This window comes from Pseudoalteromonas sp. SG44-1 (genome assembly GCF_014164315.1).
Taxonomy (GTDB): domain Bacteria; phylum Pseudomonadota; class Gammaproteobacteria; order Enterobacterales; family Alteromonadaceae; genus Pseudoalteromonas; species Pseudoalteromonas rhizosphaerae.
This window is the reverse complement of the sequence record NZ_JACJEW010000013.1, coordinates 1-110523: the sequence shown is the minus strand read 5'-3', so window position 1 is coordinate 110523 and position 110523 is coordinate 1. Positions and strand designations below refer to the sequence as shown.

The 110523-nt window shown below is 40.7% G+C and carries 91 protein-coding genes and 5 tRNA genes; 27 read left to right on the top strand and 69 right to left on the bottom strand.

What is annotated here, in order from left to right; genetic code table 11:
* Positions 1 to 89 precede the first annotated feature (89 nt).
* The 15 genes from H5187_RS08580 to rppH form a co-directional block, all read right to left on the bottom strand.
* Complete coding sequence (locus tag H5187_RS08580) at positions 90 to 752, bottom strand: FlgO family outer membrane protein (RefSeq protein ID WP_182794689.1); 663 nt, start codon at positions 750 to 752, stop codon at positions 90 to 92.
* Between the two features lie 5 nt (positions 753 to 757).
* Positions 758 to 1438, bottom strand: coding sequence for a FlgO family outer membrane protein (locus H5187_RS08575; RefSeq protein WP_182761007.1), 681 nt, complete (start codon positions 1436 to 1438; stop codon positions 758 to 760).
* 12 nt (positions 1439 to 1450) lie between these two features.
* The gene (locus H5187_RS08570) at positions 1451 to 2044 is read right to left on the bottom strand and encodes a FlgO family outer membrane protein (RefSeq protein WP_145240937.1); all 594 of its coding nucleotides are present in this window, start codon (positions 2042 to 2044) and stop codon (positions 1451 to 1453) included.
* Positions 2045 to 2095: 51 nt separating this feature from the next.
* Positions 2096 to 2761, bottom strand: coding sequence for an SPOR domain-containing protein (locus H5187_RS08565; RefSeq protein WP_182739889.1), 666 nt, complete (start codon positions 2759 to 2761; stop codon positions 2096 to 2098).
* 10 nt (positions 2762 to 2771) lie between these two features.
* On the bottom strand, positions 2772 to 5732 hold the full coding sequence (locus H5187_RS08560) for a hypothetical protein (RefSeq protein WP_220493257.1): 2961 nt from the start codon (positions 5730 to 5732) through the stop codon (positions 2772 to 2774).
* 6 nt (positions 5733 to 5738) lie between these two features.
* Positions 5739 to 6551: a molecular chaperone gene (locus H5187_RS08555; RefSeq protein WP_182794688.1), complete on the bottom strand. Its 813-nt coding sequence runs from the start codon at positions 6549 to 6551 to the stop codon at positions 5739 to 5741.
* 8 nt (positions 6552 to 6559) lie between these two features.
* Positions 6560 to 7027, bottom strand: coding sequence for a DUF4402 domain-containing protein (locus tag H5187_RS08550; protein WP_182794687.1), 468 nt, complete (start codon positions 7025 to 7027; stop codon positions 6560 to 6562).
* A 7-nt stretch (positions 7028 to 7034) separates the two neighbouring features.
* On the bottom strand, positions 7035 to 7628 hold the full coding sequence (locus H5187_RS08545; protein ID WP_182739892.1) for a DUF4402 domain-containing protein: 594 nt from the start codon (positions 7626 to 7628) through the stop codon (positions 7035 to 7037).
* A 120-nt stretch (positions 7629 to 7748) separates the two neighbouring features.
* Positions 7749 to 8381, bottom strand: a complete 633-nt coding sequence (locus tag H5187_RS08540; protein ID WP_259398479.1) for an SPOR domain-containing protein — start codon at positions 8379 to 8381, stop codon at positions 7749 to 7751.
* 122 nt (positions 8382 to 8503) lie between these two features.
* Positions 8504 to 9382: a UTP--glucose-1-phosphate uridylyltransferase GalU gene (galU, locus tag H5187_RS08535; RefSeq protein ID WP_182797718.1), complete on the bottom strand. Its 879-nt coding sequence runs from the start codon at positions 9380 to 9382 to the stop codon at positions 8504 to 8506.
* A 35-nt stretch (positions 9383 to 9417) separates the two neighbouring features.
* On the bottom strand, positions 9418 to 10269 hold the full coding sequence (locus H5187_RS08530; protein ID WP_182718032.1) for a thymidylate synthase: 852 nt from the start codon (positions 10267 to 10269) through the stop codon (positions 9418 to 9420).
* Positions 10270 to 10283: 14 nt separating this feature from the next.
* A complete protein-coding gene (gene lgt, locus H5187_RS08525) occupies positions 10284 to 11087 on the bottom strand; it encodes a prolipoprotein diacylglyceryl transferase (RefSeq protein ID WP_149981669.1) in 804 nt (267 codons plus the stop codon).
* Between the two features lie 11 nt (positions 11088 to 11098).
* A complete protein-coding gene (locus tag H5187_RS08520) occupies positions 11099 to 11908 on the bottom strand; it encodes a sulfite exporter TauE/SafE family protein (protein WP_182794686.1) in 810 nt (269 codons plus the stop codon).
* A 244-nt stretch (positions 11909 to 12152) separates the two neighbouring features.
* Positions 12153 to 14426, bottom strand: a complete 2274-nt coding sequence (gene ptsP / locus H5187_RS08515) for a phosphoenolpyruvate--protein phosphotransferase (RefSeq protein ID WP_182718031.1) — start codon at positions 14424 to 14426, stop codon at positions 12153 to 12155.
* 17 nt (positions 14427 to 14443) lie between these two features.
* Positions 14444 to 14965 (bottom strand): RNA pyrophosphohydrolase, encoded by a 522-nt coding sequence (rppH, locus tag H5187_RS08510; RefSeq protein WP_145240920.1) that lies wholly within the window; start codon positions 14963 to 14965, stop codon positions 14444 to 14446.
* Positions 14966 to 15392: 427 nt separating this feature from the next.
* Here rppH and mutH point away from each other — a divergent pair, with 427 nt between their 5' ends.
* Positions 15393 to 16064: a DNA mismatch repair endonuclease MutH gene (mutH, locus tag H5187_RS08505; RefSeq protein ID WP_149981676.1), complete on the top strand. Its 672-nt coding sequence runs from the start codon at positions 15393 to 15395 to the stop codon at positions 16062 to 16064.
* 106 nt (positions 16065 to 16170) lie between these two features.
* Here the strand turns inward: mutH and eno are convergent, their stop codons facing one another.
* The 5 genes from eno to rlmD form a co-directional block, all read right to left on the bottom strand.
* Complete coding sequence (gene eno, locus H5187_RS08500) at positions 16171 to 17469, bottom strand: phosphopyruvate hydratase (protein WP_145240917.1); 1299 nt, start codon at positions 17467 to 17469, stop codon at positions 16171 to 16173.
* A gap of 111 nt (positions 17470 to 17580) precedes the next feature.
* On the bottom strand, positions 17581 to 19215 hold the full coding sequence (locus H5187_RS08495) for a CTP synthase (protein WP_145240916.1): 1635 nt from the start codon (positions 19213 to 19215) through the stop codon (positions 17581 to 17583).
* Positions 19216 to 19353: 138 nt separating this feature from the next.
* Positions 19354 to 20166: a nucleoside triphosphate pyrophosphohydrolase gene (gene mazG, locus H5187_RS08490; RefSeq protein WP_145240915.1), complete on the bottom strand. Its 813-nt coding sequence runs from the start codon at positions 20164 to 20166 to the stop codon at positions 19354 to 19356.
* A gap of 8 nt (positions 20167 to 20174) precedes the next feature.
* Positions 20175 to 22331 (bottom strand): GTP diphosphokinase, encoded by a 2157-nt coding sequence (relA, locus tag H5187_RS08485; RefSeq protein ID WP_182794685.1) that lies wholly within the window; start codon positions 22329 to 22331, stop codon positions 20175 to 20177.
* Positions 22332 to 22339: 8 nt separating this feature from the next.
* On the bottom strand, positions 22340 to 23665 hold the full coding sequence (gene rlmD / locus H5187_RS08480; protein ID WP_182718027.1) for a 23S rRNA (uracil(1939)-C(5))-methyltransferase RlmD: 1326 nt from the start codon (positions 23663 to 23665) through the stop codon (positions 22340 to 22342).
* 98 nt (positions 23666 to 23763) lie between these two features.
* Between rlmD and barA the strand changes: the two genes are divergently transcribed.
* On the top strand, positions 23764 to 26529 hold the full coding sequence (barA, locus tag H5187_RS08475) for a two-component sensor histidine kinase BarA (protein ID WP_149981683.1): 2766 nt from the start codon (positions 23764 to 23766) through the stop codon (positions 26527 to 26529).
* Here barA and H5187_RS08470 read toward each other — a convergent pair.
* Entirely contained in the window at positions 26526 to 27455 is a 930-nt protein-coding gene (locus tag H5187_RS08470; protein ID WP_182797717.1) for a hypothetical protein, read from the bottom strand. The two genes, barA and H5187_RS08470, sit on opposite strands and share 4 nt — an antisense overlap.
* A 127-nt stretch (positions 27456 to 27582) precedes the next feature.
* Between H5187_RS08470 and H5187_RS08465 the strand changes: the two genes are divergently transcribed.
* On the top strand, positions 27583 to 28050 hold the full coding sequence (locus H5187_RS08465) for a YcxB family protein (RefSeq protein WP_145240906.1): 468 nt from the start codon (positions 27583 to 27585) through the stop codon (positions 28048 to 28050).
* A gap of 26 nt (positions 28051 to 28076) precedes the next feature.
* On the opposite strand, the gene csrA is transcribed toward H5187_RS08465, so the two are convergent.
* The 5 genes from csrA to ribA form a co-directional block, all read right to left on the bottom strand.
* Positions 28077 to 28268, bottom strand: a complete 192-nt coding sequence (gene csrA, locus H5187_RS08460; RefSeq protein ID WP_004587515.1) for a carbon storage regulator CsrA — start codon at positions 28266 to 28268, stop codon at positions 28077 to 28079.
* Positions 28269 to 28957: 689 nt separating this feature from the next.
* The gene (gene alaS, locus H5187_RS08455) at positions 28958 to 31558 is read right to left on the bottom strand and encodes an alanine--tRNA ligase (RefSeq protein WP_182797716.1); all 2601 of its coding nucleotides are present in this window, start codon (positions 31556 to 31558) and stop codon (positions 28958 to 28960) included.
* Between the two features lie 19 nt (positions 31559 to 31577).
* Complete coding sequence (locus tag H5187_RS08450) at positions 31578 to 32030, bottom strand: regulatory protein RecX (RefSeq protein ID WP_182718042.1); 453 nt, start codon at positions 32028 to 32030, stop codon at positions 31578 to 31580.
* 11 nt (positions 32031 to 32041) lie between these two features.
* Positions 32042 to 32830 (bottom strand): BPSS1780 family membrane protein, encoded by a 789-nt coding sequence (locus H5187_RS08445; RefSeq protein WP_149981689.1) that lies wholly within the window; start codon positions 32828 to 32830, stop codon positions 32042 to 32044.
* Positions 32831 to 32908: 78 nt separating this feature from the next.
* Positions 32909 to 33532 (bottom strand): GTP cyclohydrolase II, encoded by a 624-nt coding sequence (ribA, locus tag H5187_RS08440; protein WP_145240900.1) that lies wholly within the window; start codon positions 33530 to 33532, stop codon positions 32909 to 32911.
* 255 nt (positions 33533 to 33787) lie between these two features.
* On the opposite strand from ribA, the gene H5187_RS08435 reads away from it, so the two are divergent.
* A complete protein-coding gene (locus H5187_RS08435) occupies positions 33788 to 34870 on the top strand; it encodes an energy transducer TonB (protein WP_182739896.1) in 1083 nt (360 codons plus the stop codon).
* Positions 34871 to 34944: 74 nt separating this feature from the next.
* Here H5187_RS08435 and H5187_RS08430 read toward each other — a convergent pair whose 3' ends face one another.
* From H5187_RS08430 to H5187_RS08415, 4 genes are all read right to left on the bottom strand, one after another.
* Positions 34945 to 35397: a low molecular weight protein-tyrosine-phosphatase gene (locus tag H5187_RS08430; RefSeq protein ID WP_145240896.1), complete on the bottom strand. Its 453-nt coding sequence runs from the start codon at positions 35395 to 35397 to the stop codon at positions 34945 to 34947.
* A gap of 72 nt (positions 35398 to 35469) precedes the next feature.
* Complete coding sequence (locus H5187_RS08425; protein ID WP_149981694.1) at positions 35470 to 35685, bottom strand: TIGR02450 family Trp-rich protein; 216 nt, start codon at positions 35683 to 35685, stop codon at positions 35470 to 35472.
* 306 nt (positions 35686 to 35991) lie between these two features.
* On the bottom strand, positions 35992 to 36510 hold the full coding sequence (locus tag H5187_RS08420; protein WP_182718024.1) for a hypothetical protein: 519 nt from the start codon (positions 36508 to 36510) through the stop codon (positions 35992 to 35994).
* 69 nt (positions 36511 to 36579) lie between these two features.
* Positions 36580 to 37086, bottom strand: coding sequence for a DUF3087 domain-containing protein (locus H5187_RS08415; protein WP_182739897.1), 507 nt, complete (start codon positions 37084 to 37086; stop codon positions 36580 to 36582).
* Between the two features lie 152 nt (positions 37087 to 37238).
* Between H5187_RS08415 and H5187_RS08410 the strand changes: the two genes are divergently transcribed.
* The 3 genes from H5187_RS08410 to H5187_RS08400 are packed head-to-tail and all read left to right on the top strand — an operon-like array spanning position 37239 to position 39068.
* Positions 37239 to 37877, top strand: coding sequence for an energy transducer TonB (locus tag H5187_RS08410; protein WP_182759493.1), 639 nt, complete (start codon positions 37239 to 37241; stop codon positions 37875 to 37877).
* A 26-nt stretch (positions 37878 to 37903) separates the two neighbouring features.
* Positions 37904 to 38455, top strand: coding sequence for an RNA polymerase sigma factor (locus tag H5187_RS08405; protein ID WP_182739898.1), 552 nt, complete (start codon positions 37904 to 37906; stop codon positions 38453 to 38455).
* Positions 38442 to 39068 (top strand): hypothetical protein, encoded by a 627-nt coding sequence (locus tag H5187_RS08400; RefSeq protein WP_182797715.1) that lies wholly within the window; start codon positions 38442 to 38444, stop codon positions 39066 to 39068. The genes H5187_RS08405 and H5187_RS08400 overlap by 14 nt, the downstream gene beginning before the upstream one ends.
* A gap of 61 nt (positions 39069 to 39129) precedes the next feature.
* On the opposite strand, the gene H5187_RS08395 is transcribed toward H5187_RS08400, so the two are convergent.
* Positions 39130 to 40929 carry a P-loop NTPase fold protein gene (locus H5187_RS08395; protein ID WP_310737090.1) on the bottom strand — a complete coding sequence of 600 codons (1800 nt, stop codon included), beginning with the start codon at positions 40927 to 40929 and terminating at the stop codon, positions 39130 to 39132.
* 1365 nt (positions 40930 to 42294) lie between these two features.
* Between H5187_RS08395 and H5187_RS08390 the strand changes: the two genes are divergently transcribed.
* Positions 42295 to 43440: a PQQ-dependent sugar dehydrogenase gene (locus tag H5187_RS08390; protein ID WP_182797714.1), complete on the top strand. Its 1146-nt coding sequence runs from the start codon at positions 42295 to 42297 to the stop codon at positions 43438 to 43440.
* 72 nt (positions 43441 to 43512) lie between these two features.
* Here the strand turns inward: H5187_RS08390 and H5187_RS08385 are convergent, their stop codons facing one another.
* Positions 43513 to 45102, bottom strand: a complete 1590-nt coding sequence (locus tag H5187_RS08385; RefSeq protein ID WP_259399683.1) for an RICIN domain-containing protein — start codon at positions 45100 to 45102, stop codon at positions 43513 to 43515.
* Positions 45103 to 45507: 405 nt separating this feature from the next.
* Between H5187_RS08385 and H5187_RS08380 the strand changes: the two genes are divergently transcribed.
* Positions 45508 to 45957 (top strand): carboxymuconolactone decarboxylase family protein, encoded by a 450-nt coding sequence (locus tag H5187_RS08380; protein ID WP_182718015.1) that lies wholly within the window; start codon positions 45508 to 45510, stop codon positions 45955 to 45957.
* Between the two features lie 404 nt (positions 45958 to 46361).
* The gene (locus H5187_RS25180; protein ID WP_182761018.1) at positions 46362 to 46673 is read left to right on the top strand and encodes a helix-turn-helix domain-containing protein; all 312 of its coding nucleotides are present in this window, start codon (positions 46362 to 46364) and stop codon (positions 46671 to 46673) included.
* A 67-nt stretch (positions 46674 to 46740) separates the two neighbouring features.
* Here the strand turns inward: H5187_RS25180 and H5187_RS08370 are convergent, their stop codons facing one another.
* Positions 46741 to 48117 carry a Na+/H+ antiporter NhaC family protein gene (locus H5187_RS08370; protein ID WP_182718013.1) on the bottom strand — a complete coding sequence of 459 codons (1377 nt, stop codon included), beginning with the start codon at positions 48115 to 48117 and terminating at the stop codon, positions 46741 to 46743.
* Between the two features lie 150 nt (positions 48118 to 48267).
* Complete coding sequence (pbp4b, locus tag H5187_RS08365) at positions 48268 to 50715, bottom strand: penicillin binding protein PBP4B (protein ID WP_182794680.1); 2448 nt, start codon at positions 50713 to 50715, stop codon at positions 48268 to 48270.
* A 486-nt stretch (positions 50716 to 51201) separates the two neighbouring features.
* Here pbp4b and H5187_RS08360 point away from each other — a divergent pair, with 486 nt between their 5' ends.
* Both H5187_RS08360 and H5187_RS08355 read left to right on the top strand, forming a co-directional pair.
* Positions 51202 to 52047: a MurR/RpiR family transcriptional regulator gene (locus H5187_RS08360; protein ID WP_145240869.1), complete on the top strand. Its 846-nt coding sequence runs from the start codon at positions 51202 to 51204 to the stop codon at positions 52045 to 52047.
* A gap of 511 nt (positions 52048 to 52558) precedes the next feature.
* Positions 52559 to 55600 carry a TonB-dependent receptor gene (locus H5187_RS08355; protein ID WP_182739905.1) on the top strand — a complete coding sequence of 1014 codons (3042 nt, stop codon included), beginning with the start codon at positions 52559 to 52561 and terminating at the stop codon, positions 55598 to 55600.
* A gap of 381 nt (positions 55601 to 55981) precedes the next feature.
* Here H5187_RS08355 and H5187_RS08350 read toward each other — a convergent pair whose 3' ends face one another.
* From H5187_RS08350 to H5187_RS08315, 8 genes are all read right to left on the bottom strand, one after another.
* Entirely contained in the window at positions 55982 to 57172 is a 1191-nt protein-coding gene (locus H5187_RS08350) for an exo-beta-N-acetylmuramidase NamZ domain-containing protein (protein WP_182794679.1), read from the bottom strand.
* Entirely contained in the window at positions 57173 to 58108 is a 936-nt protein-coding gene (gene murQ / locus H5187_RS08345) for an N-acetylmuramic acid 6-phosphate etherase (protein WP_149981734.1), read from the bottom strand. It lies immediately after the preceding gene.
* Positions 58105 to 59010 (bottom strand): BadF/BadG/BcrA/BcrD ATPase family protein, encoded by a 906-nt coding sequence (locus H5187_RS08340; RefSeq protein ID WP_182797713.1) that lies wholly within the window; start codon positions 59008 to 59010, stop codon positions 58105 to 58107. Before H5187_RS08340 ends, murQ begins: the two co-directional genes overlap by 4 nt.
* Positions 59011 to 59012: 2 nt before the next feature.
* Positions 59013 to 60599 carry a sodium:solute symporter gene (locus H5187_RS08335; protein WP_182760997.1) on the bottom strand — a complete coding sequence of 529 codons (1587 nt, stop codon included), beginning with the start codon at positions 60597 to 60599 and terminating at the stop codon, positions 59013 to 59015.
* Positions 60600 to 60715: 116 nt separating this feature from the next.
* A complete protein-coding gene (locus H5187_RS08330; protein WP_145240855.1) occupies positions 60716 to 61480 on the bottom strand; it encodes a L,D-transpeptidase in 765 nt (254 codons plus the stop codon).
* Positions 61477 to 62589, bottom strand: a complete 1113-nt coding sequence (locus H5187_RS08325) for a dipeptide epimerase (RefSeq protein WP_149981738.1) — start codon at positions 62587 to 62589, stop codon at positions 61477 to 61479. Before H5187_RS08325 ends, H5187_RS08330 begins: the two co-directional genes overlap by 4 nt.
* 9 nt (positions 62590 to 62598) lie before the next feature.
* Positions 62599 to 63981 (bottom strand): NlpC/P60 family protein, encoded by a 1383-nt coding sequence (locus H5187_RS08320; protein ID WP_182760996.1) that lies wholly within the window; start codon positions 63979 to 63981, stop codon positions 62599 to 62601.
* 53 nt (positions 63982 to 64034) lie between these two features.
* The gene (locus H5187_RS08315; RefSeq protein WP_182760995.1) at positions 64035 to 65372 is read right to left on the bottom strand and encodes a hypothetical protein; all 1338 of its coding nucleotides are present in this window, start codon (positions 65370 to 65372) and stop codon (positions 64035 to 64037) included.
* Between the two features lie 148 nt (positions 65373 to 65520).
* Here H5187_RS08315 and H5187_RS08310 point away from each other — a divergent pair, with 148 nt between their 5' ends.
* Complete coding sequence (locus H5187_RS08310) at positions 65521 to 67536, top strand: TonB-dependent receptor (RefSeq protein ID WP_182760994.1); 2016 nt, start codon at positions 65521 to 65523, stop codon at positions 67534 to 67536.
* A gap of 158 nt (positions 67537 to 67694) precedes the next feature.
* On the opposite strand, the gene H5187_RS08305 is transcribed toward H5187_RS08310, so the two are convergent.
* The 12 genes from H5187_RS08305 to xerD all read right to left on the bottom strand — a co-directional run bounded on the left by H5187_RS08305 (position 67695) and on the right by xerD (position 77372).
* Entirely contained in the window at positions 67695 to 69062 is a 1368-nt protein-coding gene (locus H5187_RS08305) for an alkaline phosphatase PhoX (RefSeq protein ID WP_149981742.1), read from the bottom strand.
* A gap of 668 nt (positions 69063 to 69730) precedes the next feature.
* A tRNA-Arg gene (locus H5187_RS08300) sits at positions 69731 to 69807 on the bottom strand.
* Between the two features lie 134 nt (positions 69808 to 69941).
* Positions 69942 to 70018 (bottom strand) — tRNA-Arg (locus H5187_RS08295).
* Positions 70019 to 70098: 80 nt separating this feature from the next.
* A tRNA-Arg gene (locus H5187_RS08290) sits at positions 70099 to 70175 on the bottom strand.
* Positions 70176 to 70220: 45 nt separating this feature from the next.
* A tRNA-Arg gene (locus tag H5187_RS08285) sits at positions 70221 to 70297 on the bottom strand.
* A 37-nt stretch (positions 70298 to 70334) separates the two neighbouring features.
* Positions 70335 to 70427: transfer RNA gene (locus tag H5187_RS08280), tRNA-Ser, on the bottom strand.
* A gap of 129 nt (positions 70428 to 70556) precedes the next feature.
* Positions 70557 to 70739: a hypothetical protein gene (locus H5187_RS08275; RefSeq protein WP_145240843.1), complete on the bottom strand. Its 183-nt coding sequence runs from the start codon at positions 70737 to 70739 to the stop codon at positions 70557 to 70559.
* A gap of 274 nt (positions 70740 to 71013) precedes the next feature.
* Positions 71014 to 72549: a lysine--tRNA ligase gene (lysS, locus tag H5187_RS08270; protein WP_145240841.1), complete on the bottom strand. Its 1536-nt coding sequence runs from the start codon at positions 72547 to 72549 to the stop codon at positions 71014 to 71016.
* 26 nt (positions 72550 to 72575) lie between these two features.
* Positions 72576 to 73674 (bottom strand): peptide chain release factor 2 gene (prfB, locus tag H5187_RS08265; protein WP_145240838.1). Its coding sequence is split into 2 segments (ribosomal slippage): positions 72576 to 73598 and positions 73600 to 73674, totalling 1098 coding nucleotides; the frame shifts between segments, so codons are not numbered across the junction.
* 154 nt (positions 73675 to 73828) lie between these two features.
* Complete coding sequence (gene recJ, locus H5187_RS08260) at positions 73829 to 75550, bottom strand: single-stranded-DNA-specific exonuclease RecJ (protein WP_145240836.1); 1722 nt, start codon at positions 75548 to 75550, stop codon at positions 73829 to 73831.
* A 75-nt stretch (positions 75551 to 75625) separates the two neighbouring features.
* Entirely contained in the window at positions 75626 to 76354 is a 729-nt protein-coding gene (dsbC, locus tag H5187_RS08255; RefSeq protein WP_145240834.1) for a bifunctional protein-disulfide isomerase/oxidoreductase DsbC, read from the bottom strand.
* Between the two features lie 64 nt (positions 76355 to 76418).
* Complete coding sequence (gene xerD / locus H5187_RS08250) at positions 76419 to 77372, bottom strand: site-specific tyrosine recombinase XerD (protein WP_220491296.1); 954 nt, start codon at positions 77370 to 77372, stop codon at positions 76419 to 76421.
* Positions 77373 to 77452: 80 nt separating this feature from the next.
* On the opposite strand from xerD, the gene fldB reads away from it, so the two are divergent.
* Positions 77453 to 77974: a flavodoxin FldB gene (fldB, locus tag H5187_RS08245; RefSeq protein WP_149981789.1), complete on the top strand. Its 522-nt coding sequence runs from the start codon at positions 77453 to 77455 to the stop codon at positions 77972 to 77974.
* Positions 77975 to 78170: 196 nt separating this feature from the next.
* On the opposite strand, the gene H5187_RS08240 is transcribed toward fldB, so the two are convergent.
* The 5 genes from H5187_RS08240 to betI all read right to left on the bottom strand — a co-directional run bounded on the left by H5187_RS08240 (position 78171) and on the right by betI (position 83989).
* Complete coding sequence (locus H5187_RS08240; RefSeq protein WP_145240814.1) at positions 78171 to 78878, bottom strand: TorF family putative porin; 708 nt, start codon at positions 78876 to 78878, stop codon at positions 78171 to 78173.
* A 32-nt stretch (positions 78879 to 78910) separates the two neighbouring features.
* Positions 78911 to 80128: a BCCT family transporter gene (locus tag H5187_RS08235; RefSeq protein ID WP_149981751.1), complete on the bottom strand. Its 1218-nt coding sequence runs from the start codon at positions 80126 to 80128 to the stop codon at positions 78911 to 78913.
* 135 nt (positions 80129 to 80263) lie between these two features.
* Positions 80264 to 81934, bottom strand: coding sequence for a choline dehydrogenase (gene betA, locus H5187_RS08230; protein WP_182794676.1), 1671 nt, complete (start codon positions 81932 to 81934; stop codon positions 80264 to 80266).
* Entirely contained in the window at positions 81934 to 83397 is a 1464-nt protein-coding gene (gene betB / locus H5187_RS08225) for a betaine-aldehyde dehydrogenase (protein ID WP_145240808.1), read from the bottom strand. The genes betA and betB overlap by 1 nt, the downstream gene beginning before the upstream one ends.
* Position 83398: 1 nt before the next feature.
* Entirely contained in the window at positions 83399 to 83989 is a 591-nt protein-coding gene (gene betI, locus H5187_RS08220; protein ID WP_145240806.1) for a transcriptional regulator BetI, read from the bottom strand.
* A 299-nt stretch (positions 83990 to 84288) separates the two neighbouring features.
* Between betI and H5187_RS08215 the strand changes: the two genes are divergently transcribed.
* From H5187_RS08215 to H5187_RS08195, 5 genes are all read left to right on the top strand, one after another.
* A complete protein-coding gene (locus H5187_RS08215) occupies positions 84289 to 84513 on the top strand; it encodes a DUF4177 domain-containing protein (protein ID WP_145240804.1) in 225 nt (74 codons plus the stop codon).
* 4 nt (positions 84514 to 84517) lie between these two features.
* Positions 84518 to 84730, top strand: a complete 213-nt coding sequence (gene yidD, locus H5187_RS08210; protein ID WP_220491300.1) for a membrane protein insertion efficiency factor YidD — start codon at positions 84518 to 84520, stop codon at positions 84728 to 84730.
* 14 nt (positions 84731 to 84744) lie between these two features.
* A complete protein-coding gene (locus tag H5187_RS08205) occupies positions 84745 to 85113 on the top strand; it encodes a TM2 domain-containing protein (protein WP_182718001.1) in 369 nt (122 codons plus the stop codon).
* 53 nt (positions 85114 to 85166) lie between these two features.
* The gene (locus tag H5187_RS08200; RefSeq protein ID WP_182718000.1) at positions 85167 to 87320 is read left to right on the top strand and encodes an exonuclease domain-containing protein; all 2154 of its coding nucleotides are present in this window, start codon (positions 85167 to 85169) and stop codon (positions 87318 to 87320) included.
* Positions 87321 to 87437: 117 nt separating this feature from the next.
* On the top strand, positions 87438 to 88217 hold the full coding sequence (locus H5187_RS08195; RefSeq protein WP_182717999.1) for a DUF2189 domain-containing protein: 780 nt from the start codon (positions 87438 to 87440) through the stop codon (positions 88215 to 88217).
* A 71-nt stretch (positions 88218 to 88288) separates the two neighbouring features.
* Here the strand turns inward: H5187_RS08195 and H5187_RS08190 are convergent, their stop codons facing one another.
* The 4 genes from H5187_RS08190 to H5187_RS08175 form a co-directional block, all read right to left on the bottom strand.
* Positions 88289 to 88825: a cytochrome b gene (locus H5187_RS08190; protein ID WP_182717998.1), complete on the bottom strand. Its 537-nt coding sequence runs from the start codon at positions 88823 to 88825 to the stop codon at positions 88289 to 88291.
* Positions 88825 to 89871, bottom strand: coding sequence for a catalase family peroxidase (locus tag H5187_RS08185; protein WP_182717997.1), 1047 nt, complete (start codon positions 89869 to 89871; stop codon positions 88825 to 88827). Before H5187_RS08185 ends, H5187_RS08190 begins: the two co-directional genes overlap by 1 nt.
* Positions 89872 to 90246: 375 nt before the next feature.
* Positions 90247 to 92265 (bottom strand): TonB-dependent siderophore receptor, encoded by a 2019-nt coding sequence (locus H5187_RS08180; protein ID WP_182717996.1) that lies wholly within the window; start codon positions 92263 to 92265, stop codon positions 90247 to 90249.
* A gap of 121 nt (positions 92266 to 92386) precedes the next feature.
* Positions 92387 to 93361 (bottom strand): hypothetical protein, encoded by a 975-nt coding sequence (locus H5187_RS08175; protein ID WP_182717995.1) that lies wholly within the window; start codon positions 93359 to 93361, stop codon positions 92387 to 92389.
* A gap of 232 nt (positions 93362 to 93593) precedes the next feature.
* Here H5187_RS08175 and gss point away from each other — a divergent pair, with 232 nt between their 5' ends.
* Both gss and H5187_RS08165 read left to right on the top strand, forming a co-directional pair.
* Positions 93594 to 95483 carry a bifunctional glutathionylspermidine amidase/synthase gene (gene gss, locus H5187_RS08170; RefSeq protein ID WP_182718040.1) on the top strand — a complete coding sequence of 630 codons (1890 nt, stop codon included), beginning with the start codon at positions 93594 to 93596 and terminating at the stop codon, positions 95481 to 95483.
* A gap of 330 nt (positions 95484 to 95813) precedes the next feature.
* Complete coding sequence (locus H5187_RS08165) at positions 95814 to 96026, top strand: hypothetical protein (RefSeq protein WP_149981763.1); 213 nt, start codon at positions 95814 to 95816, stop codon at positions 96024 to 96026.
* Positions 96027 to 96112: 86 nt separating this feature from the next.
* On the opposite strand, the gene H5187_RS08160 is transcribed toward H5187_RS08165, so the two are convergent.
* Positions 96113 to 96562, bottom strand: a complete 450-nt coding sequence (locus H5187_RS08160; RefSeq protein WP_149981764.1) for an Lrp/AsnC family transcriptional regulator — start codon at positions 96560 to 96562, stop codon at positions 96113 to 96115.
* 100 nt (positions 96563 to 96662) lie between these two features.
* On the opposite strand from H5187_RS08160, the gene H5187_RS08155 reads away from it, so the two are divergent.
* From H5187_RS08155 to H5187_RS08145, 3 genes are all read left to right on the top strand, one after another.
* Positions 96663 to 97256 (top strand): LysE family translocator, encoded by a 594-nt coding sequence (locus H5187_RS08155; RefSeq protein ID WP_145240775.1) that lies wholly within the window; start codon positions 96663 to 96665, stop codon positions 97254 to 97256.
* A 221-nt stretch (positions 97257 to 97477) separates the two neighbouring features.
* Complete coding sequence (locus H5187_RS08150) at positions 97478 to 99466, top strand: oleate hydratase (protein WP_182717993.1); 1989 nt, start codon at positions 97478 to 97480, stop codon at positions 99464 to 99466.
* Positions 99467 to 99689: 223 nt separating this feature from the next.
* Complete coding sequence (locus H5187_RS08145; RefSeq protein ID WP_149981766.1) at positions 99690 to 100109, top strand: HPP family protein; 420 nt, start codon at positions 99690 to 99692, stop codon at positions 100107 to 100109.
* Between the two features lie 84 nt (positions 100110 to 100193).
* Here H5187_RS08145 and corA read toward each other — a convergent pair whose 3' ends face one another.
* Positions 100194 to 101150 (bottom strand): magnesium/cobalt transporter CorA, encoded by a 957-nt coding sequence (corA, locus tag H5187_RS08140; RefSeq protein WP_182717992.1) that lies wholly within the window; start codon positions 101148 to 101150, stop codon positions 100194 to 100196.
* Between the two features lie 338 nt (positions 101151 to 101488).
* On the opposite strand from corA, the gene dps reads away from it, so the two are divergent.
* Positions 101489 to 102013, top strand: coding sequence for a DNA starvation/stationary phase protection protein Dps (gene dps, locus H5187_RS08135; RefSeq protein WP_149981768.1), 525 nt, complete (start codon positions 101489 to 101491; stop codon positions 102011 to 102013).
* A 122-nt stretch (positions 102014 to 102135) separates the two neighbouring features.
* On the opposite strand, the gene H5187_RS08130 is transcribed toward dps, so the two are convergent.
* Entirely contained in the window at positions 102136 to 103803 is a 1668-nt protein-coding gene (locus H5187_RS08130; protein ID WP_149981769.1) for a methyl-accepting chemotaxis protein, read from the bottom strand.
* 457 nt (positions 103804 to 104260) lie between these two features.
* On the opposite strand from H5187_RS08130, the gene H5187_RS08125 reads away from it, so the two are divergent.
* Positions 104261 to 104626: a DUF2237 family protein gene (locus H5187_RS08125; protein ID WP_149981770.1), complete on the top strand. Its 366-nt coding sequence runs from the start codon at positions 104261 to 104263 to the stop codon at positions 104624 to 104626.
* Positions 104627 to 104902: 276 nt separating this feature from the next.
* Positions 104903 to 106645: a SulP family inorganic anion transporter gene (locus H5187_RS08120; RefSeq protein ID WP_182740135.1), complete on the top strand. Its 1743-nt coding sequence runs from the start codon at positions 104903 to 104905 to the stop codon at positions 106643 to 106645.
* Positions 106646 to 106652: 7 nt separating this feature from the next.
* Here H5187_RS08120 and H5187_RS08115 read toward each other — a convergent pair whose 3' ends face one another.
* The 3 genes from H5187_RS08115 to H5187_RS08105 all read right to left on the bottom strand — a co-directional run bounded on the left by H5187_RS08115 (position 106653) and on the right by H5187_RS08105 (position 110294).
* Entirely contained in the window at positions 106653 to 109334 is a 2682-nt protein-coding gene (locus tag H5187_RS08115) for a DEAD/DEAH box helicase (protein WP_220493256.1), read from the bottom strand.
* Between the two features lie 173 nt (positions 109335 to 109507).
* Positions 109508 to 109804 (bottom strand): hypothetical protein, encoded by a 297-nt coding sequence (locus H5187_RS08110; protein WP_182717990.1) that lies wholly within the window; start codon positions 109802 to 109804, stop codon positions 109508 to 109510.
* A 28-nt stretch (positions 109805 to 109832) separates the two neighbouring features.
* Positions 109833 to 110294, bottom strand: a complete 462-nt coding sequence (locus H5187_RS08105) for a GNAT family N-acetyltransferase (RefSeq protein ID WP_182717989.1) — start codon at positions 110292 to 110294, stop codon at positions 109833 to 109835.
* Positions 110295 to 110523 lie beyond the last annotated feature (229 nt).

The following is a 110523-nucleotide window of genomic DNA, read 5'->3' as shown; positions in this document are numbered from 1 at the left end:
GCTGATAGCTGATAGCTGATAGCTGATAGCAAAATTATAACGGTTTATCCTATTTACAATCAAGCAGTTAAATGGATTTTATAACGATACTAGTTAATACTCGCGCGTTGTAGGTGAATATCGGCGTTGTTGAGTACGTAATAAGGCAGTATTTTGTTGCTACTGGCAACTACGCGTTTGCTGGTGATATCAATAATACGGGCATTTACTTCAACACCGTTGCTGCGGTAGATCAAGGTGCCTGATAACACATGGCTGGCGATGCGTTGATCCGCTAACTGCTCTATATCGCGTGAAAATACAAAGTCACCACGTGGGTTCATAGTTATTTGATCGGTGGTTTTAAAGTCAACAATACCATAACCAAATTTTTGCAGTTGATGAATAAAACTCTCTGATAACTGGTTGCCTAATTGGCTACTGTTATTAAGGCTGGCATCTAAATCTACAAATGAAGTAACGGCAATCGAGGTATCAAGCTCTGTTTGCATTGTGTCGACTAAGTCTAACGCCATTTGCTCTACATAATTAACCAGTGTTTTATGATGCTTGTTAGGAATAAACTGCGCACCACTATCTAATGGCTCGGCGTCGTTTAATTGTGCTTGTTGTAGTATTTGAGTAAGGTCATATCGGCTAGTCGTACTTTGTACAGGCTCAGCCGTATTATTGGTCATACTGCATGCGCTGAGAATGCTGATCATCCCCCCTACAGTTAATAACTTAGCGCTGTGGATTAGCTTACTCATCATCGGCCTCACTTACTCGCTTGTTTTAGCATTACGCCATCAGTGCGATAGCTGCTGTCGAGTGCATCAACAACGGATTGCGGAATAAACCCTTGTGCAGAGCCAACCACAGCCTTACTAGCTAAACCAATAATTCGGGCATTGACTAATACACCACCTTGGTGATTTACCATAGTGCCCGCCAGTACATAGTTAAAGTTTTGATCTTGGCTTAGCTCTAAATAATCGCGGCTAAATACAAAGTCGCCAGAGGGAGTAACACGCATGTAGTCGGTAGTTTTAAAGTCGATCACCGGTACACCAAAGCTGTGTAGCTCGTGCATAAAACTTTCGGCGATTTGATTACCTAACAATGTGCCGTCGTTGTAATCATCATCTAAAAAGATAAAGCTTGATACGGCCAGCGGCGTTTTGGTATTTACGTATTGTAAATTTTCAGCCATATCTTGCATTATGCCACGTACATAATGATTAATATTTTTACGTGTTGGGACTGTGACTTGGCTGCTATCGTTCATCACTGGAATATTGTTTTGATAAAATGTATTACTTTGCCCAGGAGCAGCAACCATTCTTTGATCACCCTCTAACTGCGCAGAGTTATCAGTTTGTGCTGTTTTGCCCGGTTCCATCATTTGCGCGCAACCAAAACCCAGTGGCAAACATAAAGTTAATATTAAGCGTTTCATGAGAGCTCCTAATTAGTATTCGCTGCGGTAAATATAACCGTCGCGCTGTTGTATTTTTTCATCGCCCCACATCACATTTATGGGGATCTCTGTACTGGCTGCAGATACAACGCGGCTATCTTGCGTATTTACCATACGGGCGTTAACTATATAGGCATGTTGTTGCCGTGTTAAGGTACCCGTGATAACAAAGTCAATATTCTGACGTTGGCGTAATTTGCTAATGTCGCGACTTAATATACCATCTGCGTTGCTGGCTAAATTAAGGTGTTTTTCAAGGCGATATTCAATAGTGTTATAGCCAAGTTGGGTAAACTGAGTAAGTAAGCTTTCTTGAATTTGCTGACTCAGCCCAGCGCCCTGCCCTTGTGCCAGCTCACTATCTAGCGCGTTGGCTAAGTAAAAGCTAGTAACGGCAATCCGTGCAGAGCTTTTAAACGGCCCTTGCACATGGCTCAATTGACTACTCAAGTCGCTCACATACTGATGCACAGTATAAGGTGCCATTGTTGCTTTTGGGGCATTGGTACTTGGTGCTGGCGGTTTTTCTTGCGTTAAACTACACGCAGTTAGACTCAGCAATAATAAACATAACAAAAGGCGCATAATTGCCATCCTCACTAAACATGGCAATAACAAAGCAAGTATTATGCCTATTTATAATTTTATTGGGTTATCGGTGTAGTGAGTCACCATGCAGTTGAGCTGTTGTAGCTTTAATTTATCACAATCAGCTTGGGCGTTTTTTTGATATTGGTATGCCCCGATTTTTAAGCGGTAATAAGTCATGCCTTTTACCTGAGCAGTTTCGACATTGGTGGTAAATTTATCTGACAATAAACTCGGTACTTTTTGTTGAATTGTTTGCCAGCTTGGAGCTAATTGCGATTGTTGAGTGACCGCAATAATTTGCAGCGCAAAAAGCGCGTTGTTAGTTATGTTTGACTGTGTTGCTATAGATTGCGCAGGCCTATCTAACGGTACTTGCTGTGATGCCAAGGCAGCAGATGAATGGCTCTTATTACCTGTGTTCTCGTCATCATTTGCTATCGCGGTTAACTGTGCTATCAATAAATTCAAATCACTTTCAATCAGTAATAATCGTTCAAGATCGGGTTTAATTGCTTGCCACTGTGCAGAGCTAGTTTGTAACTGTTGTAACTCTTGTTGCGTGATCTGTACATAGGTTTCATGATTAGTTTCAGCTGTGCTGCTGGTACTTTTTTGCGCGCTATCCGTCGTGCTGGTACAGCCAGATAATATAATTAAACTCATTATTAATACGGCTGATTGCATTACACTAAACGATTGTTTGATATTCATTGCTATTCCTTTAATGAAGTATTGTTCGTTGTTCGATATCACACTTCAATCTTTGTTTTATTAATGACTGACAAAGATCCGTAAATTCAGGCTGTACTTGCTTAGCGTATGCTAAGGCGAGTATGTACTTACTTTGCTGTTGATCATGAATATAAAACACGTCTTGCTGTTGTAATTTTAAGCGTGGGCTTATCAAACGTAAGTATGCCTTTAACATCATTAACGATGAAAAATTCCCCGCATTAACAATAGTCCCCGACACTTCTTCGAGTGATTTTAAAGTAAAATCAACCCCAACCAACACATCCCCTTTTGCTGATAAATCAACTGTTACTTGCTGGGTGTTTTTTAATGCTTTACGTTCTTTAAAGCTATCGTCAACCACAGCCCGATACTGCCCTGGCCGTAGGTCGGTAAACAAATAATAGCCATCATAAGCCGCTTGGGTGTTGGCAACTTCTTTATCGTTTTGATCTAACAAGGTTATTTTTGCATAAGGCTGCACATAAGTGTGATCGCCTTGCTGCTGATACACCACCCCTTCAATTTCGCTGGCGTTATTTAGCGGGTAATCCATGTATTCAATAAATCCTGCTCTTGGCGTGATTGAAAAGCCCTCATTGGCAGGCACAAAAAACGGATCGGGGAAGCTGTCTCTATCGAGCACAATATCTGTGGTGCGATTAGCTGGCATTGAGGTTAACAATGCAATGCCATTTTCATCGGTTATTGCTTGGCGATAATTTTGCAGCCCTTTTACTTTTATACCTGCAACACCTTGCTCGTCAGGATCCATAATGCCGTTGTTATTTTGATCTAAAAATACCCGTAACATTAATGTACCTGTCGTTGTTAAGCTTTGCTTAGACACAAAATAGTGATTGTTTTGTGTGTCATAACCAAGGCTGAATCGGCTATATACGCCAAGCTGCCAGTTATCTTCACTGTCGTAGTTTAGATTACTAGTGAGACTAAACTTATTGCTTTGCCAACTTAAGCCTAAATCAGCCGATTGAATATCATTAATACGAGAATCACGTAAGGTGACTTCTGCTTGCAGTTGACTGGTAATACTACGGTTAAACTCTGCCTCGTAGCTGGTGACTTCATTGATAGGAGATAATGTGTAATCAACACTAAAACGGCTATAAATACGACCCAAACGCCCTTGCAAACGTGTTGAGCCATACACTGATTCAACATTATTACTTTGTTGCCATTGTAATTGGTTGCTCAAAGCTAGGCCTGCAATCGCATAATTCAAACGGTTCTGTGCTTGCTTATAGATGCCTCGGTTATCTGATGTTTGATACAATAAATTGTTTTGGTAGTTTAGCCGCCCGTAACTGTTTTGCATCAACTCGCCTGCCATATCAAACTGATAGCTGTCGTATTTTTGTTTTAATTCATCGGTTCGATTCGTTGCGCTAAAAAGTAAAGATTGATCAGCAAATTGCGTGCGTGCTGTAAGTTCAAGCTCTTGTTCATGTTGATTATTTTTCTGGTAATCTAAGTTTAATAGCAGAGCGCTAGATAAGCTAAGGTTAGTCCCCAGTGACATGTGTTGTAGGTCGTCATGTGTTCTTTTTTGTGCCAATGCAGCGGTATATATCGAGAAGTCGTCTGTAATACCTTGCTCGTAGCGCCCTGCTATTTGCCAGCCCGTGCTGTCATTATTGAAGGCTGTATTGCCAAGCAATTTTTTACCCTGCTCAGAGACTGATAGTTCATAAAATCCTTCACCTTGTGCTAATTGGTTACTATCGATAAAATAATATTCGCTTTTTCGCTCGACCTGCCCTTGAGGACCATAAAAAATAAGCTCGAAGTTGTTCTCACCATAAAACAAATCAACATTATCAAAAATATAACGACCATCTGATAAGCTTAATTGCTGCGCAATCAATACGCCGTTACGATAAAGCTCAACGTCCCAGCCTAACTGAATCGGACCACTTAAATTAATACGGTTACTATCAAATTGTTGAGTCAGTCCGCGGTTTGAAAACTTAATACCACGACCATACTGACTGTTGTAACGGCTGCCAACTTGTGTGGCCGTTACATCACCAAACTCAACTTCACTGGCTGCTAACACTCCCAGTAATGAGCTTTGCGGGTCTTGCTTAGTAAATGTTAAACGCGAATCGCTGAGTAAATCGCCCTCGCGACCAGATAAAAAGTATTCGGCAGATAAATAAGCAAAGTCTTGTGCACCTAATAATGAGTAACTTGTTCTATTTTGATTTTTATCAGCACTGTAGTTTAATTGTAAATCAGCAACAGGTGATGAAAGCGCTTGATACGGGCTGGCTTTCCAAGGCAAGGTGGGCTTGGCATTACGATTCGAGGGGTTAAGCCTTCTACCATGGCGTTCTCGCTGTTGTTCAATTGGTAATAAGATGGCCGAACTTAACTCTATTTCTAAATCACCATAATCGACTGTAAATTGCAGCCCAAAAACCTCTTTTAACTGCGCCATTTCAATATACATGTCATCATCAATGCTAATATCAGCAGCCGTTAGTTCAAGCATACCTGCGTCAGTTATCAGTGTTGCAGGCAGGGTGCTGGCATCTAAAATGAAAGGCTGTTGATCTCGATACCAGCCTTGAGCAGAACGAGTTACAAGATCAACATCTATTCCAAATTGCAATATATCAGCTAGGCTACTAAGGCCAAGTTGAATACCCTGATCACTTTTTAAAGCGAACACTTCGCCTAAGTAGTAATCATTTAAAGACAACGAAAATAATAAAAACTCACCGCTTGCGATCCGCGGTTGGTTTGACGCAACAGGGCTGTTAACGCTAGGCTGAGAAGCTGTTGGTAAGTCGGTTAATTTAGCTTCAATCTTGCGAAGTGTTTTTAATGCATCATTCACAGTTACGTTATTAGTCGCGAATGCATTGTTACTAAGGCATAAACTTAGCCATAGTGTAATGCACTTTAGCCCTGTATTCTTGGTCATGAAGAGTTAAAGTTGCAGCATTTTTGGACTAATCGCTAAAGCATACTCGGCAAAATTTATGTCTTGATATTCATCTGCACCGATATATTTAAAAATAACAGTACCAGGCTTATCTAGGGTTTTATCACTAAATAAACTCAACATTACCTCGGCATTTTTTACATCCGAGTAAATACTTAAATTGCCAATTTCAGCGATAGCTTCCAGCTTAGCATTAGCATTTTGTTGATAAAACGCGGTTAATTTACCATAACTGCTAAAGTGAGTTTCACGATTGAGTTTTAATTTAAATTGTAGTCGTTGGTTGCCCTGGTTTTTAATCACTTGCGCTTGCTCAATGAGTACTTTTGGTACTTCAGCATGTTCACGAAGGATGACTGGAATACTGTAGCTCATGATCATATTAATTTTTATTGAACTCGTACTATTTGGGTTTTCATTTGGCAACGCCTGAAATAATAAATGCGAACGATATTCACCATCTGCTAACTGTTTTGGTTTTCGAATTGCAATTTTAACGGTTTGCTTTTCACCAGGCGCCAAACGCATTTGCTTTGGTGATAAGCGCGTCATCGGGCTTAAACTTGTCGCCGTCGGCTCAAGTAAGGTTACATACCCTCCGGTTGATGTGGATTGCTTTTCGCTCCACTGCACTCGGTAAGTTTTGTACTCGTGACTGGTGTTGATCACTGTGACCTTTGCAGTACGTTGACGCTCGTCAAAACTAATACGAGTAGGAGAAATAAGTAAATTCGCCATTACCGCCTGGCTAAAAAAACAAAAGCTTAAAAGCAGTATCACGGTTAATTTATTAAACATTTAAATCCTTAATAATCCACTGAAATTTCTAAGTTTGTGGTTGTTGAATAGTCGCCGTCAACATATTGTTTGCCGCTTGTATTTATTTCTAATTTACCACCAATAAATACATGCACTTCGCTAAACTCATCGCTTGTTGCGTCTTTAGGAAAGCCATTTAAGGTCACTCTAAAGTCGGCACTACTACTTCCTTTAGTATTGTGTTGCATAGTTGCAGGAGCCACTAAATTCATGGAAACTCGAGTGCCAGGGGGGATGTCAGTGAGTATCAGCTCAGCTGGGCGACCATCTTTAAGGATATAGATTTCGCCAGAGGTGCTAATCGAACCATCATCCTTGATAATTACAGAACCTATTTGATCACTTTTAAGAATAACTAAGGTGCCAAAATCAAGCGCTTGTTGCTCTATACTCGCGGCTCTTGTTGACTGTGAATACAGTATTGAAAGCATCGCAAATAACAACAAAAAACGCATGATTAAATTAATAAGCAACTTCTAATTGAAAAGTGCCTGTATACTCAGTATCTCGGTACGCTTCGCTAGAAATTGTTGATGCTGTAGAAAGAGTTGCACCAATATTAAACGATACACTGCCATCACCGTCAGCAGTTAAATTAGGCGTCACTGATGAATAATAAGCGTTTGCATTTGGACCGCTAGTGATAAAGTATGTCCAAGTACCAACCGTAAAGTTTGGCTCATTCAAACCTTGGCCATTAGAGCTCAGGGTTGTTGCTGTTGGGTTAGTAATTGATAAACGAGCATTTGGCACTACTTCCGATACTGTAAAAGATGCAGGCGAACCTTGCTCTATTATTGAAATAATCGCAGGTGCGTTATCAGTTCTAGACGATACAGGACTTGCTGTAGGCTCAGGGTTTATAACCAATGTAGCTTGGTTAACACCGTCTGGATCTGCAACCGCTCGAATTGTACCAAAATCTAAGTCATTTCCTTTGGTTAAAACGACAGTATTTTGCACTTTAACTTTCGCATCAAAGCTTTCGGTTGTTGCATAAGTCGCGAATGAGCTTGCTGTAACTGCTGCTGCCAGAAGAGTTAAAGATAATTTCATATTAAATCCTTATAAGTGATGGGACATTACCCTATGTTGCCCCTATCTTAGATATTATCGACACTCAGAACAATTACTTTAAGCTTAATTACTGAAAAATCAGAAAAATAGCTTATTTAATTACAAAGGCTGACCAACAAATGGGGCACTCAGGCATTTTTGGCCTAAATTTTGTGCTAATGAACAAAATAGATTGGCCTCGGTATAATTTTGAAATGGCCCAACTCGTAACCCATACAAGGTAACGCCTTTATTGTGACGCTCTGTCATTACAAAATCTAATTGGCTAAATGCCTGCGGATATTGTTGCTGCAACCTTGCTATTTGCGTTCTCACTCTTTGCGGTTTTAAATACAGCCCAAGTTGCGCGCCTGGCAGTGAGTTGCCATACAGTGGCAGAGGGCGGTTTTCGATAGTTTTTGAGGAGTTAGCAGTATCAGGGATCTGTATTTTTTCAGCATAATGAGCCACCGTAACATTATCTTCGCGAAGCACCGCTGGGTTTTCTGCAATATCAGTTTGAGAGGAAAGTGCCATTATTAATAGTTGCAAGTCTTCCTCCATCGCAGCTAAACGAGTAATACTCTCTTGTTGCGAGTGCCATTGCTGAACATACTCTTTGACTTGTTGATCAGAAATTAATGCAGGCTGCTGTTCCACCGGGTTAGCATTAATACTACTGCACCCACTAAGCCAGACAGTTGCTGTAACCAACACTGTGGTATACCAAGCTTGCTTTTTAAAACACATCATCTGTTAGCATCACAAAATAAATAATGCCATATTATAAGCAAAGTCAGTGCCAGTTTCAGGATTTTTAAGCAATAAAAAAGTGCCACTAAGGCACTTTTATAAGTTAGGCTCAATAAATGAGCTTAAACTAAGGTTTTAATAAAATCACTTAGCTCATCTTTAAATTCATCACGACGCAGTGCAAATTCAATAGTGGCTTTTAAATAGCCCAACTTACTACCGCAATCATGACTACGCCCTTTTATCGCATAAGCAGCAACAGATTCTTTTTCCATTAGCATCGCAATTGCATCTGTTAACTGAATTTCGTCGCCGGCGCCTGCGGGAGTTTTTGCAAGTAATGGCCAAATATTTTTACTTAGCACATAACGACCTACCACAGCCAAATTTGATGGTGCGCTATGCACAGGAGGTTTTTCAACCATATTAAGGATCGCTGCGCTTTGCCCTTGTTCAAGCTTTACGTCGCCTAAATCGACCACACCAAACTTATCAACATCCTGCATAGGCACAGGCTCAACCATTATTTGGCTCTCACCGTTTGTATTAAAGCGAGTAATCATTTCAGCTAAATTATCTTTTTTAAGATTACTTTCAACATCATCTATGATCACATCAGGTAAAATAACCACAAACGGTTCGTTACCAATAATTGGCGCTGCACAGTTGATTGCGTGCCCTAAGCCTTTTGCTTCACCTTGGCGAACGTGAATAATTGTCACATCTTTAGGGCAAATAGCTTGTACTTCAGCAAGTAACTGACGCTTTACCCGCTTCTCTAGCGTTGCTTCTAGCTCAAAACTGGTATCAAAATGGTTTTCAATCGAGTTTTTACTCGAGTGAGTCACTAATACAATTTCTTTAATACCCGCAGCAACCGTTTCATTAACTACATATTGAATCAAGGGTTTATCTACAACAGGTAACATCTCTTTTGGAATAGCTTTAGTAGCTGGCAACATACGGGTGCCAAGTCCTGCGACTGGGATCACTGCTTTCATTATTCTCTCCTTAAAACTATGATGCTTATTAATTGTTACACTGAAAACGGGTATTTAATTGCTTCATGGCATTGATAGCCATTTACCTCAAAGTCATCACGGGTGACCCACGTTTCGATATCTTCGAGTGATTTAATATTTGGATTAATCGTCAACGTCGGTGATGCAAATGGCTCACGCTGTAACTGCACATCACGCATTAATTCCAGTTGGTTCTCATAAATATGGGCATTAACGATTTTATGGTATGCCTTACCTGCTTTGTGGCCAGTGATCTGCGCGACCAGTGCAAGCAATACAAAACATTGAATTTGATTGAAATTCAAACCAAGTGGCACATCACAGCTGCGCTGATACGAGGTTAAATAAAGCGTATCGCCAAGAAGCGAAAAAGTATGCGTGTGCATACATGGGCGCAAACACCCTAACTCAAACTCACCCGGATTATAAAAAGTGATGATCTCGCCTCTGTCATCTACACCATTTTTAAGATTATCAATGACCTTTTTTAGCTGATCTAACGGTGTGCCATCAGGGCGTCGCCAATCACGAGCTTGTACGCCATATACACGGCCCATATCATCTTCACCTTTACGGTTCGGATTATTTAACCATGCTTGGTTTTCATTAGCGTTAGCATCCCAAGTCATACAACCTATGTCGCGAAATTGCGCAGCACTGCTATAACCACGTAAATAACCCAACAGCTCTGCGATGGCCGCTTTATAATAACTTTTACGGGTGGTGATCATTGGGAACTTGTTGTTCGCAACGTCGTATTCAAGCTCCGCATTAATGACTGTTAAACAACGCGTTCCTGTACGTTTATTCTCAACCCAGATACCTTCATCAACAATGCGCTGACATAACTCTAAATATTGTTTCATTATTCGCTTCTTTTTTATGCTTTACTGGCAACAGCAGGCTGTGGCTTTTTGTATGCCCATATTATCAAACCAAGACCAGCAATGACCATTGGCAATGACAATATTTGACCCATTGATATAAAATCAGCAAACAATCCTAGTTGTGCATCTGGTTCGCGCACATATTCAACGCAGAATCTAAATACCCCATAGCATAGTAAAAATAATCCGCCGACACTACCCGCTGGACGTGGCTTTTTAGTAAACACATACAAAATAATAAACAGCACGAAACCTTCTAAAAAGGCTTCATACAACTGTGAAGGATGACGCGCCAATGGCCCACCATTTGGGAATACCATAGCCCAAGGCACATCGGTAGTTCTGCCCCATAATTCGCCGTTAATAAAGTTACCAATACGTCCAGCTAAAAGACCAACCGGCACTAGCGGTGCAACAAAATCACCCACTGCAAGTAACTGTTTTTTACGTGTCCAGGCAAACACACAAATAGCGGTTATCACCCCTAAAGTGCCACCGTGGAAAGACATACCACCTTGATCGATTCTAAATAAATACAGTGGATTTTCTAAAAAGTAACTAAATTGATAAAACAGTACATAGCCAATCCGACCACCCAGAATAACCCCTAACATACCGTAGAACAGTAAATCACTGACCTCTTCTTTCGTCCAACCCGAGCCTGGTTTAGTTGCTTGCCTATTTGCCCACCACATCGCAAAAGCAAAACCAATTAAATACATTAAACCGTACCAACGTACGCTAAGAGGACCGACAGTGAAAATGATCGGATCGATCTCTGGAAATTCAAGAGCCATAAAATTAAACCTTAACTAAAAACCATTTGAAGCGCGATGATAATCAGTAACACCGCGAACACTTTTTTTATCGTTGAAACGGGTAAATAATGCGTTGCTTTGGCTCCTATTGGTGCCATAAACCACGAGGTTATTACTATACCTAATAATGCCGGTAAATACACAAAACCTGCAAAGCCATGTTGTAAATCGGTTACTTGCCAACCGGCGCTGATATATCCCACAGAGCCAAATAGCGCAATCACAATGCCACATGCTGCCGCGCAGCCTATGGCTTTTTTAATATCAACTGAAAAATAGTGCAGTAGCGGCACAATCAATGCGCCGCCACCAATACCAATCAAACCTGATAATCCGCCCATCACTGCGCTAATAGCGCCAATAACTGGGCCACTTGGCATAGGTTTGACCGCGACAGGCTTATTACGAGCAGACAACACCATACGAGCAGCAATAAACACCACACTAACAGCAAAAACGATGCGTAATAACTGTTCTGGAATTAAACTCGCGGCAAAACCACTGATCAGAGCACCAAGTCCAACGCCAGACATAACCCAAGGCGCAATTTCCCATGGCACATTTTGATTTTTATGGTGTGCTAATGCAGATGACGTTGAAGTGAATAAAATAGAGGCAAGCGAGGTAGCAATCGCAATAACCAGTACATGATCAACCGCAACAACATTAAAATGCACTAATAATGAACTCAGTACTGGCACAATAATTAATCCACCGCCAATGCCTAATAACCCAGCTAAAAAACCAACCACACAACCTAATAGCGCGCAGCTGATAATCAGGATAACTAAATCATGCATCGTACACTCTTATAAAATTGGATTTATTATATGCATATACTAATCGATTATATCGAATCTTTACAGCACTCGTTTTGGTAATACCAATCGTGTTAAGTTATTAGCCATTTATAGCGACAGATAAATAGAGTGATAACAAGGCATAAATTTCGACATGTAGTTGTTCTACTTGAGAAATTTATAACGCAGTTAGCGCTTTATTTGGCACGCTAGAATGGTTAAATATTTAAGTCGATTGGTATAACTAAGAAGCCTGATTTGGGGTATAAAATAATTCACCAAGTTGATGCTCAATCATAAAATTACGCGTTAACCTAAGTACTTGTTTTGCAGTAGATTGTGCTAAACACTCCGCCAGTAATGTTTCCATATCGCTGGCTTTTAAACGTCTTAATACCCATTTAACTTTACTTAATGATGAGTAGTTCATACTCAAGCGACGATACCCCATCGCAATCAGCAGTATTGCACCTTCAGGATCGCCACCTAATTCACCACATAAACTAAAGGACATCTCATATTGCTGACACTCTTTCGCAACTTTTTGCAGTACTCTTAATACCGCTGGATGATAGGGATTAAATAAATCAGCAACACGCGCATTCGAACGATCGACGGCAAGTAAGTATTGCGTCAAATCGTTACTACCTACAGAACAAAAATCTACTTTCTTAGACCATTCAGGGAGCATAAATACACTTGAAGGGACTTCTAACATTACGCCAATCTCTGGGCGTTCAATGGCTTGCTCTGGGTATTTTTCTTCCAGTTCAAAATAGGCTTGCTCTAACAATGCTAAAGATTCATCAACCTCTTCGGTACCGCTTATCATTGGCAGCATAATTTTTAAATTACCTAAACCAATGTTTGCTTTAACCATGGCTTTGAGCTGGTCTAAAAAGATCTCTGGGTGGTCCAATGTGACACGAATACCCCGCCAGCCTAAAAATGGGTTTTCTTCTGTAATATCAAAGTAATCAAGTGCTTTATCACCACCAATATCAAGCGTACGCATCACTACAGGTTCTGGATGATAACTGGCTAATACTTCGCGATACCAATTCTCTTGTTCTATTTGTGATGGAAACTGGCCTTTTTGCATAAACCAGGCTTCAGTTCGGTATAAGCCAACGCCATCACAGACTTTGGTGTTAGCTTTTTCAGTATTGAGTTCCAAACCAGCATTGAGCAACAAACTAATATGCTCGCCATCTAATGTCACTGCATCGCATTCTTGCTCAGCCACAAACTTGTCGTTTAATAGACTTTCTTGGTGCTGTAATTGTAAATATTCATCTTGTAGCATTTGCGAAGGCGAAATATATAATCGCCCTGCGTATGCATCTAAAATCATTGGTTTACCATCAAACTGCAATAGCGGTAAATCTTCAATACCCCAAATTGCAGGGATCCCCATAGCACGGGTTAAAATTGACGCATGACTATTTGCCGCACCGTTAACACTTACTACGCCAACTAAATGGCCTTTAGGCACTTCTGCAAGCATGGCTGGGGTTAAAGTATTAGCGATCAGTACTGTATCTTTAGGATAACTTTTTACGGCGTGTTCAGTATTGACGAGATGATGCAGTACGCGCAGGCCGATATCTTTAACATCAACCGCACGCTCTTTGATATAGGGATCCTGCATTGCATTGAATTGCGAGATCAATCGTTCGATCACAATTTTCAATGCACTTTTTGCACACCAGCCTTCTTGCAGTTGTGCTTCAACATTCTGCCCTAAACTTTTTGCATCCAGTAGTTGCTGATACACCTCAAACACTGCCAACGCTTCTTTAGGGATAGAATCGCTAAGAGTCATCGACAAGGTGTTAAATTCTTTGCGGGTTGCAGCAACAGCTTGAGTAAATAAGCGGCGTTGCTCAGTACAGTTATCGTCTTTTTTTAATTCTATCGATTTAAAGTCAAGTTTCGGCAGAATAACAAACGCCTGCCCTATCGCAATTCCTGGCGCGCTAGAAACCCCTTTTAGCACCGAGGTCTGATGAGAAAACTCATCTTGGCGTAGTACTTCTTTGATTTCTGCATGGGCTAATTGCGACGCTAGTTGCGCAGATAACGTAATTAAAAAGGACTCTTCATCTTGACTAAATACACGGGCAATTTTCTGTTGTACAACAATAACGCCCAGCACTTTTTTTTGATGAACTACAGGCACAGACAAAAATGCGTTGAAGCCTTCTTCATTCACTTCAGGAGAGAGTTTAAAACGCGGGTGAGACTTGGCAAAGGCAATATTAATAGGTTCTTCTCGTTGTGCTACTAAGCCAACTAAACCTTCGGTAAAACCGATTCTAAACTTACCCACGGCTGCGGGATTAAGCCCTCTGGTTGCCATTAATACAAAATTATCTTGACTGTAATCAGCAAAATAAATGGAGCAGCACTCAGTTTTCATGGCATCTTTCACCATTTCAACAAAACATGCTAGCGCACTATCCAAACTCGCTTGTTGCGAAACGGACTCTGCAATAGCTCTGAGTGTAGCCAGCATAATACTGCTCCTTTATATTATTTACCTTTATGGCGCCACGTATCTTTGGACTGTTCACGTTTATTAAAAGGCATCGCAAAGGGTGCGAATTCTTTCATAACACGGCGATAAACATCGCGTTTAAACGATACAACTTGCCTTACCGGATACCAATAACTTACCCACCGCCAATCATCAAATTCCGGATGATGTGTTTTTAGTAAGTTGACGTCTTCGTCTTTACAACGCAGTTTCAATAAAAACCATTTTTGCTTTTGCCCAATACACACCGGACTGGAGTCTCGGCGGATCAAACGCTTGGGCAATTTATAACGTAACCAATGTTTTGAACTTGCGACAATTTCTACATCTTCAGGGCGCAAGCCGACTTCTTCGTGTAATTCACGAAACATGGTCTGCTCTGCTGTTTCGCCACTATCAACACCACCTTGAGGAAACTGCCAAGAATGCTGACCATAACGTCTGGCCCAAAAGACCTGTCCCTGATTATTGCAAATTACAATTCCGACATTGGCACGAAAACCTTCGGCATCAATCACCTTAGTGCCTCATTTGTAAGTCGATTTTTAATGATTGTTCCACATTACCTGCAATACGGCAAACAATATTCAGAGTTTTACGCATCTTACTCACAGCTTGTGCATAACTTTAGTTTATACAGCTCATTTTGCAAACAAATCCACAATAACAGATCCAATAACTTGCCTTTTCCACAGTTTCTGTGGATAACATTGTTCATAGTTATGTATTTATCCCAACAAGTTTTCAACACAGCTTAAAGGCTTTACAAATTCAACAGTTAAAAACCATTAAATTCAATACATTAAGCTTAAAGTCAGCAAGTTTCACCTTGTCTAAAAACACAGCGAACTATCACTGGACAAAAAACACCCAAACGCAAAGATATCCACGGTTAAACTCTTTTGCTATCATGAGTAGTGAATTTATACAACCAAATAACTCGCTATGAAACCGATAAAACCACATTCAATCAATGAATTAATGCAACGTGTTAGCAACATTGCAGGACTGACATTAGGCCAATTAGCAAGTCATTATCAGTTTAAAACACCTGAGCATTTATTAAAGGAGAAAGGCTGGACGGGGCAATTGATTGAATATGCATTAGGTGCTACAGCAGGTTCCAAACCTACCCCTGATTTTGAAGAGCTCGGGATTGAACTTAAAACGCTACCAATCTCATATAAAGGCAAACCATTAGAGACCACTTTTGTGTCTGTGACACCGTTATTGAATGTCACAGGTATGACATGGCAGCAAAGTAATGTGCGTAAAAAACTCAATCATGTCTTGTGGCTACCCATACTAGGCGAGCGCGACATTGTGCCATTTGATAGAACCATTGGTAGTGGCTTTTTATGGCAACCCTCAGCAGAGCAAGATGCGCAGTTACAGCGAGACTGGGAAGAACAAATGGAGCTGATAGCACTGGGACGTGTTGATGAGATCTCAGGGCATTTAGGGGATGCGATGCAAATTCGCCCAAAAGCAGCTAATAGCAGAATAGTCACCGATGCCATCGGTCCAAACGGGCAAATTATTAAAACCCTACCCCGAGGTTTTTATTTAAAAACCAGCTTTACAGGGCAGATTTTGAAGCAGCAATTTCAGCTTTAACGCCTAAAAATGCGCGAGATAAACTCGCGCCTACAAGGCACTTAAATAAAAATCCCCGCATTTGCGAGGATTTTTCAAAAGTTTAAATCAGCTTCTTATAAAAGAATTACTGACCTTTAACTTCTTTAAGACCATTAAAAGGTGCTTTAGCGCCTAATTGCTCTTCAATACGTAGCAATTGGTTGTACTTCGCTACACGATCAGAACGGCTCAATGAACCTGTTTTGATTTGACCAGCTGCAGTACCCACTGCTAAATCAGCAATTGTTGAATCTTCAGTTTCGCCTGAGCGATGAGAAATAACAGCAGTGAAACCAGCGTCTTTAGCCATTTTGATTGCAGCTAACGTTTCAGTTAGTGAACCAATTTGGTTAAACTTGATTAAGATTGAGTTAGCAATACCGTTGTCGATACCACGCTTTAAGATCTTAGTGTTTGTCACGAATAAATCGTCACCAACTAATTGGATCTTATCGCCAAGTAGTTTTGTTTGGTGTGCAAAGCCGTCCCAATCAGACTCATCAAGGCCATCTTCGATAGACACGATTGGGTACTGTTCAGTTAGATCTTTTAAGAAGTAGTTAAACTCTTCTGAGGTGAATTTTTTACCTTCGCCTTTAAGGTCGTAGATATTTGCTTCTTTGTCATAAAACTCAGACGCAGCACAATCAAGTGCTAGAGTAATGTCTTTGCCTAACTCGTAGCCTGCATTAGCAACAGCAACTTTAATTGCTGCAAGTGCCGCTTCGTTAGAGGCAAGGTTTGGTGCAAAACCACCTTCATCACCCACTGCGGTTGAATGACCATCAGCTTTAAGTACTTTGGCAAGGCTGTGGAATATTTCTGCACCCATGCGAAGCGCTTCACGGAAGTTGGCAGCGCCAACTGGCTGGATCATGAATTCTTGAATATCAACTGAGTTATCAGCATGCTCACCACCATTGATGATGTTCATCATTGGTAACGGCATAGAATAAACACCTGGTGTACCGTTTAAGTCAGCAATGTGCTCATAAAGCTCTACTTTTTTAGATTGTGCAGCAGCTTTTGCAGTTGCTAATGACACTGCTAAGATTGCATTTGCACCTAATTTTTCTTTATTTTCGGTACCATCTAAATCTAGCATTACTTGGTCAACAGTGCTTTGCTCTAGTGCATTTTGGCCAGCTAAGGCTGTCGCGATTTCATTATTAATAAAACCAACCGCTTTTAATACACCTTTACCTAAGTAACGTGCTTTATCACCATCACGTAATTCTAGTGCTTCGCGAGTACCTGTTGATGCACCTGATGGTGCAGCAGCGCGGCCCCATGAACCGTCAGCTAAATGAACATCAGCTTCTACAGTTGGGTTACCACGCGAATCCATAATTTCGCGACCGATCACTTTTACGATATTTGACATCTTGATTCCTCTTTTCCCAAAATGGTGAGTCTACTCCGACTTTATTAATTTTCCTTAATGCCGTCGACTTTGAAAACAAATAAGCCGTGCATAGTGCACGGCTTATTCATATTACGATGACGCTTTTTGATGAATATGCGCAGCGGCAACAAACCCTTCAAATAGCGGATGACCATCACGCGGTGTTGAGGTGAATTCCGGGTGGAATTGAGCCGCAATAAACCACGGGTGATCTTTATTCTCGATGATTTCAACTAGCTTCTTATCTTCCGATAAACCAGTGAAACTCAAGCCAGCTTTTTCAAGCTGTTCAACAAAATTATTGTTTACTTCGTAACGATGACGATGACGTTCAACAATCTCATCACTACCATATACTTCACGTACTTTTGAGCCTGGTGTTAAATGACATTTTTGTGCGCCTAAACGCATAGTGCCACCTAAATCAGATTTTTCGCTACGTGTTTCAATGTTGCCTTCAGCATCTAACCATTCTGTGATCAAACCAACCACAGGGCTTGACGAGTTAGCATTAAACTCGGTTGAGTTTGCATCTAATAAGCCTGCAACATTACGTGCATACTCAATTAGCGCAACTTGCATACCTAAACAGATACCAAGGTAAGGTACTTTATTTTCACGGGCATATTTTGCCGCTAAAATTTTACCTTCAACACCGCGACCACCAAAACCACCAGGAACTAAAATAGCATCAAGGTTAGCTAATAACTCAGTACCTTTACTTTCAACATCTTGTGAATCAACATATTGAATGTTTACTGTTAAACGATTTTTAAGACCTGCATGTTTAAGTGCTTCGTTTACAGATTTATAGGCATCAGGTAGTTCAATGTATTTACCAACCATACCGATAGTCACTTCACCCGTTGGGTTTGACTCTTGGTATAACACTTGTTCCCACTCAACTAAATCAGCTTCAGGGCAATCAAGATGGAAGCGACGACATACAAAGTTATCAAGCTCTTGCGATTTTAATAGCGCAGGAATTTTATAAATGCTGTCTACATCAGGTAATGAAATAACCGCTTTTTCTTCAACGTTAGTAAAAAGAGCAATCTTTGCACGTTCGTTATTTGGTAATTTACGATCTGAACGGCAGATAAGAATATCTGGTTGAATACCAATCGAGCGTAACTCTTTAACAGAATGCTGTGTTGGTTTGGTTTTCACTTCACCCGCAGGGCCTAAGAATGGCACTAACGTTAAGTGAATAAACAATGCGCGCTCACGGCCAATCTCTGTGCCAAGCTGACGAATTGCTTCTAAGAATGGTTGTGACTCAATATCACCAACCGTTCCACCAATTTCAACGAGTGCCACATCATGGCCTTCAGCACCGTCATAAACACGTTGCTTAATATCGTTGGTAATATGTGGAATAACCTGAATTGTTGCACCAAGGTACTCACCACGACGCTCACGACGCAGCACATCTTCATATACACGACCTTGTGTGAAGTTGTTACGGCTTGTCATTTTGGTACGGATGAAACGTTCATAGTGACCTAAATCAAGATCGGTTTCAGCGCCGTCTTCGGTGACAAATACTTCACCATGTTGAATTGGGCTCATTGTGCCTGGGTCAACGTTGATATAAGGATCCAGCTTTAAAATGGTAACATTTAAACCACGGGCCTCTAAAATAGCTGCCAACGATGCTGCTGCAATACCTTTACCCAACGAGGAAACAACCCCGCCGGTAACGAAGATAAATTTTGTACTCATGCGAACCCTAGAATATCAGGAATTAAAAGGAAAAATATAGAATCAAGACGGGGCGAAATTATAGCAAAGGCACTGCCATCAATCCAGCGAAAGTTAGTAATTCTCTGCACAAAAAACGCACTCAGCGTTTCGCATTATTTACTGCTGCTTTTTTATCGCATCCCATGCGGCATCCATTTCAGCAAGGGTTGCTGTATCAAGCGATTGCCCACGCTCACATAAATAGGCTTGTACTTTTTCAAATCGCGCTGAAAACTTATCGTTGGCGCTACGTAATAATTGCTCTGGGTCACGTTTAATATGCCGTGCTACATTAACTGTAGCAAACAATAAATCGCCGATTTCTTCTGCGCTGTGTGCTGAAAATGGATCAACGGCTAACGCTTCTTTTACTTCATCAACTTCTTCAGCCACTTTATCTAATGCACCATGATAACTAGGCCAATCAAAGCCTAATCCTGCAACCCGCTGCTGAATTTTTTTGGCTTTACTCAAACTAGGCAGATTTGCAGGTATATCTTGCCATAATGTGTTGCTCTGCGGTTCAGCTTTTGCTGCCCGCTCCTGTGCTTTTATGGTTTGCCACTGCTCACTGAGTTGTTGTTCAGTCAGCCCTTGCTGATCGGCAAATACATGTGGATGGCGACGCACTAACTTATTATTTAGCCCAGCCATTACATCATTAAAATCAAATAACCCTTGCTCTTGTGCCAATTGCGCATAAAAAATCACTTGAAAGAGTAAATCACCCAGTTCATTTTTGAGCTCACCGAAATCACCTTTTTCAATGCAATCGGCTACCTCGTATGCTTCTTCTAAGGTATGCGGTACGATGGATGTAAAGTCTTGCTTTAAATCCCACGGGCAGCCTGTTGCTGGATCACGTAATTTAGCCATAATGGCTAATAACTCAGTTAAGGTATTCGTCGAGGTATTAGTTGTCTGGTTCATTTACATTCCTAGTGACTACGTTTTGCTTCATGCACGCCTTCGATTTGATCTAATTTTGATAGTAATCGATTGGTACTTGATAAATCATGTACTTCCACTTGCATGGTAAACAACGCTAATTGGCGGTCGTCTACGGTTTCCATATTCATATTCAGCACATTAACTTTTTCATTGGCCAGTACCGAACTAATATCACGTATAAGCCCAGCTCTGTCACTTGCTTCAATTTTAATACACAGAGCATAAGAGCCGTTAATTTCGTCTGACCAACTAACCGCAATAACACGCTCAGGGTGTTGTGTTCTTAGATTATGAAAAGAATCACAGTCAGTCCTATGCACACCTATGCCACGCCCTTGCGTGATATAACCGATTATTGACTCACCAGGAACTGGGCGGCAACATTTAGCCACATGGCTCATTAAACTACCAACCCCATCAACCACGATACCATTTTTATCACCGCTGATTTTAGTCGGGTTCTTAAAGCGGATGACGGGCTCGTCATCAGAGCGATCCGTGATAAAATTCAGCAACTGATTTAAACGCACATCGCCGGCGCCAATCGCAACCATTAAGTCATCTAACTCTTTAAAGTTATAGCGAGTAATAGCCGGCTCTAAGTTTTTGTAGGTCAAATCGAGCTTTTGCAATTCGTTATCTAGAATTTCTTTACCAGCACTGAGATTTTTATCGCGATCGAGTTGTTTAAACCAGTGGTGTATTTTCGCTCTCGCGCGGGATGATTTAATATATCCCAGTGATGGATTTAACCAATCGCGGCTAGGATTAGGTTGTTTTTGGGTTAAAATTTCAACCTGATCGCCGGTGTGTAATTGATGGGTAAAAGGCACGATTTTGCCAAATACTTTTGCACCAATACAACGATGACCGACATTTGAGTGAATATAATAAGCAAAATCCAGTGGTGTTGCGCCCAGCGGTAAATCAAAAATATCGCCACGGGGAGTAAAAATATACACCCGATCTTCGACCACTTGATTTTTTAGCTCTTCGGCTAAATCGCTGCCATCAACCACCTCTTCTTGCCATTGCAATAATTTACGCAACCAGCTAATTTTTTGCTCATACCCAGAGCCACGCCCAGGTAACGCCCCTTCTTTATACATCCAGTGCGCAGCGACTCCGAGTTCAGCATCTTGGTGCATCGCGTGGGTACGAATTTGGATTTCAACCGTTTTGCCTTCTGGGCCAAATACTACGGTATGAATGGATTGATAACCATTTTGTTTAGGGGTGGCAATATAATCATCAAATTCTTTATTTAGATGACGCCAATTGGTGTGTACGATCCCCAGCGCACCGTAACAATCTTGCAATTCATCCACCACAATACGCATGGCGCGAATATCAAATAACTGGTCAAACTCGTAATTCTTTTGCGCCATTTTTTTGTAAATACTGTAGATATGTTTTGGCCGACCATATACCTCGCCTTTAATACCTGCTTGAGCCAGTTTAGTTTTAACTTGCTCAACCATATCTACCATATAAGCTTCGCGACCTAGGCGCTTATCATCCAATTGCTTGGCAATATTTTTATACACATCAGGGTGCAAATAGCGAAACGATAGATCTTCCAGCTCCCACTTTAATTGCCCAATCCCTAACCGGTTAGCAAGTGGCGCAAAGATATCAGCGGTTTCTTTTGCAGCAATCACCCGCTCTTCTTCGTTGGCGTTTTTAACCTCTCGTAAATGACATACCTGCTCAGCAAGTTTAATAACCACAGCGCGCACATCTTCAACCATCGCCAATAACATACGGCGTATATTATCAACTTGAACGGTGCCAGTACCTTGATGAGCCAAAGTGCTAATAGTAGCCATTTGTGCAACACCCGTTAGCAGAGTTGCCACATGGCTCCCCATCACATCGCTTACTGTATCGATGTCGATTAGATTAGCCAAAAAACTCGGCGTAATATATGCGGTAGCGAGGGTGTCTGCATCGAGATTCATTTCAACCAAAATTTCGACCATTTCCATGGCAATATTTTGTTGCTGATGATTATGCAGTTCAGCGCAAAGGGTATTCGCTTTACTTAATAGTTCGCGCTTTTCTTGCGTTAAGTTAAGTAAACCAAGTCGTGTGCTAAAATCACCCGGTTTGTCGTGTTGGTGTGATTGCCGAGTAGCTACCATAATGCGCTCTACCTCCGTTGAAATAACGCCATCGTTTCGATATGCCCCGTGTGTGGAAACATATTCATTAGCCCTATTTTTTCAAGTGAAAATGCAGCTTGCGTAATAATTGCGCTGTCACGGGCTAAAGTCACAGGGTCGCAAGATACATATAAAATCGTTTTAAATTGCTTCAGAGGCAGTTGCTCTAAAATAGCTAAGGCACCGGTACGTGAAGGGTCCAGTACTAATACATTCAACTCTTTACTAAACCACGGAGCTTGCTGCATTGTTTGTGTTAAATCAAAACAATGAAAATGAGCATTGGCTATATGGTTAGTTTGCGCATTTTGCGCCGCCATTGCAACCGCAGAAGCCACTCCTTCAACACCAATTACGCTTTTTGCGTTATTTGCCAGCGCTAAAGCGAAGTTACCAATCCCACAAAATAGGTCTAGTACCTGTTCGTCCCCTTTTAAACTAAGCCAGTCAACCGCTTGAGAAAGCATAGCTTGATTTACCTGCGCATTGACTTGAATAAAGTTTTCCAGCCCAAACGTAAATTTTAGTCCAAGCTCAGGTAAGCTATAAAACGGCATAGGTAAATGGCTGTGGTTAATTTGCTGAGTATCTCCTTGCCATATAATTTGCCACTGATGATCAAGCCCCTGCTGCTCAATAGTTGCTTTTAGCTTATCACTGATGCTTTTAGTGTGGCGGATCACCACAAAATTTTGCTCATCTGCTTGGCATAATTGTATATGGCTAACACTGCGAAGTTCGCCATATTGGTTTAATAACTGATCAAAAACAGTAAAAATTGCGGCAAAATCGTCACTCAGTACTGCACACTGCTGCACACTGATAATTTGTTTAGAACCTTGCGCGCGATAACCAACCCGCATTTTTTTTGCGGTTTTATCAAACATCACCGCTAACCGCGCACTGCGACGGTAGTGCGTCGGCTCGCTCAATAACGGGGCTTGCCAGTTCATTGCATCAAGCTTGGCAAACTTTGAAAACAGCTGGCTCACCGCCACTTGCTTTTCAACTAATTGTTGGTCAAGTCGCAAATGCTGTAATTGGCAACCACCACATTGTTGATAATGTTCGCAAAACGGTTTAACCCGTGCTTCACTGGCCTGCTCAACTTTTATCGTTTTAGCCGCGCTATAACGAGCTTTATCTTCGGTTAGTTTGGCCTTAACCGTTTCACCTGTCAGTGCACCGCTAACAAAGCACACTTTATTATTATGCTTGGCAATCCCCCGACCTTGATGATCCATTCCTGAAATGGCTAAAGTTAACGACTGTCCAGAAAGGGTTTTCTTTTTTGCTTGGAAAAACTGCGCCATCGGGCAACACCTTAAATATTGATTCTACGAGGGTGATTGATTACTAGCTTATAAGTATATACTCTTTAACTAACTAATAATGATAACAACGTTCACTTATGACTAAACTTGGTTTGCGCGACTCAGTTTTAACGCTAACACTTATTCCCACAGTGATTATCGGATTACTACTTGGCGGCTATTTTACAATAAATCGTTACATTGAGCTTGATGAAATTTTATATCAGCAAGGTGCGACTATCTCCGAGCCCCTGTCGATTGCCATTGAACAGCCATTATTAGCAAAAAATAAACAGCTACTAAACCGTTTGATCAGCCATGCGCATAATAAACACTCTCCAGCAATTAAAACCATCGCCATTTTTGACGAGCATAATGAACTGGTATTAACCAGTAACTATCACCGTGACTTTGATGATCTACTGCACAGTGAGTACTTGCAAGCAGGAAAAAACACCAAAGTAGTGCCCAGCGACCACTTAATTACATTTTTTACGCCGATCATCAACCACTCAACGCCAGACGCACAGTGGAATAATGCAACGTTTCAAACATCCCTTGGCACTGTGGTTATTCAGCTCAACAAAGACCAAGCGATTATTGGTCAGCAACAGGCATTACTAGTCAGCGGTATTGTCATTATTTTAGCCTTAGTGTTGGCGGCTATTTTAGCCATCAGGCTTAGCCATATGTTTATGACCCCATTAAATAAGTTAGTACTGGCTACCGACAAATTAATCGAAGGGAAAAGAGAAACCGGCCTAACCGCTCCGATGATGGGCGAGTTTGAATTATTACGCCAAGGGCTAAACACCATTTCTGATACTATGGTGATGCAAAAAGATGAAATGCAAAAGCACATCGATCAGGCGACCAGTGACTTGCGCGAGTCGTTAGAATTATACGAAACACAAAATATTCAGCTCAGTATTGCTAAAACCGATGCCCAAGACGCCAACCGCGTAAAATCGGACTTTTTAGCGAAAATGAGTCACGAACTACGCACACCACTTAATGGTGTCATTGGCTTTACTCGTCAATTACATAAAACACCGCTAAATAAACACCAAAAAGATTACCTCGATACCATCGAACTCTCAGCCAATAGTTTAATGACTATCATCAGCGATATTTTAGATTTTTCGAAGCTTGAAGCAGGCGCCATGGAACTTGAGTCCATTCAATTTCAACTACGTGACACAATAAACGAAGTACTTACGCTACTGGCTCCCAGTGCGCATGAAAAACAATTAGAGCTATCGATTTATATCAACTCACTAGTACCTGATAACATTACTGGTGATCCGACCCGCTTTAAACAAATTCTGATCAACTTGATTAGTAATGCAATTAAGTTTACTGAAAAAGGCTCAATTAAAATTGATGTTGGCCATCGTTTACTTGATGAAGAACGGACCTCAGTGTTAGTGTCGGTAACCGATACAGGCGTTGGCATTCCAATGGATAAACAAGATGCCTTGTTCACTCCTTTTGGCCAAGCTGATTCAAGCATTACCCGTAAATTTGGTGGCACAGGCCTTGGCTTAATTATTACCAAGCACATAGTTGAAACCATGGGTGGCCGCATTACCTTAAACTCAGCACCTGGTAACGGCACCTGCTTTACTTTTAATGGTGTATTTAGGCTTCCAAGCCATATTTATAACAGCGACTTACCAAGTAGATCTCTTGCAAATAAACGTATTTTATACCTAGAACCGCATGAACATACCCATAATGCGGTGCTCTCTTTACTCACCGAGTGGCAAACAAGGGTTACTGCGTGCTTTGACCAAGAAACCTTTTTACAAGAGTTAAACAAAGAGTTTAATTACGATATTTGTATTATTGGTCATGTTGCCGCAGTTGACGAAATGCAACGCTTAAAAAGCTATATCAAAGCAGTCCGTGAATCGACTGACTACCTGTATTTAATGCTTAATTCGGTATCGCATAATATGCGCGAAGCATATATTGGCTGTGGTGCAGATGCGTGTTTAAGTAAACCGCTGAACCACCGCAAGCTCTGTGAAGTGCTTGCAGCACCTTATCGACTCGATCATCCCGTACACAATATTGAAGAAAATGACGAAAAGTTATTACCGCTAAAAGTATTAGTCGTTGATGATAATGATGCCAATTTAAAGTTACTTTGTACTTTATTAGAAGAGCAAATTGAAACTATCGATACCGCTCATAATGGCTCACAAGCCTATAGTTTGAGCAAAAGCCATAAATACGACATTATTTTTATGGATATTCAAATGCCAATTATGGACGGTATTACCGCCTGTAAACTGATCCTAGAATCATCCTTAAACGAAGATACCCCTATTATTGCAGTCACAGCACACGCCTTAGCAGGCGAGAAAGAGCAACTTATTACCGATGGCTTTAAAGGGTATTTAACTAAACCTATTGATGAAGATATGCTGAAACAAATTATCAGTGATCATAGTCCACAATCACCGCTGCGACGAGACAAAAGCCGCAATGAGCTAGTTGCTATTGAGCCTCCTTTTGTAAGCTCTTCACTGGATTGGCCATTAGCACTGCAACGTGCCGGCGGTAAAAACGAACTGGCGCTTGAAATGCTTAATATGTTGTTACTCAGTGTGCCAGAAACCCTGCGACTACTTGAAGAAGCAACCGCCAGCCAAGATTGCGAACATGTGCTAAGTATTATTCATAAATTTCACGGTGCTTGTTGTTACACTGGCGTACCCAAGCTCAAGGCACTCGCTGAAGCACTGGAAACCGCGTTAAAAGGCGATTGTGATTTAAGTTATATTGAGCCTGAGCTTTTTGAGCTGCAAGACGAACTTGAAAACCTGATGACCGATGCCGGCTTAGCCGAACATTAACGGCAGATCCGCTTAAGTGATTTACCACTTTTTAAGCTACTGATCTGCCAAGTTACATCTGTATCTTGTTGCACCAGACTTACTTTGGCAATGTCACTAAACATAAAATCACCGGGTACATTAAGTCGCGTTAAATTTTGTGATAATGGTTGCTGACAATAAGGGCCTGTATCACCGTGGATCACTAATACCGGCTTTTTTACTGTATTTGCAAATTCCGCCAAAGCATCGCGATACACTTTAAAACCATCACACTGTTCTGGCTGAGTTTTACTGCATGCTGGTTGTGCTGTTTGATGGGTGTAAATATCCGCCTGAAAAGCAATCACATAACCTTTGGCTGCTGAGTTTGCTTGCGCTAACCAGTTAAGGTTGTTGCCGTCTCTTGTATCAGCTTGTTGATAAGCAAGTTGTTTATCACTTTTTAGCACCTCTCGACGGCCATTGTGGGTGCCTGCAATATGCAGCGTTATAAACTCTACATCAGCGAACCGCCAACGCGCATTTTCGTGCATGCTAGGCTGTTGCTGAAAATCAACTAAGGTATTGGCTTTTTCAAGGTATTTATCATCAAACATCAAGGTTTTTAAAAATACCAAGCGCTCTAATTCATCATAACGAGGAGTTAAATTTTTGCGGTCGCAATCAGTCCATTCATTGTCACCGGGGGTGTAAATAAATGGCTGCGTAGTTAAAGAGGTAAGTAACTGTTTATGCTTCTCAAGCAACTCATTGGTGCAAGGCTCAGAACCGGATTTCATATCGCCAACATGGATCAAAAAAGCATGCTCAGTCGTTTTTATTTTTTTACCCAAAGCTCCTATTGGCGCTAAATTCATTTCATCAATTGGAGTATATGGCATATCCCCCATCACCAAAAACGCATTACTGGACAGCGCCCAAGTCAAACCAATTAAACTAAACATCACCATCCCCTATCACGCAAATAGATCTTAAGCTCTCATAGTAACAAACAAATGAACAGTTAAAAGAACGGCTTTTTGCGACTAAGCTTGCTAAAATAACCGCACAGTAATCCTGAATTTATTAATCATGTCATTTAGCACCACTTATACATTAGATAAACCCTACTTTTACGAATGTTTTGATGAGTCTCTGCCTTACAGCGCACAAGCAAAGCCGAAATATGTTTTTTTAGTATTATTGGTTAGTTTAGGACTTACAGCTATTTATTGGTTAGAAAAACACTATTTAGGAAATTTCTTGATCATGGCCGCAGTACTTGAATGTGTTGCTTTTTATTATCGCAGGCCTTGGTGGGTAACGCGGCAAATGCTTAGTCGAGCATCAGGCTCTGAGGCAACGTTAACTATTGATGAAAGCGGTTTTAAAAGCGAAAACCCACATAAAAGCTATCAGCTAGCATGGCAAGATATTGATGAAGTAATTTTTACTGTTCGCGGTATTATTTTAAAAAGTCGTCGCGGCATGCAGTACGTTTCAAACAGCGTACTGAGTGATGAGATTATTGAATACATAAAAAAAAGAGCCACTAAATAGTGGCTCTTTCATATCAATTAAATTGATTAAGCATTGCCCGGATTCGGGTTAGACTTTTCAGCTTGAATACGCATGTAAATTTCTTCACGGTGTACCGAAACGTCTTTAGGTGCATTAACACCAATACGTACTTGATTTCCTTTAACACCTAGTACAGTGACAGTTACTTCGTCACCAATCATTAGGGTTTCACCTACTCGACGAGTTAGTATTAGCATTCTCTTGCTCCCGTATTCCAATAAATTAAAAGATTCCGCGTCTGTATATTAAAGAAAATAAGCCTTAATAGTAAGTAAAAACTCTAAATCGATTCATTTTCTGTTAAAAAAACTCTTTATAATGCGCCTATTGCCAATTCTAAGTATGTTTCATCTATTCAAACTAATATTTTAATATCAGATCTTGATACGTGTTTACGTTAATCTATAAAAACAAACTTACTACACTAGGATATGATTTCATAGTCACTGCCTCAATGGCGACTTTAGTAACTGAGCAACCAACAGAAATTTCTTTACTGTTAATATAATGGTGGCTGTCATTTAATACTTCAAGTAGTTACTAAAATCTTTTCTGTGCACTATAACGGTAGTCGATATAAGCATAGCCTATTTTTTCAAAGTTATGATTAATCTTAACTATTTGGACGCAGTTATCGAGAAAAAGTTTCAATAAAAATTAGTTTTATCATCGCTGTGGAGAGTTTATGGGGATAGTTCCGAGTTTTTTCGTAATTAAGGTAAATCCAGTGGCAATAAAAAATGCGGTAGTGTGTATTTAGTAAGGTATGCCGTTTTAGCTATAAATTTAGGACGTAGCTTAGCTGTTAATGCAGATTTAGAATAAACACTTTAGGAGACTCAATTGAGCCTCCTAAAGTGTTAAATAAACTTTACATACTGAGCTATTAAGTACGCTCAGTTAACCAAGCGGTTACGCTATCAAGTGCTGCAGTTAAATTTTGCGGCTCAGAGCCACCAGCTTGCGCCATATCAGGACGACCGCCGCCTTTACCACCAACTTGTGATGCCATGTGATTTACCAGCTCACCGGCTTTCACTTTGCCAGTTAAGTCTTTAGTCACACCAGCAATTAAGCTTACTTTGTCGCCATCAGCAACACCAAGTGCAATAACACCTGAGCCAATCTTGTTTTTAAGGTCATCAACCATGCCGCGTAAGGCTTTTGATTCAGTGCCTTCAACGTTTGCCACAAGTAATTTAACACCGTTAATTTCAACAATTGAATCAATTAATGATGCACCCGCAGCACTGGCTAGCTTGTCGCTTAGCTGTGCTATTTGTTTTTCAAGCCCTTTTGACTTTTCAAGCAAGGCAGTTACTTTTTCAAGTACTGATGCGCTGTCGCCTTTAACAAGAGCCGCTACGTCGTTTAGGTGTTGCTCTTGCTCACTTACATAAGCAATTGCATCAGCACCTGTTACCGCTTCAATACGGCGCACACCGGCAGCAATACCGCTCTCAGAAACTATTTTGAATAAACCGATATCACCAGCACGATTTACGTGAGTACCACCACACAGTTCTATAGAGTAATCACCAATAGTCACTACGCGAACTTCATCATCGTACTTCTCACCAAATAACGCCATTGCACCTTTTTCTTTGGCGGCATCGATTGCCATCAGCTCAGTATTTAGTGCAAAGTTACGACGGATCTCGTCATTCACAACTCGCTCAATTTCACGTAGTTCAGCTTTCGTGACTGCTTCAAAATGCGAGAAGTCAAAACGTAAACGTTCAGGGTCTACGAGTGAACCTTTTTGCGACACATGATCGCCCAATAACTGACGTAGTGCTTCGTGTAAAATATGCGTCGCTGTATGATTCTTTTTAACACGATCACGGCGCTTATCATCAATGTTAGCGTCAACTTTATCATTCACACCAATGCGGCCCATCACTGTTCCGTGATGCGCGAATGCATTACCAAGTTTAGTAGTGTTAGTTACTGTAAACTCACCGCCAGCTACCGTTAATGTGCCGGTGTCGCCAACTTGGCCACCAGATTCAGCGTAAAACGGTGTGCGATCTAGTACCACAATGCCTTGTTGGTCATCTTCAAGTACTGATACAGCTTCACCTTGTGCGAACATTTCAATCACAGTGCCACTATAATGCGTTGCGTCATAGCCTTTAAAGTCAGTGTGTTTGTCAGACTTTAATTGCTGGTTATAGTCAGCACCAAATTTACCAGCTTGTTGTGCAGTTTTACGCTGTACAGCCATGCACTCTTGGAAGCCTTGCTCATCAATCGTCATAAAACGCTCACGCGCTACATCTGCGGTTAAATCGGCAGGGAAACCATAGGTGTCATATAATTTGAATACCAATTCACCTGGGATCACATCGCCAGTTAACTCAGTCAGGCTTTCTTCTAAAATAGCTAAACCACGCTCAAGAGTTTTGCCAAACTGCTCTTCTTCAATACGCAGTACTTTTTCGATGATTTCTTGCTGTTTTGCAAGCTCTGGATACGCTTGACCCATTTGCTCGATTAGCGCAGCAACTAACTTATAGAAGAACGAACCTTGTGCGCCAAGCTTGTTACCATGGCGAACTGCACGACGAATGATACGGCGCAGTACATAACCACGGCCTTCGTTTGATGGCATAACCCCATCAGAAATTAAAAACGCACATGAACGAATATGATCCGCCACTACGCGCAGTGATTTATCATCCATATCTTGTGCATTGGTAACTTCTGCAGCTGCTTTAATTAAGCCTTGGAATAAATCGATTTCGTAGTTTGAATGCACGCCTTGTAAAATTGCAGCAATGCGCTCAAGACCCATACCTGTATCAACAGACTGCTTAGGAAGCGGCTCCATCGTACCGTCGCTTTGACGGTTATACTGCATAAATACCAAGTTCCAAATTTCAATAAAGCGGTCGCCATCTTCTTCAGGTGAGCCTGGAGGTCCGCCCCAAATCTGTTCGCCATGATCATAAAAAATTTCAGAACATGGACCACACGGGCCAGTATCACCCATTGACCAGAAGTTATCTGAAGTAGCAATACGAATAATGCGATCTTCAGGCAAACCAATTTCGTTAGCCCAATAACCAAATGCTTCTTCATCATCATGATAGATAGTAACGAGCAGTTTTTCTTTTGGCAGTTTTACAACGTCAGTCAAAAACTGCCACGCAAACCTAATCGCGTCTTGCTTAAAGTAATCACCAAAGCTGAAGTTACCTAACATTTCGAAAAATGTATGGTGGCGTGCTGTGTAGCCTACATTTTCTAAATCGTTATGCTTACCACCGGCACGCACACAACGTTGTGAGCTAGTTGCGCGGTTATAAGGGCGGCTTTCAGCGCCTAAAAATACATCTTTAAATTGCACCATGCCGGCGTTATTAAATAATAACGTCGCATCGTTACCCGGAATAAGCGAGCTTGATGGAACAATTTGGTGTTGTTTAGAGGCAAAAAAATCTAAAAACTGTTGCCTGATCTGTGCGGTAGTCATGTGCTGCATGTGAACGTCTCACCCATTTTTACTGTGCTTGCATTGCAAAATCTATTTGTTCGTAACTGAACCCTCGATACATTAAGTAGCGCACGCGCTTAGCTTTTTCTTTGTGATCGAAGTCGTCCTGTGAATTTGAATACTTCTTTAAATACGCATCCTGCGCTAACCCAAACCAATCAATTTCGAATGATTCAATCACACTTTCTAACAGTGCTCGGTCAATCCTTTTGCCCATGGCTTCGCTTTGAATACGTTTTAAGCCATGTTTTTTAGCAATGTGGCGACGTACAAAACCTTCAACATAACGCTGCTCATTTATAAAATTGTGCTCTTCACACCAATCTAATAAAGCTTCGATAAATTCAGGCGTCGCCTCTTTTTGCTGTAATTTTTGGGTTAACTCTCGACGCGAATATTCTTGGCGCCCGAGTAACCAAAGTACATAATTTTTTAACTTCTTTTGTAATGCTTCATCCATTTCTTCAGCCATTATGCGTCAAAACGACCGCTTTGATCATTATGCTGCGGCGCAACAGGCTCTGCCTCTGCAGGCGGTACGATCGGCATAAAAATAGCTTGATAAGAAACAAAAAAGCTAATGTAGCAAATTGGCATTAAAACCAACAGCGGCAAGAATGATAAAAACATTGAAAGCATCATCAAGCCTGCAGTAATTGCCCCATATACACTCAATGGTGCCATGTTGTGGTAAAACACCATAAGTGAGCTTTTTAGCACCTCAAAAATACGTTTTTGTTGATTAAAATAAACCAACGGCACTGCATAAGAAAAAGCCGTTAAATACACCGATAACGCAATTAAAAACAGCGCCAAATTTGCCATCGAGATGCTATCAATTACTTGCTGCAAGGCAATGTTAGGATCGACATTCGGATTACTCATAATCTCAACAGCTTCAGCAAATAAGCCAGCAGCTAACAAAGCCATCAATACACCGGCCGCCATTTGATAAAGCGCTAAACGAAGCAGCCCCATGCGATTACCTTTGGCGGTAAACGGTTTTAGGATATCGGCCAACATAATTTTGCCGCCTTGCTGTTTGGTGATCACCGCTTGATAAAACCCCGCAGTTAAAAATGGCGTGGCAATGGCTGCTATAATTTGTAAAAAAGGTAAAAATAGCGATAGTAAACCAATAATACCTATAAATAAGTGCATAAAAATAAAGGTAAAAGGCTGAGTTTTAAAAATAAGCCAGCCTGCTTTAAACCATTTCAGCCCTGCATCGGCCTTAAATACTCGTAATTCAATTGACATACTTGCTCTTAAATTAACAACAAAACACGCCGAGTATAACTCGGCGTTGGATGGGATTACATAGACGACAGCTTAAAATTACGGTTTTTTAATCTTCTTTATATCTAACATATGCGCACCATGCTTAATTTTCGTCTCTAGGTATGCTTTATTGCCCGCTAAACCAGCTTTAATGTGTGCATGCGTGCCAACCACTGATTCAACTTCAATACCTGCATCTTTCAAGGCATTAAGCTTTTTAGGATTATTGGTCATCAGCTTTACGTGAGCCAACCCCATCGCTTCTAGCATTAATACCGCGTCAGAAAAGTCACGTAAGTCATCAGCAAAGCCCAAATGATTATTTGCTTCATAGGTATTCATACCTTGTGATTGCAATACATAGGCGTCAATTTTATTGTATAAACCAATACCACGCCCTTCTTGGCGTAAATAAAGTAAAATACCACCTTGTTGATGCATCATTTCAATACATTCGTTGAGTTGTTCACCACAATCACACCGTGATGAATGAAATACATCACCGGTTAAACATTCAGAATGCATACGAATAAGCGGCACAGACTGCTCGCTATCAGCACGATTAAACACCAAAGCAACATGCTCTTGGCCATCTTTTAAATCGCTAAATGACACGATTTCTGCGGGTATATCACTGTTTTTGCCAACATTTAGCTGGACTCTAGCTCTTACTTGCGCCACGACAAATCCAAAATTAAAAAGTAATGCGATAATGCAAACGTGATAATATCACAAAAATAAACTGCATTGAAAATAATACAACACCGCAATGAGTAATAACTATATTGAGGCAGTTACTCGCAATTCAAGCATTGCCCTGCGCTAAATCGACAATTCCACCCCACCAAAAACAAAATTCTTACTCGATACTCTAAATCAATGACATAGTTGTACCTATTTGGTAGAATTTAATTAAACATAATAATAAGGAACATTATGAAAGCATCCTCTTTACTACTTTGTCTTGCCATCACCTATTCTGGTTATAGTCACGCCGATGAATCTATACATAGTCAATTTAAAATAGTTTACCAGCAATACCTTAATGCACAGCAACAAGGCAAAGGCGCAGAAGATAAAGCTGAACAAGCCTATTTGCTAGGTAAGCAAATCTATGGAGATAAATCAGATAACACTGCAAATTTAGCCATAAACTATGCTAATGAGCTTCATCAATACCCTGCAGAAAACAAACAAAAACGTTTTACCTTGTTTGAGCAGGCTTACACTATTTTAGCGGCTAATCATCCAACAAGTAGCATTGAACTCATCGATGCATTGCTTGGTATGGCAACCAATACTGATTCGGTAAATAGAGCCGACGCCCTATACAAACAAGTTATTGAAATCGCTGCAGTCCAAAAAGTCCCAAAATTAGTAGCAGATATGAAACTGGCTGCTGCACAAGGATTAGCGTATGGCTTTCAAGGGAAGAAATACAACCAAGCCAAACGTTACCTACTTGAGGCAGACGAGTTTTACAGCCAAAACTTACCTGAGAACTCAGTAGAGCGGATCAAAGCTGACTTTTTAGTTGCCGCTTTTGCAGAAGGTAAAAGACAATATTCTAAAGCGATTGAGCGTTTAAATCGAGTTGTAAGTGTATTTGATGATGCGCTTAGCTTCGATCATGAAACAGAGCTTAGCGCTCACTCTAAATTAGTTCACCTTTATGAAAAAACAGGTAAAAGTGACGAAGCGACCAAACATTGTTTAGCTATAGCTAAAATGGTGCCGTGGCAAGAAAACCAGCAACAAACCCCACTTTATCGTCAAGAACCTAACTACCCAGATAGTAAAGCAAGGTTTAGGCAAGATGGTTCAGTGCAAATGGAGTTTGACGTTAACACCGCTGGCTTTGTAAAAAATATCACCATCATTAAATCTGAAGGTGGTGAAGCATTTGAACAAGAAGCTATTAAAGCAATGGAAAAGTGGCGTTATGCCCCTAAGTTTGAAGACGGAAAAGCAGTGGTTGCAAAAGCTCAAGTGCAGCTAGACTTTAAAATTGGCAGGTAAATACACGTAATTACTAATAACATCAGTGTTTGTAATACTGTTTATAAACACGTTTTAAGCCCAGCATGACTGGGCTATTTTTGTAAGGTATCGAGTATTTTGTCACTGGCATCCTCGATTAAATCAAGTACCTGTTCAAAACCATTTTCGCCACCATAATAAGGGTCGGGGATCTCATCAACGCAGGTTCCATAAGCTAAAAATAACGACAGCTTATACTGCAAATGCGCCGGACAAAGTGCAGTTAGATCAGCTAAATTGGCTTTATCTGCAGCGAGGATCAAATCAAAGTACTCAAAGTCATGAGCGTTGACTTGTCGTGAACGTATCCCCTCAAAGCTATAGCCACGTTTAAGTGCCGCCGCTTGCGAGCGTTTATCGGGAGGATTACCAATGTGGTAGCCTGCGGTACCCGCTGAGTCAATTTCAAACTGTGATCCACGCTGTAATGCTTTAGCCTTTAACACCGCCTCCGCAGTCGGTGAGCGGCAAATATTACCTAAACAAACGATCAGTATTTTTTTCATGATTAAATTTCATCCACTAGCATCAACATGCATTCATAAGATACCAATAAAATTAAAACCTGCATACCAAGGTTACTTCCAACCTTGTAACCAGCGCTGTTGATCTTTTAAATCATGCCAATTTATTTCCATCGAACGCTTTGACATCACCGCTTCAATAACACAGCTGATAACAACGCCCTCTTCATCAAACTCCATATCGGTAATCATAAAATGCTTTTCTTTATTGACGGGTGAAACGGCCGTCCATTTACTGTTTAATAGTTTTCTGTGGTTAATTTTATTCATATGATTCCTATCTAACATCATTAAGCATTGATCATCGTGATACGTAAACACCACCCACTGCGTTTACATTTAACTGAATGAAATGTGATTTTACAGCTAACTAATCACAGCTGCATAGAGGTATAAGTCTGGCTCGACCATCAAGTGGGTTGTCTATTTTCAGGTAGTATTTACCAAGCAGGGTTGGAATTTGCGGTGCTAGTAAGAGGAATTAAATAACCAGTTACATCAGATGACTCACTATGTATTACAAGGTAGAGGTAGGCTTTAATTTATCACTAAAGCCTATATAAGCTAATGCAATTATTAAAATTCGTAACTAATACTCACGCCACCATCAGCGCGTTTTTCATTACTGTTGCTGCCTTCACCGTAGCCTAATTCAAAACGAACGCGCCAACCGCCTTCATTTAAACCACTAAAAAGGTAACTATAACTCACGCCTACACCGTTAGTCGTTTCTGTATCAAACATACCTGATAGTGCACAGCCAAAAATATTACCAAATGTCTCACCAATGTCTTTATCATCAGTATCCGAACACTCACGACCATCATCTTGTGCACCAATGGCGCCAACAACTAAGCCTAAAGCATGCTTTTTATCGCTCGTTAGCGCATGTTCAAACCCGACAGAAAAACCATCATCTAAGCCTATTTTATAGTTAGCATACCAGCGCTGTGTACCTTGTGCTGCTGATAATGATACCTCTGGTATAACAAAGTAAGGGTAGCCGCCACCGATTGAAAAATTAACATCGTTTGCATTAGATGAAAAAGTACAAATCGTTAGCAAAGCACCTAGGCAAAGCTTGTTTAATGTCATTAAAGTTCCTTTTAAGTTTTTTATTATAAAGCGAACGCTACTTTACACATTTTAGAAACAAAAAGGCAACTAAAATTGCTTCAAAATAACATCATCATAATCATCAACATTTAACGTCACATTAAACTTAGCCGCCACACTGTCAAGCTCAGCTTGCTTAATAGCTAATTCATCCATGGTGATAGTGTTATCGTCTAGTTGCCATAATAACCGCGAGCCAGCATAACTATAATGAATTGCTAACAATGCTTGAGGATTTCCCTCTCGCCCCGCCGCTTTTAATTTTGCCATTTTTCGGGTGATTTTATTCAATGCTTGTTTGAGATCCCACACATACACCACTTCGGTCATATATTCATGTGTGCGGTATTTATTCAGCGCCCAGCCAATTGTTAGGCTAGTAATAACTACACCTATTAAATTCCAATGAAAATGACTGCCACTTTCATCAGGGAATAACGCGATTAGTAGTTGTGAGATTGCTAAACTGCCAATAGCCAACGCCAAGCCGCAGCCGATAATAACGCGGTTTAAATGCTTACGATAACGAGCTTTATCAATTTGAATAAGTTGCATAACTGCCTAATAAAATAAAAACCAAAATTCACAGCCGCCATTGTAACCAATGCCCATAAGCAAACACGAAACTTTTTAAAAATATTTCACCCCTTTTTAATCTAGCGCACGTTTTAGTGATGAATACCACTTAACTTATCGAGGATTTGCTTATGCAAACAGTAGCTTTACCACACACTAATCATGCTTTAAAAACATCAACGGCCATTGTTGGCGGTGCAGCCATGACCTTTGCGGCATTTGCATTTATGCAGTACTTAATTAGTGGCGAGCAACGCGCGCCAAGCTTTATTGATGACAGCATCATTGTAGAAATATTCCAAGCACCAGAAGATTCTAAAGTGCAGCACAAGCAAACCTTGCCGCCGCCACCTAAAATGCAAACGCCGCCTAAAGTGCCGCCGCGTACACCGCCAAGTACTGATACTAATATAGTAACAACCGCAATAACGCCAGATATAAGTATTGATAAAATAGGTGGCGATATAAAAGCTAACTTACAGCGACCAACCGGTGATGCGACCCCCATAGTACGTATAAATCCTAAATACCCGCCCATTGCCGCACGAGAAGGCATTGAAGGCTGGGTACAATTAAGCTTTAATGTATCTCAAACCGGTGAAGTAATAGATGCACAAGTTACTGACGCAGAACCAAAACGCATTTTCGACCGTGAAGCACTACGGGCAATTAAACGCTGGAAATACCGCCCAAAAGTGATTGATGGCGTAGCACAAATGCAAACTGGGCAAAGTGTACAACTTGATTTTAAGTTAGACCAAACGCAATAAAAGCTCATTAACGGATAAGGGTGCCTATGCTTACAAGCTTAAAGTCATGGTTTATTAGTCAGCCCAGTAACGACTACTTGGCTGACTACGCAAAAAGTGGCGACAATCGCCACTTAACTAAACTCGTTACTTTGTTTGGCAACGATTTATATCATTACTTAGTCACGCAAAGTAATGAGCAACTCGCCTTTGATATAAGCCAACAAACATGGTTAAAAGTGATGGAAAAACGCCATTATTATCAACCGCAAGACAACCCGAAAGCCTGGTTGTTCCGCCTTGCCCGTAATGCGTTAATCGATGAGTTTCGCAAACAACAGCGTTTTGTAGAATTAGAAGACGATACTGCAATTGCAGCACCTAATACTCAGCAAAGCTTTGATTACGAAGTCTTTAACCACGCTTTAATGCAACTAAGCTTTGTACAACGCGAAGCGCTCAGCTTACAGCAAGAAGGCTTTTCGCTTGAAGACATACAACAGATCACCCAAAGCAATCATGAAACCGTAAAAACGCGGCTACGTTATGCAAAACAAAACTTAAAAACATTATTAGGAGGCTACCATGAACAAGCATAACGAACAGTTTGAGCAGCAACTTAACCAGCATTTTAGTGAGCGTAAAAAACGCCACACACTGACGCCAGAACAACAGGCATTGTTTACGCAAATGCCGAATCAAAAAGCTAATAAAAAGCCGACTCGATTTTTATTACCCCTGCAAATGACCGGCCTCGCCTGCGCTCTAGTAGTACTGGGCTTTACCGTGTTTAATACCACAGATAACACCACAGAACAACAACACACACTTAACAACACCTTTGCCGTACAGCAAAGCAGTTACCACTTTATAGAAGTACACCAAGTAGATAATGCGGGCAGTTATTCAAGTGAGATAACCCGCCAAAAACAACAACTCGATGACAAACTCGCCGCCGACCTGCGCCTACACCAACAACGCTATATAGAATACGGGCAATTAGTAAAAGTGGATAACGACTGGTACATCGCCAGCTGCCACAGCGAAGTACTCATTCAAATAAAAGACTCGCTATTGAATAACTTAAAAACCAAACACGCTATAGAGAGCAATATAATGAAAGGCGACATGCTCGCCATGGCCCACAACAGCCAAGGCCAGATCATAGCGCTTAAACATGCGGGAGATGGGGTAAAGATGTGTAGGGGGTGATTTTTACCACTGAGGGCACAGAGGCGCTGCGCTACACAGAGATTGTCAATTATCATGCTTATTAACTATCTCCCATATAATCTAACGGCGAAGATAGCTCTACAAAATCACGATAATGTTCTTTAGTAATTTGATCATATTTGTCTTTGATATAAATATAGTTTACCCAGGGGATTGTTACTTTTTGAGAAATTCCAGAAAGAATGTTAGCTAATTCCCTTTCAGCTTTTTCTAATTCAGAAATTCTGTCTTCAAAACCCGCATATAAGAAGTCAAAATCACTTTCAAAGCCATTAAAAATTTTACAAAAAATCTTTTCTATAAACTCAGATAATAATACTGGGTAGTTTCCCTTACAGTAATCATTTCTTTGATAGGTCATATTGCTAATATAGAATCTAGTAGTGTAAATTTCAGGGTCTATAAAATATAAAAGTTCAGTAGAAGCATAAATATCTAAAATTTGTCCCTCTAGGAACTCACTTAGACTAATTTTTCTAGGCTCACCTTTGTCATTTTTCCCTTCTCGTTTAAATCGTCCACTTATGATCTCTTCGTACAATGGATGATCTTTTTCATAGATACAGAACAAAGTAGCTAAAACAAGAATATCAACTTTTTTGCCGCTTGGTAAATTAGCAATAATTGCTGTAATACGCTCCGTAATTTGAATCGCAGCTCTCGCAGATACTTGAAAAGCATCTAATACAACTGAAATATTAGCGAACGCAGTTTCAGCTTTTTCAGTCTGAGGCAAGATTTGAATATTTCTGCTCTTGAGATATTCTGGATCAAACTTTGTTCTGTCAGCATGCACATTTAAAAAATCACTTAGTGCAGGTCGTTTTAAACTATAGCGGCTGTTAAAAAATCGACCTAAATATACCTTAGCATCAAACCCTTCTCCATAAACTGACTTAATTGTATGTTGGAGTTGCTCAGTATCTGTTGCCACAACAAATACGATACCTTTAACATCAAATATATGCTTTATAGTTTCGAGCATTTCCACAGCATAACTTGGGCGACAACGATCTAACTCATCGATAAAGACAAAAATAGGTAATTCTTTACCTTCCTGCTGCTCAAATTTACTGACCCAATCTGCTAGCTTAGACTTTATTACCTCGATGCTTTTACTTTTCGCTTCATGCTCTTTAATAAGGTTCTGAGCAAGAGCTTTAACTGCGGGTGAAAAAGCTGAGCTATTTTGTTTGCTAGATTCTACATTCTCAGTTTCTCCACCTTCATCATCTGAAAATAATAATGTATTTAACTCATTTAAATCGATACCAGTTATTTTTTTCGTTAACCCCTGTGCAATGGCGGGTGCAACCGCTTTAAATATCGACGCAGCTTTATTCGGAATAGTAATAGCGAAATTTGCCTGCGCACTAAGCTGCTTAATAATGCCAGCAATAACTGTTAGAAAAGGATCGTCTGAGTAATCTTGTTGCCAAGCATCGATATAAACAACCGGAAAGTTTTTGAGTTCCTGCGACCAGCGCTTGAGAAAATATGTTTTACCTGCGCCCCACTCGGCATTTAAGTTTAATACGTAGTTTCTCTTTTGCTCTTCTTGCGGCCTATTTTCGTCAAAACCTTCTTGAATTAATAATCTTGTGAGAAATGTTGCGTATCTAGCTCTATCTAACTTATCAGCGGAAAAGTACTCATCTATCTTACGATTTGGCGGTGTGCTCCAATCAAAGTCATTTATATCGGCCATCAAATTCCCTCTTAAATATATATTTTTTATATAGTGCCATACAAAGTCAGGTAAATATAATTCTTCAATAGATCTCATAGAAATGTACTGAGGAAGACCTTTTGTCTTGCCTTGAGCAAACTCTAATCTCACGTTTAACAACCTTCCCCCGTCATCACGCCCTGAAAATAAGTAATTGATGAGTAATATCGCGCATGGCAGGATTTTGTTCCCGACAAATCCTAAGTACCTACATCCATGTAGGCAATGCGCGATAACGCGAAACTAGGCCATGGGTGAAAAGCGCAGCTTTGAACGAGAGGCCATGGATGGCCGAACTGGGGAGCGTACAAGGATGTGTAAGTTGGCCTATCTTCGCCGTTTACGTTCACATCAATTACGCATTGAAGGATTAAGCGTGATGCTCGGGGCGCCGAGGGGTTCCAAGGGGCGACCGGCGGCAGCCGCCCCTTGGTTGCTGCCAGCAATCTGGCAAAAAACATTGAATAAGGTTTCTTTAAACAGTTAGCGAGTTTGAAAGCGACAAGTTAGCAAGCAATGACCAAAAGTTACACGCGCCAGCAAGCTCAGCGCCTACGGTGGTTAACCCTTACATTGGAGTTAAACCCTTCGTGGCTGAAGCCATCTCCTACAACCAATATTTAAGCTCTGTGCAGCGAAGCGCCTCTGTGCTCTCGGTGGTGAACTTATCACTGGTGTTAAACCCTTCGTGGCTAAAGCCATCTCCTACATCCACTATTTAACCTCTGTGTAGCGAAGCGCCTCTGTGCTCTCGGTGGTGATATTCACTTTCTCGCCCTAAAGGGCGACCTACAATTTAAACGCCCCCATTGGTTTTATCGTTGCACTTTAGCCAACCAAACCTCGCGCGCCAGCAAGCTTAGCGCCTACGGTGGTTAACTTATCACTGCTGTTAAACCCTTCGTGGCTAAAGCCATCTCCTACATCCACTATTTAACCTCTGTGCAGCGCGAAGCGCCTCTGTGCTTTCGGTGGTGAAATTCACTTTTTCGCCCTAAAGGGCGACCTACAATTTAAACGTCCCCATTGGTTTTATCGTTGCACTTTAGCCAACCAAACCTCGCGCGCCAGCAAGCTTGGCGCCTACGCAGGTTAACTTATCACTGCTGTTAAACCCTTCGTGGCTAAAGCCTGCTCCTACTTCCAATATTTAACCTCTGTGCAGCGCGAAGCGCCTTTGTGCTCTCGGTGGTGATATTCACTTTTTCGCCCTAAAGGACGACCTACAATATAAAGTGGCTAGGTTCTAGGAAGTGACTAGGTACTAGGATTGTGCCGTAGCTCGTCGCCCGCCGCACGAAGCCATCATTTTTTATTCGTAGCTTAAGCTATCTCCTACGACGAAACTTGAAACAGCAATAACTCGACTTTTATCCCGCTTTTTCTACTAATAGTCGCACTTTAGTAAATGTTAATAACAATTAAACTATTAACACGCTACTCTATTTACATCGTGTTTAAAAAATTGGAGTCATCATGAAGACGTCTTTTTACACCAGTTTAGCTATTGCTATGGTCAGTTTATCTACCTTGCAGGCGTGTGTGCAGCAAGCGGAACAAGAAATCTCTGTCGCTAAAAGCGCTGATAAGTATCAGCTTGAATTAGTTGCTCAAGGGGTAAATATTCCTTGGGGAATGGCGTGGCTTAACGAGCAAGATTTATTAGTAACAGACCGCGCTGGTGAGCTTAGGCTAATTCGTAATGGCAAACTGCTAGAACAAAAAATTGCAGGGCTGCCTAACATGCATGCGGAAGGTCAAGGCGGCTTATTAGATATCGAGCTTGATCCTAACTTTAAAGACAATGGCTGGATCTACTTTTCTTACTCAGGCTATGAAGGTGATGAAGAGGGTTATAATACCTCAATCATGCGTGCTAAGTTAAAAGACATGACGCTAACCGATACACAGTTGTTGTTTGATGGTGCGCCAAACACTACAACCACCAAACATTACGGCTCACGGATTGAATTTGATAAAGACGGTTACTTATATTTTTCGATTGGTGATCGCGGCGCGCGTGATGTTCACCCACAAAGCCTAGAGTACGATGCGGGTAAAATTCACCGTATTAATAGCGATGGCTCAATCCCTGAATCAAACCCATTTGTAAACCAGCCAAATGCACGTAAGAGCATTTACTCTTACGGCCACAGGAATCCACAAGGCATGGCAATGCACCCAGAAACGGGCATCATTTGGAGTCATGAACATGGCCCTCGCGGCGGTGATGAAATCAATATTATTAAAGCAGGCGCTAACTACGGTTGGCCAGAAGTAACTCACGGCATTAATTACATTGGTACCAAAATTACTGATGAAACAAGCCGCGAAGGTATGCAACAACCCGATTGGGTGTGGGTGCCCTCTATCGCGCCTTCTGGGATGGAGTTTGTTACAAGTAGCAAATACCCGCAGTGGCAAGGTCATGTGCTTGTTGGCGCTATGAAGTTTGCACACTTAGTATTGGTTGAACTTGATGGTAATAAAGTAACGGGTCACAGCAAGCTATTTGAAGGTGCTGGCCGCGTGCGCAGTATTGCAACCCACCCTAATGGCGATTTATATCTGGGTATTGATGGTATGGGAATTTACCGCATCGTGCCTGATGGTAAAATCTAACGCGTAATACAAGCAATGTGATGAAGCCCTCTAAATTGAGGGCTTTTTGCATTTTTAGGTGGTTTGGGTGTATTACTGCGGCCCTGTACCGCCATCAACTTGACTGCCTAAGCTATTGGCATTGTCTAAACTGTATGGGTATAACTGAATATCGTTAAAGATGTTAGCGCCATTGTCGCGATATTGATCGGTTGCTGACACACCAGTATACACATTTCCTGACGCGCTAAAGTAGCCTGAGCCTTGGTTCCAATGTGGTTTTGCACTGTTTTCAAAGTAATTGTTTTCTACTAATACTTCAGCGCCATTACCTGCACTAATTGCAAAATAAGTAATGTTTTTCCAATAGTTATTAAACATATGAACGCGTGAATTGTAGCCGTCTACTTTAGGGTTGCGCCCTGCCGCTGTATCCCAAAAGTTATGATGTGCCGTTATTTGGGAGTTTTTGAATAAATGCGTATACCAATGCTGGTTAGCACACACTTGCGTATTATAACCATAAAAGCGGTTCCAGCTTAAAGTGACATTTTGGCTATTGCCAATATCAATATAACCGTCACTAATTTTATTAAACGCCATATGATCAATCCAGATGTGGCTACTGTCATCAACAGAAATAGCATCACCGGCTTCAACTAATGCAGGGTTAATATCTTCAAGTAAAATATTACGTATGATGATATTACGATCATTACTGATCACTAAGCTTGCGCCGATGATTTTTGAGTTTTTCCCTAATCCTTCAAGGGTTTTATTTGAGCGAACACGAAGACGAGAGTCATTACGTGTAACGTTAACCGTGTTGTTGGAGCTGCTACCTAATTCACTACAACTTTGGTTACCAACCGGTAAGCGATACCAGGTTTTACCGTAATCGCCCCATGTGCCACAATCGAGTGGACATGCTGCAACAGTTCGGTTTGCCGTATGGCAGTTAATCGTTGTATTGTTAGGAACTTGAATAACCGCAGTTGATATTGAGTTTAATGCGGCTGTTAACGCACTGCAGCTAGTTACAATAGTAGGAGATACATTACCGCCGCCGGTTGTAGTTGCAAGGCCATCATTACCTGGTTGTGCTGCAAAACCAATTAAACCAGCTGTTGTTTGACCGCCACCACTACTGCTACCACAACTACCTGAAACAGGGTTGATATACCAGCGCTGTGAACTGCCACCCGCATCATCATTTTGATACACATTGGCACCGTTTTGCGAACCCGCCACAGTTAATGACTTTTGCGTAAGTTTATTAACAATATTAAAGCCACCCGATGAAGACACCTTCAGCTGCCAGCGCTGATTATCACCTTGCCAATCGTCATACACCACAATATTAGCGCCATTAGACTGTGACGAATTGAGTACATCAAGTACTTGGTTATTATGTTGCGAACGAATAGTCCAGTAACCATCACTGCCTTTAGTGAAAGCAAACTTCTGGTTTGCACCACCCCAATATTGATAGCTAATTACATCCGGTGCGCCACTAGTATCAGACGTATTTACATCTAATGCCAAGCTAGAGCCACGGTTAATTACAGAGTAAATCCCACCTGAGGTGGGCATAGTTGTACAATTTTCTGCCAATGTAGCAAAGCTACAAGTAGATAACAGAAGTAAAAACAAAGTCTTTTTCCGTTGTATCAGTGTTGTCATAACGCTCATTCTTTTGCTCCAATTTATGCCATTCCTTGAATGGTGTTTTGTAAAATGCGAATCCTGCACTTAAGTACAAACGGTTAATAATTATCGTTTGCGCACTTATATTAGGATCATTTATATTACAAATAAAGTTGATTGTTAAATAAAAGTAAATTAACGTCATTGTCGATGTGAGCTTTTTAAAGCTTAAGAGCTAAATTAGTATTGAAATTCGCTAATTTTAGGGTGTAAATATAATATATCAGCGACTTATACCGTTTTATTATTGTGTAATAGTATGATAAGTCTTTAGCGAGGTACGACTACACTAAAAACAAATCAAAAAGTCGTTTTTTTACAATTCTTTTTATTTATCCGTCAATAAACTAGCTAGTAGTTATTTATCGATTTGGAACTATTATGAAAAGAGCGAATTACTTTAATATCGAACCCGAGTTAATGACCTACTTGATTGATCAAGAAGTACTGATCAAACAGAAAGTCGAGGCTACCTTTGGAGTGACAATTTGGGAGCTGCTAAAACTAAGAGCGTCACAGTTAAACCAATGCGCGTATTGTTTAGCCATGCATAGCAAACAAGCACTGGAGTATGGCGAGAGCATTAACCGCATTATTGCCCTCAATGCGTGGCAAGACACGCCACTTTATAACGATAAAGAACGTGCTGCATTAGCGCTTTGCGAGAAGTTGACTTTGTCACAGAACATTGATGATGACTTTTACCAAACACTTTCAGCATTATTTGATCAATCAAGTTTAGTTACCCTCACCGTAGCAATTAATGCTATAAATAGCTGGAATCGTATGGTGAAAATGTTTAAACCGACAGTCGAGTTTAATGAACGATAAACTATTTACAGCCCAACGGGCGATATCGCTGATTATGTACAAGCAGTTTGGTTTGCAAGCGCCCAATCTTCAGGGGAGAGTTGGCTCCCCTGCGATGGCGCAAAAGGCGTTATATTTTTGCTATCTGGGCGTCTTAATTTAGCTGGAAAACCATTAAATTCCCCTATTTCATGCAAACCATATCAACACAGTCAGCAAAAATAACGTTTACTGCTGACTCCGTTTTTTGTGGGATCCGGTTTAAACCCGCTGGACTTGCCCATTTACAAAAGGTAAATCATTCGCTTGTGGCGCCTGCAACCTTAACAGGTTTAGCACAGGCGCTTGACCAATATGCTAACTTAGATTCGTTTATTGATTTGTTGTCGGCGCACCTCAATGCACCAAAAATACACCATTAGGCTATTGAGCACACACAAAAACTGATCCATAAAATAATCAATCTTACCCCACTAAGTACTGCTTACGAGCACCCCCCTAAAGGTAAGCGGCAATTAGAGCGCTACGTTAAAAACACCTGTGGCATCACTGCCAAACACCTAGCACGTATTTACAGAGTCAGGCAAGCCAGACAACTTATAAAAGCAAACCCACAGCTAAGCTTGGCACAACTCGCCCTTGAGTGCGGGTTTTCCGATCAATCTCACCTAAACAATGAGTTCAACGCTATTTTACAAATACCCCCTGCCAAATATAAAAAGTTAATTCAGCAATAAAAAAGCCTGCAAATTTGCAGGCTTTTCGCTGACTAGCTAACTTTACTCTCGCAAGCTCGCTAACTCTTTACAACACAATAATGCTCGTAACTAGGTAAGCAACAAACGTTAAGCCACCCGCGAATAATGCATACGGCATTTGCGTTTTAACGTGAGTAAGTAAGTCACAGCCTGAGGCAATTGCCGACACCGCACTGGTATCTGATATTGGCGAGCAATGATCGCCAAATACGCCGCCCCCTAAAATTGCCGCAATCACTAATGACGGCGGTAAACCAAGCGCTTGAATTAATGGCACACCAATCGGGATAAGTATTGCAAATGTACCCCATGAGGTGCCTGTTGTGAAAGAGATCACCGCACCGGTTACAAACAACACTGGTACGACTAAGTAAATAGGTAAGTAATCACCCACTAAGCCCGCAACAAAAGTGCCAGTACCTAAATCTTTTAAACTGGCGCCGAGAGTCAATGATAGTAATACAATCGCGACTAAGGGTAATAACTCACCCATGCCTTTAAAGCCAATATCAACCAGTTTATGGTGAGTAAATTGACGAGAGCTTACCATTAATAAGTAGGCGACAACGCAAGCTAAAATAGTTGCATACAATACCGACTTAGAGCCACTGCCGCTGGCAATATCACCATTACCTGACCAATACATAAAGCCGACCATACTACCAATTAATGTAATTAGTGGTACTAACATGTAACGTGCTTTAGTCCCTTTGACTTCTTCTTGCAGCTCAGTTTTTTGATATTCCACTTGCTCTTCAGCCTTTTTAAGCGGGCCGTGCACTTTATCAAACGAGATTGTGTAAAACACAATGAGTAAGGTGATGATGGCGTAAAAGTTATAGCCTATGCTGCCCCATAACACCGAGACTGCCGACTCTGACAGTTCATAATTACCAAGCAAGCCAAGTATGTATGCCCCCCAACCATTAAGTAAAATCAAAATACACACAGGAGCACTGGTACTATCAATAATGTATGCTAAGCGAGCACGGCTCATTTTAAATTTATCGAATAAACCCCGCGATAAAATACCCGCAGTCAGTACACTTAAGTTAGATTCTATAAACACCGCAATACCTGAAAACATGGTTAAATAACCCACTTGGCGTTTGCTCTTTGCCACACCTTTGTTCATCAACACATTTACCGTTGCAGCAACACCGCCCGATTCGCGTATGTAAGCAAGTAATGCACCGATTAAGATACTAAAAATTAGGATACGACTATTACCTGGCGAACTTGCTACGCTCACCACGCGCTCTATGGTATTTATAAATGTATTAAAAAGTGTATTACCGTTACCTTGCAAGGCCAGCAAAAACTCTGAAGAAGCAACAGCGACAAGTAGCGCCATAATGACTTCTTTGCGCCAAAATACGATCAAAATCGCAATTAGTGGCGGTAAAATTGAATACCAAGACATACTGTAACCTTTTTTGTGGTGAGTCTATGACTCACTCTAATTATTATCAGGCCTTTGTTGTAAAGGCTGGAACAAACTCATTAGCTTAATCTGTTCGTCAATAAACACAACTTAAATCGATTAGCGATAAGCTGAACACTGCCATTTAGATCAATGCTTATTTAATATTGCTTCATAAATTAGCGAAACAATTGAGCCATATTTACCGGTTTCAAACTTTCTCCCCATAAATTCATAATCTGTTTCATTCCCTTCAATCGGGGTATGGCGAGCATTGCTAAGCAAAATTATCGCCAAGTCATAAGCGGGATCAATCACAGTAACCGTGCCCGTCCAGCCAGTGTGACCATACGCTTGTGGGCTCGCGTACGGGCCAAAATGCCATTGTAAAGCACCGTTACCGGCACGACGCCAACCTAAACCATAACTTTCATCGCTGGCTTGCGGGGCAATGAATTGCTCTAATACTTGCGGGGTAAATATTTGCTTATCACCATAGCCACCGCGATTCAGCAATAACTGCGCAAGCACAGCTAAGTCTTGACCTGTACTAAAAAGTCCTGCGTGACCTGCGACCCCACCTAAGGCATAAAATGCTTTTTCGTCATGTACTTGTCCTTGTAAAACGTCGGTACGAACATTATCAAAGCTGATCCGTCCGTCACGAGTGTTTCCCATTAACTCAGTGGCAGCTATTTGGTTTTTTATAAAGCCCTTTTGCAATGGATTATAAACGGTGTGGGTTAAACCAAGCGGTTGATAAATTTGCCCTTCAACATAATTATCCAGCGACTGCCCGGAAAGTCGCTCCACTAATACACCGAGTAACATGTAATCAATATCTGAATATAAATGTTTAACGCTACGACCCGCAACAAATGGCACGCCTGTCAGTAATAAGTTTTTAGTACGTAAGCTATTTTGTGAAAAGAATCGCTCACCAAACTTATTATCTTTACGATGAAAATCAACTACCGCTGGATAACCTGCACTGTGGGTCAGTAAATCTTTGACTAACCGCTGCTCACGGCCCGCCCCACGAAACTCAGGTAAGTAATAAAATAGCGGTTTTTCTACATCAACTTTACCTTCACTGGCTAATTTCATTAACGCTAAATTTGTGGCAAACATTTTTGAATTAGAGGCAATATCAAATAATGTATCGCTTTTCATCTGCTGTGGCTGCTCTAATAATGAGCCATCAGCAAGGTATTTTTTAGCATCTCCATAGTGGCTTAATTTAATTAACTTACCATCTTTGATCACTGCCAGTACGGCACCGGGAAATCCTGCCGCGACTTCTTCGTTGATCAATTTATCCACGTTATTAAACTGCACTGACTTTACGGGCTTAGTTACTAAAGTTGGGTAAGAAAAACGTAATGTTAAACTTGCTCCTTCAGGCTGCACATTTTCAACCTTGAACGTATTTGTGCCGTTGTGAGTCCGTTTAGATAAGCTGTATTTGTAGCTATTATTTGCCATAAGTGGCTGAGCAATATTTATTTTTTCACCATTGATAAAAATATCCGCGCTCGTTGCGGTGTTATTTTCAATGATAATTTCGCCTCGGCCTTTATAAGCTTTAAACGTGCCACGGTTATTAACTAGTGTCCGAGAACTTGGATTAGGATTTGGTACCTGCAACACAACCTGCGCATTTGCTAAAGGCTTAATAATCGGTTCTGGGGCAAGTTGCTGTTGTTGATATTGCAACATTAACTTAGCTGCTTTTTTCGGAAAGTACTTCTGCATCAAAGCAAACAATACCGCAGCGCTGCGCGCATCTGCATTACCGCTTACATGCCAAGGTAAAAAGTGCATTTGAAAGGCACTTAATGTATCAAGGGTTTGTGGATCAAGTTGATTAGTCACGTGTACATCATAACCATAACCACGTAACGCTTTTTGCATTAAACTAATGGATGGTTTAACTAAATTAAATTGCTGCCAATATTTATCAACCGTGTCACTGTCATACCATGCACCAATACCAGCTTGGTACAATTGATACCATGGAAAGCGCGGACCTGGATCGTTTTTTCGTGTAGGCGCTATATCGGAGTGCCCTACAACTTGAGTTGGGCCAATATCAGGGTTACGGGCTAAAATACCTTTACTGAGCTCAATCAATAACGCTATTTGTTTAGCGTCAAAATCGGGGAAAATACACAGTTTTGAGGCGTCATTTTCCATTTGCTCATCAGGTTTAACTTCGGGATAGTGACAGCTTGGTACGTTAACAATTTCGATACCAATTGATTGATCATTTAAATCTTCACGGCCTTGCCAAAAGCTTGTCCCGGCATGCCACGCCCTATCATGTTCATCAACTAGTTGAATTACTTTTAATTCATCCTCAGGGTAGCTAGGATCATTTAACTCTGGTAATAAATAATGAGCACTTAAACCACCTTCATCGACTAAAGCACGCATCGATTTTTCAAAATCAATAGCGGTGTAATGCATGACTAAAAACTTAACACGATGACTGTAATTGGCAGATTGTGTAAACTCGTAAGGTGTTGAAGCGCAACTAGTCAAAAGTGCGGCAGTTGTAACTAAACAAAGTTTTTTAAACCAAGATAAAAACGTCATAGCCTTCTCATTGCTGATCAAAGTAAATAAGCGCAATCCCAAAACCACGATTAGCGGTATGTGCTTTTAGTAAACAATACATTAAATAAACCCAGTTCTCATATTGTTATTATAGTTTGGACAACTCAATTTGAGTTGTATAAACCAAACCCTATCACAGTAAAATGATTTGTAAATAATTTATTTCAACAAGTAAATTAAATAAAGATATTTTATCTCACCATAAAAACAGTGCCCAAGCGACTAGCAAATAAATCTGTTAGTTCGCGCTATTGGTGTTGTAAAATTAGATAATTAAAACTATATTATTCCAATTATTCTTAAACAATATTCCAAAACTTAATTGCGGCTATTGGGAATAATTTATTTTTTGTACGCACAGGAACAAGAGTAAAAACTAAGATGGTTACATTTGAACCTAGAATAAGTACAAATTTATTTCGATTAATGCTATAAATACGCCAAATATAAAAATAAGCGGGTAGTATGTCTACATTTGTAAAAATTAAAGCCTTACGTCAGTCCCTATCGAGCAGCGAAGCTAAGCTAGCCGACTTCACATTGAACTCAGCTAATGCTATTCGTAATCTTTCGTCTGTAGAGCTGGCTAAAGTTGTCGGCGTGAGCCAGTCAAGCGTTGTAAAATTTTCGCAAAAACTGGGCTACAAAGGCTTTCCAGCATTTAAGCTGGCTGTCATTGATGCACTCAATGATGAAACATCAGAACCAAAACTGCATGGTAAAATCACCTTAAGTGATTCACTAGAGCAAATAGCAGAAAAGCTACTCAGTAGTAAACTTGCTGTGCTTACTGAAACAAAAAACCTCAATGAAGCGCTAGCCATTGAACAGGCTGTTAGCTTGTTAAAATCAGCTAAGCGAATTTTAATTTGTGGTTTAGGGGGCTCTGCCCTGGTGGCTAAAGACTTCTCTTATAAGCTGCAAAAGTTAGGTATGCCAGCAATAGCTGAACCTGATGGTCATGCGCAGCTCGCCTATGTATCAACCTTTGCAAAAGGCGACTTAGTTATTGCGATCAGTGAATCGGGTGTTACCAGAGAAATTGCTGAAGTGGTAAAGCAGGCTAAGAAGAACGACAGTTACGTGATCTCTGTCACTAAATTTGGTAGTAATCCTGTTGCTGATCAAGCCAATGTTAGGCTTTACTCTGTGGCAGAAGAAGAGTCAGTCCGTTTATCATCGATACTTGCCCGTACTGCGCAAGACTTTGTTATTGATATTCTATTTATCGCTTTAACGCAATCGAGTCGTCAAGGTCGTAAATTACTAGAGCATTCAAATGACGTTGTTGGTGAATTTAGAAATCACTAACCAACGACATCCTAAAGAATTAAGGCCACTATTGTGGCCTTTCTTATTATAAAAACCACTTTAACAACAGCCGTGCAATAATAACCTATCTCTCGTTTGCTAATTTATAAATTATTTCTTTATTCCATGCCAACCAAAATTTTTTAGTTCATAAACAATAATTATTATTGTAACTCCAACAGTATTGTTCCAACTCAATAAAAAATCCTCCTTCTTTAGAATGAAAAACACAAAAACATGTTATTTCAATACATTAAATATGAGTAACTGCGCTAAAAATCGCGAAAACACTCCCCCAGCCTTACGCTTATATTGACAAAAAATATAACGAAACCAGTTTTTATATATTTTATTTATAGATGCAAACAAAATAAGGAAGAATTTATTCTTGACCATTAATGGCAACGCATGTTTAATGGAATAGCAACAATTGATCAAAGTTTATAACTCTGTTTGGGGAATCAACAAAGTTCAGAGCGATAAGCTAATTATAATAAGGACGGGGAAAACAATGAAAAAACATGTACCAACCTTCACTATAAGCTCGTTAGCGCAGGCCACACATCGCGCTCTGCGAGTGCCAAAAACTGCAATAACCACCGCTATAATAGCTGCCTCGCTAGCAAGTGCTCCTGCATTCGCGAATTTAAACGGTAGCATTAAAGGTAAGGTAAAAACCGAGCAAGCAAACCAATCACTAGCGGGTATAACCATTACTGCACGTAGTAACGTCATGCCAAAAGCGCGTACGGTGGTAACCCGTGAAGATGGCAGTTATGATCTCCCGCAACTAAAACCAGGCACTTATGAGCTGACCTTTGAAGACAGCAGCGGCGTTACACAAACAATAACTGTTGATGTACTGCTAGAGCAAACCTCAAGTGCTAATGTTGTTCTTGGCGGTAAAAAAGATAATGTTGAAGTAATTACAGTGACAGGCAGTAAACTATTTCGCCAAGGTAAATCAGCACTCACAAACTCATTAGGTGAAGACGGAATTAATAATGTCCCTGTAGGTCAAGATTACCGAGACCTTTTAAAGCTTGTCCCTGGTATAGAACTTTCGGCAAATTCAACGTTGGGCCCATCAGCTGGTGGATCAGGTGTTGATAACTCATATGGCTTTGATGGTGTTAATGTGTCATTGCCGATGTATGGCAACTTAGCTTCAGAGCCATCAACACACGATGTTGCCTTTGTTACTATGGACAGAGGTGGTGCAAAAGCGGTTGGCTTTAACCGTTCTGGTGGCTTTTCAATTGACACAGTATCAAAATCTGGTACGGATGAGTTTCACGGTAATATAGAATACAAAATACAACCAAAAACCTTTGTTGCAACGCCAGTAGGTGAAGAGAGCTTTGAGCTTGATAAAAACTGGTTAACCGCAAGTTTAAGCGGTCCACTGATTGAAGATACATTATATTTTTATACCTCTTATTACCGTCCTGAAGAGACCAAAGCAAACAAAAACACAGCCTATGGCGAAGTAAAAGATTATGAGAGTATCCGCGACGAATACTTTGGTAAATTAACCTGGGCACCAACTGATGATATTTTGATAAATATCTCACAACGTACCTCAGATAAAGAAGTGAAAGGCGATTCGATTGGTGCTTACGAGATGGACACTGTATCTGTCGGCAGTAAAGCTGATCAAGATATCTTTACTTTAGATGGTTCATGGATCTTAGGATCAGCAACCACACTTTCGTTCCAATATAGTAAGTTTGAATTAGAAACAGGCTCACAACCTGATACACCATTGAGTGTAATCCCTTCTTTATCAAGCCAACTTGGTATTGATGACTTAGCTCAAATGGGTTATTTCTCTGTCCCAAGCTTAAGAAGTTATGACCCAGATGAAGGATTTAGCGAAGCACAAATCGCCGCATATAATGCTGGCGCAAATGCATTAATTAATACCTATGGCTATCTTGAAGACGCAGTGATGAAAGGCGGTGGTGGTGTTGGTGCATACGCAACTTATGACAATCAAAACTTTTATCGTGATTCCTTTGAAGTTAGTTTAGAACATGAACTTAGCTGGGGCGATGCATACCACATACTCCATTTTGGTGCAAAATGGGAAGAAGGCGAAGAGCAACTAACCAGACTCTCTAACGGTTGGGGTTCAATTGCATACATTGGTGGCTTAGTTGATGCTGATGCAAACACTGATGGTTTTGACCCTGCAAATGCTATCTACCGTGCTCGAGTCCAACAAATGAGTTTAGCAACGGCTGATGGCGCGCCTGTATCAGGCATTAACTCTGAAACACGCAGCCTAAACTTTGAAATTAACGATACTATAGAATTGGGTGATTGGACTTATAACTTAGGATTATTGGTCAGCCAAGACACTTGGTATGGTCAAGGCTTAAAAGCTAAATCTGGTACTATTTCTGGCTATGAAGTTGCTCCTGGTCACAAGTACCAAATGTACCAAACCAACTGGAAAGATATGCTGCAACCTCGTTTAGGTGCAACATGGACTTATTCTGACGAAGATTCCGTATTTGCAAACTTTGCGATTTATAATCCTGAAGCGAGTTCATTATCTCGCGCAGCATCATGGGATCGAAACACTCGTGCCGAAATTGAGTTATTACTAGATGAAGCTGGTAATATTTTATCATCTTCACCTAGAAATGGTTCATCTGGTAAAGTATTCCAAGATGATATGAAACCACGTCGTATTAACGAATTTACTATCGGAACCACTAAGTATGTTGGTTCTGACTTAGTATTACGTGCCCATGTTCGTCACCGTAAAGGCATGCACTTTTGGGAGGATATGCCAAACAATGCGCGTCTAACTGATTACTCAGGTGTTGATGCCGAAGGTGTACCGCAACACATTGCAGATAAAGGCTTATATGTAGCTAACTTAGCTGATATTCGCGACGAAATTGGTGGTTCATCGTATGTAATTGCAGAGGTTGATGGCGGCGAAACCAAATACTGGGAAGCGAGTATTGAAGCCGAATACTTGGGTGAGAATAGCTACGTAAACGCTTCATATGTGTGGAGTCACTACTATGGCAACTTTGACCAAGATAACACCACAACAAGCAATGATGCGAATAACTTTATTGGTTCATCTTATTATGGTGATGGTCGCGGTCGTTACCCTTGGGATAATCGCTATGGCACACTCTCAGGTGATAAACCTCACCTGTTAAAAGTATACGGTTACTATACTCTTCCTTGGGAAGCTAACTTAGGGGCGTACTTCGTATTCCAATCAGGTAAAGCATGGGAAGCATGGGATGGAACAACATACGGATACCCTACAAGCCATATTAGCCGCTATGCAGAGTCTGCTGGTAGTCGTCGCACTGCTAGCCATTGGCAACTTGACTTAAACTATACGCAAGACTTTAAGTTCTCTGGTGATATGGAACTACAATTTCGTGCAGATCTCTTCAATGTATTTAATCGTCAAACAGGTTATAACAAAAACCCGTATGTACTTGAAGAGAAGTTTGGTGAATCGCGTAGCTACTACAATCCACGTAGCTTACAGTTATCAGTTAACTTCAAGTTTTAATCTTATGGATTAAAGTAAGCGCTCAATGGGCGCTTATTTCCCCATCCATGGTAAGGCCACAATTGTGGCCTTTTTTAATGCCCTTTTTAATGACTAATAACTCAAATCATCCCAATACAAAACAAATACCTTATTTGCTTTTAACCCACCTTGTGGCAAAGTTAAAATGCAGGTCGCGGTTTATCCCAACATGTAGGCAAAGGTTTAACGTTATTGTCGCGAGGTAAACTCGCTGCTACAAATACCCCCACTAATTGTAGTGGTTCATTTATGGAGACTATTTTTACTGTTTTGAGATTGACGCTAAAACAAGACAACATTAATTGAAAACTAAAAACGCAGCCTAAGCTGCGTTTTAAAGTTTTATAAATAAAAATAGTCTTATTGATATAACAAATATGCTGCGCGTTGCTGTTTAAAGCGAGCTAGATCTTGTTGCCAGCTTTGTTTGATTTGCAGCTCTGTTTGGCCGGCTTCGATAGCTAAACGCAGCTTATCAGTGCCTGCAAGTTTATCCATAAAGCCAGCACGTTCAAAGAACGTTTGCTCGTTTTGCATTAAAGTTTTGTAGGCTGTAATAAATAAACTTAAATCTAGTCCTTTGATTGTACTGTCTCGTAAATCAAGACCTTGCACCTCTATCCCTTTAAATTTAGGGTTCATTGATGCTCCCTCAATAGCACGCGGAGTGAAACTAAACTCCCCTAACGCAATCGGTGAATAACCTATCACTTGAAATGGAAAGTCTGTACCACGGCCAATTGTAATTGGTGTTGCTTCAAAAAAGCATAATGATGGATACAATGCAATTGACTGATCATTTGGTAAATTAGGGCTTGGCTGAACAGGTAAACTATACGTCATATCGCGGCGATAATGCGCCACAGGCACAACCGTCAAGTTTAGTGACGAAGCTTTATTTATCCACCCTTCACCTTTGATCATTTTTGCCAGCTCGCCCACTGTCATACCATGTAATACAGGAATTTCATGCATGCCAACGAAAGACTGAAATTTTAAATCTAAAACTGGCCCATCAACATAAGCAATATTTGGGTTTGGCCTATCAAGTACAATAAAATCAATGTTATTCTCAGCAGCAGCTTCCATCATGTAATGCATTGAGCTGATATAAGTGTAAAAACGCACACCAACATCTTGAATATCAAAAATAATCACGTCTAATTCGCTTAATACAGCGGTATCTGGCTTTTTATTACTGCCATAAATAGACACCACATCAATACCGGTCTTTGCATCCACCGTACTTTTTACATGCGCGCCGGCATCGTGGTCGCCACGAAAACCATGTTCAGGGGCAAATATTTTAGTAACATTCACGCCTTTTTCACGCAGTAAGTCGACTATATGGGTGCCATAAACTTGTGAAGTTTGATTAACGACTAAGCCAACTCGTTTGCCCTCAAGTTGTGGTAGGTACTGCTGATATTGTAAAGCGCCAACACTTAAATTTACTTGCGGTGTATCAGTTAAGATTGCATCGTCAGTGCTGTTGTGGGCGCATGCGCTCAAAATTAGGCATTGTAATATAACCAATAATCTAATTAACATTTATAGTTCCACCGCTTTTCGTAAAAAACCATCCGCTTGGGTTAACATTTGCTCAGCTTGGGCGGCATCTTTGCCTGTTAAGATGATTAAAATAGCCAATTTAGCACTTTGTTTTGCTTGGGCAAGCGCATCGACTCCTTGCTGATGAGTGCAATCGGTTGCTTGCATTACGATGCGGATCGCACGAGCATGCAGCTTTTCATTGCTAGCATTCACATCAACCATCAAGTTTTTATAGACTTTACCGGTGCGGATCATACTGGCTGTGCTGAGCATATTTAATACTAACTTTTGTGCAGTACCCGATTTCATACGTGTTGAACCAGTTACCGCTTCAGCGCCAACTACCGGGCAAATGCCAATATCAGGTAGTTTCATTACCGCGGAGTTAGGATTACAGGTTACTCCAACGGTGGTACATCCTATTGATTTTGCATACTCAATGGCTGCTCGCACATAAGGTGTACGGCCACTAGCGGCAATCCCTACCACGACATCTTTAGCTTGTAGATTAACGGCTTTAAGATCTTCTACGCCTAATTTTAAGCTATCTTCGGCACCTTCAACTGCTTTTTTAAAAGCCGTTTCGCCACCAGCAATTATTCCCATTACTTGTTGATCGCTGACACTGTAAGTTGGCGCGCATTCCACAGCATCTAAAATACCTAAGCGACCACTGGTGCCGGCACCAATATAAATTAAACGACCGCCTTGCTTAAATGCCGTTACAATATGATCGACCGCTTTGGCTATCTCTGGGATCACTAACTTTACAGCAGCGGCAACTTTTTGATCTTCCAAATTTATTTTGGTTAAAATTTCGCGACTATCGAGTAAATCTATATCCAACGTATCTAAGTTTTGTCCTTCTGACACAATCCCGTTCAGCTCTTCTAAAAGTGCACGCTGCTGATTAAAATTAGACTCAGGGCTCATTGTGTAATCCTTGTGTATTCAATTTGTTTAATGCGGTCGCTGGCTAAAATCACCGCACCGGCTAACGAATCCCCTTGACGGGGAGATAAATTCAGTTGTGTATTTTCATTTAATAATGCAATGGTTACGTCCGCTAAACCGCCAATAATTATGACTGGTAACTGGCTCTGACCACGACATTTTTCAATCAATCTCTCGACTTGTCGAACATGCTCACTAAGCACCGTATCGGCTATTATACACTGTGTTTTTAAACTAAAGATTAAAGGACTAAAACGCGCATAATCTAACGCTTTGGCCTTCATTAACCAACTTGATATTTGTTCTCGCTCACGGCCAACTTGTTCACTCAGCTGTTGCGTTAACAGGCTTTTAGGTTGCTCAAAGCGGTCTATTTCATCTAACAAGCATTGCACAGCACTTAACCCTAGGCGCGCACCACCGCCAAAATCATCAACCGAAAAACCCCAGCCGCCAATTAATTTTGTTTCTCCATCAGCGGATAATCTTGCTGCTACAGCGCCCGTTCCTAACGCTAACATTGCAACCGGCTGACCTAGATTTGCACCATATAATGAGGTGATTGCATCACTTACAATACTCAATTGCGCAAATTTAATATCACAGTCTAGCTGTAAGCTTGCAGTTACTCGCTCAGCCAGCACTTTAGACGAGCCGCCCGCAAGTCCCATTACCGCCAAAATTTGGCTATGCTTAGCGCCACTTTGTGCACATACGCTAGTGATCACTTGCTGTAAACTAGTAAGCGCCGTCTTAAAATCGTTATAAACTGAGGCTGCACCAGCCTGCGCAGTAAATTCTTCAGCGCTATGTAAATTCACTAATTTCGCCAGCGTTTTGGTGCCCCCGCCATCAATAGCCATTATATAGTCAATGTTCATGCCTATTGGGCTCCTACAACTGACTGGCCGCGCTGGGCAAGTTGAGGTTTACCTAAACAACACACTAAAGTCGACAACGCAGTACCAATACATAACTGCCAAGTAAAGCCTAAATAGAAGCGATCTGCTGCTGGCAATAACCAATCAATGATGTATGGTTGCATGAATAAAGTGATCATAAAGCCGACAATTAACGCCGCCAATACTGAGCCTTCACTGCCACGTTTAGTAAATAGTGTTGTAAAATACACGCCCAGTAAACCACTGTACGAAAACACCATCACACTCAGCGCAAACTTAAGAAGCGGCATATCACTGTATTGCTGCCAGAAATAACAAACTATGGCCATTAATGCTAATGATAGGCTCACAACCGCCATGCCAATACGCCCGGCTTTAACAAAATGGTTATCGGCAACTTGCTTATTTTTAGCTGCTAAATAAGGTCGATATAAATCTTGTACAATGACCGACGACATCGAGCTTAAACCGGAGTTTAATGTTGAAATGGCCGCGGCAATGATACCGACGCTAACTAAACCTTTAACACCAGCAGGAGCCTCATTAAGTACGTAGTACATAAAAATAGTGATTTTTTCACCATTAAATTCTTGTACGACTTGCGCACCGTCACTGTTCATTAATGCTGGCTGCTGATAAACGATATAAAGTAATAAACCAATAAAGATAAATACCAACATCACGGGAATAACCATCACGATAGAAAGTAGTAATGCTTTACTGCCTTCTTTGTCACTCTTACACGTCAGTAGACGCTGTGTCATATCTTGATCAAGACCAAAGGCGGCAATGTTAAGTAATACAAAGCCGGTTAATACCGACGCCATATTGAACACCCCACTTGGGCCAAAATCTAAATCAAATTTGAAAATCGCCAGCTTTGAATCAGCACCGGGGGTTGGCTCATTTAAGGTTGCTAAAATAGTTGAAAAATCAGCGGGGATCAGTACCAACAAACACCAGATAACGGCAATCGCAGCACTGACATATACGACACTTTGCAGCACATCAGAATAAATTACACTGCGAATACCACCAAATACGGTATACAACAAACCCGCAAGTGCTAATAGCAAAGTCGCTATAATCACACTTTCTGCGGCTATATTACCGTATAAAATCATCGCTACTGCAATCGCGGCCATATATAGACGTGCGCCACTGGCGAACACTCGGCCAAATAAATACATTAAGCCGCTGCGGCGTTTAGCTTTTGGCCCTATGCGCTTTTCAAGCAGTTCATAAACGGTGTACACTTTTTGTTGATAAAACTTAGGGATCAGAAAAATAGAAACAATAAATGCAGCTATGAATGCGCCAATGTTCGTCGCTAAATACGATAAATCACCTTGATAACCCTGATCAGGTCCACCAATAAAAGTGGCAGCAGACTGTGAAGTAGCTAATACCGAAATAGCCACCATCCAGGTCGGCATACTATTACCGCCTAAAAAGAAGTCTTTACTTGAGTTGGCGCGCTTACGGTTAAACCACCAACCACTGAGTAATAAAATTGCTCCGTAGCTTGCGAATACGAGCCAATCAAGCAAGGTGTATTGTGCACTCATTTATTATCCCAATTTCAAACCAATTAATGGAATATATTATTCCATTAAATTAATAAAAAGAAAACAATTTTATTATTTACTTTGTAAAGCCACGCGATCGCGTGGCTGTACACGTATTATTTAATCGCTGGTAACTTCCAAAGCAATTGTTTTTGTTGATATTGTTCGCTAGGTAAGCTCACTAACAATGGTTTTTTCTGTTCATCTAACCAAGCTAACAAGGTATCCATATTCTGCTCAGTCATTGCAGTACAACCGGCAGTTGGTTTATTTTCTGCGCGCCATAAATGCATAAAGATACAACTGCCTGCACCATCAACATTTTGACTATTGTGCTTAACCACTAAGCCTTTTTTGTAAAGGTTATCTTGGCTGTAAATATCACGGCGCATCCACTCAGACGAGTCTTTGACAGCAGCCTCTCCTACCACTGACTTATTAACTAGCTGGTTATAAAATGGCGAACCTTTGACATCAACACAATAGTCGTCAGCAGTCATACCTTGGTAGGTCATATTGGTTTTTAATGAATCTAAATAACCAAACGCGGTGCCGAGTTCAAAAATACCAGCGGGAGCTTTACCATCGCCTTCTTGTTTTTGTTCGCCCGCTTGAGCTGGGTGTAAACCAATACCCCACGCAAGACCGGTGCGCCCAAGTACCACACTGTGACCTTGGCCTTGTTGTTGCCATTGTCCTGCAACACGCTCAAATCGATACAATTGTGCGGCAATGGCTTGCCAATCATCTGCAACCACCACCACTAACTGTTGGCTTTGCTGTGGGATAACTGCAGCACTTGCAGCTGCTGATGTACTTGCACTATTTGCACAGCCGCTGAGGGCTGCAGTGGTGATTAATGTTATTATTATTTTTTTCATAACGGCCAAATTCCATCGTTTATCGGTTGTAATGTGTCGATACTTTTAATCCCCAAGCCAGGACCATCACTTAACGTGATCGCTGGGCCATTAAATTCCACACCGCCTTGCACCGGATCATATTGTCCAAGCGCTGGACCGTCTAAGTCTATTTTACTGATCTGCTGGGCTTTTGCAGACGCTAAATGCGCAGCACCTGCAACGGCAATACTGCCTTCTAACATGCAACCGATCATACAATCAGCTTGATACTGTGCAGTAATATTGGCAATTTCAATAGCACGACTTAAGCCACCCGTTTTCATGACTTTGATATTGATAATATCAACAGCATTTTGCTCTAATAATTGAATTACTTGCTTGGGCGAAAAGGCACTTTCGTCAGCCATGATCGGCGTATTTACCCGCTCAGTAATATACTTTAAACCTTTAAAATCATCACTTTTCACTGGCTGTTCAACAAGTTCTAATTCAACATTGTGGCTTTCTAATTGCCGTAAAGCAAACACCGTTTGTTTAGCATTCCAGCCCTGATTTACATCCAAACGAATTTGCGTTTGCTGGCCAAAACCTTGATAAATCGCCTTCACTCGTTCGATATCTTGCTGTAAATCATTGCCAATTTTTACTTTTAAAATATCAAAACCTTGCGCTACAGCCACAGCACAATCACTGAGCATTTTATCAATATTATCAACGCTAATAGTGATATCAGTTCGTAATGTTTGACTACCACCGCCGAGCAATTTATACAGCGGCGCTTGATATAATTTACCCCACAAGTCATACACAGCCAGCTCGAGTGCGGCTTTAGCGCTGTAATTTGCCACCACACTTGATTGGATCACTTGGCAAATTTGATTGAGGTTTTCGATTTCCATACCAATTAGTTTTGGCGCTATAAATTGTTTAATAACGCTAAGGATACTTTGGTGAGTATCGCCGGTTATTACTGGCGTAGACGCCGCAGCACCATAGCCAATTTCGCCTTTATCGGTTTCAATTAACACCACTAAGTCTTCAATATAGCTCACTTCACGCAGCGCTGTTTTGAACGGCGTAACTAATGGCACTTTAAGTTTGGCAAAACGTATCGCCGTAATCTTCATTTTTAACTCCTAGCGAATACGCTTAATATTATAAGTACGGTCTAAATAGCTCTGAGTTTGCGATAAACGCAGTGGCAATAAAGGCGTTACCGATACCCCATTAAGTGAACTTGAATAAAAACTACCATCAGCCTTGTTATAACCCAACCCTTTAACATCATGGATCACATACGGTTGACCGTCTTGTTCACCTAAGTACATCATTACATGGCCTGGTATATAAATTAAATCGCCCACTTGCATGTTATTAACTACCGCTAATTTATCGCTTTCATTGCTGGTTTTATCAAAACGGTGATTAGTACCATACTCCCCCTTCCCCTGCTGACCTGAATTACGCGGCATTAATAGACCAAATGATTTATATATTTCGCCAACAAAACCAGTGCAGTCACGGCCATTATAGTCGTGTCCCCAACCGTAGCGTTCGCCTAAAAATTTAAACCCTTGTTTTATTAAATGCTGTTGGGTGTAAGGTAAATACCCTAAATGCACATCACTGCTGCGACTGATCAAGGCAGGCTTAATAACTAACTGACCTTGTTCCCCGCGGGTTGGCAGTTGCACAACATAATTAGCGTAGGTGTTTTGGCCATTTAATAAATGAGGGGTTTTTTCTGCAGGCATTAGAGGCAGACGAACGCCCATGTCCAATTGCACTTGCGATGTAGTGGCATCATTAGGCACGTAAGCAGTATTTACTTTTGCGCCAGTTATCAATAAAAAGTCATCGTTATTTTTAAATTCACGAAGTGTGCTTTTATTCGATATCGCAATATCAGCTTTGGGCGCCCATGCTAGATAGTTATAAGCGCGCACAAGTAACCATTTCTTATCGGCACTTTCATGCAAAATAGCCACTGTATCACCGGGGAACAATCCGCTTTCTTGAAAACGGTCTAAGTCATTATCTAAGCCACTATTTAATACTCGGTCCGACGTTGGAAAAGTACGCAGGACTGAGCGCTTTACCACCATGGCATAACTAACTTGATTATTATCTGCCACAGCGTCTAAATTCAAATTGGCTAGATATTTTGCAAAATGCTTATTACTTAATGCCACGCCATTAGGGTAAAAACGCGGGCTTTTTGGTACCGCACTAATACTGAGAATATATGCCTTTAACTGCTCACGAGTTAGCTGAGAGGCAAAATCGAGTGGATCGACAATATGTTCATTGTCAGCAATCAATTGTTTATTAAATGCCGCGATTTGCGCTGCACTCATCAGAGTTTTATCTGTCACTTGGCTTAACCAGTGCTGCGGGGTTAATTGAGATTGAGTGACCCCGATGACATCTGATTGCCACGTGTTAGCCGCCGCAATGACGGGTGCCATGGTAATAATACTTGCTAATGAAATACTCAGGGCGATAAATGTATGTCGCATTCGTGGGTTCCCTATTATCAATTTGCTTGGTAAGTCGTGCTGTGTGCTACTTATTATTGCTTTTGCGGTATCAGTAACTGTTTAAATGCATGCGTAAAATTAGCCTGCATTTTTAAGCCAACCACGGCTAAATTTTTTTCACTTGCACCTGGCACACTATTTTGTGCCGCTAAGGTAAATTCGCGTCCACCTTGAATAAACGGTAAGTAAACATGAGCCAACATGACAGTTTCTGTGGTTGAGCGTGTTTCGCTTGGACCCCAACCTATTTTTTGCCAAACTCGCCATTGCCCCTGCGTTAACTCGTCTAAAATTTGTTTTGCTGGGCGAGTATCGTCTGGTGCAAGCGCTTGCGCTAAAGAGTCAGTGATCATTTGACTGAGCCCTTGCATCATACCACCCACTTTAGCGGTTTTATCCGTATTGCCGGTGCCATTAAATAGTACATCAATGTCTTGTGCTTGTAGTAAAGGCTGCTGAGTTAAGGGCTCTCGAGTGTGGCTTGCTAAACGTTTTAACCACTCAGCTTGAGCCAAAGTTGTCATGGCTTTATTACCGGTTAAACCACAGCCATCACACCGGTAGTCTAAATAAGCAGGATCATCGGTATTAACAGTAAAATAAGCGATATTGCTAGCAATAACATCACTATCAGTACTTTGCCAACGAATCGTGCTAGGAGTAAAAATCTCTGTAGCATAAGCACCTTTAAACATAATGCGAGAATCATTAAGCTTTAGCCAATTATCTGCAAATAAATTACTTAAATAATCACGCCCAGCAACATTAATAAAGTAGCTCGCTATTGCATTAGAGTTTCCATCAGCGCTGCCAAAATGCTCGTAGCTATTAATACTAGTGATCAAATCAGCAACATTGCTATCACCTATTAGCGCATGTGCACCAAGCTCTGGGTTTATTTGCCGTACTTTTGCAATTGCACCGCTAAAAGCTTGAATTTTAGATGAACTCCATGGCTCATATAAATCATTCTGGGTACCATTTGCTAAATAACGATACGCTAGTTGGTTACCTTGCTGTTGGTAATCAATTACTAACAACTTACCCTGCGATGTCGGAATATCAAAATAGTGCCAATCTGCTGCCACGCGTTGCTGCCACCCTAACTGACTATAATTAACCTGCGCCGCCGTTTTATAGTGCGATTGCGCAACACGATTAGCAACTAAATGCGCCTGCATAGGAATATTTGTTAAATCAGCCGGTAAGACAGGCGCAGCCAACATCACCTGTTGATAGAACGTCTTATGTTGCTCTTGTAACGATACAACAGTCTCTTGCTGTGGCTGACTCTGACAGCCAAAAAGCCCAGTTACTAAGCTCACACTGAAAACATTCAGCCCCGCTTTTTTCAGTTTCATTACAATCAAAATTAAATTCCTTATGATTTTTATTTTTGGAATATTTTATTGAAAATAACATATTTTCCACAGCAAGCAAATATTTGCATCCGATTAACATCTTAAAACGTACTAGTATTAAATATAAACATTTCGATCTATTTATAAGGAAATGATAATGCGCACTTTTTTAATTCTATCTGGTAGCTTGTTTTGCTCTACCAATGTACTTGCAAACATTGAAGAAATTACCATATACGGACACCGCACGGGACTTATTGGTGAGGCTATTAGTGCATCAAGTGGCGTAATTGGCCAAGGTGAAATAGAAAACCGTCCAATGTTACGTAGCGCAGAAATGCTAGAACTGATCCCAGGTATGGCCGTCACACAGCACAGCGGCTCAGGTAAAGCTAATCAATATTTTATTCGCGGTTTTAATCTCGATCATGGTACTGACTTTGCCACCAGCATTGATGGTATGCCAATTAATATGCGCAGCCATGGGCATGGTCAAGGCTACACCGACCTTAACTTTATTATTCCTGAAACAATTTCGACTATAGATTATCAAAAAGGTGCGTATGGCGCCGCTCAAGGTGACTTTTCGACCGCTGGCAGTGCTGAATTTAATCTAGCTGATAATCCAAAACATCAACAACTTGACTTTACAATTGGCAAAGACAATTACCAACGCGTGATGGCATTAGGCTCGATTGGAATTGCTAACGGGAAAATTATTATTGCCGGTGAGTGGCAAGGTTATGATGGCCCTTGGCAAGATATCAATGAAGATGTAGATAAAAAAAATGCCCTAGTACGCTATGTAGGTAAAGCATGGGATGGCGATTTATCTGTCACGGCAATGGCTTATGACAACAGCTGGAATTCCGCAGATCAAATTCCACAACGGGCTGTAGACCAAGGTATTATCAGTGCACTAGGTTCACTCGATACGACCGTAGGCGGCAGCTCTAGTCGCTATAGTTTATCGGCAAACTGGCAAGGCCAGCACATTAAAGCCAATGCCTATGTGATCAACTACGACATGGACTTGTTTTCTAACTTCTCTTACTTTTTAAATGATCCTATTCATGGCGATCAGTTCCAACAAGTCGATAGCCGGACAATTAGTGGTGGCGCACTGAGTTATCAATTTGCTGATACTCTTGCAGATATGCTAATCCAGCATACAGTTGGTGTGGAATATCGCCGCGATGATATTGATCAAGTTGGTTTATACAATACCAAGCAGCGCCAACGCTTAAGTACTGTGCGTGAAGATGCTGTAGACGAAGCCAGCTACTCAGCCTATTGGCAATCACAAGTAAATTTAAGCCAAGCACTCGAAGCCACATTTGGTGTGCGTTATGATTACTTTGACGCAGATGTTGATAGCAATAACAGTATTAATTCAGGCAGTGCAGATGATGATTTGGTTAGCTTTAAAGCCAGCTTAAATTACCTGTTTAATGACAACCTAGCCGGTTATGCCAACTGGGGGCAGTCGTATCATTCAAATGATGCACGTGGAGCAACTATTAAACAAGATCCGGTGACACTTGAGTCTGCTGATAAGGTTGATTTACTGGTGCAAAGCAATGGCGCAGAGCTGGGTTTACGCTACTTTGATCAACAACGGTTTAATTTATCAGCAGCATTCTGGTGGCTAAGCTTAGATTCTGAATTATTATTTGTGGGTGATGCGGGTAACACTGAAGCCAGTGATGCATCAAAACGCTACGGTTTAGAGCTCAGTGCGTATTATTGGCTTAATGATGCCTTGAGTTTAGACGCCGAGGCCTCATTTACACATTCACGCTTAGATATCGATTCAAATGACGATCGAATTGAAGGTGCAGTGCCTGTGGTTGCCAGTACTGGCATTAATTGGCATATTACCCAGCAGTGGCAGTCTTCACTGCGCGTACGCCACATTGGCAAACGTATACTCAGTAGTGATGGCGATAAACGCTCAGAGCCGCTTACAGTCATTAATGGTTTAGTAAGTTATCAACAAACGCATTGGAAAGTGGGCCTTGAGCTATTAAATATATTTGATAGTACGGATCACGATATTGACTACTTTTACACGTCACGCTTAGCTGGTGAACCTATTGAAGGCGTTGAAGATAATCACTTCCACCCGATTGAGCCGCGTACCCTGCGCCTAAACTTCAGCCTGTTATTTTAGTTTGGTTATTGTTATTAATAATTGAGCTAAATACTTTGCTGATCCGGTTTATACTTTAAGGTATGAAGCGGATCAGCAAGGCTGCATTTTAAATTAACTCACTTAGCACTACTAAATAGCCATAGTGCACTTGTATATAAGCATTAAATAATCACCAGTTAGCCTTTAAAACTCTGCCATGGTCCTGTGATCGCTAATGTTTTTGTTGGTGAATACACATTAACAAATAAGGTGTTGCCATCAGCAGAAAAACAAGCTCCCGCCAACTCGGTTTGCGCTGTTAAGCGGGCAAAATTATATACATCACCACTAGGTGTTACGCCACGTAAATGGTTATCTACCACGTCGGTATACTGATCTTCACAAACGATCAAGTGCCCGTTAGGTGCAACAGTGAGATTATCACCAAAGTTAAATAACGACTTATCTGTGCTTTCTACAAATAGTTGAACGTGTCCTGGAGCTAGATGCTCTTTATCTGTTCCTTCAAATGCTGATGGTTGATACTTCATCACTTGACCAAGCTGCTTTTGACCACCATTAGTGCAACAAAAATAAAGTTCTTTTTCACCCCAATGTATCCCTTCACCACGAGCGAAAAGTGCAGCGCCTTGTTTGTGGCCGCGTATTCTTAAATCGTCTTTTGGACTTTCAGGTTGCGCCAAATCAACCCATTCAACGGCCATATTGTGTTGTAAAGGCATTACCCCTGTAACCCAATTACGAGTATCAAACTGTGGCTGTGCTTTAATCATCATAGCTTGAAGTTTACCTCCTTTACTCAACTTACCGTATTCATTAGGAATAAAACGATAAAATAAACTATCGCCTTTGTCTTCTGTCAGATAAACAATACCGGTTGTTGGATCAACAGCAGCTGCTTCGTGGTTAAACCGCCCCATTGCCTTGAGAGGCTCAGGGTTTACTAGTCCTTTAGCGTTGGCTGGTATCTCAAAAATATAACCGTGATCTTGATTAAAGCCATCCGCTTTAGTCAGAACAGTCTCTTCGCAAGTAAGCCAACTACCCCATGGGGTAATACCACCTGCACAATTGCGGATCGTGCCAGTGAGTGACAAATATTCTTGCTCTTTTTTACCGGTTTTTAAATTATAAATAATATGACTTGTGCCTCCTGGCAAAGCAACACCTTGCGCAGTAGTGTCATAAGCAAATGACGTTTTATGCGTTTGTAAGCTAACATCTGCTTTTGCTAAATCAGTTGGTTTTAATTCATGGTTTCTGACTAATGCAACCCGCTCATCATCAAGGGCAATACAGCCCATACCATCGGCTTTATCTGGCACTGTAAAGCCATCATCCATTTTATCACCCAGTTTTGATATAACTTGATAGCTAAACCCTGCTGGTAAATCGAGTAACTTGTTAGGATCAGTCACTAACGGACCATAGGCACTTAAATGCTCACTCACGTCAAGAAATGGTACTTTGCCAAAAGTACTACGAGAAAGCCCCATAAAAGCGAGTGTACCGGCACTAATAATAAATTGTCTTCTTGAGATCATCGTAAAACTCATAGTGTGATAAAATAACAGGCATATGATAAATGAAATTATCCTATAAAAACGGCCTCCATAAAAAGTTCATACAATTGTCATATCTCAAAGCAAACCTCATTGACAGTTGCTCTATTAAATTTCAGGCATAAAAAAACCGACTCTCGTCGGTTATCTTCTATTAACTTTAATAGTAATAGAAAGTGGTGGGCGCAGGACGTATCTTCAAAGAGTGAACCTTCGACCACTCGGTTGGTGGTTTCAACTTTAAAAAGCGCGGGATAAACCCGAGCCTACAGCAAATTTCAGGCATAAAAAAACCGACTCTCGTCGGTTATCTTCTATTAACTTTAATAGTAATAGAAAGTGGTGAGCGCAGGACGTATCTTCAAAGAGTGAACCTTCGACCGATCGGTTGGTGGTTTCAACTTTAAAAAGCGCGGGATAAACCCGAGCCTACAGCAAATTTCAGGCATAAAAAACCGACTCTCGTCGGTTACCTTCTATTAACTTTAATAGTAATAGAAAGTGGTGAGCGCAGGACGTATCTTCAAAGAGTGAACCTCTGACCGCTCGGTTGGTGGTTTCAACTTTAAAAAGTGCGGGATAAACCCTAGCCTACAGCAAATTTCAGGCATAAAAAAACCGACTCTCGTCGGTTACCTTTAAATAGAAAGTGGTGGGCGCAGGAGGATTCGAACCTCCGACCGCTCGGTTCGTAGCCGAGTACTCTATCCAGCTGAGCTATGCGCCCACATTCTATTTTGATTTTAAAGTCTTACTTTGACTGACGCATTAAGCTAATTAATAACAAAGCTTATTACGGATTTTAAAAATAAAAAAACCGACCATGTGTCGGGCTCTTTATAAATTAACACTAATAGAAAGTGGTGGGCGCAGGAGGATTCGAACCTCCGACCGCTCGGTTCGTAGCCGAGTACTCTATCCAGCTGAGCTATGCGCCCACATTCTATTTCGATTTTAATGTCTTCTCTGACATATTAGTATGCAATAACTAATATAACTCTCAGTAGTAAATAAAAAGTGGTGGGCGCAGGAGGATTCGAACCTCCGACCGCTCGGTTCGTAGCCGAGTACTCTATCCAGCTGAGCTATGCGCCCACTTTTGATTTACTTATTTATTCTCTAAGCAGAGTGTGTAAAGAATGGTGGGCGCAGGAGGATTCGAACCTCCGACCGCTCGGTTCGTAGCCGAGTACTCTATCCAGCTGAGCTATGCGCCCATTCTTTACTTTACAAGATAACCATTTATAAAATAAATGGCGGAGAAGGAGGGATTCGAACCCTCGATAGAGCTACAAACCCTATACTCCCTTAGCAGGGGAGCGCCTTCGGCCACTCGGCCACCTCTCCGTCTTGTGGGGCGTATAATAAAGATTTCAGAAAATATGTCAAACACTTTTCTTGTTTAAAGTAACTGTATGGTTAGAGAACACCCATAACAGCCAAAAAAGAGTCAACTTTGTTTAATCGTTAATCAAATTAAGAGGTTTTAATATCAGCGGATACACCGAGAACAGGCACTAATTCGTCAGTTAATTGTTCGAGATATTGATCTTGGTAGCCTAATTGCTGAAATTCAGCAATACATGCTCGATAATAGGTTTCTCTTTGTAATTCAATACTGAGTACTTCAGAGGGTGAATCAGGTTTATTATCTTTCATATAAAATCCGTTTATATAAGCCCTTTAGATTGACGCGAGTTTAAAAAACCATGCTTTATGCTGTTTTTTCAGTCAATAGTTTAGCTAAATTTAGAAATAATGCTCGTTCATTTTGATGATTTTATATAATTAATTTTTATTTTCACATAATTCAATACGTTAAAATTAAAATTTTATTATTGCCAGTATAATTTCCATTGACGGGACCCGCTACAGACACAAAAACGCCGCTATTAAAGCGGCGTTTATAATATCAACTTAATCTAACATAGCATTAGTCAGCTTGTGGGCGCATATGCGGGAACAAGATAACATCTTTAATTGTTGATGAGTCAGTAAATAGCATCACTAAACGGTCGATACCAATCCCCTCACCTGCCGTAGGCGGAAGGCCATACTCTAGCGCGCGAATGTAATCTTCGTCGTAGTGCATTGCTTCATCATCGCCGGCGTCTTTTTCTTCCACTTGGCGAGTAAAGCGCTCAGCTTGATCTTGTGCATCATTAAGCTCAGAGAAACCATTTGCAAGCTCACGACCGCCCACAAAAAACTCAAAGCGATCAGTAACAAATGGGTTTTCATCGTTACGACGAGCAAGTGGTGATACTTCCCACGGGTAACCGGTGATGAAAGTAGGTTGAATAAGCATGTGCTCTGCTGTTTCTTCAAATATTTCACATAAGAACTTACCTGGGCCCCACACACAATTTTCAGGAATTTTAACGTGCACTTGCTTTGCGTACGCTTTTAATTCGTCAAAGTGATTTTCTGGATCATTGAATACTGCAGCATTAAACTCAGGATTATATTTTAAAATCGCATCCGCCATACTTAAACGGGTAAACGGTTGGCCAAAGTCATACTCTACTGAGTCAACCACTTCGCCGTTCTCGTTTTTAGTCGTATTAACCACAATTGGGCTACCCAATACGTTAGTCGCAACAGTACGCAACATGTCTTCGGTGATGTTCATCAGGTCAATGTAATCAGCGTAGGCTTGGTAGAATTCGATCATAGTGAATTCTGGGTTGTGACGCGTTGATAACCCTTCGTTACGGAAGTTACGGTTAATTTCAAATACACGGTCAAAACCACCTACTACTAAACGTTTTAAGTAAAGCTCTGGTGCAATACGTAAGTACATATCGATATCAAGTGCATTGTGATGAGTCACGAATGGACGCGCAGATGCACCACCAGGGATAACCTGTAGCATTGGCGTTTCAACTTCCATAAAGTCACGATCTGCTAAGAAGCGACGAATACCTTCAACTACTTGTGAACGAATACGGAACGTTTCACGGGTTGCTTCATTAGTGATCAAATCAACATAACGTTGGCGGTATTTAGTTTCTTGATCAGATAAGCCATGGAATTTTTCAGGAAGTGGACGTAGTGACTTAGTCAGTAATTGATACTCTGTCATTTCTACGTATAAATCGCCTTTACCTGATTTATTAAGCGCGCCTTTAACACCAATGATATCGCCAGTGTCTAATTGACCGTATTTTTCTTTCAGATCTTTTTGGACATCTTTTGATGCATACGCTTGCACACGACCTTTCATGTCTTGAATTACAAAGAATGGTCCGCGTTTAGCTAGGATACGACCCGCGATAGACACAACGTGGTTAAGCTCTACTAATTCTTCTTTACTCTTATCACCAAACTCGGCCTGTAAGTCTGCCGTGTAATGCTCACGACGGAATTGATTTGGATGACCGTTAGCAGGGCAATTGGCGCGAATAGCGTCTAATTTGCCACGACGCTCAGCGATTAACTTATTTTCGTCTTGGATTTGATCAGTCATTTTTTAGCTCTTTTTTAGCTTGGTGGTTATAGGCCAGATTTTAAGCTGGCTTCAATAAATTTATCTAAATTGCCGTCAAGTACCGATTGGGTATTACGGTTTTCAACGCCGGTACGTAAATCTTTAATGCGCGCATCATCAAGTACGTATGAACGTATTTGACTGCCCCAGCCGATGTCAGATTTGGCATCTTCTTGGGTTTGCTTTTCAGCATTTTGCTGCTGTAGCTCAAGCTCAAATAACTTCGCTTTTAACTGCTTCATCGCTTGTGCTTTATTTTTATGTTGAGAGCGTTCGTTCTGACACTGCACTACCGTATTTGTCGGTACGTGGGTAATACGTACCGCAGATTCTGTGGTATTTACGTGCTGACCACCCGCGCCTGATGCACGGTATACGTCGATACGTAAATCAGCCGGATTAATATCAATCTCAATATTATCGTCAACTTCTGGATAAACAAATGCAGAAGCAAACGAGGTATGACGACGGCCACTTGAATCAAATGGGCTTTTACGTACTAAACGATGAACCCCAGTTTCTGTACGTAACCAGCCATACGCGTATTCACCAACAAAGCGCACAGTTGCGCCTTTAATACCGGCAACATCACCATCAGTGGCCTCTACCAGTTCAACTTTAAAGCCTTTGGCTTCACCCCAGCGTAAATACATGCGTAATAACATGTTACACCAGTCTTGAGCTTCTGTACCGCCTGAGCCTGATTGTAAATCAAGGTAAGCATCATTTGCGTCATGTGCGCCAGAGAACATGCGACGAAATTCTAAACCTTCAAGCTGTTCGTTTAGGTCTGTCAGTTCGCTTTGTGCTTCATTGAAGGTCTCTTCATCTTCTGCTTCAACTGCAAGTTCAAGCAACCCTTCAACATCGTCAGTACCAGTTACTAGATTATCGATAGTTTCAACAACCGCTTCTAATGCTGACTTTTCACGACCTAGTGCTTGTGCTCGCTCGGGCTCATTCCATACGGCTGAATCTTCAAGTTCGGCGTTAACTTCTTCTAAACGTTCTTGTTTAAGAGCGTAGTCAAAGGTACCCCCGAAGCAGTTCAGTACGTTCGCGAATTTCCTTGATTTGATTAATCACAGGATTCACTTCAAACATGTACATTACTCCAAAATGGCTGGTTTACGCGGCTAATCGCCAGGTAAAATTATGCTAATAATTATTTAAATTTCGCTTTAAATAATAAAACGCCCGATTTTAACAAAAAACCGTGCGTTTTATTAGTACTTTATGCATCGATAATAGATATTTTTTAAGCTACTTTTTGCAGCTCACGGACAATTAACTGTAATGAAAATTTACCTCTAAACTCATTGATATCGAGCTGATAGGCCAATTTCACCAAGCGCGCTTCAGTATCAGGCCACTCGCGCACATCAATACCGAAGGCAATAGCATCAACCAAACGCCCTGAACGGTGTTTTAATACCAGCTTTAAGTGCTTTTCACCAACAATGCGCTGCTGTACGAGTTCAAAAGTGTGTTCAAACACGGGTTCTGGAAATTGCTGCCCCCATGGCCCTGCTTGTTTGAGTACATTTGCAAACTCCATGCTAAAGCAGTCATCAGCAAGCTCGCCATCGGTTAAGATAATACAGCGTTTATGCTCTTCACTTAGCTGCCCACTTACCGCCTGCTCAAACTCACGTTTAAACTCACTAAAGTGCTGCTCATTAATACTCAGACCGGCCGCCATAGCATGACCACCAAATTTACTGATCAAATGTGGATGCAAGGTATTTAAGCGCTCAAGCAAGTCACGCATGTGCAAGCCTTCAATCGAGCGGCAAGAGCCCTTTATTTCACCGTTGTCGCCACCAGCAAAAATTACTGTTGGGCGGTGGTATTTCTCTTTTAAACGTCCCGCTAAAATACCGATCACACCTTGATGCCAGTCTTCTTGATATAAACAGATAGCATCAGGTGTTTGTTCATCGCTAAAAGCGAGCTTATCTAGCACGGCTTGTGCTTCAAGTTGCATGCCCTGCTCTATCTCTCGACGCTCATGGTTTAAACTATCCAGCTCAGCGGCTATGCGTCGCGCTTGATTGATATCAGTGGCCAGTAAGCAAGCTATGCCTAAACTCATATCATCTAAACGCCCTGCGGCATTTAAGCGTGGTGCAAGCGAAAAACCAAAATCACTGGCGCTTAAACGCGCTGCGTTACGATTAGCGACCTCAATCAGCGCTGTAATACCTGGGCGTGTTTTGCCGCTACGAATTCGCGCTAAACCTTGGTGAACTAAGGTGCGATTATTGGCATCCAGTGCCACCACATCAGCAACCGTACCTAGCGCTACAATATCAAGCAGATCGGCTAAGTTAGGCGGTGGTTGCTGCGCAAAATGACCAACATCACGCAATGCACTTCTAAGCGCAATCAATAAATAAAATGCAACCCCGACTCCTGCGATTGATTTTGATGGAAACTCACAATCATGGCGATTAGGGTTAACGATAGCGTCAGCATTGGGTAGTTGTTCGCCTTGCAAGTGATGATCGGTAACCAGCACTTTAATGCCCGCGGCTTTTACAATTGCGATGCCAGCAATACAGGAAATACCATTATCAACAGTAATCACTAGATCTGGTGCCATAGTGACTATTTGCTCGGCCAACGCGGGACTTAAACCATAGCCTAAGCTGAATCTGTCTGGCACTAAATAATCTAAATGAGCAAAACCAAACATCGCTAAGCCTTGCATTAAGGTAGCGGTGCTGGTTGCGCCATCGGCATCAAAATCACCCACGATCAGCACTTTACTTTGCGCTCGCAGAGCATGTTGAAGTAAAGCGGTGGCTTTATCTATGTCTTTAAATAATTTGAAGTCATGTAAAGTGGCTGCGCTATTATTTAGCTCATCGGCATGATTAACTTGGCGGCTGGCATAAATTTGTTTAATAACAGGGTGCAAATGGCTTGGCAGGTGTGAATCATCATGATGATCACGAGCAACAATTAATTTTTTCATGCAGGCGCGGTACTTTTAGATTAAGGAATAAAGACAAAAAAAGGCCTTAACGGCCTTTTTATAAAAAGCATAATACTATGACGATTTATTAGCGTCTAACGCAGCAGCTAATGCGGCCGCAGGCTGATAACCTGGGATCATCGTACCATCTTCTAAAATAATTGCTGGTGTACCGCTAATGCCAAAACTTTGGCCAAGCTGATAATGTTCTGCAACTGGGGCATGACAACCGGCCATTACTTTTGTATCAGCGCCCGATTTTGCTGCTGTCATTGCTTCTTGTTGATCTTTAGCACACCAAACATTCATTAGATCTGCATAGCCTGAGCCTTGTAAACCACCACGTGGAAACGCTAAATACTTAACGGTAATACCCGCTTCAAGTAAATCATCAAGCTCGCGGTGTAACTTACGGCAATAACCACAGCTAATATCAGTAAACACAGTTATGCTATGTTTCTCATTTTTAGCTTTGTAAACAATCATTGAGTCTTCATATTGCGCTAGGCCTTCTTTACGAACGCCATTAAGCGCTTGCTCGGTTAGATTGTTACGGTTATTTAAATCAATCAAGGTGCCTTGCATTAAGTATTGACCATCTGCGCTTGCATACAGCACGCCTTTATCAGTGATCAACTCTTTTAAACCAGCCACTGGGCTTGGGCTAATTTGCTTAACAGTAACACCTAGCTCTGCAAACTTAGTCACGATTGGATCGTTGGCATCAGGAATGGCTGCAACGCCATTGGCAAACGCACTTATACTGGTGCCTAATATCGCACCGGCTAATACTAACTTTTTCATAATGTTCTCTTATATCCTGATAATTCTTAACTACTCAGACCGCCGAAGTACGAAAAAATTCTCACTAAGCGCGCGGATGATGTTGTTGATGTACCAATTTTAACCGTTCATTAGCTACATGGGTATAAATTTGTGTGGTTGATAAATCACTATGCCCTAACATCATCTGTACAACCCTTAGGTCAGCACCATGATTTAGTAAGTGTGTTGCGAACGCATGGCGCAACGTATGGGGCGATAAAGGCGATTCAACTGCTGCCAAAATAGCATAGTGTTTAATACGATGCCAAAAAGTTTGTCGAGTCATACCGACTCCACGCTTTGACGGAAACACAAAATCAGTGGCATGTTTGATCATTTGCGCGCGCCCCACTTTTAAAAATTGCTCGAGCCAATACATAGCCTCTTCGCCAAGCGGCACCAAACGCTCTTTATTACCTTTACCTTTAACAAACACCACTGCTTGGCGCAAATTAATTTGTTCAATACGCAACCCAACTAACTCGCTAACCCGTAAACCCGTTGCATATAATAGCTCTAACATAGCTTTGTCTCGCAAGCCCATCGGCTCTTCAACATTAGGCGCCGCCAAAAGTGCTTCTACTTCATTTTCTGACAACGTTTTCGGCAATGATAGGCCCGCTTTAGGCTGAGCAATATTTACCATTGGCGAATCAGTAATGTGTTTTTCACGTACAAAGTATTGGTAAAAGCGCTTTAACGCGCTAATACTGCGCGCCGTACTGCGAGGCTTTAAACCTAAATCAACACGATGCGCTAAATAGCTTTCAATATCTTGGCCACTCACGGTGAGCAAATCTTGACCTTTTAAAAAGTGGCAAAATTTATCCAAGTCGCTGCGATACGCAGATAAAGTGTTATCGCTTACGTGTTGTTCTAAATAGAGGTTATCTAAAAAAGATTCAAGATAATCGCTATTACCGAGTAGTTCGTCGTGATCTGTAATGGCTGAGTCTAATGACTCATGATCAGGTAACGTGGTCACAGTTATTCTCATAGTTATCAAGGTATCAATTAATAATACCTTACGGTAAACTTCAGCCTATCATATCAGGCAAATACACAGTGATAAATACGATGCAAATTGGTTTATTTTATGGTTCTACCACATGCTATACAGAAATAGCAGCAGAAAAAATTCGCGATATTATCGGTCAAGACATTGTCAGCCTGCATAACATCAAAGATGAACCATTAAAAAATGCAGAAAATTACGACTTTATCATCTTTGGTATCTCCACATGGGATTTTGGCGAGTTACAAGAAGATTGGGAGTCGATTTGGGACGACATTAAAGATGTTGATCTCAATGGCAAAACCATCGCTTTATTTGGCATGGGCGATCAACAAGGTTATGGTCAATGGTTTCAAGATGCACTTGGTATGTTACATGATGAAATAAGTAGCCAACAATATACTTTATTAGGATTGTGGCCGAACGACAGCACGTATGAGTTTGAAGCCTCTAAGGCACTCACCGAAGATGGCAAACACTTCGTTGGTTTAGCCCTTGATGAAGACAGCCAATACGAACACAGTGATGAGCGTATCGCTAACTGGGTTGAACAGATCATGACTGAGTACAGCGAGACATTATAAATCTCGCTGCGTAACACTGATAAGCGCAACAACGAATAGCTAAATTTACGGTTTAACAATGGCCTTATATGTTTCACCAATTAATCAATACATAGTTTATTTTCTATGTAACAAATGATAACGAATCATCTATGACTTATAGATATAATGCGCGGCTTTATGCCGCGCATGTAAAAAGTATTGCCTAGCACTGTAATTATAGTGAGAATGTACGGCCTATCGACAATACAATACGCTCATCTGCAGTATCAATATCTAGGCTGGTGTTCTCGCCCGCTACCTCAATGTCAAAACCCGCTAAACTTGTTTGATAAGCAAGACGATAGTGGTTATACGATTTACCATCGGTATCCCATGCAAACTTATCGCCATCGAGTGAATTTGAAATATCAAAGCTGGCACGCAGTGCGTGATTAGGTGCAAGTTCAATGGTGTGTGCAACCATAGAAATCACATGACCTGCGCCGGTACCAAAATAATCCCAGCTATACCAGAAGTTAAGCTCTGTTTGCCCTAACTCACTTGCGTAACCAAATTTAGTGTAAGCTTCAAAGTAGTTACCATCGCTTGAGTTGCTTTGCCCATGGTAACTGTAATACGCAAGGCCGTAATCAATACTGAGCGCTTCATTTAACTGCGCATAGCGACCGAAGTAAGCATCCCATTCAATATTTGTGTCGTCACCAAAGTCAACGTTTGACGCCCACGTGCCAGCATACATGCCTGACTCGCCAAATGAATAATCAAGGCTACCTTGTAGCGCTGGGTCGTTTTGCGTTTGGCTCACACCATTAAAGGTATAATCTGATGCGCCGGTTACGGTTGCTGACCAATCAGCCAATACTGAGGTTGAAAAAAGTGCAAACGGTAATGCGACTGCTAATAATGTTTTTTGTGTTGTCATGTTAATTCCTTCGCTACTGTATAAGCTAATATCTAGCTAGCTGATTCAATTTTTGTGTAGTCAATTTTGTTGTCTTTCGGCGAACTATCAATGTTACTCACAGTTTTAACTTTGCTATAGGCAATATAGGCTGCACACGCAAAGAACAAACCAATCACTAACACCCCGACCCACTGGATTTGTAGAAAGTTCTGCTTAAATAATAGGGTTAATAATGAAAGAGCGACAACATTTAGCGCAATATATTTAAATTTACCTAAACGTTTAACCGTCATACCCATATTGTCGGTGTATAAACGGATCAGTGAATCAAGCGAGTTGATCACAAACACTACGCCAACAAATACCATTGCTATATTTTTGATCCCTTGTGTAGCAATACCTGCTTCGTGATACTGATAAAGCACGCCAAACCAAATTGCGATTGGGATTGAAGGGAAAATTAACATTGCCCCCAATACTTGATAGGTTTTTAATCCACCGACAAAACGCGATGTGAATTGACCAATCATAATACTCCACGCAAACCACCAAAATAAATAAAACTCATGGTAATCATTGAGTGGCAGTACAAACTGATTAATATTGCCAAAGTAACTACCAATTAACGTTAAATTATTTGTAAAATCTGACACTTGGCCATTTTCGCCCATAAATGCGCCAAACCACATAAAACCAATTAGCGCTATAAATAACCAGGTAGTTGAAATACTTAGAAAACGTACATATTTAATATCGGTGCTTGAATACACCGCAAAGCAAATAGCTGCGAATACAATTAAATAAAATGACGGAATAATCGACTCACCATCACCTAGACTAGGTAAATACCAAGGTAGGTTAGAGAGCAATAAGAAAGCGGTGAAGGCACAAGTACCAATAATAACTACATTATTGATTAATTTAACCCAAGGAATTTCGAAAAATTTCACTTTAGGTTCTATTACACAGAAATAAAAGCACGTAAGGAAATAGAATCCCCAGATCAGAAAGCCCCAATAACCAAACTCGATAGCTAGTGGATTGGCAAACGCGTACTCTGGGCTTGCTTTTATGTCTGCATAACCTGCAAACTCAGTGAGTGGAAACATGATCAAGCCAACATCTAAGCCTGATGTGAATAAGATGGCGATAAAGGTAAATGTTCTTACCGGTGTGACGCCAACACACTTTACATTGCCCCATTTTACTAAAATTGCAACAATTGCTAGTAGGGTGAAAATAATGCCTGCGCTAAGCCATAAGGTCATAATTCCCTCCCCAAAATAAATGAAAATACATCATTATGTCTCCGTGTTTTTAGTCTCGCATTAACGCACCACAAACAACTTATGATGCGCGCCACTGCAAGCCCCACAGCACAAAGTATGCTGCAGGTGACTTTATTAGATCTCCGAACTACGCTGCACAGTTTGCCATTGAGATTCAACAGCAACCTTTGCTTGCGATTTACTAAGTGGTGGCCTACCTAAAATTAGATCAGCCGCTTTTTCTGCCACCATAATGGTTGGCGCATTTAAATTTCCGTTAGGAACCGTTGGGAAGATTGATGAATCCACCACATGCAGTCCCTCAATGCCATGTACTTGAGTGTTTGAGTTTACTACTGCCAGTTCATCTTCACCCATTTTGCATGAACATGAAGGATGGTAAGCACTCTCAACTGCCTGACGTACAAAAGCATCTATTTGTTCATCGGTTTGAATCTCTTTACCTGGTTGGATTTCGCCATCGCGGTAATCATCAAACGCACTTTGCTCAATGATTTCACGCGTTAAACGCACACAGGCTCTAAACCCTTCAATATCATCTTGATGCTGTAAATAGTTAAATTGGATCTTAGGTGCAACCGATGGATCAGCCGATTTAATTGTTACTGCACCGCGGCTTTTAGGTTTGTTATGCCCTACATGGACTTGAAAACCATGGCCATCAAAAGCACTTTTACCGTCATAACGAATTGCCGCAGGTAAAAAGTGATATTGAATATCAGGCCACTCAACCCCCGGTTTTGAGCGAATAAATGCACAAGATTCAAAATGATTAGTCGCCCCAAGACCGCTGCGGTTTAATAACCAACGCGCGCCAATAAGGCCCTTTGAAATAAGGCCAAGCTTGCCGTTTAAGGTAATTGGCTGCTTACACTTATACTGGAAATAAAACTCCAAGTGATCTTGCAGGTTTTGCCCAACTCCAGGTAAATGGTGCTTAACCTCGATACCTGCGGCTTTAAGTATTTCGCTGTCGCCAATACCCGAAAGTTGCAAGACATGCGGCGAACCAATCGGACCGGCACTTAAAATAACGTCTTTACTGGCCTTTGCCTTAACAATATCGCCATTAACTTTGTACTGCACGCCAACGGCTTTTTTGCCTTCAAGCAACACCTTTTCAGCCAACGCACCAGTAACAATAACTAAGTTTTTACGTGACTTCACTGGGTCTAAATATTCACGACTTGCAGAGCTGCGCACACCGTCTTTAACGGTCATGTGCATTGGACCAAAACCCTCTTGCTGCGCTGCGTTATAATCGTCAGTGGCTGCATATCCGGCTTGCTGGCCCGCTTTGATAAAGGCTTTATAAAGCGGGTTCGCCATTTCATTACCGTTGTTCACACCCAAAGGGCCACGATCACCACGATAGTCGTTTTTACCTAAATAGAATGATTCTGCTTTTTGAAAATACGGTAAACAGGATTGATAATCCCACCCTTGTGCACCATGTTGTTGCCATTCATCAAAGTCTTTAGCATGGCCACGTACATACACCATGCCATTAATAGATGATGAGCCACCTAACACTTTGCCACGCGGGCAGTGCATTTGACGATCATCTAGATACGGTTCAGCTTCACTATGAAACTGCCACGCGTATTTATCTGAATTCATCGGAATTGATAGCGCGGTAGGCATTTTAATAAAAATGCTTTTATCGCTGCCGCCAGTCTCTAATAATAAAACGCGGTTGCTGCTATCTTCGGATAAACGATTAGCCAGTACACAGCCTGCCGACCCTGCACCCACTATGATGTAATCATACGTTAGTGCAGTCATTAAAATGGGCTCTCTATATTAGTCATACCGACATAAATCGATTTAGTTTGGGTGTAATGATCAAGTGTTTCAATACCATTTTCACGACCGATACCTGACTGCTTATAACCGCCCACAGGCATTTCTGCTGGCGAATTGCCGTAGCTGTTGATCCAACAAATGCCTGCTTGCAGCTGATGAATAACACGGTGTGCGCGCTTAATATCTTTGGTAAACACGCCTGCAGCAAGGCCTAAGTGAGTATCGTTAGCACGGTGAATTACATCATCTTCGTCATCAAACGTTAATACGCTCATTACGGGACCAAAGATTTCTTCTTTGACGATCGTCATATCATCAGTGCAATCAATAAATACCGTTGGTGCAACAAAGTAACCGTTTGGTGCAGAGGCTGGGCTAAGCGTTTTACCACCCGTTAATAACGTTGCACCTTCGCTGATGCCTTTATCGATATAGCTCATCACTAATTGTTGATGCTTTTTGGAAATTAATGCGCCAAAGTTAACGTTAGGATCGAGTGGATCGCCCGCTATAATATTTTCTTCAGTGCGTGTTTTAAGCTCATCAATAAATTGCTGATAAACATTTTTGTGAACATAAATACGGGTGCAGTTAGTGCAAATTTCACCTTGCGTATAAAAATTACCTAACATTGCAGCACTTACTGCCTGTGAAATATCGGCATCATCAAATACTAGCAGTGGTGATTTACCACCAAGTTCCATGGTGACATCTTTTAATGAACCCGCAGCACTAGCAACTACTTTTTTACCTGTGCCTACTTCGCCGGTAAACGATACTTTCTCAATATCAGCTGATTGTGTTAACCACTGGCCAACTTCTGCTGCACCTTGCACCACGTTGAACACGCCTGCAGGTACACCCGCTTCGATGAATATTTCGGCAAGCTTAATTGCGCCAAGTGGCGTTTCTTCAGAAGGTTTAAAAATAAATGCATTTCCGGCAGCCAAAGCTGGGCCTGATTTCCAACAAGCGATTTGCAGCGGGTAGTTCCACGCACCGATTCCGGCACAAATCCCTAATGGCTCTTTACGGGTATAATAAAAATCTTCGCCAACCATTTGCTGCTGGCCAACTTGGGCAGGTGCTAGCCCTGCAAAATACTCGATTACATCAGCGCCAGTTTGCACATCAACACACTCGGCTTCTTGCCATGGTTTACCGGTATCTAGCACTTCTATTTTTGCAAGTAAATCATTACGCTCGCGCAATAATGCAACCGCTTTTAGTAAGATACGACTACGTTCAATCGGACTCATAGTTGACCATGCAGCAAATCCTTGTTTAGCACTTTGAATAGCCGCATTTTGAATAAACGCATCTGCCACTTCTACATAATAAATTACGTCATCTGTTGCTGGGTTTTTAACTGCAAATGTTTCGCCACTTTGATTTTTTAAAAAGTGACCATTGATAAAGTTTTGATAAACAGGTGTTGTCACATTAAGCTCCATACTGTTTGATAAGTGAACATACAAAGTTTTTTGCTAGCTGTTCACAATGTGCAAATTGATCTTGATCAGACTTACTTAGTACCGCTCTTAACCATAAGCCATCGATCATTGCCGCACATAATTGCGCTGCAAGTTTGGCTTCATCATCACCCATCAATTGTTTAAATGAGCTGACTAAATTACTAAGAAGTCGTCGGCTATTTACGTTCTGTAAGCGATGCAACTGAACATCGTGCATCGATTGCGCCCAAAAGCTTAACCAAGTTTTAGTGGTATCGCTGCGCTGTTGTAATCTGGCAAAGTTAGCTTCTATTATCAGCATTAACCTTTGCTCAGGGGTCGTTGTTGGCGTTACTTGTTTGATCAGCTCGTGTTTTAGATTGGTTAATAAATAACGCACAGTGGCTTCTATCAAGCCCTGCTTACCACCAAAATAATGACTAATAATGCCCGACGATAATCCTGCTTTTTTACTGATACTATTAATGGTTGTTGCTTGTAAGCCAAATTCAGCAACCGAACTAATAGTAGCGTCAATTAGCTGCTGACGACGGACAGGTTCCATTCCAACTTTAGGCATATTTTTATTAATTGAACGTTCAATAAAAATAAAGATTAAAGTAATGGAACTGATAATTCAAGGTTGACAAACTGTGAATAGGCTAAAATGAAGAGAGCTAAGTGACCCTAAGTAACTGTACTAGCGTTGATAAATCGGCTTAGAAAAAAGTTGCGAAAAAAATTGAAAAACAGCTGTTTTTTAAGTAAATGATACAAAAATCAGCTATATTAGGTTGAAAATCATATCTGGTTAGTCTCAGGTGTCACTTTTAAAATCACAGAATTATCTATCAAAAAAAACAAACTATAGGAAACTCGATGTCTAATTTTAATGAATATAAAGTATTGCATGTTGTTGAAGGTGGCTGTGGCACATTGCTGCTAGGTTCGAGCGGGTTACCACTTAAAAGGCTAGAAGCAACACTTAATGATGAAGCACAAAATGGCTGGCAACTGGTATTTCAGGTTATCGAAAGCAAACGTTTTTTGCTATTTTGGTCACGCGAAGCTGTGATCTTAACGTTAGGCAGAAACCGTGCTTAAAGCAATGACGCTTAGTGCAATTCGCCGCTATCAAAAAAATGGCGGCGCTAAGGCACATTTTAATATTAGTTGTAATTTCAGTCCTTCCTGCTCAGAGTTTACTCATCAAGCAATTACTAAATATGGGCTAGTGAAAGGTCTGTTTATTGGCGTAAAAAGAATACGGCGTTGCAATAACCCCGACTGTGTAACCGTAAAATCCGATCCACTTCCTTAAGGCTTATTAATGCCATGACATCAGAACAACTAAATGCTCAAGAAGAGCAGCTTCGTTCAGAAGTAAATGCATTGTCCCCTGAACAGCGTAAACTATTTTACCAGCAAGAAAAGCGTCTCGTTAAAGACCCTGATACTTATGCGGTACTGAATTGGTTTTTTGCCGCAGGTTTACACCACTTTTACTTAGGTAGATTTCAACGTGGTGCGGTGAATTTAACGCTGATGCTAATTGGCATACTCACTATTTATAGCTTTGGCGTATTTTTAATCATCGTCGTTTTGTTAATTGAATTACCACAGCTTTTTAAGAGTCAACGCATCGTCCATCAATATAACAATCAAGTTATGGCTGATATTCTAAAACAACTAACCGACTCTTGATTACTTAAAGCAAATGCTAGATACTGTTTTTTTATACAGTTACGGTGTGTGTTATGAAAAAAGAATTACCCGAAAAATATTATTTAGCCCACTTTAAAGAGCTAATAACATTTATCGACACTCAATGCAGACACTTATTAGAGCAAAAACACGTCGATTTCATTAATAAAGCAAACCGACTTACTGAGCAAGGCCAGTGCATGCTGGCACGCATTTATTCTCGTAAACCTTTACTCGTAGCAATCACCACACTTAATTATAATGAAATAGACAGCCCTGCACTGGCACTCGAAGAGCTAAAAACAGCACAGCTCATTAGTCATCCAAATTACACTGACTATCAACACGTACTCGCACATCTAACTAAACCCGCATTGCTAGCACTACTTGCGCCTTTCGATATCCAACCTAGTATTAAAAAAAGCGTTACTAAAGCGCAATTAGTAGCACAGACTTGCGATTTTTTTGCTACTAAGCCGGAACATTTAACCTGCCTTTATAACCAGTTTGTTATTAATAACCGCTTTGCTGTGTATGAATACTTTGAATTTCTATACATAGGCCGCTTAAGCACTGGTGATATTAACCATCAAAATAGCTTTGTACTGCGTGATTTGGGCCTAAGAACCACACGAGAAAACCATACAGTAAGTTTAGCTCGCTTTGATACACGTGAAGAGGCGCAATCTAACTACGCGCTAAATCGTTATCGCATGGCATTTAAAAGCGCGCAAAGTGATGACGAATATCAAGCTTTAGCTATTGAGCTTATTAATCAACCGGCCGAAGGTACATTAGCAGTCAACCTTAAAAACAAGCTCCTTTTACGACTTCACCAACAACTAAAAAAATATAATATTGAGCTGTGTTTTACACTTTTAAATGCCTGTGAAAATAGCGCTGAAGCAACTGAATTACAAATACGCGAGCAATACCGCCAAGGTAATAAAGAGTGGGTAAAAATCCAGCTTGAAACCATCATCGAAGATCCGCTCACTGATGATTTACTGTATTTTGCTGATGACTTTTTAATGCGTAAATTTAACAAGCAAACTCGCTCTCGCTTAAGTGCAATGCTCGCCGATACGCAATGTGTTATTGAAATTGATGAAGTTTATCGAAACGATGTAGAGCAAGGTGTTACAGAACACTACACTCAACAAGGGTTAACTGTTTTTTATACCGAAAATACGCTTTGGCAGAGCCTTTTTGGTTTAGTTTTTTGGCGCGAGCTTTATATAGATACTCCCACCCCACCTTGCAATGAGTTTGATATGTTTCCACAATCATTGAGAACCGACTGCTTTTATCATACCCAACACCAACAAATTGAAGCACTACTAGCAAACTGGCAAACACCGGATGATTTACTAAAACACGTTTGTAAAAGTGCCGCCCGTTATTTTGAGCAAGCTAATGGGCTGTTTCGCTGGCATAGCGAGCTATTACGACCATTAGAAGTGCTGATTTTAAATAGCTCATTAGCAGCGCTAAAAAGTCACTTAAAGAATATGACCATGCGCTTTATGCAGCTTAAAGATGGTTACCCTGATTTGATGGTGCTAAATGCTAATAAACTCCATTTTGAAGAAGTAAAAGCCCCAGGTGATAAATTAAGACGTAATCAGTTAACAACGATTGATTGCCTAAAAAGTACTGGATTCAATGTACACATTGCGGCCGTAAAATGGGTTAATGATCCCAATCGTATTTACAGCGTGGTCGATATTGAAACCACCGGTAGTTTAAAGGGCGGCAATCGGATCACCGAAATTGGCATAGTCAAAATGCAACACGGCAAAGTAATTGATACTTGGTCAACACTTATCAACCCGCAAATGCGCATTCCTAAGTTTATAGTGTCTTTAACAGGTATTAATGACGCAATGGTAGCAACTGCACCACGCTTTACTGAAATAGCTGAGACTTTACTTAATAAACTAAAAGGCACTATTTTTGTGGCTCACAATGTAAACTTTGATTACGGCTTTATTCGTAAAGAATGTGAAATGGCGGGTATCCACTTTAAAATGCCAAAATTATGTACTGTGGTTGAATCTCGCAAAGCGTTTGCTGGTTTAAAATCATACTCTTTAGGTAACCTCAGTGCGCATTTTGACTTAAACCTAATAAGCCATCACCGAGCACTCGCTGATGCCAGCGCAACCGCAGAATTACTTTTACTCATTCAACAAAGTCAAAATTGATATCCCATTAAATAGGATACTCCCCCCACTTATGAGGCATAAAAAGCTTAATTGAAAATTTGTAAATAGCGGCCAAATGTTCTAAACCTTAAGAGTAGCCTTTAGAGGAAGTTCCTTATGCCGTCAACAAACACAATAGATAAACACTCCGAATTTGCGCGCTGTTTAGAGTGCAATAAGGTCAGCACTTTTGCAGCATTTCATTGGCTGGCACTGGCCTTTAAAGATATGGCCAGCGCCCCTATTTTAAGCTTGATTTATGGGATTGTTTTCACTCTGATCCCGCTGGCAATTGTCTATTTCGCGGTGTTCACTGACAGCTACTTAGTTGTTTTACCAGCCAGTGTCGCATTTGCTCTGATCGGCCCAGTATTTGCGGTCGGTCTCTATGATGTTGCTTGGGAGCTAGAAAAAGGCCACACACCAACACTTAGCCATTCTCTAAAATCAATGTTCAGAAATCCGGTCGGTGAATGGGGATTTGCAATTTTACTGATGGTAATAATGATTATATGGATGCGACTGGCAGCGATAGTTCATGCACTTTACCCCAGTCATGCTAATCCTACATTTGAAGAACTCTCCGCTTTTTTAACTTTAGGTACCATTATCGGCGGAATTTTGCTGGTTACTGTATTTGCTATTTCAGCATTTACTCCACAAATTATGATGGAAAGACGGGTCGATATAATGACCGCGGTTATGTCTTCAATGAATGCCGTTAAAACCAACTTTTCAGCGATGATTGTTTGGTCTGCATGTATTTTTATACTCGTAGCCCTTGGTTTTGTCACTGGTGCTACTGGTTTTATAGTGATTATGCCACTACTTAGCTATGCCAGCTGGCACGGCTATATTGCCGTAATTAAAACCAAAAAAGCCCGCAGCTATGAATAAACTAAAATGCATAAAGGCCAGTAAAACTGGCCTTTTTCTTGGAATGAATACCTAAGTGAGCTTTATTACAGCTACTTTTTGCCTGTCAGCATTGCGCTCATAACGCCATCACGTTTGATTAAACCATGATAAAGCGCGGCACTGATGTGCATAAAAATCATTGCTAAAAACAACCAAGCTACAATGCCATGCATTTCTCGGAAAAATGCAAAGTATTTAATATCAGCGTCAAGCAAATTAGGTAACTGAAATAACCCAAAAAACTGCACCACACGCCCGTCCGCATTTTGCATTAACCAGCCAGATAGCGGCATCAGTATCATCGCGCAATAAAGCCCAAAGTGAGTGATATGAGCTGCAAACCGCTGCAACCTAGGTAACTCAGTGGGTAAAGTAGGCGTGCAACTGCGCACTTTATTTATTAATCTCAGCACAACTAAAATGAGCGCTAAAATACCAGTAGATTTATGTAAGGTAACAGCCTCAACCTGCCAAACGGCCAAGCTTTGTACCATTGATAACCCTAAAAATAGCATCGATATTAACATCAGCGCCATCACCCAGTGTAATAACCGACTGCCTGCTGAGTAACCCTTATTTGCTGACATTATTCACCTCCGTTTGTTGCGCTAACTTTAGCACCTAACAATGTTTCTTTTGCACGACGACGATAGGACTGCGCATACGCGGCACCACGCGCACGTAAAATCGGATCGGCTGTCGCACTCATACCCTGCGGTAACACCAACGGATCAAAGTTTGCGTCGCCACAGGCTGCGTTTTCTTGGTTGTGCCAAGAAACGATTGATAATGTGCCAGCATTTATCGTCTGTCTATCTGAGGGCCACGGTATGGTTGGATTATTTTCATCATCATTAGACGCCGCTAAGGTAAAAATTAAATCAAATTTAACAGCGTTTTGATCTAAACGTGATGCCAACTCTTGTTGAAGTGCGTTGGCCGATGACGTATCGAGCAGCGCAGCATTATTTGTCGCTTTGTGCGGACGCGCAACCCAACGCACAGCTTGTTTATCACCTAGCTCATTATGTAAATAAAACGCATTGATACTATGATAACGTTCAGCGGCAAAACTATTGGCAGGCACATAGTCAGCTTTCCAATCATTAAATGCTTTACTTTCTGGATGTGCTTTAAAGAACGCTGTTATTTTTTCTGGGTCTCGTTGTTTTGTTATAGGATCCGGTGATAATGCCTGCAATTGCTGAAAAAATGCCTCAGGTGTAGCAACTGCCATTACAGGAGGCGTATTCATAGCAACACGCCATTCATCGACTGTGCCACTGTTTACTGCAAATGCTAGACTGCGCACCGGTGCTTTTAAATCTGGCGCGGTTGGATTATTACCTGCAATTGAGAAACGCCCATAAAATGGCGTACTGCCCTTTTTAAACACCTCTGCGACCGAGTAAGAAGATAGTGCCCCTGTTGATTCAAAATTACCCGTTATACACATACCCTTAGCATGCGCACGACGAAAACCGGCATGTGGTGTGTCACCTTGCTGCAAATCAACAAATTTTTGTGCTGTTACTGCATCACGATTAAATGCGCCTGCAAAATAAAGTGTCGCCGTTGCAAAAACAGCCATCGACCCTAGTAATAAGCTACCTCGATAAAGTATCGCTGGCATACCCAACCTACTGCGTTTAACTTTAGTCATCCTACTCACGACCTCTTGAAATGATTATTATTATTAGTGCCCACATGCAAAGACCGACGAAAGAGGAAAACTATTTCAACAAATTAAAAAACTTCGCTCTAAAGTTAACTATTACCTCTGTTAGGATTTATTTTTAGACCTAAAGTTGTGCATATTTAGGAGAGATATTGCAATATTCTATATTGGATGAAGTCAATATTTATATCTATTCGCAGGACAAGTGTTGCCCAGGACCATACAAGCAAGTTAGCCTTCAACATGGCTATCAGCAAACATTGAATTTAAAAAGCACCTTGATAACCCGCTTTGCATTAACTGTTTTAAATAACCTAGCAGGTCATCCTATTAAAATGACAATGCCACACTCATTTCATAACTTTGTGGCTCTTTCCTTACGTCATAGTAGCTATCTGGCGCATAGGTAGGGTTATAATGCTGTTTATCAAACATATTTTTTACACCAATAGTCCATTGCCACGCACTTTGCTTACTAGGGCGATAACTCAAGTGAGCATCCAAAGTCCAGTAGCTACCTTTATTATCTCGTTGTGCAATTTCTGGCACTTTTACACTGGTATGATAGCTTAGGCTTTGGTTACGCCGACTAAGGTAATTAATTCCCGCATAAAATGAAAATTGCTCATCCTCCATAAACAGCAGCCAATTTAATGTATCTTTTGCCAATGACGCTTGCTCTGAATTAACTCGGGTATAATTAAATGAAGTACTAATGCGGTTAAAGTGAGACCAATCTGCATAATATTGATTATTCCACTCAACTTCATATCCAGGAACGTGTAATTGCTCACTGCTATTTTCGTAAGGCTTACCATTTACAGACTGAATAAACTCACTCAAGTAACTGCTAAACCCGCGCAGAGTAATATTATTATTAGCTGAAAAATGATAAACCCACTCACCTTCAAATGTCTCTATTTGTTCAGGATTTAGATTTGGATTTCCTGATATATTATTGTCACTGCGCACTTCATATTGCTGTAAAAAAGTAGGCGCTCGAAAAGCCGTTCCCCATATCAATTTACCAGACCACTGTTCATTACCTTGATAAGTCACAGCAATCCGCGGAGAAGTTTCTGAGCTGAACTCAGGGTAGTCATCAACCCGCACACCAACCGTCAATCCTAAGCGTTGCTCAAAAAATAGTGATTCTTGTTGAAAGTAAATAGCTCGGTTATGGCTTGATGGTGTTAAGTCACCATCTCGAATCACCCTTGATTCATACTCATTAACTTCTACCGCGTTTTGTTTTTTTATCGTCTCATGATATTCACCAACTTGACGTTGTTGAAAGGTCAGCCCCAAAATAGCATGGTGATTTGGATTAAACGCGTAACTCCACTGACTGCGCACACCATTTGATGTGGAATCCAAGTCTGAGTCAGAATAAAAATCAATATTGCCCTGCAGATCGGTAATCGTGCGCTCAAAGTAGCGCTTCACCTTGTAGGTATACAATTGATTTTCTATCGATAATTTATCAAAGCTAAGTTTATTTTGAATGTGCGCACTGAGTGTTTGATAGCGTTGAGATTTATATTGATTTGACGAATAATGAGGATACTCTGTCGTGTAATCATCATAATTTATAGCAAATTGCCACTGTTCATTGCGTAAAGACACTCCCAGACTTTTAGCATCAACATTATTATCATGTGTTGATGCAAAACCGTTGCGGTCATATTGTTGAGGATAGCCTTTGCTATCTAAGAGTCGCCCTGACAAAACAAATGTTCCGCCCGCAAACTCTTTCCCCGTATTGATAGTAGCTGATTGACGGTCGTAACTGGCAACCCCTGCTGAGATGCGAGTTCGTTCAGGCGCTTTTGCTTTCGTAAAAATAGAAATCAAACCTGAATATGCATCACCACCATATAATGCAGATCCTGGTCCGCGGATAACTTCTATTCGCTCAATATTATTTATTTGTATCTGTTCATCAGGAGACCAGCCTCCAATTAAACCTTCCCGCTGAGGTACGCCATCAATAGTTAACATTACTTTGCTGTTTCGACCTGATGGAATGCCTCGGATCCACACCATGTCTCGGCCATTTCGCCGCGATAGTATTTGTACGCCAGGCAACATTTTCAATATATCTGATAGCGTTCGCGCGCCCATACTTGCAATTTGAGTGGCGTTAACTGAGCTAATAATATTCGGCGCTTGGCTTATCTTTTTTACGGTTTGTGAAGGGCTCACAACTTCAATGTTAAGTAGGCTCTCAAGCGGGATCTCAAATAGGTTAGTATCTTGCTCATTACTATATGAAAAACTTGGCAAAGCTGCCAAGCACATAACTAATGAATTAAGCGGCAAATAACGAGTCAAACGTTTAGGCTTCATATCATACTTAATAAAACTAATAACCATAAAAAGGCTAGCTTAATTACCACTATATTGCCACAAGACAACACCAAGTTTTTACTCTAGCTGATTAATTTTTTTGAAATTAATAGCAAAACAACTATAAGAATAAATGCGCAGGAAGGTACACTTCTTGGCGCAGCAACTCTCGTCCTTGTTTAAGTGCATTGTTATACGAAGGTTTATTATCAGCATGAATGTAGCCAAAGAAAAATTCAAAATCTTGCATATGCTGTTGATAATATAAACGCTGCATTGGGGATGCAAAGCCCTGTCCTCTAAATTGCCCAGTAATAAAAATATCACTGATTAGTAAACCGTTAAACCCTAGCTCATCGCTCGACTCAGCCATTATCATACCCAGTGGCTTACCTCTATAAAACGCCGCGCTGCACAATCCGGCTGCAATAGCTTCGCTGATATCGTCTTTTTCGCTAATTGGTACTATTGTTGCCATTTCAGGATGCTGCATTAAAAACTGAGTATAGTCACGCTCATACCAAGGCCAATCTTTATCAAGTTCAAACGGCTGCAATGCAATATCTGCACAGAGTAATTCATCAACAGTCAGTTTAGGATCTTGTGCTGCTAACAATGAATCAACAGCGCGGCTACCGGCCAAACTTAGCAGTTGTTTGGCTGGTATTGATCCTGGTGCTGGCCATATACAAATATATCTAGGCGTACACCAGCAAAATACCTTACTAATATAGCGGACCAGCTGTGCAAGTAATGGTTCTGATAACGGATGCTCACTAAACACTTCAAACATAGTCTCGTCATCATCATTACGACAAACACTGACTATAAATAAGCTACCATCATCAGCTTCTACAACTTGCGCGTATAGATCATCATCTGGCACGCTGTCACTAATTGCCCGCCTTTGACGAAGCTCGGCAAAATGCTCTGCATTACAATCTTCATTCAGCGCAAGTAAGTCTTCACACTCTTTAGCGATTGCTTTTTCAGTATCTAAACCTATAATTTTATTTAAATTATAAGTTTTTAAAACTCCCTGACCTAAGCGACGTAAACATTTTTCATCAATTTTATATAATGGATAATGACGCATAACTTCCCTTTAATGACTGTTTTTAGTTAATATGGGGACAATAAAGACGTAAATCAACTAAATGATAATTAAGTGATTAATGAGCTCTTTGTAATACGCAATAACGGTTGGTTAACGCATCTAGCAGCAACATATAAAATGCCTGAAAGATTATATTTATTATCTTGCTATCGGCCTTATTCACTCCTATAGTCTGCAAATTATCACTCCTTAATTTTGAATTACTTTGTCTATCAAATCCCGCGTTCCTGTCAGTCAGTTTGGTGAATTATTAGGTTATGCGCCTGGTAATGTTGCTGTTTATTCGTCTGATTACGATACAGCTGACGAAACAATTTATCCTAACCGTAGCGCCTATCGTAGTTACCTCGATGGTATTTACATGGGCTATAAATGGCAATGTGTTGAATTTGCGCGACGCTGGATGTATCTCAATCATGGCTATATTTTTGATGATGTTGCAATGGCTTACGATATTTTTGAGCTACGCTCAGTGCGTGACATAAACAATCAAACCAGGTTGCCTTTACAAGCATTTCGTAATGGTGCAAAACACCACCCAGTGGTAGGAAGTTTACTCATTTGGGAAGAAGGCGGTGAATTTGAAGAAACTGGCCATGTTGCGGTGGTGGTTGAAGTACATCAGGATAAAATTCGTCTTGCTGAACAAAACGTGGCCCATCAGCTATGGCCGCAAGATCAACAGTGGTGTCGCGAACTCAAAGCGAAAGTCACAAAAGAAGGTGACTACTGGATTGAGTGCTCTTACAGTGACGCCACTATTTTAGGCTGGATGACACAAACTGAGCACAGCGAATTTAGTGAACCGACGCCTGAAATAAGCACTGATCTGTTTGCCATAAAAGCCCAATATGCCACTGATTATGGGCAAGCCACTAAGTCATGGCTTAACATTGCCAATGACGATGAAGCAGCCTACGTAGAGATGATGCATGGGCATAAATTGACTTCAGTTAATGCTGATCAACATCATTATTTTACAATTTCAAAAACCGCTCAACAAACTATTGAACATGCTACCAATGAATTACATGGCTTGTTTATGCATGCAACAGACTATGTACTGCAGCATCCTGAGCTATTAAAAAAGTTTAATTTACCCGATGCGGTGCTCAATAAGATCCGCCAATCCTGGGATAATCGCTTAAATCAACTGATCACCAGTCGATTTGATTTTGCATTAACTCCCGCAGGCTTGAAAGTCTATGAATACAACTGCGATTCAGCATCGTGCTATATGGAAAGTGGCAAAGTACAAGGTAAATGGGCCAAACACTTTGGTGTTAAAACGGGCATTGATGCCGGCCATGATTTATTTAAAGATTTAGTAAGGGCATGGCGAAAAAGTGAAGTAAACGGCCTTGTCCATATATTGCAAGATGATGAGCCAGAAGAACATTACCATGCATTGTTTATGAAAGAAGCCATTGAAGCCGCTGGTTTTGAGTGCAAAGTAATCATTGGTTTGACTGATTTACACTGGGACGCAGCGGGCAATATTGTTGATGCTGATGGCGAAAAACTCAGTTACGTTTGGAAAACATGGTCATGGGAAACCGCTCTTGATCAAATAAGACTAGAGTGTGAGGCAGATCAATCCCAAAGCGATGATTTTGAGCCGCACTGGCAATCTGGTAAAACCCCACGCTTGGTCGATGTATTACTTCGTAAAAATGTGATGGTTTTTGAGCCGCTATGGACATTAATACCCAGTAATAAAGCAATTTTGCCAGTACTGTGGAGTTTATTTCCAAATCATCCGTTTTTACTCAATACTGCATTTGATTTAAATGATGAGCTATTGCAAACAGGCTATGTCGTTAAACCGATTGTTGGTCGATGCGGTGCAAATATTCAACTCGTTGATGAACAACAACACGTAATAGAAAAAACAACGGGTCATTTTGCCTCTCAAGAGCAAATATACCAGCAGTTATTTGCCCTTCCTAAAGTAGCTGACTACTTTGTGCAAATATGTAGTTTTACCGCAGCAGGTAAATACGCCGGTGCTGGCGTACGCGTTGATAAAAGCATGATTATAAACGGCCACAGCGATTGTATGGCACTGCGTATCAGCGATGATAGTTACTATAGTTCTTAACTAAAGAAGAGCCATTCTAACAATAAAATGGCTCTTCTTCACATAAAAAGCTGACTATTGCCTGTGACTTCTATGTGGCTACAAGTTTATCAAAAACTTACCTTAATATGTCCTAATGTTAAATCGAAGCAACATAAATAACGCCAGCATACTTATTAAAATGAAAATCCCTTTATGTGCAAATTCCCTACACCTAAATTTTTTCATAACACATGCTTTTAAAGAACCCTTTACGCAAACAATACACAGTGCTAATATCGGTACACTATTGATTTTAAATTTAATACTCATTTAAAATCAATATATTAAATTATAAATAAGGATGATGATATGAAATTAATTAACACCACTTTGTTGCTTGCAACTTTTATATTTACAGCAATAGCATCTAATGCATCTGCCGCTACTGATCCATGGTATGTATATGCAAGTAAAGTAAATGGTTATAGGATGTGTGCTCAAGCCAGCCCTGGATCTGGATGGTATAAAGCAAGCCCAAATGGTTATTCAACTAAAGGCGCATGTAACTACTATGAAAGATAATATTTAATTAATTCGCCTTAATTTTGAGCTTTGCGAGCAAGGCTCTATTAACCTCAACTATTAATAAGATAGATTATCCAACTACTTTACGCCCGCTCATCTTTTGGTGAGTCCATCACTACATGCGAAGTGATCGTTCGTACCTGTGGGATTGATCCTAAAACATCAGCATGGAATGCTTTATAAGACTTAATATCAGCGGTTTCTACTCTAAGTAAATATTCAAATGCTCCTGTGACATTATGGCACTCTTTAACTTCATCAATAAACTCAAGTGCTTGTTCAAAAGCTCGTTGTGATTTCGTAGAGTGCTCATTTAAACCCACCCCCACATACGCGACAAAACCAAGTCCAAACGCTTGATTATTAATAACTGCTCGGTAGCCTTTGATCACACCTGCTTTTTCTAACTCTTGTACACGGCGCAAGCATGCTGATGGGGATAAACCAACCAAATCAGCAAGTTCAGCGTTGGCAATTCGACCACTGCGCTTTAATTCTTGCAATATCCTGTCGTTAATTCGATCTTTTTTCATATTAAGTTGCTAAAGTAAATTTTTAATAGATTAATAAGCGCAAAAATTGCGAGCCATACAAAATATAATTGCACAATCATTATCAACTGAGCAACTATAAATGAATATTGAATTGGTATCAGCATTAGCATTATTTGCACTTGTATCTTCCATCACCCCAGGTCCTAACAACCTGATGTTAATGAACTCAGGCGCTAACTTTGGTTTTAAACGTTCATTGCCACATTTACTCGGCGTAACAATTGGCTTTGTGATCATGCTCGTATTGGTTGGTTTAGGTGTCATGCAATTATTTGACTTTGTGCCATGGAGTTACCAGCTATTAAAAGTGCTTTGCATTGCTTATTTGCTTTATCTTGCTTATAAAATTGCCAGTAATAAAACTCCTATCGGTGCTAAAAATAGCGATACTAGACCTTTTTCTTTTGTACAAGCATCTTTATTTCAATGGGTTAACCCGAAAGCCTGGACTATGGCATTAAGTGCAGTGAGTGTTTATGCCCCATCCAAAGGAATTGGTGCAGTGGTACTTGTAGGTCTTATTTTCGGTATAGTTAATTTACCCTGTGTCTGCTCATGGACGTTAGTCGGACAAAAGCTACAAGTATGGCTAAAAGATCGCAAGCGCCTACGAGCATTCAATATTTTTATGGCTGTATTGTTAGTCGCCTCGGTACTTTTTAGTATGCTGTGAGTAATAAAACAAATAAACGCCTTAACAATGGCAACTTGGTTAAGTTGCCATTGTTAACCTCAATTTCGGATAACAAATCAATTTCCAGCAGCTAACTTATAAACCCCCTCGCGAACTAAAACTTTGATCTACTGCAACATGACTATGCTTGCCTCGTGCAATTATGGAGAGACTTGCAAACAGTACTGACACTTATCTATATTCATGAAGAGGGATGGCTAATGACGAATAAAGCAATAGCGAAGTTTAATATTTCTGCAACCGCAGCAAGTAATTTCCAACATGAAGCTGACGCAACGGCTGATTTTTGGGGCAATAAACCACTTAATACCTTGCCCCCTCATGATTTTATTGCTCCTTATGCACGTCATAAAACGCTGCCTACACCCGGTATAGAAAAACGTAATGCTTGGATCATTGGTGGAGGTATTGGTGGCCTAGCAGCGGCATTTTATCTTATCCGTGATGGCCATATGAGCGCTGAAAATATTACCATTTTGGAAGAAATGGATATTGAAGGCGGTTCAATGGATGGCGCGGGTAACCCTGATGACGGCTATATTATTCGTGGTGGCCGTGAAATGAACTGGAATTACGACACCTTGTGGGATCTGTTTCAAGACGTTCCCGCTGTTGAACTGCCCGAAGGCTATTCTGTGCTTGATGAGTACCGTTTAATTAATGATAACGACGCTAATTACTCACAAGCCCGTTTAATAAATAAATGCGGTGAGATACTCGATGCAAGTGACTTTGGCCTGAATAAAGCCCAGCAATGGGAGCTGATCCGTTTAATGCTCAAGCGCAAAGAAGAGCTTGACGATCTCAGCATTGAAGACTATTTCAGCAAAGGTTTTTTACAAAGCAATTTTTGGTTTTTATTTCGTACTATGTTTGCCTTTAAAAATTGTCATAGCTTGTTAGAAACTAAACTGTATTTGCATCGCTTTCTTGATTCTATTGATGGCTTTGCCGACATGTCTGTTTTACTTTTTCCGAAATATAATCAATACGATACCTTTATTAAACCGCTTGCTAATTTATTACGAGACAAAGGCGTGAATTTTCAATTTGCAAGCCGTGTAAACGATCTGGATATAACATTTACCGGTAATAAAAAAACCGTAACGGGGATCCATGCCACTATAAAAGGTCAAGCACAGCATATTAACGTTGCTCCAGACGATTTAGTTTATGCACTAACGGGTTCAATGACAGAGCATACCGCTTATGGCGACATGCAAAATGTGCCCGAGCTAAACTGTGAAAAACACGATCCCGGCGAAAATAGCGGGTGGAATTTATGGAAAAACCTCGCGAAGAAATCAGCTGTTTTTGGTAAACCCGAAAAATTTTATGGCGATATTGATAAATCTATGTGGGAGTCAGCCACACTAACTTGCAAGCCATCCCCACTTATAGATAAGCTAAAGACATTATCAGTAAACGATCCTTACTCTGGTCGCACGGTAACTGGCGGCATTATTACTTTTACAGACTCTAACTGGCTATTGAGTGTAACGTGTAACCGCCAACCTCATTTTCCAGATCAACCCGATGATACGTTAGTACTTTGGGTCTATGGTTTATTAATGGACAAACAAGGTAATCGTATCGTTAAAACAATGCCACAATGTAGCGGTGAAGAAATAATTACGGAGCTTTGCTACCATTTGGGCATTGAACAGCAGCTTGATGAAATCATTGCCAATACCAAGATACGTACAGCGCTAATGCCTTATATCACAGCTCAATTTATGACTCGTGCAGCTGGTGACAGACCCACCTCAGTTCCTGAAGGTTGTACAAACTTAGGTTTGATTGGTCAATTTGTTGAAACCCACAACGATATTATATTCACGATGGAAGCCTCTATTCGTACAGCACGTATTGGGGTATATAAGTTACTTAATATCCCTAAACAAGTGCCCGACATTAGCCCAACCCAATATGATATTCGTAACCTAATTAAAGGAGCTAGAGCGCTCAACAGCGGCAAGCCCTTTATTGGCGAGCGGTTATTACACCGCCTGCTTGATAAAACCTACTTTGCTCATATTTTACCGCCATTACCAGAGCCAAGTAGTAAAGAACAAATCCATTTTGAAGCAGAAATGCATGAGCTACTGGGCAAAGGCAGCTCGGCGATGCATAAATTTTCAAGCTGGGTTGGTACACTCAGGGATAATTTTTCGCATAAAGATAAATAATCTGAGCTTCGGATAATAAATCTATCCTCAATGGCTATGGATGGCCAAGCTAAAAACTATTTCTATACAAAATACAAAGCCTTGATCTTGATAAAGTGCAATAAGAAAAAACCAGGCTAGAATAAATAATAATATGAGCTCTGGATAATAAATCTGTCTCCAGTAGCTATTTTAGTAAACCTTTTTAACCAAAGTTCTGGTTAGTAATTTAACAGGAGCCAAAATGAGCCAAACAGTTGCAGATTTAATGACATCAGATCCATATGCCGTAAGTGCAGAAAACACCCTACACGACGCACATAATCTAATGAAGGAAAAAAATATCCGCCATATTCCGGTAATTGATCACAATGGCGAACTAGTGGGTATGTTGACACAAAAAATCATGATTGCCCAAGTGATGAATATTATGGCTAATTACAGCCCTAGCGCACTTGAACGAAAGGAAAAACAAACGAAAATACACACTATTATGGCAACCGATTTTGCCACTGTACTAGCAACCCAACCACTGCAAGATGTTGCTCGGTTTTTTGTTGATAACCGCCATGGTTGCATGCCTGTGATCACTGAAAAAAATAAACTCGTGGGTATACTTACCTCGTCAGACTTTGTACGCCTAGCGGCCGCTTTATTATCTTAATGCAAGGTGATAATAAGACCGCTATCCGTATAAAATGAATATAAACTCGTGTAATCGTGTATGCCAAGTAGTCCTTGGCACACACTACAGCCAGCCTTTGTGTTTAAAAAATAAATAAGGGGCAAAGCCCGATAGCAACATAATGCCAATTGCAAATGGGTAACCCCATTCCCATTGCAGCTCAGGCATTATATTAAAGTTCATCCCATATACACTGGCGACTACGGTAGGTGGTAAAAAAACCACCGAAGCAATAGAGAAGGTTTTGATAATTTGATTTTGTTCAATGTTAATAAAACCTTGTGTTGAATCCATCAAAAAGTTCACCTTATCAAACAAAAAGGTACAGTGAGACATTAGCGTATCTATATCAAGTACAATTTCTCGTAGTGATTCGCGATCCTCATTTTGTACACCTAAACGACGTATTAAAAACGAAATATTGCGCCGCGTATCCATTAAACACAAACGCACTTTCCCATTCGCATCCTCTAAACGCGCGATACGACTGACCGCTTCTTCTAGATCAGAGTCATCTTCTTCTAGTACATATGCACTGAGCTTCTCTAACTGATGATGCATATCCTCGAGCATATCAGCATGGTTTTCGACTTTTTGATCGAATAATGTAACCAATAACTGTTTTGGCGTATCACACATTACTTGACCTTTACGTGCTCTTAAGCGTAACAATCGAAAGTCAGCCAGCTCGTCATCGCGAATGGTCAGCAAACAGTTATCCTGAAGTAAACAGGCCACTGTTACCGTATTAAAACGTCCTTCATTGGGCGACATAAACAATGCGTGCACATGCAAGCCTTCATTGTCGATAAAACATCGCGATGAAGCTTCAATCTCTTGCACATCCCCTGACTCAGGAAAAGTTATATTGAGCGTTTTTGCGAGCGTATTTCGCTCATCTTCCGTTGGGTTGATTGTGTCAATCCAGTGTGCATTTCTGATTGATGCTTCAAGAGAAGTATCGGATGAAGGCTCTAACTCTCTGATCACCCCCTGCTCGATAGAAAAAAATCTCAACATGCACTTCTCCTTTAATAACAAGATGGGTTGAGTATATGTAAGTGATGATTAATCAACAATGATAATACACTTCTGTATCACAGTTATTATTGAGAGTAAGTAATTCGCTAACACGTAACAGCATCTTTTATTTTGCAGATTTTACAAAAAAGTGCATATTTTTCATGGCATTTCAAAGAAATGCTTTCATCACCCAACTTCAAAAAACATATAAATTATTAAATATCAGAAACTTAAAAAATAATTTTTATCGGCACAGCCATTGCTTTATATAAACTAACGCATGTTCATAGACTTTATTAGACGCTGTGAACATTCCTTATAAATCAGGAGGAATAATGAGTAACAATAACGAAACAAACAAAATCGCTGAATTTACTGCCCCAGGTATGAATGAAGAATCTGCAAAAAATACCATTGCTACACTTGATAACCGCATGGTCGCACTGATCGATTTACAATTGACTCTAAAACATATTCATTGGAATGTAGTTGGCCCAAATTTTATTGGCGTGCATGAAATGCTCGACCCTCAGGTTGAAGTGATCAGAGCAATGACCGACACCATCGCCGAGCGAATCGCTACGCTGGGCGGAGTTCCGGTTGGTACTCCAAAATCGATAGTTGATCGTCGTTCATGGCAAGATTACGCAATTGGTAAGGGCTTGGTAAAAGATCATTTAGTTGCGCTTGATAAAGTATACAATGGGATTAATGGCGATCACCGAAGTGCGATTGGCAAGCTATCAGAGCTCGATCCTGTATCTGAGGATATGCTAATTAGCCAACTTGCCGATTTAGAACAGTTTCAATGGTTTGTGCGTGCACACTTAGAATCGTCAACGGGCAAACTCAATAGCTAATCTAGCGGTTTTGTGTTCAGTTTAAACTGATTCATTTATATTTAAAGTCAAAGATCAGGCTATTTAAAGCCTGATCTTTATTTATTACTGCTCAACAATAATACCGCTATTTTTTGTTTATATTAGATCTTAAACTGACCTACCAAATCGCCTAAACTCTCCCCTCGACCAGCTAAGTGATGACTGACTGATGAGGTTGTTTTAATTGAACGAGTAAGCTCATTAACGATTTCTTGAATCGCAAAAACGTTACGGTTAATTTCCTCAGTTACACTACTTTGCTCTGTGGCAGCGGTAGCTATTTGTGTGCTCATATCGTTAATTGTAGTAACCGAGCTGGTTACCGCTCCTAAACTTTCAGAAATTGCGCGAGATGACTCAACTGAGCGATTACAGCTTTGCTGACTTGCCAACATTGCCTTTACCGCAGCCGTGACTAGCGTATGTAACTCATTAAGCATTTCATTAATCTCTAACGTACTCTCTTGTGTACGACTGGCTAAACTTCTCACTTCATCAGCTACAACCGCAAAACCACGGCCTTGCTCGCCAGCCCTTGCAGCTTCAATAGCCGCATTAAGGGCCAGTAAGTTAGTTTGCTCAGCAATGCCACCGATAACACTTAATACACTGTTAATTTTTTTAGATTGTTCACTTAATGAATTAACCTGTTCAGCAGCTTGATTAATCTCACTCATTAAATTTGAAACTTCTTCTAAAGAAACATCTACACATTTTTGAGCATTGGCAACATCTTGCGTGGCTGACTGGGTTGATACCGCCACTTGTGTGGTATTTTGCGCGACTTCCTGAGATGTTGCTGACATTTCGGTGATCGCCGTTGCTACCAGCTCAGTTTCATGATTATGGTTTACTAACTGATTTTCAATTAACTGTGTTTGTGTATTGATATCATTTGATGAATCTTTTACATCACGGGTTACATCTGCCACATTGGTGATAATGCTATGTAGTTTACTAACAAACACATTAAATGAATTACCCAATTGACCAATTTCATCGTTACTATGCACTTCTAAGCGCTTAGTCAGATCACCTTCGCCTTTTGCAATATCATCTAAGTTTTGCACCATATTGTGAATTGGTTTTACCATATTGTTTGCCGCAATTAAGGCAAAAAACACCGTCAACACCACCCAAAATAATGCAATTAATAACAGGGTCGTTACTTTTTCATTCATATGAGCTTGTATTGTTGCTTGGTACTTTGTTAGCTCAGCTTCAATATCATCCATATAAGCGCCCGTTCCTAGCATCCAATCTGTACCAGGAACCATCGCTGCATAGCCCATTTTTTCAACTAAACCCGTTGTATTAGGCTTTTGAAAATCATAATAAAAAGCACCGCCACCTTGTCTTGCTTGCTCAAGCAACCCAACAATTATTTTTTTACCATTAGGATCGGTCATGGCTATTTTATTTTGCCCTTCAATTGCATCACCCAATAACGCATGGAAAATACTAACGCCTTTTGTATCATAGATAAAAAAGTAACCATCTTTACCAAAAGTGAGATCTCGCAATGCATTTTTTGCATCTTCTTTAGTCCCCTTGGCTAGTTCGTAATTAATTATTTGGCGGCCTATCTCAACCTCAGTTGCTAATAAACTTTCTTTGTCAGCAATTAATTTTGTTTTAAACGATACAAAATTTTGCTGCTGATTTTGATACTCTAAATAATATGAGCTGGCCATTAAACTAATTAACAGCAGCGTGAGCGGCAAAATAGCTAATAGCAACAGCTTATTTTTCAGACTTAGATTACTCATTTTTCCTCACGTGTAACAATGTAAAGCTCCATAGTATTGATACATCGAGAGCTTATAAAAACTGTAATTATACTGCCAATTACAATTAAGTGTTTATTTGAAATCAAAAGCTATTCAAATACCATATTCACATATATATAGATTCTGGATATAAGACAAACGTATAGTAGCCGCAAAGCTACCATAATAAATTTTTACTAGTACAGTAAACGTAAAAATTGCTAGCCAACAAAAACACAATTGCACAATAATCACACAACACGCAACTATAAATGAATATTGAACTGATTTTGGCCTCGCCATTAGTTTAATAAACTGACGTTTAATATTTTTAATGGCTATGTTATTTGTGATCTCCATGCTATCTATCAATATTCAGCTTTTCATCCACCACGTTTTCACATAGTCTGAAAGCAGACTCAATGTAAAACAATACAAATTATAACAAGGTAGTTTTATGAGCAATCAATTAAATGTATTAGGTACGCGCTTGCATTTGTGCTGCGGGAATACAGGCTACACTCGAGAAGGATTTTGCTATGTCCCTGCATCTGATGTTGGTAACCACAGTGTATGTGCCATCATGACTGATGAATTTTTACAGTTTTCAAAAGCACAAGGCAATGACTTGATAACGCCTAATCCAATGTACGATTTTGCAGGCCTAAAGGCTGGTGATAAATGGTGTTTATGTGCCGTGCGCTGGCACCATGCGGTTGCTGAAAACGTAGCTCCGCCGGTTATACTTGAGGCCACCCATGAAAAATCGTTACAAGTAGTCTCTCTTGAAGTATTAAAGGCTCACCAATACTCTGCACGCTAAAAGTTTCTAATAAGCATTTACACACTCTAAGATAAAGCCATTGCTCTGCGCTGGTTTTATCTTAACCACCATCTAGTATGATATTAGCGATGTGGTAACACCAACCAGCTAATATCGCATATCCTTAAACTTTTTCATCAGACTTAACACTGAACCAAAAGTAGTCCTAAGTCTAAGTATCTGCTATTTATTAAAAAATCCTCAACCCTGAGCTATACTTGTTGGTATATTAAATTTACTATCCAAGTGTGCTTACGATTAAATAAGGAAACTTTAGTGCTGTCGCGTTTGTATGATTTTATGCCGGGTTTAAACACTTTACTTCATTATGAACGAAAGTGGTTTGCTGATGATGTGAGGGCTGCGTTATCCGTTGCCGCCGTTGCTCTACCTGTTGCTATCGCGTATGCACAACTTACTGGGGTTAACGCCGCTGTCGGGCTATATTCATGCATATTACCTATGATTTTATATGCCTTGTTTGGTACTTCCAAACAATTGATTGTCGGACCAGATGCAGCAACATGTGCGGTTATTGCTGCGGTGGTGACACCACTTGCAGCTGGGGACAGTGTTAAACACTGGCAACTCGTTGTAACTATGACCGCGATGACTGGCTTTTGGTGCTTTATTGCTAGCCGATTTAAATTAGGGGTATTAGCAGACTTCTTATCCAAGCCTATTTTAATGGGCTTATTAAACGGTGTTGCAATTACGATTATTGTCAGCCAATTTTCTAAAGTATTCGGTTTTACCTTCGATGACAGATATTTACTTGAACGATTAGGAGGTGTGCCTACTTATTTATCACAAACCCACATTCCTACTCTATTAATGGCCCTGTTTACCCTCGGTGTTTTTTTTGCCATGAAGCGACTAAAACCGACTTGGCCAGCATCTATGTTTGCTATCGCATTTGGTGCCCTATTAGTGTGGGTTTTTAATTTAAAGCAGTTTGATATCAACACAATTGGCACTGTAACCGGTGGCCTTCCAGTGTTTAACACCCCTATTTATGATATTGGTATTATTCGTGAACTTGTCGTGCCTGCACTTAACTTAGCAATAGTTAGCTTTGTCAGTATGATGCTAACCGCTCGCAGTTTTGCAGCTAAAAATGGTTACGACATAGATGCTGACAAAGAGTTTAGAGCGTTAGGTATTGCGAACATTGGCTCTGCTTTATCACAAGGTTTTGCTGTCAGTGGTGCAGACTCTCGTACAGCTGTTAACGATGATTCCGGTGGTAAAACGCAATTAGTGTCGATTATCGCAGCGGGAATTATTGCTGTTATCGCCCTATTTTTAACCGCTCCCCTAGAATTTATTCCCAGTGCAGCATTAGGTGTTGTGCTTATTATTGCTTCAATCCATTTATTAGACTTAAAAGCCATTTGGCTATTAAAGCGTAAAGACAAACAAGCATTTTACCTTGCGCTAGCCACCTTATTCGCAGTGTTATTTATTGGCGTAATACCAGGCATCACTCTCGCTGTACTATTGGGGTTATTCCAGTTTATTCGCACCGTAATGCGCCCTACCGACAATATATTAGGTGTTGATATTAAGGGCGTTGTTAGGAGCCTTGATGCCACAGATAAAGCAAAGTCAGTACAAGGAGTCTTTATTTATCGTTTTAATTCTCCTTTAACTTACTTTAATGCCGGTTACTTTAAACGGCGTTTGCTAGAACAATATGCGCGGCAAAAAGACGACACGCAATGCGTTATTATCGACGCAGTCCCCTGCTTCACCCATTTAGATTTAAGTGTCATGGCCATGCTCGCCGATTTAGACGTGATATTTAAAAAACGTGGTATTCGATTAGAACTTGCTGGCAGAAAGCGGCAATTACTATCATGGTTTGAAATTGCTGGTATGACATCCGGTAAAGACGGCATCTACGTGCATTCAGATCTCTATATTGCCTTACAAAAAAACAGCGTCAGCCAATCAAGTGCCGAAGTAAACTTGTTCGAAACTAAAGAAGTTAAAGATGCCAGTACACAACAAGCCTAAATAAATATTAAGTCTTGTTGTTACTCATCTTCAACCGACTAACAATTGCTTGCATACAGGTATCTCTATCGACAACCCATAAGCCATAGCTTATGGGTAGCATTTCAATATTGGCACGACTAAATAGCTTATAGGTATCCAGTTCAAAGAAATCAGCCCAAGGTCCAGGGTAACCAATCAGATCGACAGCTAAGTAGCGGCCATGATAGCGGCATAAAATATCAACCTCGGTCCCCGCAACAGCATACCCAGGCCATGTTTCTATCTGCAATTTCATCAGCTCTTGTATTACATCGCGTTGAAAATCATCGACATCAGACAAACACGTATGAGCGGCTGCAAACTCACTTACCGAGCCTAAGTAACGTCTTAATAAATAATGTTCTGGTAACTGTGTTTCATCAATGGATAAAAATAAATGCTGTGCTTGTCTTGCCCGCGTTATAGTCACGTTAAAAACATCTGCTTTATTTAAATATACTGCCGCACGTTTTGCATCATTATCGACGGCAAAAGAGATCAACATAACATCGCGTTCCTCCCCCTGAAAACCAAAAGGAGTGGCGGCTCTGAGCTTATGTTTAATTATTTCAGCGTCACTAAAATTAGCGTCTATTTGCTTTGCTATAAAATCTGCTTGGCTTCGAAATGGCGAAACAATTCCGATACTGTGATAAACACCCGCTTCTCGATCATCACTCATTTGCTGTTTTATGCTCGCGATTACAGCGTTGGCTTCGAGCTGATTAACGCCATTTTTATCTCTTTCACCATTAACGCGATGGATAAATAAATGCCCACTGCTTGTACAAGGGCGATGCTGCATTACTTTTAATTTTGATTGATAAAAATAGCGGTTACTAAAATGAATTAACTCAGGTTTACTTCTAAAATGCTCATCTAAAAAGGCTAATTGCTGATCGCTATTGAGTGTATTTAATGTCAAATCTAAAATTGAATTATCACGATAACTAACAACCCCCTCACTCGAGAGTGATAGTTGATTCTTAGTGCGAAGCTGAGCCTCTTTTGATTTTGCTAAAAAAGAGTAATGCCTTAATTGCTTTGTATCGCCAACTACAAGCGCTCGTTTTGCACGATAAAGTGCTGGTAAACAACTGCTAATATTGCACTGTGTTGCTTCATCGATAATAACTAAATCAAACATTTGCGGCTTTAAGGGTAATACCCTATACAGCGAATTCAAACTCACTAACCACACAGGAAACGCCGCTAGCAATGATGAGTATTCTATATTATCAAACAGCTCAAACTGCCTTTTAGAAGTACGACTGCGAATAGCCTGATTAAACGCCTGCAGCGATTTACGCTGAGTGTTAACTAACGTTCGCAAATTAGTATTCTTTAACACGGTTAAATAACGACTAGCCAGCAGCTCTCTTTTTGTTTGTTGATCGTTAATTTCATCTAAAGCAGACCACTGTTTTGCAAGCTTTTTAATACTGCGCTGAGCCCACTTGAGATATAAATTGCTTAACCATTGAATGTCTTTATCTTCAAGCCTTTTAAGGCGTTGACCTCGGATTATCGCTTTGCGACAAAACTTATCAAACCGTTGCTCTAAATCATTAAGTAACACATTTTGTGCTTTTAGCTCTGATTCAAAAATAGCAGGGGCTTTTTCCTGCTCATCCGCTAAATAACCAGACAATAAGTCTGCAATATACGCTTTTAGATTTTTTAAAAACTCTTTTTGCCCAGCCCTGATTGATACTTCACTTAACGCAAAATTCTCATTCAATTTATCGGCAATCACATCAAGTGCCGGATCATTATTCGCGACAATAAGTACTGACTCACCTCGCGCCATGTGCTCTGCAGCAACTGCGGCAATGGTATAACTTTTCCCTGTACCTGGCGGCCCTGACACACAGCCTAAATGCGCATTAGCAGCAATCGAAATAACTTTCTTTTGTGGTGCTGACAATAAGCCTGGTAAGTAGTCATACTTTAACGACTTAGCCGTGTTCGGCGGCAAATCATTTGAAATTAAAGCATCTATAGGGGGCGAAAGCATCTTTGAGGCTATTATTTCTTCGAGCTCATGGATCACCCCTCGACTGCTGCTTGAACGTTCAACAAACACCAGCATAGAGGCAGGTAAAAGTGTCAAATTTTTACTTTTTAAGGCTTTTTTTATTTCGGCATAATTAACAAGCTCAGGATAATTTAAAAGTTCAAATACGTTTAGCGCTAATGGGCTTTGTTTTAATAATGAAGTCCAAAAATAAGCTGATTGAATATCGGCAGTTTCATCAAGAGGTTCTGCTTCTGGCATTAACAGTTGGGTGAGCGATTCATTAATTTCAGGTTGAGAGTCGATAACCGAAAAGTAATAATCATCATCTTTTTCTATCAAGGCTTCATTAAATAAGATAGGTGAAACAACTTGTTTTATCTCACCTTTGATCTCAAGCTTACCGACTAATATAAAACGCACATACAACAAAACACGTTCACGTTGATATACCTCAACACGCTTTATTATTGGCTCAGCAAACTCTTGAGGAATAGGCATTCGCGGTAAAAAACCCGAGCCTACATCATCCCTTCCTTCAAGCACAAAGCAGTCTTGTTTTTTTAATTTACTCAAATCCCATAGGTTTAAATCCGCGCTATCTTCTTTATAGCAATCGCGGTAATACGAAAGTACATTTTTACTACTCAAAATTTTATTCCATTTAGAAGATATTACTTTTTAATACCGTAAGCATCGAGATAATTAAGATAAATTTGGTCTTAACGTGTTGGAAACTACATTTCGTGACAATACGAAGTCAATTGCAACGTTTTGTTAAGCCTTTTCGATTGCACAGCCATAATCTAAGCTGTTATGTGCTTTTAACTGCACGATTCTAGAGCCTGCTCGAAATGATCTGCTAGCTCAACGTATTGGCTACCCCAGCCATTATCCATTGCAATTTCTTGCAAGGAGGCAGTAGGTAAGAACATGTTGACCATTTGCTCTGGGCTAGAAAGATACCCAGTAGACTTAACAGAGGCAAGGTTTGCTGAAACGACAACAAGTAGCTCTTCAGGTGTTTTACTACTGAACATTGATTCTTCTGAGTCACACAGAAAACTTTCAAGGTGTGTTAAAACCTTTTCCATGTTATCTTTCATTGCTTCAGTTTCCATAGAGCCCTATCGTCACATAACGTCGCAATCACGCGTGCATTGGCTTGTTAAGTTTGAGCTCCATAGGCTGATAAACCAAGCCTGCCGATTCGCCGATTTCGCCACTACGCTCAAACCCATAATTTTCATAAGCGGTCACTGAAGATAGCGACGCGCTAACGGTAACAGTTTCAACCTTAGCATGATTCAAGGCGGATATAAGCAGCTTTCTTCCAATACCACTTTTCTGTGATTCCGGCCGAATAAAAAGCATCGCAACATGGCGACCTTCCTTAAGCTCAATGACGCCCTCGACATTTTCGTTGTTCTCAGCAACCAGCATCAAGTTATCGCCTCTCATCCTATCGAGGAATGCATCGCGCGCAGCGATATTCGAAAAGGTTGTAATCCCCTCATCAGACAATGTGCTTGCAACAGACTGCAAAAAAGAGTCCATGCAAATTGCACTTACAGCTTCAAGGTCCTTCTCTTCCACCTTCCTGATGATCATCAATGTCCCCCAAGAACATAACAACTTATTCAAAGGATCTAAACCCGCGAGTTGCAGACAGAAAACCCTTTGATTTTTTTGATACTTTCAGTCTAACTCTGTATCTAATACCAATCTGCCAAATTATGTGATCTAATTAGCACACTGATACTTATCTACTTTTACTAAATTGAACTTAGAAAAATCCAAGCAACTTTTAGCTTTATCACGTAAAGAGCCTAATGCGAGA

What these genes read in the sequence shown, in the direction of transcription:
- H5187_RS08580 (WP_182794689.1), bottom strand. Translation starts at nt 752, where the DNA reads ATGATGAGTAAGCTAATCCACAGCGCTAAGTTATTAACTGTAGGGGGG.
- H5187_RS08575 (WP_182761007.1), bottom strand. Translation starts at nt 1,438, where the DNA reads ATGAAACGCTTAATATTAACTTTATGTTTGCCACTGGGTTTTGGTTGC.
- H5187_RS08570 (WP_145240937.1), bottom strand. Translation starts at nt 2,044, where the DNA reads ATGCGCCTTTTGTTATGTTTATTATTGCTGAGTCTAACTGCGTGTAGT.
- H5187_RS08565 (WP_182739889.1), bottom strand. Translation starts at nt 2,761, where the DNA reads ATGAATATCAAACAATCGTTTAGTGTAATGCAATCAGCCGTATTAATA.
- H5187_RS08560 (WP_220493257.1), bottom strand. Translation starts at nt 5,732, where the DNA reads ATGACCAAGAATACAGGGCTAAAGTGCATTACACTATGGCTAAGTTTA.
- H5187_RS08555 (WP_182794688.1), bottom strand. Translation starts at nt 6,551, where the DNA reads ATGTTTAATAAATTAACCGTGATACTGCTTTTAAGCTTTTGTTTTTTT.
- H5187_RS08550 (WP_182794687.1), bottom strand. Translation starts at nt 7,027, where the DNA reads ATGCGTTTTTTGTTGTTATTTGCGATGCTTTCAATACTGTATTCACAG.
- H5187_RS08545 (WP_182739892.1), bottom strand. Translation starts at nt 7,628, where the DNA reads ATGAAATTATCTTTAACTCTTCTGGCAGCAGCAGTTACAGCAAGCTCA.
- H5187_RS08540 (WP_259398479.1), bottom strand. Translation starts at nt 8,381, where the DNA reads ATGATGTGTTTTAAAAAGCAAGCTTGGTATACCACAGTGTTGGTTACA.
- galU (WP_182797718.1), bottom strand. Translation starts at nt 9,382, where the DNA reads ATGAAAGCAGTGATCCCAGTCGCAGGACTTGGCACCCGTATGTTGCCA.
- H5187_RS08530 (WP_182718032.1), bottom strand. Translation starts at nt 10,269, where the DNA reads ATGAAACAATATTTAGAGTTATGTCAGCGCATTGTTGATGAAGGTATC.
- lgt (WP_149981669.1), bottom strand. Translation starts at nt 11,087, where the DNA reads ATGGCTCTTGAATTTCCAGAGATCGATCCGATCATTTTCACTGTCGGT.
- H5187_RS08520 (WP_182794686.1), bottom strand. Translation starts at nt 11,908, where the DNA reads ATGCATGATTTAGTTATCCTGATTATCAGCTGCGCGCTATTAGGTTGT.
- ptsP (WP_182718031.1), bottom strand. Translation starts at nt 14,426, where the DNA reads ATGCTGGCTACACTCAGAGCTATTGCAGAGTCCGTTTCGCAACAAGCG.
- mutH (WP_149981676.1), top strand. Translation starts at nt 15,393, where the DNA reads ATGAAACCGATAAAACCACATTCAATCAATGAATTAATGCAACGTGTT.
- eno (WP_145240917.1), bottom strand. Translation starts at nt 17,469, where the DNA reads ATGTCAAATATCGTAAAAGTGATCGGTCGCGAAATTATGGATTCGCGT.
- H5187_RS08495 (WP_145240916.1), bottom strand. Translation starts at nt 19,215, where the DNA reads ATGAGTACAAAATTTATCTTCGTTACCGGCGGGGTTGTTTCCTCGTTG.
- mazG (WP_145240915.1), bottom strand. Translation starts at nt 20,166, where the DNA reads ATGAACCAGACAACTAATACCTCGACGAATACCTTAACTGAGTTATTA.
- relA (WP_182794685.1), bottom strand. Translation starts at nt 22,331, where the DNA reads ATGGTAGCTACTCGGCAATCACACCAACACGACAAACCGGGTGATTTT.
- rlmD (WP_182718027.1), bottom strand. Translation starts at nt 23,665, where the DNA reads ATGGCGCAGTTTTTCCAAGCAAAAAAGAAAACCCTTTCTGGACAGTCG.
- barA (WP_149981683.1), top strand. Translation starts at nt 23,764, where the DNA reads ATGACTAAACTTGGTTTGCGCGACTCAGTTTTAACGCTAACACTTATT.
- H5187_RS08470 (WP_182797717.1), bottom strand. Translation starts at nt 27,455, where the DNA reads ATGTTTAGTTTAATTGGTTTGACTTGGGCGCTGTCCAGTAATGCGTTT.
- H5187_RS08465 (WP_145240906.1), top strand. Translation starts at nt 27,583, where the DNA reads ATGTCATTTAGCACCACTTATACATTAGATAAACCCTACTTTTACGAA.
- csrA (WP_004587515.1), bottom strand. Translation starts at nt 28,268, where the DNA reads ATGCTAATACTAACTCGTCGAGTAGGTGAAACCCTAATGATTGGTGAC.
- alaS (WP_182797716.1), bottom strand. Translation starts at nt 31,558, where the DNA reads ATGCAGCACATGACTACCGCACAGATCAGGCAACAGTTTTTAGATTTT.
- H5187_RS08450 (WP_182718042.1), bottom strand. Translation starts at nt 32,030, where the DNA reads ATGGATGAAGCATTACAAAAGAAGTTAAAAAATTATGTACTTTGGTTA.
- H5187_RS08445 (WP_149981689.1), bottom strand. Translation starts at nt 32,830, where the DNA reads ATGTCAATTGAATTACGAGTATTTAAGGCCGATGCAGGGCTGAAATGG.
- H5187_RS08435 (WP_182739896.1), top strand. Translation starts at nt 33,788, where the DNA reads ATGAAAGCATCCTCTTTACTACTTTGTCTTGCCATCACCTATTCTGGT.
- H5187_RS08430 (WP_145240896.1), bottom strand. Translation starts at nt 35,397, where the DNA reads ATGAAAAAAATACTGATCGTTTGTTTAGGTAATATTTGCCGCTCACCG.
- H5187_RS08425 (WP_149981694.1), bottom strand. Translation starts at nt 35,685, where the DNA reads ATGAATAAAATTAACCACAGAAAACTATTAAACAGTAAATGGACGGCC.
- H5187_RS08420 (WP_182718024.1), bottom strand. Translation starts at nt 36,510, where the DNA reads ATGACATTAAACAAGCTTTGCCTAGGTGCTTTGCTAACGATTTGTACT.
- H5187_RS08415 (WP_182739897.1), bottom strand. Translation starts at nt 37,086, where the DNA reads ATGCAACTTATTCAAATTGATAAAGCTCGTTATCGTAAGCATTTAAAC.
- H5187_RS08410 (WP_182759493.1), top strand. Translation starts at nt 37,239, where the DNA reads ATGCAAACAGTAGCTTTACCACACACTAATCATGCTTTAAAAACATCA.
- H5187_RS08405 (WP_182739898.1), top strand. Translation starts at nt 37,904, where the DNA reads ATGCTTACAAGCTTAAAGTCATGGTTTATTAGTCAGCCCAGTAACGAC.
- H5187_RS08400 (WP_182797715.1), top strand. Translation starts at nt 38,442, where the DNA reads ATGAACAAGCATAACGAACAGTTTGAGCAGCAACTTAACCAGCATTTT.
- H5187_RS08390 (WP_182797714.1), top strand. Translation starts at nt 42,295, where the DNA reads ATGAAGACGTCTTTTTACACCAGTTTAGCTATTGCTATGGTCAGTTTA.
- H5187_RS08385 (WP_259399683.1), bottom strand. Translation starts at nt 45,102, where the DNA reads ATGACAACACTGATACAACGGAAAAAGACTTTGTTTTTACTTCTGTTA.
- H5187_RS08380 (WP_182718015.1), top strand. Translation starts at nt 45,508, where the DNA reads ATGAAAAGAGCGAATTACTTTAATATCGAACCCGAGTTAATGACCTAC.
- H5187_RS08370 (WP_182718013.1), bottom strand. Translation starts at nt 48,117, where the DNA reads ATGTCTTGGTATTCAATTTTACCGCCACTAATTGCGATTTTGATCGTA.
- pbp4b (WP_182794680.1), bottom strand. Translation starts at nt 50,715, where the DNA reads ATGACGTTTTTATCTTGGTTTAAAAAACTTTGTTTAGTTACAACTGCC.
- H5187_RS08360 (WP_145240869.1), top strand. Translation starts at nt 51,202, where the DNA reads ATGTCTACATTTGTAAAAATTAAAGCCTTACGTCAGTCCCTATCGAGC.
- H5187_RS08355 (WP_182739905.1), top strand. Translation starts at nt 52,559, where the DNA reads ATGAAAAAACATGTACCAACCTTCACTATAAGCTCGTTAGCGCAGGCC.
- H5187_RS08350 (WP_182794679.1), bottom strand. Translation starts at nt 57,172, where the DNA reads ATGTTAATTAGATTATTGGTTATATTACAATGCCTAATTTTGAGCGCA.
- murQ (WP_149981734.1), bottom strand. Translation starts at nt 58,108, where the DNA reads ATGAGCCCTGAGTCTAATTTTAATCAGCAGCGTGCACTTTTAGAAGAG.
- H5187_RS08340 (WP_182797713.1), bottom strand. Translation starts at nt 59,010, where the DNA reads ATGAACATTGACTATATAATGGCTATTGATGGCGGGGGCACCAAAACG.
- H5187_RS08335 (WP_182760997.1), bottom strand. Translation starts at nt 60,599, where the DNA reads ATGAGTGCACAATACACCTTGCTTGATTGGCTCGTATTCGCAAGCTAC.
- H5187_RS08330 (WP_145240855.1), bottom strand. Translation starts at nt 61,480, where the DNA reads ATGAAAAAAATAATAATAACATTAATCACCACTGCAGCCCTCAGCGGC.
- H5187_RS08325 (WP_149981738.1), bottom strand. Translation starts at nt 62,589, where the DNA reads ATGAAGATTACGGCGATACGTTTTGCCAAACTTAAAGTGCCATTAGTT.
- H5187_RS08320 (WP_182760996.1), bottom strand. Translation starts at nt 63,981, where the DNA reads ATGCGACATACATTTATCGCCCTGAGTATTTCATTAGCAAGTATTATT.
- H5187_RS08310 (WP_182760994.1), top strand. Translation starts at nt 65,521, where the DNA reads ATGCGCACTTTTTTAATTCTATCTGGTAGCTTGTTTTGCTCTACCAAT.
- H5187_RS08305 (WP_149981742.1), bottom strand. Translation starts at nt 69,062, where the DNA reads ATGATCTCAAGAAGACAATTTATTATTAGTGCCGGTACACTCGCTTTT.
- H5187_RS08275 (WP_145240843.1), bottom strand. Translation starts at nt 70,739, where the DNA reads ATGAAAGATAATAAACCTGATTCACCCTCTGAAGTACTCAGTATTGAA.
- lysS (WP_145240841.1), bottom strand. Translation starts at nt 72,549, where the DNA reads ATGACTGATCAAATCCAAGACGAAAATAAGTTAATCGCTGAGCGTCGT.
- recJ (WP_145240836.1), bottom strand. Translation starts at nt 75,550, where the DNA reads ATGAAAAAATTAATTGTTGCTCGTGATCATCATGATGATTCACACCTG.
- dsbC (WP_145240834.1), bottom strand. Translation starts at nt 76,354, where the DNA reads ATGAAAAAGTTAGTATTAGCCGGTGCGATATTAGGCACCAGTATAAGT.
- xerD (WP_220491296.1), bottom strand. Translation starts at nt 77,372, where the DNA reads ATGAGAATAACTGTGACCACGTTACCTGATCATGAGTCATTAGACTCA.
- fldB (WP_149981789.1), top strand. Translation starts at nt 77,453, where the DNA reads ATGCAAATTGGTTTATTTTATGGTTCTACCACATGCTATACAGAAATA.
- H5187_RS08240 (WP_145240814.1), bottom strand. Translation starts at nt 78,878, where the DNA reads ATGACAACACAAAAAACATTATTAGCAGTCGCATTACCGTTTGCACTT.
- H5187_RS08235 (WP_149981751.1), bottom strand. Translation starts at nt 80,128, where the DNA reads ATGACCTTATGGCTTAGCGCAGGCATTATTTTCACCCTACTAGCAATT.
- betA (WP_182794676.1), bottom strand. Translation starts at nt 81,934, where the DNA reads ATGACTGCACTAACGTATGATTACATCATAGTGGGTGCAGGGTCGGCA.
- betI (WP_145240806.1), bottom strand. Translation starts at nt 83,989, where the DNA reads ATGCCTAAAGTTGGAATGGAACCTGTCCGTCGTCAGCAGCTAATTGAC.
- H5187_RS08215 (WP_145240804.1), top strand. Translation starts at nt 84,289, where the DNA reads ATGTCTAATTTTAATGAATATAAAGTATTGCATGTTGTTGAAGGTGGC.
- yidD (WP_220491300.1), top strand. Translation starts at nt 84,518, where the DNA reads ATGACGCTTAGTGCAATTCGCCGCTATCAAAAAAATGGCGGCGCTAAG.
- H5187_RS08205 (WP_182718001.1), top strand. Translation starts at nt 84,745, where the DNA reads ATGACATCAGAACAACTAAATGCTCAAGAAGAGCAGCTTCGTTCAGAA.
- H5187_RS08200 (WP_182718000.1), top strand. Translation starts at nt 85,167, where the DNA reads ATGAAAAAAGAATTACCCGAAAAATATTATTTAGCCCACTTTAAAGAG.
- H5187_RS08195 (WP_182717999.1), top strand. Translation starts at nt 87,438, where the DNA reads ATGCCGTCAACAAACACAATAGATAAACACTCCGAATTTGCGCGCTGT.
- H5187_RS08190 (WP_182717998.1), bottom strand. Translation starts at nt 88,825, where the DNA reads ATGTCAGCAAATAAGGGTTACTCAGCAGGCAGTCGGTTATTACACTGG.
- H5187_RS08185 (WP_182717997.1), bottom strand. Translation starts at nt 89,871, where the DNA reads ATGCCAGCGATACTTTATCGAGGTAGCTTATTACTAGGGTCGATGGCT.
- H5187_RS08180 (WP_182717996.1), bottom strand. Translation starts at nt 92,265, where the DNA reads ATGAAGCCTAAACGTTTGACTCGTTATTTGCCGCTTAATTCATTAGTT.
- H5187_RS08175 (WP_182717995.1), bottom strand. Translation starts at nt 93,361, where the DNA reads ATGCGTCATTATCCATTATATAAAATTGATGAAAAATGTTTACGTCGC.
- H5187_RS08165 (WP_149981763.1), top strand. Translation starts at nt 95,814, where the DNA reads ATGAAATTAATTAACACCACTTTGTTGCTTGCAACTTTTATATTTACA.
- H5187_RS08160 (WP_149981764.1), bottom strand. Translation starts at nt 96,562, where the DNA reads ATGAAAAAAGATCGAATTAACGACAGGATATTGCAAGAATTAAAGCGC.
- H5187_RS08155 (WP_145240775.1), top strand. Translation starts at nt 96,663, where the DNA reads ATGAATATTGAATTGGTATCAGCATTAGCATTATTTGCACTTGTATCT.
- H5187_RS08150 (WP_182717993.1), top strand. Translation starts at nt 97,478, where the DNA reads ATGACGAATAAAGCAATAGCGAAGTTTAATATTTCTGCAACCGCAGCA.
- H5187_RS08145 (WP_149981766.1), top strand. Translation starts at nt 99,690, where the DNA reads ATGAGCCAAACAGTTGCAGATTTAATGACATCAGATCCATATGCCGTA.
- corA (WP_182717992.1), bottom strand. Translation starts at nt 101,150, where the DNA reads ATGTTGAGATTTTTTTCTATCGAGCAGGGGGTGATCAGAGAGTTAGAG.
- dps (WP_149981768.1), top strand. Translation starts at nt 101,489, where the DNA reads ATGAGTAACAATAACGAAACAAACAAAATCGCTGAATTTACTGCCCCA.
- H5187_RS08130 (WP_149981769.1), bottom strand. Translation starts at nt 103,803, where the DNA reads ATGAGTAATCTAAGTCTGAAAAATAAGCTGTTGCTATTAGCTATTTTG.
- H5187_RS08125 (WP_149981770.1), top strand. Translation starts at nt 104,261, where the DNA reads ATGAGCAATCAATTAAATGTATTAGGTACGCGCTTGCATTTGTGCTGC.
- H5187_RS08110 (WP_182717990.1), bottom strand. Translation starts at nt 109,804, where the DNA reads ATGGAAACTGAAGCAATGAAAGATAACATGGAAAAGGTTTTAACACAC.
- H5187_RS08105 (WP_182717989.1), bottom strand. Translation starts at nt 110,294, where the DNA reads ATGATCATCAGGAAGGTGGAAGAGAAGGACCTTGAAGCTGTAAGTGCA.